Source organism: Niallia oryzisoli, assembly GCF_036670025.1.
Lineage (GTDB): Bacteria > Bacillota > Bacilli > Bacillales > Cytobacillaceae > Bacillus_BD > Bacillus_BD oryzisoli.
Map to the genome: position 1 here is coordinate 1,799,901 of NZ_CP137640.1, position 115,343 is coordinate 1,915,243.

General features: G+C 38.8%; 117 protein-coding genes (2 of these 117 cut by a window edge). 113 read left to right on the forward strand and 4 right to left on the reverse strand.

Annotated elements, in window-relative coordinates:
- From priA to spoVM, 11 genes are all read left to right on the forward strand, one after another.
- On the forward strand, positions 1-153 hold the final stretch of the coding sequence (gene priA, locus R4Z09_RS09075) for a primosomal protein N' (RefSeq protein WP_338452004.1). The gene continues 2,262 nt to the left of window position 1, outside the view; the window shows 153 of its 2,415 coding nt (coding positions 2,263-2,415); the start codon falls outside the window, past its left edge; it ends in the stop codon at positions 151-153.
- Between the two features lie 83 nt (positions 154-236).
- The gene (gene def, locus R4Z09_RS09080; protein ID WP_338452005.1) at positions 237-722 is read left to right on the forward strand and encodes a peptide deformylase; all 486 of its coding nucleotides are present in this window, start codon (positions 237-239) and stop codon (positions 720-722) included.
- Positions 719-1,675 (forward strand): methionyl-tRNA formyltransferase, encoded by a 957-nt coding sequence (gene fmt, locus R4Z09_RS09085; RefSeq protein WP_338452006.1) that lies wholly within the window; start codon positions 719-721, stop codon positions 1,673-1,675. The genes def and fmt overlap by 4 nt, the downstream gene beginning before the upstream one ends.
- Positions 1,665-3,014, forward strand: coding sequence for a 16S rRNA (cytosine(967)-C(5))-methyltransferase RsmB (gene rsmB, locus R4Z09_RS09090; protein WP_338452007.1), 1,350 nt, complete (start codon positions 1,665-1,667; stop codon positions 3,012-3,014). Before fmt ends, rsmB begins: the two co-directional genes overlap by 11 nt.
- A 3-nt stretch (positions 3,015-3,017) precedes the next feature.
- A complete protein-coding gene (rlmN, locus tag R4Z09_RS09095; RefSeq protein WP_422392293.1) occupies positions 3,018-4,106 on the forward strand; it encodes a 23S rRNA (adenine(2503)-C(2))-methyltransferase RlmN in 1,089 nt (362 codons plus the stop codon).
- A 4-nt stretch (positions 4,107-4,110) separates the two neighbouring features.
- Positions 4,111-4,869, forward strand: coding sequence for a Stp1/IreP family PP2C-type Ser/Thr phosphatase (locus R4Z09_RS09100; protein WP_338452009.1), 759 nt, complete (start codon positions 4,111-4,113; stop codon positions 4,867-4,869).
- Positions 4,866-6,845, forward strand: coding sequence for a Stk1 family PASTA domain-containing Ser/Thr kinase (gene pknB / locus R4Z09_RS09105; RefSeq protein ID WP_338452010.1), 1,980 nt, complete (start codon positions 4,866-4,868; stop codon positions 6,843-6,845). Before R4Z09_RS09100 ends, pknB begins: the two co-directional genes overlap by 4 nt.
- Before the next feature lie 52 nt (positions 6,846-6,897).
- Complete coding sequence (gene rsgA, locus R4Z09_RS09110) at positions 6,898-7,779, forward strand: ribosome small subunit-dependent GTPase A (RefSeq protein WP_338452011.1); 882 nt, start codon at positions 6,898-6,900, stop codon at positions 7,777-7,779.
- Positions 7,780-7,781: 2 nt separating this feature from the next.
- Positions 7,782-8,426: a ribulose-phosphate 3-epimerase gene (gene rpe / locus R4Z09_RS09115; RefSeq protein ID WP_338452012.1), complete on the forward strand. Its 645-nt coding sequence runs from the start codon at positions 7,782-7,784 to the stop codon at positions 8,424-8,426.
- 81 nt (positions 8,427-8,507) lie between these two features.
- Positions 8,508-9,167, forward strand: coding sequence for a thiamine diphosphokinase (locus R4Z09_RS09120; RefSeq protein ID WP_338452013.1), 660 nt, complete (start codon positions 8,508-8,510; stop codon positions 9,165-9,167).
- Between the two features lie 118 nt (positions 9,168-9,285).
- Complete coding sequence (spoVM, locus tag R4Z09_RS09125; RefSeq protein WP_071395378.1) at positions 9,286-9,366, forward strand: stage V sporulation protein SpoVM; 81 nt, start codon at positions 9,286-9,288, stop codon at positions 9,364-9,366.
- A 155-nt stretch (positions 9,367-9,521) separates the two neighbouring features.
- Here the strand turns inward: spoVM and rpmB are convergent, their stop codons facing one another.
- Positions 9,522-9,710 carry a 50S ribosomal protein L28 gene (rpmB, locus tag R4Z09_RS09130; protein WP_071395377.1) on the reverse strand — a complete coding sequence of 63 codons (189 nt, stop codon included), beginning with the start codon at positions 9,708-9,710 and terminating at the stop codon, positions 9,522-9,524.
- A 740-nt stretch (positions 9,711-10,450) separates the two neighbouring features.
- Here rpmB and R4Z09_RS09135 point away from each other — a divergent pair.
- The 100 genes from R4Z09_RS09135 (at position 10,451) to R4Z09_RS09630 (ending at position 111,611) form a co-directional block, all read left to right on the forward strand.
- Complete coding sequence (locus tag R4Z09_RS09135) at positions 10,451-10,813, forward strand: Asp23/Gls24 family envelope stress response protein (protein WP_338452014.1); 363 nt, start codon at positions 10,451-10,453, stop codon at positions 10,811-10,813.
- Between the two features lie 16 nt (positions 10,814-10,829).
- Positions 10,830-12,512, forward strand: coding sequence for a DAK2 domain-containing protein (locus R4Z09_RS09140; protein WP_338452015.1), 1,683 nt, complete (start codon positions 10,830-10,832; stop codon positions 12,510-12,512).
- Positions 12,513-12,856: 344 nt separating this feature from the next.
- Positions 12,857-14,905: an ATP-dependent DNA helicase RecG gene (recG, locus tag R4Z09_RS09145; RefSeq protein ID WP_338452016.1), complete on the forward strand. Its 2,049-nt coding sequence runs from the start codon at positions 12,857-12,859 to the stop codon at positions 14,903-14,905.
- A gap of 116 nt (positions 14,906-15,021) precedes the next feature.
- Complete coding sequence (gene fapR / locus R4Z09_RS09150; protein WP_338452017.1) at positions 15,022-15,588, forward strand: transcription factor FapR; 567 nt, start codon at positions 15,022-15,024, stop codon at positions 15,586-15,588.
- Between the two features lie 32 nt (positions 15,589-15,620).
- A complete protein-coding gene (plsX, locus tag R4Z09_RS09155; protein ID WP_338452018.1) occupies positions 15,621-16,610 on the forward strand; it encodes a phosphate acyltransferase PlsX in 990 nt (329 codons plus the stop codon).
- 23 nt (positions 16,611-16,633) lie between these two features.
- A complete protein-coding gene (fabD, locus tag R4Z09_RS09160; protein ID WP_338452019.1) occupies positions 16,634-17,581 on the forward strand; it encodes an ACP S-malonyltransferase in 948 nt (315 codons plus the stop codon).
- Positions 17,578-18,321 carry a 3-oxoacyl-[acyl-carrier-protein] reductase gene (gene fabG / locus R4Z09_RS09165; protein WP_338452020.1) on the forward strand — a complete coding sequence of 248 codons (744 nt, stop codon included), beginning with the start codon at positions 17,578-17,580 and terminating at the stop codon, positions 18,319-18,321. Before fabD ends, fabG begins: the two co-directional genes overlap by 4 nt.
- Before the next feature lie 96 nt (positions 18,322-18,417).
- Positions 18,418-18,651: an acyl carrier protein gene (locus R4Z09_RS09170; protein WP_071395368.1), complete on the forward strand. Its 234-nt coding sequence runs from the start codon at positions 18,418-18,420 to the stop codon at positions 18,649-18,651.
- A gap of 168 nt (positions 18,652-18,819) precedes the next feature.
- Complete coding sequence (rnc, locus tag R4Z09_RS09175; protein WP_338452021.1) at positions 18,820-19,584, forward strand: ribonuclease III; 765 nt, start codon at positions 18,820-18,822, stop codon at positions 19,582-19,584.
- A 12-nt stretch (positions 19,585-19,596) separates the two neighbouring features.
- Positions 19,597-23,163 carry a chromosome segregation protein SMC gene (gene smc / locus R4Z09_RS09180; RefSeq protein ID WP_338452022.1) on the forward strand — a complete coding sequence of 1,189 codons (3,567 nt, stop codon included), beginning with the start codon at positions 19,597-19,599 and terminating at the stop codon, positions 23,161-23,163.
- Positions 23,164-23,220: 57 nt separating this feature from the next.
- Positions 23,221-24,207: a signal recognition particle-docking protein FtsY gene (gene ftsY, locus R4Z09_RS09185; protein ID WP_338452023.1), complete on the forward strand. Its 987-nt coding sequence runs from the start codon at positions 23,221-23,223 to the stop codon at positions 24,205-24,207.
- Between the two features lie 134 nt (positions 24,208-24,341).
- Positions 24,342-24,674 (forward strand): putative DNA-binding protein, encoded by a 333-nt coding sequence (locus R4Z09_RS09190; RefSeq protein ID WP_338452024.1) that lies wholly within the window; start codon positions 24,342-24,344, stop codon positions 24,672-24,674.
- A 12-nt stretch (positions 24,675-24,686) separates the two neighbouring features.
- A complete protein-coding gene (ffh, locus tag R4Z09_RS09195) occupies positions 24,687-26,039 on the forward strand; it encodes a signal recognition particle protein (RefSeq protein WP_338452025.1) in 1,353 nt (450 codons plus the stop codon).
- A 111-nt stretch (positions 26,040-26,150) separates the two neighbouring features.
- Positions 26,151-26,423: a 30S ribosomal protein S16 gene (gene rpsP / locus R4Z09_RS09200; protein WP_338452026.1), complete on the forward strand. Its 273-nt coding sequence runs from the start codon at positions 26,151-26,153 to the stop codon at positions 26,421-26,423.
- A 12-nt stretch (positions 26,424-26,435) separates the two neighbouring features.
- Positions 26,436-26,669, forward strand: a complete 234-nt coding sequence (locus R4Z09_RS09205) for a KH domain-containing protein (protein WP_338453234.1) — start codon at positions 26,436-26,438, stop codon at positions 26,667-26,669.
- Between the two features lie 196 nt (positions 26,670-26,865).
- Positions 26,866-27,252 carry a YlqD family protein gene (locus R4Z09_RS09210; RefSeq protein ID WP_338452027.1) on the forward strand — a complete coding sequence of 129 codons (387 nt, stop codon included), beginning with the start codon at positions 26,866-26,868 and terminating at the stop codon, positions 27,250-27,252.
- A 14-nt stretch (positions 27,253-27,266) separates the two neighbouring features.
- Positions 27,267-27,782, forward strand: coding sequence for a ribosome maturation factor RimM (gene rimM, locus R4Z09_RS09215; protein WP_338452028.1), 516 nt, complete (start codon positions 27,267-27,269; stop codon positions 27,780-27,782).
- Complete coding sequence (gene trmD / locus R4Z09_RS09220; RefSeq protein WP_338453235.1) at positions 27,782-28,540, forward strand: tRNA (guanosine(37)-N1)-methyltransferase TrmD; 759 nt, start codon at positions 27,782-27,784, stop codon at positions 28,538-28,540. Before rimM ends, trmD begins: the two co-directional genes overlap by 1 nt.
- Positions 28,541-28,724: 184 nt before the next feature.
- Positions 28,725-29,069, forward strand: coding sequence for a 50S ribosomal protein L19 (gene rplS, locus R4Z09_RS09225; protein WP_338452029.1), 345 nt, complete (start codon positions 28,725-28,727; stop codon positions 29,067-29,069).
- Positions 29,070-29,206: 137 nt separating this feature from the next.
- A complete protein-coding gene (gene lepB, locus R4Z09_RS09230) occupies positions 29,207-29,758 on the forward strand; it encodes a signal peptidase I (RefSeq protein ID WP_338452030.1) in 552 nt (183 codons plus the stop codon).
- A gap of 199 nt (positions 29,759-29,957) precedes the next feature.
- The gene (gene ylqF / locus R4Z09_RS09235) at positions 29,958-30,821 is read left to right on the forward strand and encodes a ribosome biogenesis GTPase YlqF (protein WP_338452031.1); all 864 of its coding nucleotides are present in this window, start codon (positions 29,958-29,960) and stop codon (positions 30,819-30,821) included.
- Positions 30,822-30,931: 110 nt separating this feature from the next.
- Entirely contained in the window at positions 30,932-31,699 is a 768-nt protein-coding gene (locus tag R4Z09_RS09240) for a ribonuclease HII (RefSeq protein ID WP_338452032.1), read from the forward strand.
- A gap of 10 nt (positions 31,700-31,709) precedes the next feature.
- The gene (locus R4Z09_RS09245) at positions 31,710-33,068 is read left to right on the forward strand and encodes a hypothetical protein (RefSeq protein ID WP_338452033.1); all 1,359 of its coding nucleotides are present in this window, start codon (positions 31,710-31,712) and stop codon (positions 33,066-33,068) included.
- Complete coding sequence (locus tag R4Z09_RS09250) at positions 33,065-33,346, forward strand: EscU/YscU/HrcU family type III secretion system export apparatus switch protein (protein WP_338452034.1); 282 nt, start codon at positions 33,065-33,067, stop codon at positions 33,344-33,346. Before R4Z09_RS09245 ends, R4Z09_RS09250 begins: the two co-directional genes overlap by 4 nt.
- Before the next feature lie 316 nt (positions 33,347-33,662).
- Entirely contained in the window at positions 33,663-34,823 is a 1,161-nt protein-coding gene (gene sucC, locus R4Z09_RS09255; protein ID WP_338452035.1) for an ADP-forming succinate--CoA ligase subunit beta, read from the forward strand.
- 17 nt (positions 34,824-34,840) lie between these two features.
- Entirely contained in the window at positions 34,841-35,743 is a 903-nt protein-coding gene (gene sucD, locus R4Z09_RS09260) for a succinate--CoA ligase subunit alpha (RefSeq protein WP_338452036.1), read from the forward strand.
- Positions 35,744-35,859: 116 nt separating this feature from the next.
- Positions 35,860-36,720, forward strand: coding sequence for a DNA-processing protein DprA (dprA, locus tag R4Z09_RS09265; protein ID WP_338452037.1), 861 nt, complete (start codon positions 35,860-35,862; stop codon positions 36,718-36,720).
- A gap of 454 nt (positions 36,721-37,174) precedes the next feature.
- Positions 37,175-39,253 (forward strand): type I DNA topoisomerase, encoded by a 2,079-nt coding sequence (gene topA, locus R4Z09_RS09270; RefSeq protein ID WP_338452038.1) that lies wholly within the window; start codon positions 37,175-37,177, stop codon positions 39,251-39,253.
- 304 nt (positions 39,254-39,557) lie between these two features.
- Positions 39,558-40,865 carry an FADH(2)-oxidizing methylenetetrahydrofolate--tRNA-(uracil(54)-C(5))-methyltransferase TrmFO gene (gene trmFO / locus R4Z09_RS09275; RefSeq protein WP_338452039.1) on the forward strand — a complete coding sequence of 436 codons (1,308 nt, stop codon included), beginning with the start codon at positions 39,558-39,560 and terminating at the stop codon, positions 40,863-40,865.
- Between the two features lie 62 nt (positions 40,866-40,927).
- Positions 40,928-41,830, forward strand: coding sequence for a tyrosine recombinase XerC (xerC, locus tag R4Z09_RS09280; RefSeq protein WP_338452040.1), 903 nt, complete (start codon positions 40,928-40,930; stop codon positions 41,828-41,830).
- 111 nt (positions 41,831-41,941) lie between these two features.
- Entirely contained in the window at positions 41,942-42,484 is a 543-nt protein-coding gene (gene hslV / locus R4Z09_RS09285) for an ATP-dependent protease subunit HslV (protein WP_338452041.1), read from the forward strand.
- A 20-nt stretch (positions 42,485-42,504) separates the two neighbouring features.
- Positions 42,505-43,911, forward strand: coding sequence for an HslU--HslV peptidase ATPase subunit (gene hslU, locus R4Z09_RS09290; protein WP_422392255.1), 1,407 nt, complete (start codon positions 42,505-42,507; stop codon positions 43,909-43,911).
- Between the two features lie 102 nt (positions 43,912-44,013).
- Complete coding sequence (gene codY / locus R4Z09_RS09295; RefSeq protein WP_338452042.1) at positions 44,014-44,793, forward strand: GTP-sensing pleiotropic transcriptional regulator CodY; 780 nt, start codon at positions 44,014-44,016, stop codon at positions 44,791-44,793.
- Between the two features lie 452 nt (positions 44,794-45,245).
- On the forward strand, positions 45,246-45,638 hold the full coding sequence (flgB, locus tag R4Z09_RS09300; protein WP_338452043.1) for a flagellar basal body rod protein FlgB: 393 nt from the start codon (positions 45,246-45,248) through the stop codon (positions 45,636-45,638).
- A complete protein-coding gene (gene flgC, locus R4Z09_RS09305) occupies positions 45,638-46,096 on the forward strand; it encodes a flagellar basal body rod protein FlgC (protein WP_338452044.1) in 459 nt (152 codons plus the stop codon). Before flgB ends, flgC begins: the two co-directional genes overlap by 1 nt.
- A 15-nt stretch (positions 46,097-46,111) precedes the next feature.
- Positions 46,112-46,414, forward strand: a complete 303-nt coding sequence (fliE, locus tag R4Z09_RS09310; RefSeq protein WP_338452045.1) for a flagellar hook-basal body complex protein FliE — start codon at positions 46,112-46,114, stop codon at positions 46,412-46,414.
- Between the two features lie 69 nt (positions 46,415-46,483).
- Complete coding sequence (gene fliF / locus R4Z09_RS09315; RefSeq protein ID WP_338452046.1) at positions 46,484-48,076, forward strand: flagellar basal-body MS-ring/collar protein FliF; 1,593 nt, start codon at positions 46,484-46,486, stop codon at positions 48,074-48,076.
- Between the two features lie 15 nt (positions 48,077-48,091).
- The gene (fliG, locus tag R4Z09_RS09320; protein WP_338452047.1) at positions 48,092-49,108 is read left to right on the forward strand and encodes a flagellar motor switch protein FliG; all 1,017 of its coding nucleotides are present in this window, start codon (positions 48,092-48,094) and stop codon (positions 49,106-49,108) included.
- On the forward strand, positions 49,101-49,877 hold the full coding sequence (gene fliH, locus R4Z09_RS09325; RefSeq protein ID WP_338452048.1) for a flagellar assembly protein FliH: 777 nt from the start codon (positions 49,101-49,103) through the stop codon (positions 49,875-49,877). Before fliG ends, fliH begins: the two co-directional genes overlap by 8 nt.
- Entirely contained in the window at positions 49,864-51,180 is a 1,317-nt protein-coding gene (fliI, locus tag R4Z09_RS09330) for a flagellar protein export ATPase FliI (protein WP_338452049.1), read from the forward strand. Before fliH ends, fliI begins: the two co-directional genes overlap by 14 nt.
- Before the next feature lie 4 nt (positions 51,181-51,184).
- Positions 51,185-51,628 (forward strand): flagellar export protein FliJ, encoded by a 444-nt coding sequence (gene fliJ / locus R4Z09_RS09335; RefSeq protein WP_338452050.1) that lies wholly within the window; start codon positions 51,185-51,187, stop codon positions 51,626-51,628.
- An 8-nt stretch (positions 51,629-51,636) separates the two neighbouring features.
- A complete protein-coding gene (locus R4Z09_RS09340; RefSeq protein WP_338452051.1) occupies positions 51,637-52,236 on the forward strand; it encodes a MotE family protein in 600 nt (199 codons plus the stop codon).
- A gap of 38 nt (positions 52,237-52,274) precedes the next feature.
- Positions 52,275-53,600, forward strand: a complete 1,326-nt coding sequence (locus tag R4Z09_RS09345) for a flagellar hook-length control protein FliK (RefSeq protein ID WP_338452052.1) — start codon at positions 52,275-52,277, stop codon at positions 53,598-53,600.
- A 12-nt stretch (positions 53,601-53,612) separates the two neighbouring features.
- Positions 53,613-54,248, forward strand: coding sequence for a flagellar hook assembly protein FlgD (gene flgD / locus R4Z09_RS09350; protein ID WP_338452053.1), 636 nt, complete (start codon positions 53,613-53,615; stop codon positions 54,246-54,248).
- A gap of 14 nt (positions 54,249-54,262) precedes the next feature.
- Positions 54,263-54,646, forward strand: a complete 384-nt coding sequence (locus R4Z09_RS09355) for a TIGR02530 family flagellar biosynthesis protein (RefSeq protein WP_422392256.1) — start codon at positions 54,263-54,265, stop codon at positions 54,644-54,646.
- A gap of 77 nt (positions 54,647-54,723) precedes the next feature.
- Positions 54,724-55,515, forward strand: a complete 792-nt coding sequence (flgG, locus tag R4Z09_RS09360) for a flagellar basal body rod protein FlgG (RefSeq protein WP_338452054.1) — start codon at positions 54,724-54,726, stop codon at positions 55,513-55,515.
- Between the two features lie 50 nt (positions 55,516-55,565).
- On the forward strand, positions 55,566-55,787 hold the full coding sequence (locus R4Z09_RS09365) for a flagellar FlbD family protein (RefSeq protein WP_338452055.1): 222 nt from the start codon (positions 55,566-55,568) through the stop codon (positions 55,785-55,787).
- Complete coding sequence (fliL, locus tag R4Z09_RS09370; protein ID WP_338452056.1) at positions 55,774-56,202, forward strand: flagellar basal body-associated protein FliL; 429 nt, start codon at positions 55,774-55,776, stop codon at positions 56,200-56,202. Before R4Z09_RS09365 ends, fliL begins: the two co-directional genes overlap by 14 nt.
- A 40-nt stretch (positions 56,203-56,242) precedes the next feature.
- Positions 56,243-57,241, forward strand: a complete 999-nt coding sequence (fliM, locus tag R4Z09_RS09375; RefSeq protein WP_338452057.1) for a flagellar motor switch protein FliM — start codon at positions 56,243-56,245, stop codon at positions 57,239-57,241.
- Positions 57,231-58,478 carry a flagellar motor switch phosphatase FliY gene (fliY, locus tag R4Z09_RS09380; RefSeq protein WP_338453238.1) on the forward strand — a complete coding sequence of 416 codons (1,248 nt, stop codon included), beginning with the start codon at positions 57,231-57,233 and terminating at the stop codon, positions 58,476-58,478. Before fliM ends, fliY begins: the two co-directional genes overlap by 11 nt.
- 64 nt (positions 58,479-58,542) lie before the next feature.
- The gene (locus R4Z09_RS09385; RefSeq protein ID WP_338452058.1) at positions 58,543-58,905 is read left to right on the forward strand and encodes a response regulator; all 363 of its coding nucleotides are present in this window, start codon (positions 58,543-58,545) and stop codon (positions 58,903-58,905) included.
- 21 nt (positions 58,906-58,926) lie between these two features.
- A complete protein-coding gene (locus tag R4Z09_RS09390; RefSeq protein WP_338452059.1) occupies positions 58,927-59,607 on the forward strand; it encodes a flagellar biosynthetic protein FliO in 681 nt (226 codons plus the stop codon).
- On the forward strand, positions 59,604-60,269 hold the full coding sequence (gene fliP / locus R4Z09_RS09395; RefSeq protein ID WP_338452060.1) for a flagellar type III secretion system pore protein FliP: 666 nt from the start codon (positions 59,604-59,606) through the stop codon (positions 60,267-60,269). The genes R4Z09_RS09390 and fliP overlap by 4 nt, the downstream gene beginning before the upstream one ends.
- A 13-nt stretch (positions 60,270-60,282) precedes the next feature.
- A complete protein-coding gene (fliQ, locus tag R4Z09_RS09400) occupies positions 60,283-60,552 on the forward strand; it encodes a flagellar biosynthesis protein FliQ (protein WP_338452061.1) in 270 nt (89 codons plus the stop codon).
- Positions 60,553-60,557: 5 nt separating this feature from the next.
- Positions 60,558-61,334: a flagellar biosynthetic protein FliR gene (gene fliR, locus R4Z09_RS09405; protein ID WP_338452062.1), complete on the forward strand. Its 777-nt coding sequence runs from the start codon at positions 60,558-60,560 to the stop codon at positions 61,332-61,334.
- 3 nt (positions 61,335-61,337) lie between these two features.
- Positions 61,338-62,423, forward strand: coding sequence for a flagellar biosynthesis protein FlhB (flhB, locus tag R4Z09_RS09410; protein ID WP_338452063.1), 1,086 nt, complete (start codon positions 61,338-61,340; stop codon positions 62,421-62,423).
- Between the two features lie 20 nt (positions 62,424-62,443).
- Positions 62,444-64,480, forward strand: coding sequence for a flagellar biosynthesis protein FlhA (gene flhA, locus R4Z09_RS09415; protein WP_338452064.1), 2,037 nt, complete (start codon positions 62,444-62,446; stop codon positions 64,478-64,480).
- Entirely contained in the window at positions 64,477-65,631 is a 1,155-nt protein-coding gene (gene flhF, locus R4Z09_RS09420; RefSeq protein ID WP_338452065.1) for a flagellar biosynthesis protein FlhF, read from the forward strand. The genes flhA and flhF overlap by 4 nt, the downstream gene beginning before the upstream one ends.
- A 1-nt stretch (position 65,632) precedes the next feature.
- Complete coding sequence (locus R4Z09_RS09425) at positions 65,633-66,499, forward strand: MinD/ParA family protein (protein ID WP_338452066.1); 867 nt, start codon at positions 65,633-65,635, stop codon at positions 66,497-66,499.
- A gap of 9 nt (positions 66,500-66,508) precedes the next feature.
- Positions 66,509-67,192, forward strand: coding sequence for a CheB methylesterase domain-containing protein (locus R4Z09_RS09430; RefSeq protein WP_338452067.1), 684 nt, complete (start codon positions 66,509-66,511; stop codon positions 67,190-67,192).
- A 19-nt stretch (positions 67,193-67,211) separates the two neighbouring features.
- Positions 67,212-69,278 carry a chemotaxis protein CheA gene (locus R4Z09_RS09435; RefSeq protein ID WP_338452068.1) on the forward strand — a complete coding sequence of 689 codons (2,067 nt, stop codon included), beginning with the start codon at positions 67,212-67,214 and terminating at the stop codon, positions 69,276-69,278.
- Between the two features lie 49 nt (positions 69,279-69,327).
- A complete protein-coding gene (locus R4Z09_RS09440) occupies positions 69,328-69,786 on the forward strand; it encodes a chemotaxis protein CheW (RefSeq protein ID WP_338452069.1) in 459 nt (152 codons plus the stop codon).
- A gap of 4 nt (positions 69,787-69,790) precedes the next feature.
- Positions 69,791-70,429, forward strand: coding sequence for a chemotaxis protein CheC (locus R4Z09_RS09445; protein ID WP_338452070.1), 639 nt, complete (start codon positions 69,791-69,793; stop codon positions 70,427-70,429).
- Positions 70,422-70,919, forward strand: a complete 498-nt coding sequence (locus tag R4Z09_RS09450; protein WP_338452071.1) for a chemotaxis protein CheD — start codon at positions 70,422-70,424, stop codon at positions 70,917-70,919. The genes R4Z09_RS09445 and R4Z09_RS09450 overlap by 8 nt, the downstream gene beginning before the upstream one ends.
- Positions 70,920-71,036: 117 nt before the next feature.
- On the forward strand, positions 71,037-71,801 hold the full coding sequence (locus R4Z09_RS09455) for a FliA/WhiG family RNA polymerase sigma factor (protein ID WP_338452072.1): 765 nt from the start codon (positions 71,037-71,039) through the stop codon (positions 71,799-71,801).
- A 16-nt stretch (positions 71,802-71,817) separates the two neighbouring features.
- Complete coding sequence (locus R4Z09_RS09460; RefSeq protein WP_338452073.1) at positions 71,818-72,450, forward strand: hypothetical protein; 633 nt, start codon at positions 71,818-71,820, stop codon at positions 72,448-72,450.
- A gap of 144 nt (positions 72,451-72,594) precedes the next feature.
- On the forward strand, positions 72,595-73,308 hold the full coding sequence (gene rpsB, locus R4Z09_RS09465; RefSeq protein ID WP_338452074.1) for a 30S ribosomal protein S2: 714 nt from the start codon (positions 72,595-72,597) through the stop codon (positions 73,306-73,308).
- Between the two features lie 160 nt (positions 73,309-73,468).
- On the forward strand, positions 73,469-74,350 hold the full coding sequence (tsf, locus tag R4Z09_RS09470; protein ID WP_338452075.1) for a translation elongation factor Ts: 882 nt from the start codon (positions 73,469-73,471) through the stop codon (positions 74,348-74,350).
- Between the two features lie 100 nt (positions 74,351-74,450).
- Positions 74,451-75,173 carry a UMP kinase gene (pyrH, locus tag R4Z09_RS09475; protein WP_338452076.1) on the forward strand — a complete coding sequence of 241 codons (723 nt, stop codon included), beginning with the start codon at positions 74,451-74,453 and terminating at the stop codon, positions 75,171-75,173.
- Between the two features lie 2 nt (positions 75,174-75,175).
- Positions 75,176-75,733 (forward strand): ribosome recycling factor, encoded by a 558-nt coding sequence (gene frr / locus R4Z09_RS09480; RefSeq protein WP_338452077.1) that lies wholly within the window; start codon positions 75,176-75,178, stop codon positions 75,731-75,733.
- A 247-nt stretch (positions 75,734-75,980) separates the two neighbouring features.
- The gene (locus R4Z09_RS09485; protein ID WP_338452078.1) at positions 75,981-76,757 is read left to right on the forward strand and encodes an isoprenyl transferase; all 777 of its coding nucleotides are present in this window, start codon (positions 75,981-75,983) and stop codon (positions 76,755-76,757) included.
- Positions 76,758-76,776: 19 nt separating this feature from the next.
- The gene (locus tag R4Z09_RS09490; RefSeq protein WP_338452079.1) at positions 76,777-77,565 is read left to right on the forward strand and encodes a phosphatidate cytidylyltransferase; all 789 of its coding nucleotides are present in this window, start codon (positions 76,777-76,779) and stop codon (positions 77,563-77,565) included.
- Between the two features lie 93 nt (positions 77,566-77,658).
- On the forward strand, positions 77,659-78,801 hold the full coding sequence (gene dxr / locus R4Z09_RS09495) for a 1-deoxy-D-xylulose-5-phosphate reductoisomerase (protein ID WP_338452080.1): 1,143 nt from the start codon (positions 77,659-77,661) through the stop codon (positions 78,799-78,801).
- 75 nt (positions 78,802-78,876) lie between these two features.
- Positions 78,877-80,142 (forward strand): RIP metalloprotease RseP, encoded by a 1,266-nt coding sequence (gene rseP, locus R4Z09_RS09500; protein ID WP_338452081.1) that lies wholly within the window; start codon positions 78,877-78,879, stop codon positions 80,140-80,142.
- 125 nt (positions 80,143-80,267) lie between these two features.
- Positions 80,268-81,968: a proline--tRNA ligase gene (locus R4Z09_RS09505; protein ID WP_338452082.1), complete on the forward strand. Its 1,701-nt coding sequence runs from the start codon at positions 80,268-80,270 to the stop codon at positions 81,966-81,968.
- Between the two features lie 192 nt (positions 81,969-82,160).
- Positions 82,161-86,477 carry a PolC-type DNA polymerase III gene (locus R4Z09_RS09510; RefSeq protein ID WP_338452083.1) on the forward strand — a complete coding sequence of 1,439 codons (4,317 nt, stop codon included), beginning with the start codon at positions 82,161-82,163 and terminating at the stop codon, positions 86,475-86,477.
- A 572-nt stretch (positions 86,478-87,049) separates the two neighbouring features.
- A complete protein-coding gene (gene rimP / locus R4Z09_RS09515) occupies positions 87,050-87,520 on the forward strand; it encodes a ribosome maturation factor RimP (RefSeq protein ID WP_338452084.1) in 471 nt (156 codons plus the stop codon).
- 39 nt (positions 87,521-87,559) lie between these two features.
- Complete coding sequence (gene nusA / locus R4Z09_RS09520) at positions 87,560-88,741, forward strand: transcription termination factor NusA (protein ID WP_338452085.1); 1,182 nt, start codon at positions 87,560-87,562, stop codon at positions 88,739-88,741.
- A 15-nt stretch (positions 88,742-88,756) separates the two neighbouring features.
- Positions 88,757-89,044 carry an RNase P modulator RnpM gene (gene rnpM / locus R4Z09_RS09525; RefSeq protein WP_422392257.1) on the forward strand — a complete coding sequence of 96 codons (288 nt, stop codon included), beginning with the start codon at positions 88,757-88,759 and terminating at the stop codon, positions 89,042-89,044.
- Entirely contained in the window at positions 89,044-89,346 is a 303-nt protein-coding gene (locus tag R4Z09_RS09530) for a YlxQ family RNA-binding protein (RefSeq protein ID WP_338452087.1), read from the forward strand. Before rnpM ends, R4Z09_RS09530 begins: the two co-directional genes overlap by 1 nt.
- A gap of 20 nt (positions 89,347-89,366) precedes the next feature.
- A complete protein-coding gene (gene infB, locus R4Z09_RS09535; protein ID WP_338452088.1) occupies positions 89,367-91,553 on the forward strand; it encodes a translation initiation factor IF-2 in 2,187 nt (728 codons plus the stop codon).
- Complete coding sequence (locus R4Z09_RS09540; protein ID WP_338452089.1) at positions 91,553-91,834, forward strand: DUF503 domain-containing protein; 282 nt, start codon at positions 91,553-91,555, stop codon at positions 91,832-91,834. Before infB ends, R4Z09_RS09540 begins: the two co-directional genes overlap by 1 nt.
- 16 nt (positions 91,835-91,850) lie before the next feature.
- Positions 91,851-92,231, forward strand: coding sequence for a 30S ribosome-binding factor RbfA (gene rbfA / locus R4Z09_RS09545; RefSeq protein ID WP_338452090.1), 381 nt, complete (start codon positions 91,851-91,853; stop codon positions 92,229-92,231).
- A gap of 64 nt (positions 92,232-92,295) precedes the next feature.
- Complete coding sequence (truB, locus tag R4Z09_RS09550) at positions 92,296-93,213, forward strand: tRNA pseudouridine(55) synthase TruB (RefSeq protein WP_338452091.1); 918 nt, start codon at positions 92,296-92,298, stop codon at positions 93,211-93,213.
- Positions 93,214-93,244: 31 nt separating this feature from the next.
- On the forward strand, positions 93,245-94,219 hold the full coding sequence (gene ribF / locus R4Z09_RS09555) for a bifunctional riboflavin kinase/FAD synthetase (protein WP_338452092.1): 975 nt from the start codon (positions 93,245-93,247) through the stop codon (positions 94,217-94,219).
- Between the two features lie 107 nt (positions 94,220-94,326).
- Positions 94,327-94,596, forward strand: coding sequence for a 30S ribosomal protein S15 (gene rpsO / locus R4Z09_RS09560; protein WP_150439486.1), 270 nt, complete (start codon positions 94,327-94,329; stop codon positions 94,594-94,596).
- A gap of 251 nt (positions 94,597-94,847) precedes the next feature.
- On the forward strand, positions 94,848-96,968 hold the full coding sequence (gene pnp, locus R4Z09_RS09565; protein ID WP_338452093.1) for a polyribonucleotide nucleotidyltransferase: 2,121 nt from the start codon (positions 94,848-94,850) through the stop codon (positions 96,966-96,968).
- A 163-nt stretch (positions 96,969-97,131) separates the two neighbouring features.
- A complete protein-coding gene (locus tag R4Z09_RS09570; protein ID WP_338452094.1) occupies positions 97,132-98,118 on the forward strand; it encodes a polysaccharide deacetylase family protein in 987 nt (328 codons plus the stop codon).
- A 122-nt stretch (positions 98,119-98,240) separates the two neighbouring features.
- Complete coding sequence (locus R4Z09_RS09575; RefSeq protein WP_338452095.1) at positions 98,241-99,476, forward strand: pitrilysin family protein; 1,236 nt, start codon at positions 98,241-98,243, stop codon at positions 99,474-99,476.
- A 128-nt stretch (positions 99,477-99,604) separates the two neighbouring features.
- Positions 99,605-99,841 carry a YlmC/YmxH family sporulation protein gene (locus R4Z09_RS09580; protein WP_338452096.1) on the forward strand — a complete coding sequence of 79 codons (237 nt, stop codon included), beginning with the start codon at positions 99,605-99,607 and terminating at the stop codon, positions 99,839-99,841.
- 321 nt (positions 99,842-100,162) lie between these two features.
- Complete coding sequence (gene dpaA / locus R4Z09_RS09585; RefSeq protein ID WP_338452097.1) at positions 100,163-101,065, forward strand: dipicolinic acid synthetase subunit A; 903 nt, start codon at positions 100,163-100,165, stop codon at positions 101,063-101,065.
- Complete coding sequence (gene dpaB / locus R4Z09_RS09590; RefSeq protein WP_338452098.1) at positions 101,062-101,661, forward strand: dipicolinate synthase subunit B; 600 nt, start codon at positions 101,062-101,064, stop codon at positions 101,659-101,661. The genes dpaA and dpaB overlap by 4 nt, the downstream gene beginning before the upstream one ends.
- 335 nt (positions 101,662-101,996) lie before the next feature.
- A complete protein-coding gene (asd, locus tag R4Z09_RS09595) occupies positions 101,997-103,046 on the forward strand; it encodes an aspartate-semialdehyde dehydrogenase (RefSeq protein ID WP_338452099.1) in 1,050 nt (349 codons plus the stop codon).
- A 157-nt stretch (positions 103,047-103,203) separates the two neighbouring features.
- A complete protein-coding gene (dapG, locus tag R4Z09_RS09600; protein ID WP_338452100.1) occupies positions 103,204-104,415 on the forward strand; it encodes an aspartate kinase in 1,212 nt (403 codons plus the stop codon).
- A 45-nt stretch (positions 104,416-104,460) separates the two neighbouring features.
- Entirely contained in the window at positions 104,461-105,339 is an 879-nt protein-coding gene (dapA, locus tag R4Z09_RS09605) for a 4-hydroxy-tetrahydrodipicolinate synthase (RefSeq protein ID WP_338452101.1), read from the forward strand.
- A gap of 213 nt (positions 105,340-105,552) precedes the next feature.
- Complete coding sequence (locus tag R4Z09_RS09610) at positions 105,553-107,223, forward strand: ribonuclease J (protein ID WP_338452102.1); 1,671 nt, start codon at positions 105,553-105,555, stop codon at positions 107,221-107,223.
- Positions 107,224-107,424: 201 nt separating this feature from the next.
- The gene (locus R4Z09_RS09615; protein ID WP_338452103.1) at positions 107,425-108,060 is read left to right on the forward strand and encodes a CoA pyrophosphatase; all 636 of its coding nucleotides are present in this window, start codon (positions 107,425-107,427) and stop codon (positions 108,058-108,060) included.
- A gap of 81 nt (positions 108,061-108,141) precedes the next feature.
- Positions 108,142-108,891, forward strand: a complete 750-nt coding sequence (locus R4Z09_RS09620; protein WP_338452104.1) for a ClpP family protease — start codon at positions 108,142-108,144, stop codon at positions 108,889-108,891.
- A complete protein-coding gene (locus tag R4Z09_RS09625) occupies positions 108,888-109,109 on the forward strand; it encodes a YlzJ-like family protein (protein WP_338452105.1) in 222 nt (73 codons plus the stop codon). The genes R4Z09_RS09620 and R4Z09_RS09625 overlap by 4 nt, the downstream gene beginning before the upstream one ends.
- Positions 109,110-109,271: 162 nt before the next feature.
- A complete protein-coding gene (locus R4Z09_RS09630; RefSeq protein WP_338452106.1) occupies positions 109,272-111,611 on the forward strand; it encodes a DNA translocase FtsK in 2,340 nt (779 codons plus the stop codon).
- Positions 111,612-111,661: 50 nt separating this feature from the next.
- Here R4Z09_RS09630 and queE read toward each other — a convergent pair whose 3' ends face one another.
- The 3 genes from queE to queC are packed head-to-tail and all read right to left on the reverse strand — an operon-like array spanning position 111,662 to position 113,527.
- Positions 111,662-112,390: a 7-carboxy-7-deazaguanine synthase QueE gene (gene queE, locus R4Z09_RS09635; RefSeq protein ID WP_338452107.1), complete on the reverse strand. Its 729-nt coding sequence runs from the start codon at positions 112,388-112,390 to the stop codon at positions 111,662-111,664.
- On the reverse strand, positions 112,383-112,865 hold the full coding sequence (queD, locus tag R4Z09_RS09640; protein ID WP_338452108.1) for a 6-carboxytetrahydropterin synthase QueD: 483 nt from the start codon (positions 112,863-112,865) through the stop codon (positions 112,383-112,385). The genes queE and queD overlap by 8 nt, the downstream gene beginning before the upstream one ends.
- Positions 112,866-112,867: 2 nt before the next feature.
- Positions 112,868-113,527, reverse strand: coding sequence for a 7-cyano-7-deazaguanine synthase QueC (queC, locus tag R4Z09_RS09645; RefSeq protein WP_338452109.1), 660 nt, complete (start codon positions 113,525-113,527; stop codon positions 112,868-112,870).
- 468 nt (positions 113,528-113,995) lie between these two features.
- Here queC and yfmF point away from each other — a divergent pair, with 468 nt between their 5' ends.
- Together yfmF and yfmH are read left to right on the forward strand one after the other, a co-directional pair.
- A complete protein-coding gene (gene yfmF, locus R4Z09_RS09650; RefSeq protein WP_338452110.1) occupies positions 113,996-115,273 on the forward strand; it encodes an EF-P 5-aminopentanol modification-associated protein YfmF in 1,278 nt (425 codons plus the stop codon).
- On the forward strand, positions 115,274-115,343 hold the start of the coding sequence (gene yfmH, locus R4Z09_RS09655; RefSeq protein ID WP_338452111.1) for an EF-P 5-aminopentanol modification-associated protein YfmH. Its footprint extends 1,220 nt past the window's final position; only the first 70 of its 1,290 coding nucleotides appear in the window; it begins with the start codon at positions 115,274-115,276; its stop codon lies beyond the right edge, outside the window.

Sequence of the window (115,343 nt, forward strand, 5' to 3'; positions counted from 1 at the left end):
AATAATCGTTACCGTTATCAATGCTTAATTAAATATAAACGTGAACCGAAATTAACTGAGACCTTAAAAGCTATCCTGGACCACCATCAACAGGATATGCACAATTCAGGTCTGCAAATAGCCATTGACAAGAACCCATATATTCTTATGTAAATAGGAAAATGTATATTAAATGTTATGATTCAAGAAAATTGGAAAAACTATTAAGAAAAGAGAAATAAGGGGAGGAACCACATTTGGCAGTTAAAAAGATTGTAATGCATCCGGCAGAGATTTTAGAACAGCCTTGCAAACCAGTAACAGCCTTTAATAATAAATTAAAAAAGCTGTTGAATGATATGTATGATACAATGATTGAATTTGATGGAGTCGGTTTGGCCGCGCCGCAAATCGGTGTGGATGAACAAATTGCCATCGTTGATATTGATGATGGCTCCGGAACAATTGAAATGATCAATCCGGAAATCCTTGAAACAAAAGGTGAACAAACAGGTGTTGAAGGTTGTTTAAGCTTTCCAGGTTTGTATGGAGAAGTAAGCCGACCTTACTATGTAAAAGTTAAAGCACAGGACAGGAAAGGAAGACCCTTTACAATTGAAGCTGAAGACTTTCTCGCCCGTGCCATTCAGCATGAAATAGACCATCTGCACGGTATCTTGTTTACATCAAAGGTATCAAGATATATAGATGAAAAAGAACTTCAGGAGGTGGAAGGAGAATGACCAAAATTGTTTTTATGGGGACACCGGATTTTTCTGTTCCGGTTTTAAGACAAATCATTTCGGATGGCTATCATGTGATTGGCGTTGTCACACAGCCGGATAGACCAGTAGGCAGAAAAAAAGTTCTTACACCGCCTCCGGTTAAAGTTGAAGCGACCAATCAAGGCATCCCGGTTTTTCAGCCAGAAAAAATCAGCCGTCCGGAAGAACTGCAGCCCATTTTGGACTTACAGCCGGATTTAGTTGTAACAGCTGCTTTCGGACAAATTTTGCCAAAGGAGCTGCTTGAAGCGCCGCGCTACGGCTGCATCAATGTGCATGCCTCGCTTTTACCGGAGCTTCGCGGGGGAGCACCCATTCACTATGCCATATTACAAGGGAAAGAAAAAACCGGTATCACCATTATGTATATGGCTGAAAAATTGGATGCAGGCGATATTTTAACACAAGTAGAGGTTCCGATTTTGGAACATGATAATGTAGGAACCATGCATGACAAGTTAAGTGAAGCAGGGGCAAAGCTGCTATCAGAAACATTACCAAAGCTTCTAAACGGTGAGCTTACATCGATTCCACAAAATGAAGCGGAAGCTACCTTTGCTTCCAATATCAAAAGAGAGCAGGAGAAAATCGATTGGACAAAGCCCGGTGAAACGATCTACAACCATATCCGCGGTCTAAATCCATGGCCTGGAGCTTATACAACTATAAAGGGGAATGTTTTGAAAATTTGGCAGTCCGAGAAAGTTTCCACACATGGGCATGAATCACCTGGAACGATTGTTAGAATTGAAGAAGATGGTTTTATTGTCGCAACAGGTAATCAGACGGCGATAAAAGTAACGGAACTGCAGCCATCAGGCAAGAAAAAAATGTCTGCCAGTCAATTTTTAAGAGGTGCCGGAAGCGATTTGACGATAGGTAATCAATTAGGGGATCTTTATGAAAAATAAACAAAAAAATGTTCGTGAAGCAGTGCTTGAGATTTTGGAGCTGATTGAGAAAAATCAATCTTATAGTAATTTGCTATTAAATCATGCAATCAAAAAAAATGAACTCGATCCGAAAGACATTGGGCTATTAACAGAGTTAACATACGGTACCCTGCAAAGAAAAATGACACTTGATTTTTTTCTCTCACCCTTTTTAATGAAAAATAAAAAGCTGGAAAATTGGGTTAGACAATTGTTAAGGATGACTGTCTATCAAATGGTTTATTTAGACAAAATTCCTGACAGGGCAGCCATCTTTGAGGCAGTCGAGATTGCCAAAAAGCGTGGACATAAAGGAATTTCAAGTCTTGTTAATGGGGTTCTTCGCAGCATTCAAAGAGAAGGACTTCCATCCTTCGAGGCAATCGATGATCCCATTGAAAGGCTGGCTGTTTCTACGAGTCATCCGCTCTGGCTTGTTAAACGGTGGGTCAGACAGTTTGGTTACGAAGAAACGAAAGAGATGTGTGAGCTCAATTTAACAGCCCCGGTTATGACCGGACGTGTGAATACAACCAAAATAAGCCGGGAAAAATGTTTAGCACTTTTGGAGGAAGAAGGGTTTTCTGTTGAAGCAAGCACTGTAGTACCTGAAGCGATACTATGCTACAAAGGAAATCTTGCTAACTCCAATGTTTTTAAACAGGGATTCATAACGATTCAGGATGAAAGCTCAATGCTTGTTGCTCTTTCTCTCGGAGTCAATGAGAATCAGCATGTGCTTGATGCCTGTGCGGCACCTGGCGGTAAAACAACACATATTGCAGAAAAATTAAATAGAACCGGTGAAGTTATTTCTCTTGATTTACATGAACATAAGGTAAAGCTGATACGTGAGAATGCTGCACGATTGGGTTTATCTAACATTAAGGCGGAAACACTTGACAGCCGGCATGTACAGGATCATTTTGAAAAAGAGTCTTTTGATCGGATTCTTTTGGATGCCCCCTGTTCGGGTCTTGGCGTCCTAAGGCGAAAACCGGATATTAAATATACTAAAAAAGAAGAAGATGTATTTCAACTGCAAAAAATTCAAAAAACATTACTAGATTCTGTTTCCCCTTTATTAAAAAAAGGTGGTATTCTAGTTTACAGTACGTGTACAATTGACCAGGAAGAAAATCATCAGGTCGTTGAAGCATTTTTAAAACAGCATCCTGAATTTGAGAGAGACGATTCAGTAAGAGACAGAATGCCTGATCCTATTAGACCAATAGTAAAAAATGGTGAAATGCAAATTTTGCCTCAGCATATGAATTCAGACGGCTTTTATATAGCTTGTTTAAGGAAGAAGGTGTAAATGATGGAGAAGACAACTAAAACTGAGAGTAAAACAGAATTAATTCAAAAACCCTCCATCTATTCTTTGCAGCTTTCAGAGTTAAAGGAATGGTTGAAAGAATATAATGAGAAAGCATTTAGAGCAGAGCAGATTTTTGATTGGTTATATAAAAAAAGAGTAAGTGATTTTGCTCAAATGAGTAATTTATCGAAGAATTTACGGGATATCCTTTCGGAGCATTTTACGTTGACAACGTTAAAGACAATCATTCAGCAGGAGTCGGCAGACGGTACGATTAAATTTTTATTTGAACTTCATGACGGCTATTCGATTGAGACGGTTTTAATGCGTCATGACTATGGAAATTCGGTTTGCGTAACGACCCAGGTTGGCTGCCGGATCGGCTGTACATTCTGTGCATCAACACTTGGCGGCTTGAAAAGACACCTAGAAGCAGGCGAAATTGTTGCTCAAGTCGTAAAAGTTCAACAGGCACTTGATGAAACAGATGAACGAGTCAGTTCGATCGTGATTATGGGAATCGGTGAGCCGTTTGATAACTTCGACAACATGCTCTCCTTTTTGAAGATTATTAACCATGATCAAGGGTTAAATATTGGAGCAAGGCATATAACGGTTTCCACGAGCGGGATTATTCCGAAAATCTATCAATTTGCTGATGAGAATCTGCAAATAAATTTTGCTATTTCTTTGCATGCTCCAAATACCGAATTACGCAGCCGTTTAATGCCGATTAATAAAGCATATAAACTGCCTGATTTAATGAAGGCTGTTCGTTACTATATTAATAAAACAGGGCGCCGGGTCAGCTTTGAATATGGGTTATTCGGGGGGGTCAACGATCAGGTTGAACATGCGAAAGAATTAGCTCAATTAATAAAAGGGTTAAAATGTCATGTGAACTTAATACCGGTTAATTATGTTCCTGAACGAGATTATGTCCGTACACCACGTGATCAGATTTTCCTTTTTGAAAAAACATTGAAGGATGCCGGTGTGAATGTAACGATTCGCCGGGAACAAGGCTCAGATATTGATGCAGCATGCGGACAGCTTCGGGCAAAGGAAAGGAAAGAAGAGACGAGGTGAATGTATGAAGGCTATTTTCGTAACAGATAAAGGAAAAATACGGCAGCATAATGAAGATAGCGGCGGTGTATTTCTAAGTCCGTCTGGGCAGCGTCTTGCTATTGTTGCAGACGGGATGGGAGGACACCGTGCAGGTGATGTAGCGAGTAAAATGGCACTAGATAAGCTGCAAGATGATTGGAGAAAATCAGAACAGATTGAGACAGCAGACCAAGCCGAGAAGTGGCTGAAGGACCATATTAATCAAGTCAATATGGTCCTTTATGAACATTCGAAAATACATCCCGAATGCGAAGGAATGGGGACAACAATTGTGGCGGCAATCATTACTGAATTATTTTCTACCATCGCCCATATTGGAGACAGCCGCTGCTATATTTTAAATGAGTCTGGATTTTCACAAGTTACGGAAGATCATTCGCTTGTTAATGAGCTTGTCCGATCCGGAGAAATTTCGAAAGCAGATGCAGAAAACCATCCGCGTAAGAATGTCCTTTTAAGAGCGTTAGGTACAGAGACATCAGTTGAAATGGACATAAAAACGATTCTTTTTGAAGAGGGTGATCGACTCTTACTATGTTCTGATGGATTATCCAATAAGGTGACGGAAACAGAATTAGTTCAGATACTGCAAAAGGATCAAACAATAGAGGAAAAGGCAAATTCACTTGTAAGGCTTGCTAATGATCATGGCGGTGAGGATAATATTTCTTTGATTATTGTTGAATATGATCCGAGTGGTCCTAAGGGTGATGACCAATGATGATTGGAAAACGAATAAGCGGTCGTTATAAAATATTAGAGATGGTTGGCGGAGGAGGCATGGCTAATGTCTATTTAGCACATGATATGATCCTTGACAGAGATGTGGCAGTTAAGGTTCTTCGGCTTGACTTTGCCAATAATGAGGAATTTATTCGCCGGTTTCACAGGGAAGCTCAATCGGCGACAAGCCTTGCCCATCCAAATATTGTGAATATCTTCGATGTCGGAGAAGAGGATGATTCCATTTATTATATTGTCATGGAATATGTGAAAGGACAAACCCTCAAAGAATACATACAAAAACATTCACCCATTCCTGTTGAACATGCTCTTGATATTATGCTGCAGCTGACATCAGCCATTTCCCATGCACATCAAAACCATATTATTCATCGGGATATTAAACCACAGAATATTCTTGTGGATGAGAAAGGCAATGTCAAAATTACCGATTTCGGCATCGCCATGGCATTAAGTGCAACAAGCATCACGCAAACAAATTCAGTACTCGGCTCTGTTCACTATTTATCACCAGAGCAGGCTAGGGGCGGAGTTGCCACCAATAAATCGGATATTTATTCACTCGGTATCGTAATGTTTGAATTATTAACAGGAAGGCTGCCTTTTTCCGGAGAATCAGCTGTTTCTATTGCACTAAAGCATTTGCAGTCTGAGACGCCTTCATTAAGAAGATGGAATCCCTCTATTCCACAAAGTGTTGAAAATATTGTGTTAAAAGCGACAGCTAAGGATCCTTTCCATCGTTATGCAACAGTCGAAGAGATGGAAGATGATATAAGAACAGCTTTAGAACCAGAACGTTTGGATGAGCCTAAATTTTCTGTACCGCTTGATGAGGATGCAACGAAAGCCATACCTATTATTACGGATGATCGGCCTTATTCTAATTTTGATGAAACTATTATTCATGGAAAAGAGCCCAAGCTGCATTCTGAAACGATACCAATAACAGAAACTGAGAATGGGAAGACTAAAAAGAAGAAACGAAAGAAATTACCGATTATATTATTTTCTATTTTAAGCATTTTAATTATTCTTGCTGTATTAACAATAACAGTTTTACCAGCTCTTTTTTCGCCAAAGGAAATTGAGATTCCGGATGTATCAGGCATGGAACTGGACCAAGCTGTTTCAGAGCTAGTTACCGCTGGATTTGTGATTGGTGAAACTAAAGAGATAAGCGATGAGGAATTGGAAGAAGGGTATGTAGTTAAAACGGATCCGAAAGCAGGGAAAAAGGTTAAGGAAGGGACAAAAGTTACGATTTTTGAAAGCTCTGGAAAAGAAACATTTGAATTATTGGATTATACCGACAGACTGTATGATGATGTCGTAACCGTTTTGAAAGAAAAAGGCTTTAAAGATATTAAGAAAAAAGAAATTTTTGATGATGAGGCTCCAGCTGGAACGATCATCGAGCAAAATTATCCTGCCGGCGAAGATGTCATACCTGATGAAACCATTCTTGAATTCACCATTTCTAAAGGACCTTCGTTGATTGAAGTAAAGGACTTAACCGGGAATAATGCTTCTGCTGTTCAAACTTACGCTGCATCTGAGGGGTTAGAGGTTGATGTTTCGCAGGAGGAATTCAGTGATACTGTCGCTAAAGGTCTTGTGATATCACAAACACCGGCACCTGGCACAGCTGTGAAAAAAGGCTCAAAAATAACCGTTATCATTTCAAAGGGTCCTGAGGAAATACCGCCAAAGACAGTCACAAAGGAAATTGATATTCCTTATGAGCCTGAAGTGGAGGGCTTGCCCCAGGAGGTTCAAATCTATATTGAAGATATGAACAACAGTATGACTGTACCGTTTGATACATTCTATATTCAAGAAAATACAAGAAAAGAAATTGAATTAACGATTGTAAAAGGTGAAGATGCAGGTTATAAAGTGATGCGTGATAAAAATGTCATCCTTGAAGAAGCTGTAACATATCCGGAATAAGGAAGGCAGATCCGCCTTGCTTATTCGAAAAATGAATTAAGGGAGCGTTGCTATGCCTGAAGGCAAGATTGTTAAAGCGTTGAGTGGTTTTTATTATGTTTTAAGTAATGATAAATTAGTTCAATGCCGCGGTCGAGGAGTTTTTCGTAAAAATAAAATTACTCCGTTAGTCGGTGATGAAGTTGTCTTTCAAGCTGAAAATGATACGGATGGATACATCCTTGAGATAAAGGAGAGAAAAAATGAGTTAGTTCGTCCTCCGATCGCAAATGTTGACCAGGCTATTCTCGTTTTTTCGGCGGTAGAACCCAATTTTAGTACAGCTTTGTTGGATCGGTTTCTCGTTTTGATTGAATACAATCGAATCCGCCCATTAATTTGTATTACAAAAATGGATTTGGCAAGCGAAACTGAAAAGATCAACATCCGAAATTTTGCAGCTGACTATAAAAAAGCAGGCTATGATGTTCTATTAACCTCTTCAGAAACAGAGGAGGGGATTAACGAACTGTTTCCTTATATAAAAGGAGAAATCTCCGTCTTTGCTGGTCAGTCGGGGGTTGGTAAATCATCTTTATTAAATGTGCTGCGTCCTGACTTAAGCTTAAAAACAAATGATATTTCTAATCATCTTGGAAGGGGAAGACATACAACACGACATGTTGAGCTCATCCATATAGGTGAGGGTCTTGTAGCAGATACGCCGGGATTTAGTTCGTTAGAATTTAGCGAAATTGAGCCCGAAGATTTAAATTTCTGTTTTCCTGAAATTCAACAACTAAGTGAAGAATGCAAGTTCCGCGGCTGTCTGCATATTTCTGAGCCGAAATGTGCAGTTAAATCTGCTTATGATAACGGGGAACTTCCAGGCTACAGGTACGAACATTATTTAGAGTTTCTTGATGAAATAAAAAATAGAAAGCCGAGGTATTAAAGATGATAAAAATTGCACCATCTATACTATCTGCTGATTTTTCTAAATTGGGAGACGAGATTAAGGACGTTGAAAAAGGTGGAGCTGATTATATCCATGTTGATGTAATGGATGGACATTTTGTTCCAAATATCACCATTGGTCCACTAATTGTTGAAAGTATAAGACCGGTCACTAAGTTGCCACTCGATGTACATTTAATGATTGAAAATCCCGATCAATATATTGAAACCTTCGCTAAAGCAGGAGCTGATTACATTACCGTTCATGTTGAAGCATGCCGTCACCTTCACAGAACCATTCAGTTAATTAAATCATTCGGAGTTAAGCCGGGTGTCGTTTTGAATCCAGCAACACCAGTGCAAATGATTGAGCACATTATTGAAGAGCTTGACATGGTATTATTAATGTCTGTGAATCCTGGGTTTGGCGGACAAAAATTTATCCCTTCAGTGCTCACAAAAATTAAACAAGTGAAGGAACTTGTCGATCAAAAAGAATTGACTGTTGAAATAGAAGTAGATGGCGGTATTAATAAAGAAACGGCTCCCCTTTGCATTCAAGCAGGTGCGACTGTTCTTGTTGCGGGTTCAGCCGTTTACGGACAAAATGATCGCCAAAAGGCAATGGCAGAAATAAGAGGATAAATGGTTAAGAAGTCAGCTTGTATGCGGGCTTCTTTTCTTCTTTATGGCTAATGAATATTAAATAATGAAAGGATTGAAGAAGTGATTATTCATTTATTAGGCGGGGGACCCGTTGATCTCCTCCCGAATTTTAACTTATACCGTGATCAGAAGATTGTTTGGGCAGGTGTCGACCGCGGTGTATATACATTAATTGACAACGGGATAATACCCGATATTGCGTTCGGGGACTTCGATTCTGTTTCTGATACGGAGTTCGGGATCATTAAAGAATCGGTTTATGAATTGAAAAAATATAAACCAGAGAAAGATGAAACCGATATGGAGCATGCGCTGAATTGGGCCATTGAGCAAAAGCCGCATTTAATCCGCATGTTTGGTTCAACAGGCGGAAGACTTGATCATATGTTTGGAAATATTCAATTACTGCTAAAAGCCAGTACGGATAATCAGTTTATTGAAATTGAAATGATTGATCGGCAAAATATATTGTTCATTAAGACACCTGGAGAGTATTCGATTCGTAAAATAGCTGAGAAAAGATATATTTCTTTTATTCCCCTCTCAAATGAAGTGAATGGCATTACGCTAAAGGGTTTTAAATATCCTTTGAAAAATCGTCATATTTCGCTTGGCTCGACATTATGTATTAGTAATGAGCTTCTTGGTGATTATGGTACTTTTTCTTTTTCCGAGGGCATATTAATGATTGTAAGAAGTACCGATTTAAAAAATGCATAAAAATAAGCGTACTTATTAGTGATATTTGAATAAGATAATGTGGTTGAAAAATTCAAAGTCGTCTATTAGCTGGTTGGTGCAACCCTAGTTTGTATGATGTTTGAGGAGGGACAAAAAGATGAAATTTTATACAATTAAGTTGCCTAAGTTTTTAGGCGGTCTTGTCCGAGCAATGTTAGGTACTTTTAAAAAGGGATAACAATCGTTTTTTAACTAACCTGTAAAATATAAATATAATCATAACGGGAAGACAACATAAAATTTTATTCTTCATGCACCCATTATTGGGTGTTTTTGTTCGATAAGTAGGCATACACATAAAAAAAGACGTCCTAGAAAGGACGTCATTCTTTATTATACACGTTCAACCTTACCTGATTTTAATGCTCTTGCAGAAACCCAAACACGCTTTGGTTTTCCATTTACAAGAATACGAACTTTTTGAAGGTTAGCACCCCATGTACGTTTGTTAGCGTTCATTGCGTGGGAGCGTGCATTACCTGTAGTTGTTTTTTTACCAGTTACAACACATTTACGTGGCATTTATTTTCCCTCCTTACTAGAAAAACTGAATCGTTTCATACAGTTCAGTTACATTTTATTAATCAGATCTTTTATCCATCCGGAAAAATGAGAAAAACAGGACAAACACCGTTTTTCATCCATTAAAGATACCTTAATAATTTATCATACAACCATTCTGAATGCAATACTTCAAAACCAAACCTTTCAAGAAAAATTACTTGACAATATTAGATGCGGAGGCGGCTCGCCCAGACCCGACAGGCATAAGATGGCTCGGGGAGAAGGTTGTACTTTAACCTTCTCATCGAGACAGCTTATGACCCCGAGGGTCTAGCCGCTGCAGCTCGATAGTTTTGGATGCGGAGGGCGCTCGCCCAGCCGCGACAAGCTTAAGACAGGTCGGGGATGAGGTTTGTCATTTAACCTCATCATCGACATGGCTTAAGACCTCGAGCGGCTAGCGCCCGCAGCTCGACAGTTTTAGATGCGGAGGCGGCTCGCCCAGACCCGACAGGCATAAGATGGCTCGGGGAGAAGGTTGTACTTTAACCTTCTCATCGAGACAGCTTATGACCTTGAGGGTCTAGCGCTGCAGCTCGACAGAATTGGATACGGAGGGCGCTCGCCCAATTATAGACCAACCATAGATTGAGATAATTTCACGAAAATTGACGCATAATAAGTATGCCTTTTAAAATGGGAAAGCTTATAGTAAAATGGCATTAGTCAAGGAGCAATTTCCAAAAGGGGGAAAACTCATGTCCATCGAATTAAAAACCACATACGGACAAATAGATATTTCAAATGACGTAATTGCAACCATCGCAGGCGGTGCTGCAGTAGATTGTTATGGAATTGTCGGGATGGCATCTAAAAATCAAATCAAAGATGGTTTAACAGATATTCTACGAAAAGAAAACTTTACACGCGGTGTCATCGTGCGTCAAGAAGAGGAAAAAGTACATATTGATATGTATATTATTGTTAGCTACGGTACTAAAATTTCAGAGATTGCCCATAATGTACAATCAAAAGTGAAATATACATTAGATCAAACAGTTGGACTTGCCGTTGACACAGTAAATATATACGTTCAAGGTGTTCGTGTAACGAATCCGTAGTGAGGGAGGAAGAATTGTGTCAATTACAGTTTTGGACGGAAAACGTTTTGCAGAAATGGTCATTCAGGGAGCTAATCATTTATCCTCAAATGCCAAATATGTTGATGCACTAAACGTATTCCCTGTTCCAGATGGTGATACTGGAACAAATATGAATTTATCAATGACTTCTGGTGCAAAAGAAGTTAAGCAAAATGCACAAGAACATATAGGAAAAGTGGGAGCAGCACTTTCTAAAGGGCTGCTAATGGGTGCACGCGGAAACTCCGGGGTTATTCTTTCACAATTATTTCGCGGATTTTCAAAAGCCATAGAACAAAAAGATATTATTAATGGAACGGATTTTGCCCGTGCCTTGGAGGCAGGCGTTGAAACGGCTTATAAAGCAGTTATGAAGCCTGTAGAAGGTACCATTCTTACGGTTGCAAAAGATGCCGCAAAAATGGCCGTTCTAGCAGCTAAAAAGAATGATGACCTTATCTACATTATGGAAGAGGTTGTCAAGGAAGCGAAAGCATCACTAAATCGTACACCAGACCTGCTGCCGGTGTTAAAGGAAGTAGGCGTTGTTGACAGCGGTGGACAAGGGTTAGTTTTTGTATATGAAGGCTTTTTGGCAGAATTAAAGGGAGAACAGCTGCCGGATTCACCTACTGTCTTGCCGACCATGGATGAACTTGTCAGCGCTGAGCATCATAGGAGTGTTCAAGGTCATATCAACACAGAAGACATCGTTTTTGGCTATTGTACTGAATTTATGGTAAAACTTGAGGAAAAGAAGCTTGCTAAAAAACCATTTTCTGAAGAAACCTTCCGGCAAGATTTAAGTAAATTCGGTGATTCCTTGCTGGTCATTTCTGATGATGAGGTTGTAAAAGTGCATATCCATTCAGAAGAACCTGGCAATGTATTGAATTACGGTCAAAGCTATGGAAGCTTAATCAATATGAAAATTGAAAATATGCGGCAGCAGCATTCAAATATCGTTGGTGAAACACATAGCGTATTAAAAGAAGCAGCACCAGCGGCCAAAAAAGAAAAGAAAGAATATGGAATTGTTGCGGTCTCAATGGGCAGCGGTGTGGCTGATCTCTTTAAAAGCATTGGGGCCGATGCTGTTATTGAAGGCGGACAAACGATGAATCCAAGTACGGAAGACATCGTAAAAGCGATAAAAGAAGTTCATGCTCATAAAATTATGATCCTGCCCAATAATAAAAACATTATTATGGCAGCCGAGCAGGCAGTCGAACTTTGTGATGAAGATGTAGCAGTCATTCCATCAAAAACAGTACCTCAGGGATTATCTGCCATGCTTGCTTTTAATCCCAATGCTGATTTAGCTGTAAATAAAAAGAATATGTCTGAAGCACTTCAGCACGTCAAGACAGGTCAAATTACATTTGCCGTTAGAGATACAACGATTGATGGACTTGAAATTGAAAAAGATGATTTTATGGGTATCCTCGACGGGAAAATTGTCGTTAAAAATAAAGACAAGAAAGTCACGGCAAATGAACTAGTAGGGCAGATGATTGATGACGATTCGGAAATAGTGACAATCCTAAAAGGATTAGATGCTTCTGAAGAAGATGTGGCAGAACTAGTCTCATTTATAGAGGAACGTTTTTCCAATGTAGAAGTGGAAATTCATAATGGCCAGCAGCCGTTATATCCATTTATCATTGCTGTTGAGTAGTAACGAGTAAAGTAGTATGTATTTATTGGAAATGGGTTATAATCCCCTTGCTTTTTATAGTAAAATGTTTGGTTACTATAAAATCAAAAGGGATTAAACCCTTTTTTATTAGATAAAGGGATCATGCCTTATTTAGAAGTTGCAGAAGCAATGGCGATAACGTTAAAAAATATGATACGATTAGTATGTAAACACTATTGCAGGGTTAGTGGAAATCCCCTTTGAAATAAGATTGGGGAACTGTTAATGCCAATAGTACTTAAGAAACAGGACAGGGAGGGTTGGCGGCTGCACCAATCGGTCGTTGGCTTGATGCAAAGATCTTTGGTAAGCCGATTATATAAGTGACAAATCCATTAAAGCAATCTGTAGCTGCCATCAAGGGCATAGGAGAAGAAACGGCATCAGCATTAGCTGACATGAAATTATATACGATTCAAGATTTATTAGAGCATTTCCCCTATCGTTATGAAGATTATCGATTGCGTGATTTAGCAGAAGTAAAGCAAGATGAAAAAATAACCGTTGAAGGGAAGGTTCACAGTGAGCCTTCTCTTACCTATTATGGTCGAAAACGTTCACGTTTAACCATTCGCTTACTTGTCGATCGATATTTAATTCAAGTCGTATTATTTAATCAACCATATTTAAAGAAAAAAGTCTCTATCAATGAGCAAGTGACTGTTTCAGGAAAATGGGATGGGCATAGACAAATGATTACGGCAAGCGAACTGAAAATCGGATCGTCAGTAAAAACAAAGGATTTTGAACCGGTGTACGCTATAAAGGGGGATATGACCATAAAAGGAATCAGACGTTGTATTCAATTGGCATTTTCCCAATATGGTCATTTAGTCGAGGAAACATTACCGGAACCATTAAGAAAAAAATATAAATTAATCAACAGAAGAGAAGCGTTAAGAGCTCTTCATTATCCGCTGGACCAGCAAGACTTAAAACAAGCACGAAGACGATTTGTTTATGAGGAATTTCTTCTATTTCAATTGAAAATGCAAACCCTTCGTAAAATAGAACGTGAGCAGTCAAAAGGGACCTCACAAGAATATGACGAAGAACAAACAGCTGATTTTATTTCGCAACTCCCGTTTCCACTTACAAATGCTCAAAACCGGGTGGTACAAGAAATTCTTTCAGATATGAAATCTCCTAACCGCATGAACCGGCTGCTTCAGGGTGATGTAGGTTCGGGTAAAACGGTTGTAGCGGCTATTTCTTTATTCGCCAGTGTTTCTGCCGGTTTTCAAGGTGCCTTAATGGTACCGACTGAAATTCTTGCTGAACAGCATGCTGAATCATTGAAAGGACTCTTAGAGCCTTCCGGTATATCCTGTGAACTGTTAACGAGCTCAGTGAAAGGAAAACGCCGTAAAGAAATTCTTGCTGGATTAAAAACAGGTGAAATTAATATTTTAATTGGCACACATGCCTTAATTCAAGAAGAAGTGGAATTTAAACAGCTTGGCCTTGTTATAACAGACGAGCAGCATCGCTTTGGGGTTGACCAGCGCCGGATCCTAAGAGAAAAGGGGGAAAATCCGGATGTCTTATTTATGACGGCCACACCGATTCCCCGTACATTAGCGATTACAGCATTTGGTGAGATGGACGTGTCGATCATCGATGAAATGCCTGCAGGCAGAAAATCTATTGAGACCTATTGGGTTAAGCCTGATATGATGGACAGGATACTCGGTTTTATGAATAAGGAATTACAGAAAGGCCGTCAAGTCTATGTCATATGCCCATTAATAGAAGAATCGGACAAGCTTGACGTTCAAAATGCCATAGATGTACACAGTTCTCTTGTTCATTATTTTCAAAATCGTTACCAAATCGGCCTGATGCATGGACGGCTGCCTGCAGACGAAAAAGACAGTGTCATGAAAGAATTTAGTGAAAATAAACTGCATGTGCTTGTCTCTACGACTGTTGTAGAAGTAGGTGTGAATGTGCCCAATGCCACCTTGATGGTCATATACGATGCTGAGCGTTTTGGTCTGTCACAGCTTCATCAGCTTAGGGGAAGGGTTGGCCGAGGCAGTGAACAATCCTATTGTATTTTATTAGCTGATCCAAAATCTGAGACAGGCAAAGAACGAATGAAGATTATGACTGAAACAAATGATGGTTTTGTTCTTAGTGAAAAAGATCTTGAACTGCGCGGACCCGGCGATTTCTTTGGAAGAAAGCAAAGCGGTGTGCCTGAGTTTAAGGTAGCAGATATGGTGCATGATTACCGTGCACTTGAAACGGCTAGACAGGATGCGAGTGTGCTTGTTGAATCCAGCTATTTTTGGAATGCGGATGCCTACCAGCCGTTACGAAGCTATCTTAAGGAAACAGGTGTGTTCGATGGTGAAAAATTAGATTGATGTTTTTGAAAGGGGCTGCTCCATACAGCCCCTTTCACTTTTATTCTTGCAATCTGTCATTGTAAATTATATACTACTGTTAGTACCTAGTCTTAGTATCGTGGACGGTGTCATAAATGAAAAGAAATAAGCGGGACAGACAAAAAAACTTACAGGTAACGATTAAAGAAAATCCGTTTATTACCGATGAAGAATTGGCGGAAAAATTCTCTGTAAGTGTTCAAACAATTCGTTTGGATCGGCTTGAATTATCCATTCCGGAGTTAAGAGAACGAATTAAACATGTTGCAGCAACAAAATTTGAGGATGAGGTTCGCTCACTGCCTATTGAAGAAGTCATTGGAGAAATTATTGATATCGAATTGGATAAAACAGCCATTTCAATCTTTGATGTAAAGCCTGAGCATGTCTTCAAGCGGAATCATATTGCCCGTGGTCATCATTTATTTGCACAGGCAAATTCACTTGCTGTTGCTGTCATAAATGATGAGCTTGCACTAACGGCAAAAGCAAATATCCATTTCATCCATTCTGTTAAAGAAGGTGAGCGGGTGGTTGCAAAGGCAAAGGTGAGTAAAATTGATAACGAGATGGGCCGAACGATCGTGGAAGTGCAGAGCTTTGTCAATAATCACCTGGTGTGTAAAGGTGAATTTGAGATGTATCGCTCGAAACATGAGTGAATGCGAAGGAGAAGGAGTAGTGGACAGACATCATGAAAATCGCTATTGATGCAATGGGTGGAGATTATGCTCCAAAGGAAATCGTGCTTGGAGCAGTAAAAGCTGTCGAAACCTTTACCGATGTGCAAATCGTCCTTGTCGGAGATGAAAAGAAAATAAAAGAATTTATAAAGGAAAATGATCGAATTTCCATTATTCATACTGAAGAAGTGATTTCAGGAGAGGATGAACCAGTCCGGGCTGTTAGAAGAAAGAAAAATGCCTCAATGGTACTCGCTGCAAGGGAAGTAGCTGAGGGGAGAGCGGATGCTTGTATATCTGCCGGAAATACTGGTGCTTTAATGGCTGCAGGCCTGTTTATTGTAGGAAGAATTGAAGGGATTGAACGTCCGGCGCTTTCGCCAACTCTGCCTACAATTGGCGGTGAGGGTTTTGTTCTTTTAGATGTTGGTGCTAATGCCGATGCGAAACCCGAACATCTTCTTCAATACGCTTTGATGGGTTCTATATACAGTCAAAAGGTAAGAGGAATTCCACATCCACGTGTTGGGTTATTAAATATCGGTACGGAAGCGAAAAAAGGAAATGATTTAACAAAACATACATACGAATTACTGCAAAACTTAGATATTAATTTTATTGGCAATGTAGAGGCCCGTGATTTGATGGAAGGTGTTTGTGATGTTGCTGTCACAGATGGATTTACGGGTAATATGGTATTAAAGACGGTTGAAGGGACAGCAATGTCGATTATGAAGATGTTAAAATCTGCCTTAATGTCGAGCTTGAAAAGCAAGCTTGCGGCTGCAGTCTTAAAGCCTGACCTATATCAATTAAAGACTAAAATGGACTATTCAGAGTATGGCGGTGCAGGACTGTTTGGCTTGAAGGCGCCTGTTATTAAAGCACATGGATCGTCTGATGCAACCGCCATCTTCAATGCGGTTAGACAAACACGCGAGATGGTGGAAGAACAAGTAGCTGAAACCATAAGGGCTGCAGTTGAAAAAACAAGTCATTAATCGTAAATCATAGGAGGAAGAGAATGAGTAAAATAGCATTTATATTTCCTGGTCAAGGCTCACAAACAGTCGGCATGGGACAGTCTTTAGCAGAGGCATATCAGCCGTCAAATGATTTTTTTCTTAATGCAGATAAAAAACTGGAATATCTTCTTTCTAAGCTCATATTTGAAGGCCCTCAGTCGGAGCTGACATTGACCTCGAATGCGCAGCCTGCTCTATTAACAACGAGCATTGCGATTATGGAGTATTTTAAACAATCAGGCATTACACCTGATTATGTTGCCGGTCATAGTCTCGGTGAATATACTGCCCTTGTTGCAGCCGGAGCCTTCACCTTTGAAGAAGGTGTATATGCCGTTCATAAAAGAGGCGAATTTATGGAGATCGCTGTCCCAAATGGGGAAGGTACAATGGCAGCTGTACTTGGACTTGACAGCGACAAACTAGAAACAGTCACAAATGAAATCACTGAAAGCGGACATCTTGTTCAATTGGCCAATATTAACTGTCCGGGACAAATTGTTATTTCCGGCACAAGAAAAGGCGTTGAACTAGCCGGGATTAAAGCAAAAGAGGCAGGAGCGAAACGCGTGCTTCCGCTTGAAGTAAGCGGACCTTTTCACTCTGAATTAATGAAGCCTGCTGCCCAAAAGCTTAGAGCGGTACTTGATGATATGAACATAACCGATGCAAAAGTGCCTGTGATCGCCAATGTATCTGCTTCTGAGATGTCCAATGCTTTAGAAATCAAAGAAAAACTAATCGAACAACTCTACTCTCCTGTTCAATGGGAACAAAGTGTACAGAAAATGATTGATTTAGATGTGACTACTTTTATTGAAATTGGACCAGGAAAAGTATTATCCGGTCTAGTAAAGAAAGTTAGCCGCGCGGTAAACACGTATGCTGTTTCAGATGAAAAAACATGCCAAGAGGTAATGGAAGCATTGAAGGAGGGGACAAGATGAGGCTAGCTGGTAAAAAGGCAATTGTAACAGGGGCTTCAAGAGGAATCGGCCGGGAAATCGCTTTAGAACTTGCGAGACAGGGTGCTGATGTAGCGGTTAACTTTGCCGGAAGTGAAGCAAAGGCCTTAGAAGTTGTGGATGAAATAAAAGGCATGGGAAGGGACTCCTTTGCCATTCAATGTGATGTTTCAAACAGTGACTCTGTGGCTAATATGGTAAAAGAAACAATTGAAAGATTCGAAAGAGTTGATATTCTTGTTAATAATGCAGGGATAACAAAAGACAATCTCTTAATGCGTATGAAGGAAAACGAATGGGATGATGTCTTGAATATCAACCTTAAAGGTGTGTTCCTTTGTACAAAAGCGGTAACCAGACAAATGATGAAACAAAGGTGCGGGCGAATTATTAACATTTCTTCCATTGTCGGCGCCATGGGAAACGCTGGACAAGCTAACTATGTGGCAGCTAAAGCAGGTGTGATTGGTTTAACGAAAACAACAGCTAAGGAGCTTGCTTCAAGAGGAATTACGGTAAACGCAGTTGCCCCTGGTTTTATTACAACCGAAATGACTGAAAAACTTTCTGAAGAAATTCAGGCAGAAATGTTAAAAGCCATTCCATTAGCTCAGTTTGGTGAACCAAAGGATATAGCTAATGCCGTTATTTTTCTGGCATCTGATGAGAGCCGCTATATAACAGGGCAAACCATTCATGTTAATGGCGGTATGGTCATGTAACAAAGCTGTTTTGGTGCTTTATACAAACAGGCTAAATTTTATCTAGATAATCTATATGAAATACTCTATAATGACCTGAGGGGAGGTGAATGACCAATGGCAGAGGTTTTAGAACGTGTAACAAAAATCATTGTAGACCGTTTAGGTGTAGAAGAATCTCAAGTAACTTTAGAGGCTTCTTTCAAAGATGATCTTGGTGCAGATTCCCTTGATGTAGTCGAACTTGTTATGGAACTTGAAGATGAGTTTGACATGGAAATTTCTGACGATGATGCTGAAAAAATCGCAACAGTCGGTGATGCTGTGAATTACATACAAGCAAAACAATAATCGTTGGATTCACACAAAGCTCCGTATTCTTACGGGGCTTTCTTTTATGAGAAAATCCATTTTACGAAGAAGTGGTTGATGATTTTTTTAAAAGTTTCTTTGCCTTTTTTATCGTTATTCATTAAACTTTTATAGGTAGTTAAGTTTCTAGTTAAGGTGGAATTTTACATGCGTAAAAATGGAAAAGAGAAAAAAAGTATACGCACAAATGATAAACAATTTAAAGAATTACAAGAGACCATTGAAATTCAATTTTCAAACGTCAAATTATTAAAGCAGGCCTTTACCCATTCATCCTATGTAAATGAACATAGAAGAAAGCCATATGAGGATAATGAAAGACTGGAATTTTTAGGTGATGCTGTGCTGGAATTAACGGTATCGAAATTCTTATTTTTAAAATATCCAATGATGAGTGAAGGAGAGTTGACCAAGTTAAGAGCAGCTATTGTCTGCGAACCGTCTCTTGTCGCATTTGCGAATGAGCTTCATTTTGGAAAATTCATTTTACTTGGTAAAGGGGAGGAATTAACCGGCGGCCGGGAAAGACCAGCATTATTAGCGGATGTATTTGAGGCGTTTATTGGTGCTCTCTTTTTAGACAAGGGCATTGACACGGTTGTTGCCTTCTTGGAGAGATATGTTTATCCGAAGGTCAATGCCGGAGCTTTTTCACATGTAATGGATTTTAAAAGTCAGCTTCAGGAATTAGTGCAGCGGGACAGTACTGGTTTGATTGAATACAAAATTCTCGTTGAAAAAGGACCAGCACATAATCGTGAATTTGTCTCTGTTGTCCTGTTAAATGGAGTAGAAATCGGTACGGGTGCCGGCCGTTCGAAAAAAGCTGCCGAGCAGCATGCAGCCCAAATGGCTCTGGAAAAACTAAAAGCACACCTACATGAAAATTTAACAGAAACGCATCCAGAGTAAGGAGGAAAGACAGTGTTTCTAAAACGATTGGATATTGTGGGCTTTAAATCGTTTGCTGAGCGAATAGCAGTGGATTTTGTTCAAGGCGTCACTGCTGTTGTCGGTCCTAATGGAAGTGGAAAGAGCAATATTACCGATGCTATTCGCTGGGTTTTAGGGGAACAATCCGCTAAATCACTTCGAGGGGCAAAAATGGAAGATATTATTTTTGCCGGAAGCGATTCGCGAAAACCTCTTAACTTTGCAGAAGTCACATTAACATTAGACAACGAAGATCAGTTTCTGCCTGTCGATTATAACGAAGTTAGCGTCACAAGGCGCGTATTTCGTTCTGGTGATAGCGAATTCTTCATTAATAAACATGCATGCCGCTTAAAGGATATTATTGATCTTTTTATGGACTCCGGGCTGGGCAGGGAAGCATTTTCGATTATCAGCCAAGGGAAAGTAGAGGAGATTCTCAACAGTAAAGCAGAGGAGCGGCGGACCATTTTTGAAGAAGCAGCCGGTGTATTGAAATATAAGACACGAAAAAAGAAGGCTGAAGGAAAACTAAATGAAACCGAAGAAAATTTACATCGGGTGAATGATATTCTTTTCGAGTTAGAAAGCCAGATCGAACCACTTAAGATCCAAAGCTCAATGGCAAAGGATTATTTAGAGCAAAAAGAAGCGCTGGAAAAAGTTGAAGTTGCCGTAACGGTGTTTGAAATTGAAGAGCTGCATACGAAATGGACAACGATGTCTGAGAAGGTAGAAAAGCATAAGCAAAACGAAATAAAGCTGTCCACACATTTGCAGAGCAAAGAAGCAAAGCTTGAAGAAGTAAGAGATCATATGACCGCATTAGATGAGTCGATACTCGACCTGCAAAACGTCCTTTTGCATGCAAGTGAAGAACTGGAAAAGCTGGAAGGCCGTAAAGAAGTATTAAAAGAAAGAAAGAAAAATGCTGCTCAAAACAAGGTGCAGCTAGAAAATAATGTTAAAGAATTGACGGAAAAAGTGGCAGGATTAATCGCGCAAAAAGAAAAGCTTGTGGAGCAGTCCCTTCGCCTGGAAAAAGAAGCAGCTGCCATAAAGAGTCAGTTAAAAGAAAAGCAAGGGCAGATGAACCTGCTTAATGAAAATATTGAGCAAACGATAGATGATCGAAAAAGTGAATACATTGAGGTTTTAAATGAACAGGCTGCGGCGAAAAATGAAATCCATTTTATTGAACAGCAATTACAGCAGTTAAGCGAACGAAATAACAGACAGGAAGGCAATAATGCGAAATATATTGCCGAACGATCAGAACTGCAGCAGAAGATCGTTGAAATCAAAACTTTACTCAGCACTGTTCAACAAGAATTAGAAGCTCAAGTCCATCATTATCGTGATGAACAGAAAAAGTATGAATCGATAAAAAACACCTATGAAAAAAACGAAAAAACCCTTTATCAAGCTTATCAGTATTTGCAGCAAACAAAATCACGAAAAGAGATGCTTGAAGAAATGGAAGAAGGCTTTGCCGGTTTTTTTCAAGGGGTTAAAGAGGTCTTAAAAGCAAGGGAAAGTAAATTACAAGGAATCGAAGGTGCCATTGCTGAATTAATCTCAGTGCCTAAAGAGTATGAAGTCGCCATTGAAACAGCTTTAGGTGCCAGCATGCAGCATATTGTTGTCCGAAATGAGCAGGATGGACGACAAGCGATTCAATATTTAAAGAACAATCGTTTTGGACGGGCAACTTTCCTGCCTCTCAGTGTTATAAAAGGAAAATCGTTAGCCAGTAATCAATTGCAATTAATTGCTAACCATCCAGATTTTGTTGGGGTTGCATCTAATGTCATAAGCTATGATTCAGTGTATGATGAGGTAATGAAAAATCTTTTAGGAATGGTTGTCATTACGAAGGATTTAAAAGGTGCCAATGAGATGGCAAGGCTCTTAGGCTTCCGCTGTCGATTTGTCACACTCGATGGTGATCTTGTTAATGCTGGCGGCTCCATGACAGGTGGAGCTGTTAAGCAAAATTCATCTTCTTTATTGTCGCGGAAAAGCGAGCTTGATGAGTTAAAGGATAAATTAGCTGATATGGAGAGCAAAACGACTAATTTGGAAGCGAAAATAAAAGCGTTAAAGAATGAAGTAGCCACCAAGGAGCAAGAGCTTGACTTCATGCGAAAAAATGGTGAAGCGTTAAGGCTGAAAGAGCAAGCCATTAAAGGTGAATTAAGGGAAGCTGAGCTGCAGGAAAAGAACATGAATGAACGTCTTTCAATCTACGACCTCAATAAAAAAGAGTTTATAACCGAAAAAGAAAGAATCACGGAACGAAAGACAAGTCTTAAGGCGTTACTAGAAAAACTGCAGTCAGACATACAAAAGCTTGAAAAAGAGATTCAACAATTAAGCGAGCAGAAAAATTCACAAAACTTATCTAAAGATACATTGCTTTCAGACATCAGTGAATTAAAAGCTGCTTTTGCGGCAAAAAATGAACAAGTTAACCATACAAAGGAAAAGCTCTCTTCTGTAACATTTGAACTTGACGACAGTGAAAAAAAGCTTCAATTTTATCAGGAGGATCTTGTGCTATTGGATTCGGAAATGTCTGAGAGCTCTTCGGGTGAAAATAAATTGGAGATGGCAGCAGTTGAAAAACTCCGTGATAAAAATGAAACGGTTAAGCTGATTGCCGAAAGACGGGAAGAACGTTTAACAATGCAAAGTACACTTGAAGATCTTGATCTCGAAATAAAAGAGTTAAAGCGGCAGCATAGAGGCTTGACTGTGTCAATGAAAGATGAAGAGGTACAACTGAATCGGCTTGATGTGGAACTAGAAAACAAACTGGCGCATCTTAGAGAAGAATACTTATTATCTTATGAAGGGGCAAAGGAAGCCTATCCGCTGACACTTTCAATTGATGAGGCTCGTACGAAAGTAAAGTTAATCAAACTGGCACTAGAGGAGCTGGGAACAGTGAATCTTGGTGCAATCGAGGAATATGAACGAGTGTCAGAACGCTATGAGTTTCTGTTGGAGCAAAGAAACGATCTCGAAGAGGCAAAGAATACGTTATTCCAAGTCATCGATGAGATGGATGTTGAAATGAAAAGACGATTTCAACAGACCTTTGAAGGGATTCGTTTTCATTTTGAATCAGTCTTTAAGGAATTATTTGGCGGCGGCAGAGCGGATTTGCGGTTAACGGATCCTCAGGATTTATTAAACACAGGGGTAGAAATTGTGGCGCAGCCTCCCGGTAAAAAGCTGCAAAACTTAGGTCTGCTTTCAGGAGGAGAACGGGCATTAACGGCAATTGCTCTGTTATTCTCAATATTGAAAATCAGGCCGGTGCCATTCTGTATTTTAGATGAAGTAGAAGCGGCACTTGATGAAGCAAACGTCTATCGTTTTAGTCAATATTTAAAGCGATACAGCAGAGAATCCCAATTTATCGTCATTACCCATCGCAAAGGAACAATGGAAGAAGCGGATGTTTTGTATGGGGTAACGATGCAGGAATCAGGTGTTTCCAAGCTGGTGTCTGTCCGACTTGAAGAGACCAATGAATATGCAGCCCACTAAGGAAAAGATGCATTGGATTTGGAACGGCTGTAAAATAATCTCAAAGGAAGTGATTCTATGAGTTTTTTCAAAAAATTAAAAGAAAAAATTACAAAACAAACGGACAGTGTGACGGAAAAATTTAAAGATGGTTTATCAAAAACAAGGAATAGTTTTTCAGATCGCGTAAATGAACTCGTTTCCCGCTATCGAAAGGTGGATGAGGATTTCTTCGAAGAGCTGGAAGAAATTCTTATTCAAGCGGATGTTGGCTTCGATACTGTGATGACACTTATTGAAGAGTTAAAACGGGAGGTGCAAAGAAAAAATATTCAAGATCCAACTGAAGTACAAAGTGTCATCTCCGAAAAGCTTGTTGCCATTTATGACAGAGGCGATAACACATCATCTTCATTAAATATTCAGGAGAGCGGTTTAACGGTTATCTTGTTTGTTGGTGTAAATGGTGTCGGTAAAACAACAACAATTGGGAAGTTAGGCCATCAATTTAAATCAGAAGGCAAGAAGGTTTTAATGGCAGCCGGAGATACCTTCAGAGCTGGTGCCATTGAACAATTAGAGGTCTGGGGGGAACGGGTAGGCGTCGAGGTCATTAAGCAGGCTGCCGGTTCAGATCCTGCTGCTGTTATGTATGATGCGATCCAGGCAGCAAAATCACGAAATGCTGATATTCTGCTATGTGATACAGCAGGCCGTCTGCAAAATAAAGTCAATTTGATGAAGGAATTAGAAAAGGTGAAGCGGGTCATTGAACGGGAAATTCCCGGTGCTCCTCATGAAGTATTACTTGTGTTAGATGCTACAACAGGTCAAAATGCGATGATCCAGGCAAAAACGTTTAAGGATGCAACAGATGTAACAGGAATCGTTTTAACTAAACTTGACGGCACTGCAAAAGGCGGAATTGTCCTTGCGATACGTAATGAATTAGATATCCCTGTAAAATTTGTTGGACTCGGTGAAAAGATGGATGACCTGCAAACCTTTAATGCCGAACAATATGTTTATGGTCTATTTGCTGACTTAGTTGAAAAAGCAGAATAAATGATAGATTTATATGGAACGGAGCAAGGCACTTGCGCTTTTCGTGTATGTAAAGATATTTTCTTGACATCTTGGTCATAAGTGTGTAGACTTACTTTTGTAAAGGCTTTTCACTTAACATAGGGGGAATAGCGATGCTTGAGAAAACAACGAGAATGAATTACTTATATGACTTTTATCAATCGTTGTTAACGCCGAAGCAGCGCAGTTATATGGCTCTCTACTATTTAGATGATTTTTCCTTGGGTGAGATTGCGGAAGAATATAATGTTAGCCGTCAAGCTGTTTATGATAATATCAAACGGACAGAAACAATGCTTGAAGAATATGAGGAAAAACTGTTGTTATTCAACAAATTTCAAGAACGTACAAAGTTAATTGAGGAAATGAGAAATACTCTGAAAGAAGAAACATTGTCTCGAGATAGATTGTCTGAAATGGTTGAGAGAATGGCGAAATTAGATTAGGAGGCGGCATACATGGCATTTGAAGGTCTAGCCGACCGACTGCAAAGTACGATTCAAAAAATACGTGGTAAAGGCAAGGTCACGGAATCAGACGTTAAAGAAATGATGCGTGAGGTTCGCCTAGCTCTTTTAGAAGCCGATGTTAACTTCAAAGTTGTAAAGGATTTTGTTAAAAAGGTTAGCGAACGTTCTGTCGGTCAAGAAGTAATGAAAAGCTTAACACCGGGACAGCAAGTCATTAAGGTGGTTAAGGAAGAACTAACAGAACTAATGGGTGGAGAACAGAGTAAAATTGCTGTTGCAAATCGGCCGCCAACTGTCATTATGATGGTCGGACTGCAGGGTGCCGGTAAAACAACAACAACGGGGAAGCTTGCAAACTTGCTTCGTAAGAAATATAACCGCAATCCAATGCTTGTTGCCGCTGATATTTACCGTCCTGCCGCAATTAAGCAGCTTGAAACGCTTGGAAAACAATTAAGTATGCCGGTTTTCTCGCTGGGAGACCAAGTGAGTCCTGTCGAAATTGCCAAACAGGCTATCCAAAAGGCAAAAGAGGATCATCATGATTATGTTTTGATAGATACTGCCGGCCGTTTGCACGTTGATGAGGCATTAATGGATGAGCTCAAGCAAATAAAAGAGCTAACGAAACCGGATGAAATTTTTCTAGTTGTCGATGCTATGACCGGTCAGGATGCTGTAAATGTTGCTTCTAGTTTTAATGAGCAGCTTGGCTTAACAGGTGTAGTCTTAACAAAGCTTGATGGTGATACTCGCGGCGGTGCAGCGCTCTCTATTCGTTCTGTTACCAACACACCGATCAAATTCGTTGGTCTTGGGGAAAAAATGGATGCAATTGAACCGTTCCATCCTGAAAGAATGGCCTCACGAATTCTTGGCATGGGTGATGTACTGACGCTGATAGAAAAAGCGCAGGCAAACGTTGATGAGGAAAAAGCGAGGGAATTGGAACAAAAGATGCGCACAGCCTCTTTTACGTTTGATGATTTTCTCGAACAGCTTGGCCAGGTCCGCAACATGGGGCCTCTTGACGAGCTGTTAAAGATGATGCCCGGAGCGAACAAAATAAAAGGCTTAAATAATCTGCAAATTGACGATAAACAGATTGCCCATGTGGAGGCAATTATTAAGTCGATGACAAAGCAGGAAAAAATTCAGCCTGAAATGATTAATGCTAGCCGGCGGAAACGAATTGCAAAAGGAAGCGGTACTTCTGTTCCAGAGGTCAATCGATTGCTTAAGCAATTTGAGGATATGAAAAAAATGATGAAGCAAATGGCGGGTATGCAGCAAAAAGGCAAGAAAAAAGGCGGTTTCAAATTCCCGTTTAAACCGTTTTAATTTCTTGTGAAAACAGTTTTTACTAACTGACAAGAAAAAAGACTTTACAAAGCTTTTAACAATTGATAATATATTATCTTGTGTGAAACTATTCGGAGGTGCTAAATTATTATGGCAGTAAAAATTCGTTTAAAGCGTATGGGAGCAAAAAAATCTCCTTTTTATCGTATCGTTGTAGCAGATTCTCGTTCTCCTCGTGATGGACGTTCTATTGAAACAGTAGGAACTTATAATCCGGTAACACAACCAGCGCAGGTTAACATTGACGAAGAACTTGCATTAAAATGGTTACAAAACGGTGCAAAACCATCTGATACAGTTCGTAACCTATTCTCACAACAAGGTATTATGGAGAAATTCCATAATATCAAAAACGCTAAGTAATTCTTCTGAATGATGAAGGATCTTATCGAAACGATTGTAAAACCCCTTGTTGACTATCCGGATGATGTTCAAGTGAATGTCCTTGAAGAGGATAATCGAATCACCTATCAGCTTTCCGTCAACAAACAAGATATGGGGAAAGTGATCGGCAAGCAGGGCCGGGTTGCCAAAGCGATACGAACAGTAGTATATGCGGCAGCAACAACGAACCTGCAAAAAAAAGCTTTTTTAGAAATCAAAGAGTAATTTCAATGACGGTTTTCGCTTTTATACTGCTAAGACCGTCGGTAAGCAAAATTAGCGCAAGTGCCATTTTAGGCTCCTGCGCTTTTTTAACATAGTTTAACATTCACCTTGTACATATCATGAATAGACTAAGAACAGCTTAGCTTCGCTTTTCTTTTCTTGTACCATAACTTATAGTATGATAGGGGGCGCTTAAATGAAGCTTGTACAATCAGTTGTTGTCAAGCAGGTATTAACAGAAAAAAGTAAAGGCGAACTGCAAAAGAAATATCATACGAGTCTTGAACAGCTGCAAAAAGAATGTGATCAACTGCGTTTTGAACTAAAAAAACTAGAAAAGTCGAAAAAGTTCCAGCAGCACAGTTTGAAAGTTCAATTTGATAAAGAAATTCAAAGCAGGCTGGAAAAGGCTAAACTTATTGAGTTTCAATTAGAACAATTACATATGCTACCTATTGGGAGTGAAATAAAAGAATCGGAAGTACAGGCATTGGTTGAGGTCAACGAGGGCGACCGGTGGAGCGAGCTGGTACAAAGAAGAACAATCGTTGTTAAGGATGATATCGTGATTGAAATACGTTAGAGGTGAGGATTCAAATGGAGAAATGGTTTAATGTTGGAAAAATTGTTAATACGCACGGAATCAAAGGTGAAGTACGTGTGATTTCTAAAACGGATTTTGCTGATGAGCGATATAAAAAAGGGAATTCTTTATTTTTATTTATACAAGGTGAGGCTGAACCGGTTGAACTAATTGTGAAAACCCACCGTAACCATAAAAACTTTGATTTACTTTCTTTTGAAGGTTATGACGATATTAATCAAATTGAAAAATTTAAAGATGGTCTTCTAAAAGTTCCAGAAAGTCAGCTTAGAAAGCTTGATGAGGATGAATATTATTTCCATGAAATCATTGATTGCACGGTCATAACGGATGAAGGCGAAGAAATTGGTAAAGTAAAGGAAATCCTCACCCCTGGAGCAAATGACGTTTGGGTAGTGAAGGGCAAAGGAAAAGAACAGTTGATCCCATATATTGAGGATGTTGTGAAAGAAATTGATGTGAATGCAAAAAGAATAATTATTTCCCCGCTAGAGGGGCTGTTATCATGATGAAAATAGATGTTCTAACCCTTTTTCCTGAAATGTTCCCAGGAGTACTTAATAATTCCATTTTAAAACGGGCAGAGGATATTAAAGCTGTTTCCTATCGGGTTGTCAATTTTCGTGATTATGCTGATAACAAGCATCATACAGTGGATGATTATCCATATGGCGGGGGAGCCGGAATGGTGTTAAAACCGCAGCCGATTTTTGATGCAGTAGAGGATTTAACAGCTCGTTCTGAAACTGAGAATCCGCGTGTGATATTGCTGTGTCCACAAGGGGCCCGCTATAATCAAAAGAAAGCGGAGGAATTAGCGCAGTCTGAGCATTTAATTTTTATCTGCGGGCATTATGAAGGCTATGATGAAAGAATCCGCGAACATGTTGTGACAGATGAAATTTCCATTGGGGATTTTGTGTTAACGGGCGGCGAGCTGGGGGCGATGGTCATCATCGACAGTGTTGTACGGCTTCTTCCTGATGTACTTGGAAATGAACAGTCACATATGAAGGATTCCTTTAGTACGGGTCTTTTGGAGCATCCACACTACACTCGTCCTGCTGATTTCCGGGATATGAAAGTCCCTGATGTTCTTCTCTCTGGAAATCACCGCTTAATTGACGAATGGCGTGCAAAGGAATCATTAAGGCGAACATTTATACGACGTCCTGATTTGCTGGAGGACTATTTATTAGATGATCAGCAAAAAAAGTGGCTGCAGGAATTCGTGAAGGAACAGGAAACAAATCAAAAAGATAAGTAATTCTCTGCAAGCAGGATAATTTTATTATCTGAAAATATAATAGCTATTGAACTCATGTCTATTATATGCTATTATAACTTTTGTGACTTAGACCAATGGGTTGAAGTCTTATAACGATGTTCCGCTGCAGTTAAGTAAATGATATTTTTTGTGCAAGAGCATCTGTTGGAAGGAGTTGAAAACGATGCATAAATTAATCGAAGAAATCACAAAAGAACAACTTCGTACTGATCTTCCTACATTCCGTCCTGGTGACACTGTGCGTGTACACGTAAAAGTTGTTGAAGGAACTCGTGAGCGTATTCAGGTATATGAAGGTGTTGTGATTAAGCGTCGTGGTGGTGGAATCAGCGAAACTTTCACAGTTCGTAAAGTTTCCTACGGAGTAGGCGTTGAGCGTACATTCCCTGTTCACACACCAAAAATTGCGAAGCTTGAAGTTATTCGTCGCGGTAAAGTCCGTCGTGCGAAACTTTACTATCTACGTAATCTACGTGGTAAAAAAGCTCGTATTAAAGAAATTCGATAATAGAATCGACATCAAAAAGGAGCTTGGTAACAGGCTCCTTTTTATTGATTCTGACTCATTATTTTTATTTTTACATAAAAGTATTGTAAAATATAACAGAAGATATGAAAATATACCCGAGAATGGTGGGGATTTCGTTGGCAAAGAAAAAAAATGAACTTTGGGAATGGATTAAGGCACTGGTTATCGCCGTATTATTAGCAGCAGTTATCCGTTATTTTTTATTTGCTCCAATCGTCGTAGATGGCCTTTCTATGATGCCGACGTTACATGATCAGGACAGAATGATTGTCAGCAAATTTAGTTATAAAATAGGTGAGCCTAAGCGTTTTGATATCATTGTGTTTCATGCACCTGAACAAAAAGATTACATAAAACGAGTAATCGGTCTTCCTGGTGATACCATTGAGTATAAGGATGACACTCTTTACGTGAATGGAAAAGCCTATGAAGAACCGTATTTGGATGAATATAAAAAACAAGTGATTGATGGACCATTAACAGAGCCATTTACATTAGAAGAAAAAATTGGCCAGGCAACAGTTCCAGAAGGAGAATTATTTGTGATGGGTGATAATCGTCGTTTCAGCAAGGACAGCCGTCACATCGGTACCGTTCCAATGGAAAAAGTATTAGGAAAAACAAGTGTCATTTATTGGCCTATAGAAGACGTACGGTTTATTAAGTAAGCTGTGTTAAAGCGCAATATTGACTTTGGCCAGCTGGTTGATTGTAGTGGAAGGCACGAAGACCCCTGCGGGAGAAGCGAGAAAGAAGAGACCCCGCAGACACAGAGTGTCGTGCACTCGGCGGTCGCGCGAAGTGCCTGGAACGGAAATCAACAACCATGTTTCAATGAGTCATTAAGTAAACAGGAGGTTTTGTAATTTGACAATTCAATGGTTTCCCGGGCATATGGCCAAAGCCAGAAGACAAGTAACAGAAAAGTTAAAGCTCATAGATATCATTTTTGAATTGGTAGATGCCCGGATTCCTCTTTCATCCCGCAATCCGATGATTGATGAAATTATTCAGCATAAGCCAAGGCTGGTGCTATTGAATAAAGCTGATATGGCAGATAAAGCCATTACAAAGGAATGGGTGGAATACTTTCAAAAGCAGGGGATAAAAGCGTTAGCCATAAACTCCCAGGCTGGATCAGGGATGAAGGAAATCGTCTCTGCAGCACAGGAAATTTTAAAGGAAAAGTTTGACAGAATGAAAGCTAAAGGTGTAAAGCCTCGGGCAATCAGAGCTATGATCGTAGGGATTCCCAATGTGGGAAAATCAACGTTAATTAACCGCTTAGCAAAGAAAAATATTGCGAAAACAGGAAATACGCCAGGTGTAACGAAAGCCCAGCAATGGATTAAAGTTGGCAAAGAACTTGAACTATTGGACACACCAGGAATCCTGTGGCCAAAATTTGAAGATCAAGAGGTTGGTTTAAAACTGGCATTAACCGGGGCAATCAAAGATGCCATCTTAAACCTCCACGATGTTGCGATCTATGCCATCCGCTTTCTAGAAAAAAATTATCCAAATCGATTTAAAGAACGTTTTCATATTGAAGAATTTCCCGAAGATATCGTTGAATTTTTCGATATTATTGGTAAACAGCGAGGCTGTTTACTTGGAAAAGGTGAGATTGACTACGACAAAGTGACGGAGCTTATTATTCGTGAGATTCGAACGGAAAAATTGGGTGCTCTTTCATTTGAACGCCCTGAAATAACGATCACGGAAGACTAAGGAATACGAATCTAAAAATCAAGACTATTGGGTGGATATGAGTCTTGATTTTTTTGCTTTTTTACCGATATATATTATGAAAAAATAAAAGATTTTAGGGGTAGATTTAGTTGAAGTTGACAATTAAGGAGATCGAACAAAAGCTGGGTACGATAAAGGATGAAAAGGATGATTTCTTTAGACAACTTCAGAAGGATGAGCGAAAAGGTGTTCAAGCGATTGTAAAAAAATGGCAACGTTTGCGTGAGCTGCGTCAATTACAGCATGAGAAGTTTATCAACATGACTGTATATGAACGAAAATATCGGCAGGAAGGCTATCAATTGATCGCCGGAATCGATGAGGTAGGCAGAGGACCGCTTGCTGGGCCAGTCGTTGCATCTGCTGTAATTCTGCCTCATGACTTTTATCTGCCGGGCATTGACGACTCAAAAAAACTAAATGAGCAAAAACGCGAGCAGTTTTACACGCAAATAAAAGAAGCAGCACTAGCAGTTGGACTTGGTATCATTGATAATGATGAAATTGATCGTTTAAATATATTTGCAGCCACCAAAAAGGCGATGTCGCTGGCCATTTCACAGCTTGAGCCAAAACCTGATTTTCTTCTGATTGATGCCGTAAAGCTTGATATACCGTACCAGCAGGAGCCCATTATTAAAGGTGATGGACTAAGTATTTCCATTGCAGCCGCATCTATTGTGGCAAAGGTAACACGTGACCGTATATTAAAGGATTATGACCAAGAATACCCTAATTACGGCTTTGCCAATCACGCAGGCTATGGCACAAAAGAACATTTAGAAGCTATTCGAACCTATGGAATTACACCCATACATCGAAAAAGCTTTTCACCAATAAAGGAATACATATCTTGAGGGTGACAGCATGAATAGGATCAGCAATTTATTAGCGAGACTGAATCATAACAAAACTGTATCAGATATCAAAGCAGCTTCTTTTCAGCCAGGACAGATATTGAACGGGAAAATTATAAAGCTGTTTCCTAATGGCATAGCCTCGCTGCAGGTTGGATCGCAAAAGATTGTCGCTCAATTGGAAGCTTCATTAGAAGCCAATCAGCGATACTGGTTCCAAGTTCAGCCTGGTGTCGGAAAAGTCAAACTAAAGGTACTAGTTTCAGCTTCTGAGCATGAGAAGACTGGAGATGAATCCCTCTCCTCGTTATTAAAGGGTCTGCATATTCCTATTAATGCGGAAAATATGAAAATCACTCGCTACTTACTAAAGGAACAGCTTCCAGTTCATAAAGAAATGATTGAGCAGGCAGCTGCTTGGTTGAAAGTGCCGCCATTTGCAGCGGCTGGTTTAGAGGCAGTCAAACAGATGGTTAAAAGACAGCTGCCTATGACAATGGCAACCTTTCAGGCAGTTGCATCTGCAATGGACTCTCACTCGCTGACAGAAAATCTTGAAACATTAGGCCGGCTATTGCATACTGGGGTATTATCAAACACCGGTCAGCAATTAGCATCTTTCATAAAGGAGTTCATTCCAAATGCAGCTGAGCAAAACACTGTAATGATTCCAAAAGAGGATATGACTGGAAAAAAACAATTAGGAAAAGTGAAGGATGATTTATTGTTTAATCCTGCTTCTTTTGTGAACCATATCAAAGAACTGGTTCAACGAATTGGTTATACGTACGAGCATGATGTAATAGAATTTTTGCAGGTTCTATCAGATGATCGCTTCGATTCGACTACGTTAAAGTCTCTATTGTTGAATTATATTAGAGAAGAACCGGCAGGGCCTGCAAGGGATACAGCGGAAGTGATTCTGCATAAAATCACGGGCCTGCAACTTCTTACGCAGGATTCTGTACCGATTGAACAATTTGCGCTCCAAATTCCGCTCCCACTGCCGCAAAAAACAGTGGACCTAACCATGCAATGGAGTGGAAGAAAACTGGATAATGGCCAAATCGATCCTGCCTATTGCCGGATATTATTTTATTTGGATCTTGAACAATTACAAGAAACGATGGTTGATTTGCAAGTGCAGAATCGAATTATTACGTTGACGATTGTGAATGACCATGACCATTTAAAAAAAATGAGTGCACCTTATATTGATATATTAAAGGAGAATTTACAGGCACTTAATTATACACTGTCATTTGTCCATTTCGTAAAACCGGCCGAGTATAAATTAAAACAGGATAAAACCGCTTTGCCGGTTTATCATTCTAATAGTTATTATTCGGGAGTGGATATTCGTATATGAAGAATAGGATAGAAAAGAGAAAATCAGCTGTTGCCCTTGCTTATGATGAAAAGCAAGCTGACGCTCCAATTATTGTCGCAAAAGGAAAGGGGCTGACGGCTGACGAAATTCTTGTAGAGGCCAAAAAACATCAAATTCCGATCCAAGAGGACCCCTCTCTTGTTGAATTATTAGGGAAGCTGAATATCAATGAGAAGATTCCCGAAGAACTCTATCAGGTGGTTGCGGAGGTATTTGCCTTTATTTATCGGACTGATCGATTGATGAATAAAAAATAGTCATAATGAATAAATAATCATAGAAAAAATTGAAGTTATCGGCAATAACGATAGAAATATCAAAAGATCAAATAACAAATTTTGCTATATAAGTATAATAAATGTAAAATGCAAACGGTTACAAAGTCTCTGTTATTAGAATATTTAAAAAAAAGTAAATTTTTGATTCATTATTGTAGACAAGTTACATTTCCTTAATATAAAATGTATGAAAGCGCAGTATATTTTTACTTTATTCAATAGTGTAAATCTATTGAAAATGAAAGTACTCTGCATAATGCAGATGCTCTCGAATAGTTTAATAGGAGGATGGGAAATGAATATTCATGAGTACCAAGGGAAAGAAATCCTCAGAAAATATGGGGTAGAAGTTCCAAATGGTAAAGTTGCATTTACTGTCGAAGAAGCAGTTGAGGCAGCAAAACAACTTGGAACAGAAGTTTGTGTCGTAAAGGCGCAGATTCACGCAGGTGGAAGAGGAAAAGCTGGCGGTGTAAAAGTCGCAAAAAATTTGGATGAGGTTCGTACATACGCAACTGAAATTCTAGGTAAAACACTTGTAACACACCAAACAGGTCCAGAAGGTAAGGAAGTTAAACGCTTACTTATCGAAGAAGGCTGTGACATTAAGAAGGAATATTATGTTGGTCTTGTTTTAGACCGTGCAACTTCAAGAGTTACCTTAATGGCCTCTGAAGAAGGCGGAACAGAAATTGAAGAAGTTGCAGCAAATACACCGGAGAAGATTTTTAAAGAAGAAATTGATCCGGTACTAGGATTGATGCCATACCAAGCACGCAGAATCGCTTTTAATATCAATATTCCGCATAATCTAATCAATCAAGCAGTGAAGTTTATGATTGGACTTTACAATGCTTATATTGATAAAGACTGCTCAATTGCAGAAATCAACCCGCTTGTTGTAACAGGTGATGGTAAAGTTATGGCGCTTGATGCAAAATTAAATTTTGATTCTAATGCATTATATAGACAAAAAGATGTTCTTGAATATCGTGACCTTGAAGAGGAAGATCCAAAAGAAATCGAAGCATCTAAATATGACTTAAGCTATGTCTCTCTTGATGGAAACATCGGTTGTATGGTTAACGGTGCTGGACTTGCAATGTCAACAATGGATATTATTAAACACTATGGCGGAGAACCGGCAAACTTCCTTGATGTTGGGGGCGGTGCCACAGCTGAAAAGGTCACAGAAGCATTCAAAATTATCCTTTCTGATCCAAATGTTAAAGGTATCTTTGTCAATATCTTTGGCGGAATCATGAAGTGTGATGTTATTGCAACGGGTGTTGTCGAAGCTGCGAAGCAATTAGGCCTTGAAGTTCCACTTGTTGTACGTTTAGAGGGTACTAACGTAGATCTTGGTAAACAAATTTTACGCGAATCAGGTCTAAACATTGTTCCTGCTGAGTCAATGGCTGACGGAGCACAAAAAATCGTTACACTAGTGAAATAATAGAAAGGAGAATAAACGTGAGCGTATTTATTAATAAAGATACAAAAGTAATTGTTCAAGGGATTACAGGTTCAACTGCCCTTTTTCATACGAAACAAATGCTTGAATATGGTACAAAAATTGTTGGAGGTACTTCACCTGGTAAAGGCGGACAAGAAGTTGAAGGAGTACCAGTTTTTAATACAGTTAAAGACGCTGTAGAAACTACAGGCGCTACTGCATCTGTTATTTATGTTCCAGCCCCTTTTGCTGCTGATGCTATTATTGAAGCAGTAGATGCTGAGCTTGATCTAGCTATTTGTATTACTGAACATATTCCAGTATTAGATATGGTAAAAGTTAAGCGTTACATGGAAGGCAAAAAGACACGTTTAGTCGGTCCTAACTGCCCGGGTGTGATTACTGCTGACGAATGTAAAATTGGTATTATGCCAGGATATATTCATAAAAAAGGCCATGTTGGTGTCGTTTCTCGTTCTGGAACATTAACGTATGAAGCAGTTCATCAATTAACACAGGCTGGTATCGGCCAAACAACAGCTGTCGGCATTGGCGGCGATCCTGTAAATGGTACAAACTTCATCGATGTTTTAAAAGCTTTTAATGAGGATCCTGAAACAGAAGCCGTTATCATGATTGGAGAAATCGGCGGAACAGCTGAAGAAGAAGCAGCAGAGTGGGTAAAAGCAAATATGAAAAAACCAGTTGTCGGCTTTATTGGTGGTCGTACAGCACCTCCTGGAAAACGTATGGGACATGCCGGTGCGATTATTTCCGGAGGAAAAGGTACTGCAGACGAGAAAATCCGTGTAATGAATGAATGCGGAATCAAAGTGGCAGATACACCGTCTGTGATGGGTGAAACGTTAATCGAAGTTTTAAAAGAAAAAGGTCTTTATGAAAAATGTAAAACACATTAATAAAATGTGGATAGTGTTAAGTCCCTCGGTTTTGAGGGGCTTTTTCCCGTTCCTTCGATTCTAACCGTTTTACTGCCAATTATCCCAACATAATTTTTTAGATTAGGAGGATTTTTATGAACTTTAAACAAAAATTGGTCCATCTCACACTTTGCAGGGGTGCAAGCTGGGATATCATTTACACGATCCTTAAAAAAGATCCTCAGTTAAGCTCCTTATATGACCTCCATTTCCACAGCTTTCTTTCCCCATTTAAAACAGCAGCTTCCATTCTTGAAGACTTAAATTCCCAGAGAATTAGGGAGAATATTCTCCAATATGAACAAAATCATATTGGCATTGTCACGATATTTGATCATGAATACCCTCTCCTGTTAAAAGAAACCTATAAACCTCCTTGGGTACTTTATGCAAAAGGCGATCTGAGTCTTTTATCAGCTAAAAAGCGGCTTGCAGTTGTTGGTTCACGACAGGCAACGGCCTTTGGTATAAAGTCGATTGAGCTGCTATTTCCAGAGCTGATAAAGCATCAGGCTGTTATTGTAAGCGGACTCGCAGCTGGGATAGATGCAGAAGCCCACAAAACGGCCATTCGCTATGGCGGGAGAACAATTGGTATCATTGCCGGAGGGTTTGGACATATATATCCTGAGCAGAATGAACATCTTGCAAAAGGAATGATGCTGAGACAATTAGTCCTCTCCGAATATCCTCCGCACGCTAGACCGCAAAAATGGCACTTTCCGATGAGAAATCGCATTATTGCCGGTATCAGCCATGGAACGCTTATTATTGAGGCCAAAAAGAGAAGTGGATCACTCATTACAGCAGATTATGCATTGCATGAGGGCAGGGAAGTATTTGCTGTTCCTGGACATATTCTGTCTCCCTATTCGGTCGGTACAAATGAACTGATCCAACAAGGTGCCAAACTCGTCATCACGGCAAAGGACATTTTAGAAGAATTAAAAATTTGAAACGTCATAATATGTTCATGCCTTAATATAATGAAGAAAAAACTCTGTTTTGCTGAGCTTTCCCCAACTTTTTGTGAAATATTCAATAAAAAGGTTGAAATTATTTTAAATCTGTTATACATTTTGCATCATAAGTTATGTCATTACTGAATTTCCGAAAATGTATTATAATGAAGAGAATATATGAATTAGATAATGAAAGCATGTTGGAAAATATCCGTGTTGATGGATGATAAATTGAGTTTAGTGAAATAGACTTTTAATACTTATTTTTAATGATCTGAAACCGTTTTCCATTCGGGATTCGTCATATAAAAGAAGGAAAAGTGCCAATTATAAAATATCTTTTGTTGACAGACGTGATAAATTTGGACAATAATAATGAATATTTTAAGTTTACAGTTATAAAGATAGAAATAGTGCGGATATTATCCCTCTTAAGGAGGATATAGGAATGTCAGAGTTTCTTGTAATCGTTGAATCACCTGCAAAGGCGAAGACGATTGAGAAGTATTTAGGGAAAAAATATAAAGTTAAAGCTTCTATGGGTCATATTAGGGATTTACCTAAAAGTCAAATGGGTATTGATTATGACAAACAGTTTGAGCCGAAATATATTACAATTCGTGGGAAAGGTCCCATTTTAAAAGATTTAAAAACAGCCGCTAAAAAGGCAAAGAAAGTTTATCTCGCAGCTGACCCTGATCGCGAAGGCGAAGCCATTGCTTGGCATTTAGCGAACAGTCTAAATGTGGACGTTAACTCAGATTGTCGAGTTGTTTTTAATGAAATAACGAAGGATGCAATTAAAGAGTCGTTTTTGCATCCGCGTCCGATTAATATGGATTTGGTTGATGCCCAGCAGGCGCGAAGAATTCTTGACCGTCTGGTCGGTTATAATATCAGCCCTTTATTATGGAAAAAGGTCAAAAAGGGTTTAAGTGCAGGCAGGGTTCAATCAGTTGCTGTCCGTTTGATTATTGACAGGGAAAAAGAAATTAAAGCCTTTGTCCCTGAAGAGTATTGGACAATCGATGGAGAGTTTCTAAAGGGTACTGAAAGCTTTGAGGCGTCGTTTTACGGAATTGATCAGAAAAAAGTAGATTTGTCTTCTGAAGCAGACGTTAAAGAAGTACTGAAGCAAATGAATGGCAACCGCTTCACAGTGGAAAATGTTACAAAAAAAGAACGCCGCCGTAATCCGGCAGCTCCATTTACCACTTCATCCTTACAGCAGGAAGCTGCAAGGAAATTAAACTTCCGGGCAAGAAAGACGATGATGCTTGCTCAGCAGCTTTATGAAGGTATTGATATTGGCAGTGAAGGAACTATTGGTCTTATTACATATATGAGAACGGATTCTACTCGTATATCCGATATAGCAAAAGCTGAAGCTGCACAGTATATCGAAAGCACGTATGGCAAGAACTATTTACAAGAAGAACAGCGCAAGGAAAAGAAAAACACAAACGCCCAGGATGCCCACGAAGCAGTCCGGCCGACTAGTACATTACGGGAACCGAGCAGTTTAAAAGAATTCCTTTCCCGTGATCAGCTGAGACTCTATAAATTAATTTGGGAACGTTTTGTAGCAAGTCAAATGTCAGCTGCTGTTATGGATACGATGAGTGTTGATTTAAAAAATGGTCCAGTCATATTTAGAGCGACAGGTTCAAAAATAAAGTTTTCTGGATTTATGAAGGTGTATGTGGAAGGTACAGACGATAATGCGGAAGAGAAAAAAGACCGTTTACTTCCAGATTTACATGAAGGGGACGAGGTTTTAAAGAAGGATATCGATCCAAAACAGCATTTCACACAGCCGCCTCCACGGTATACAGAAGCAAGGCTTGTAAAAACACTTGAAGAACTTGGGATTGGCCGTCCCTCTACCTTTGCACCTACATTGGATACGATCCAAAAAAGGGGTTATGTCGCTCTTGACAACAAGCGCTTTGTCCCAACAGAGCTAGGAGAGATTGTCACGGAGTTGATGTTTGAATTTTTCCCAGAAATTCTTAATGTTGAATTTACGGCAAAAATGGAACAGGATTTGGATAATATTGAAGAAGGTCAAATAAACTGGGTGAAAATCATTGATGAGTTTTATCAAGGGTTTGAGAAAAAACTTAAAATAGCTGAAAAAGAAATGGAGCAGGTAGAAATAAAGGATGAGCCTGCCGGTGAAGATTGCGAGCAATGCGGAAGTCCGATGGTTTTTAAAATGGGGCGTTACGGAAAATTTATGGCATGCAGTAATTTTCCTGATTGCCGTAATACAAAGGCGATTGTGAAAGAAATTGGTGTCAAATGTCCAAAGTGTAATGAAGGAAATATTATTGAAAGAAAAAGTAAAAAGAAACGGATATTCTATGGCTGTGATCGTTTTCCTGAATGTGATTTTCTTTCTTGGGATAAGCCGTTACCGCGAAAATGTCCAAAATGTGAATCGCTCTTAGTAGAAAAGAAACTCAAAAAGGGCGTACAAGTGCAATGTGTGGAATGTGATTATAAAGAGGAACCACAAAGCTAAGAGTGAGTATCATACTCACTCTTTTCCTATGACAATGAACAGGAATACATATATAGTGAGTTTCTGGAAAGTATGTCAAATAAAGTATTGATTTAGACAAAATTATATAAAAATCGACAAAATTAGTAGCTTTAACTTTATTCTATTGAAAATTTTGTGTACAATGACGAGTGGATGGTACAAATAGACGATTAAGGTATAAGAAAGCTTTTTACATTGAAAATTGTTGACTTTATAATATACAACCTAAACGGATGCCGATTTTTATTTATTTGGTTTATGTTTTTAATTTAGGAGGTTAAGTATGACAGATAGATACGTTAATGTTATTGGTGCTGGTCTTGCTGGAAGTGAAGCTGCCTGGCAGTTAGCAAAAAGGGGAATACCAGTCAGGCTGTATGAAATGAGACCTGTAAAACAAACCCCTGCTCATCATACAGATAAATTTGCTGAACTTGTTTGCAGTAATTCATTAAGAGCGAATAATTTAACCAATGCTGTTGGTGTTTTAAAAGAGGAAATGCGTCAGCTTGATTCAGTCATCATCAGTTCTGCTGATGAATGTGCTGTTCCTGCTGGAGGGGCATTAGCCGTTGACCGGCATGAATTTGCCGGGCTTGTTACAGATAAAGTAAAGAATCATCCAAATGTAACAGTGATGAACGAAGAGGTTACTGAAATCCCTGAAGGTGTCACCATTATTGCAACAGGACCTTTAACAAGCGCGGCCTTGGCAGAAAAACTGAAATCTTTGACCGGAGAGGATTATTTATATTTTTATGATGCTGCCGCACCTATCGTAGAAAAAGAAAGTATTGACATGAATAAGGTGTACTTAAAATCACGTTATGATAAAGGAGAAGCGGCGTACTTAAATTGTCCGATGACGGAGGAAGAATTCGATCGTTTCTATCAAGCTTTAATAAATGCTGAAACCGCCCCTGTAAAGGAATTTGAAAAAGAAATATTTTTTGAGGGCTGTATGCCAATTGAAGTAATGGCCAATAGAGGGAAGAAAACGATGTTGTTCGGTCCCATGAAACCTGTTGGTCTAGAAGATCCAAAAACAGGGAAAAGGCCATATGCTGTTGTCCAGCTGCGCCAGGATGATGCTGCTGGAACATTATATAATATTGTTGGGTTCCAGACTCATTTGAAGTGGGGAGCACAAAAGGAAGTATTGCAATTAATTCCCGGCCTCGAACAGGCTGAAATTGTTCGCTATGGAGTTATGCATCGAAATACATTTATTAATTCGCCAAAGGTATTAAAACCGACCTATCAGTTTACTCTTCGCGAAGATTTGTTTTTTGCAGGACAAATGACGGGTGTGGAAGGATATGTTGAGTCAGCAGCGAGTGGCTTGGTCGCTGGTATTAATGCTGCAAGACTGATAAATGATCAAGAGGCTGTACAATTTCCTGTAGAAACAGCTATTGGAAGCATGGCCCATTATATAACAACTACAAATGCAAAGAACTTCCAGCCAATGAATGCCAATTTTGGTCTGTTTCCTGAACTGCCAGTGAAAATAAGAGGGAAGCAGGAAAGAAATGAACAACATGCAAAGCGGGCATTGGATACAATTCAGAACTTTAAGAAGAGTTTGTGAATTATTTGCTGAAGGCTACTATAATATGATATGCTATAGTAGCCTATAAGAGGTGAGTAGGAATGGTTGAAAATGTGAACGTTATGTTAAAGTTGTTTATTGAATATTTACAAATTGAACGAAATTATTCACAATATACAATTGGGTCTTATGAACACGATGTAAAAGGTTTTTTTATGTTCATGAGTGAACAAAATATTTCTGGAGTTAAAGATGTAACATATTCAGACATACGAATTTATTTAACGAAGCTCTATGATGAAAAACTAGCGAGAAAATCAGTTGCAAGGAAAATTTCAAGTCTGCGCAGCTTTTATAAATTCCTGCTTAGGGAAAAAATGATTGAAGATAATCCATTTACGCTAGTTTCCATTCCAAAAGCAGAGAAACGGTTACCGAACTTCTTTTATGGAGAAGAGATGGAGCAATTGTTTGATGCGTGTAAATCGGATACCCCGCTTGGATTAAGAAATTTAGCCTTGCTGGAGCTATTTTATGCAACAGGAATTCGTGTCGGTGAATGCAGTCAATTGCTGCTGAAGGATGTTGATTTCTTTTTATCAACGATTCTTGTACATGGGAAAGGACAGAAAGACCGATACATTCCTTTTGGCAGTTTTGCACATGATGCATTAGAACAATACATACAAAATGGCCGTAATCAGCTGGTGAAAAACCACCATATGCATGATTTTCTTTTTGTTAACTTTCGGGGAGGCCCGCTTACGACGAGAGGAATTAGAGTTATTTTAAATAAAATTCTTAAGGATTCAACCTATAACGGGAAAATACATCCCCACATGCTGCGCCATACGTTTGCAACCCATTTGCTGCAAAATGGAGCAGATATGAGAACAGTTCAAGAGCTGTTAGGTCATGCCTTTCTTTCCTCGACGCAAAAATATACACATGTAACAAATGAATATTTAAGAAAATCATATATGTCCCATCATCCTAGAGCATAAACTTAAAAAGTCTAAAAGTTACTGCGCTTGAGACCGAAAAGGGGAATCAGCCTTAAGATGGCAGTAAGTATGATTGATGAATTAAACTTGCAATAAAAAGGAGGGTTTTTGATGACAGAATTTCATGCAACCACAATATTTGCGATCCAGCACAAAGGGAAATGTGCAATGGCTGGTGATGGGCAAGTTACCTTTGGAAATGCAGTTGTCATGAAGCATACTGCTCGAAAGGTTAGAAAACTTTTTAATGGTAAAGTCTTGGCTGGGTTTGCCGGCTCTGTAGCGGATGCATTTACATTATTTGAATTATTTGAAGGCAAACTAGAAGAGTATAATGGCAATCTGCAGCGTGCTGCCGTTGAACTGGCAAAATTATGGAGAAGCGATAAGGTTTTAAGAAGATTGGAAGCTATGTTAATCATCATGGATGAGACTGATTTGCTTCTCGTATCAGGAACAGGGGAAGTCATTGAACCGGATGATGGTATTTTAGCCATTGGTTCTGGCGGGAACTACGCATTATCAGCTGGACGTTCATTAAAAAAATATGCCGGAGATCATTTAACAGCGAAAGAAATAGCAAAAGCATCCCTAGAGATTGCTTCTGAAATCTGTGTATATACAAACGATAATATTATCGTCGAAGAGTTATAGTGGGAAGGGAGTCCGAGTACATGGGAAATGGTATGAATTTAACACCCCGTCAAATAGTTGAACGATTAAACCAATATATCATCGGGCAGAACGAAGCTAAAAAGGCGGTTGCCGTAGCGCTTCGTAATCGATACCGCCGCAGTCTCTTGGATGAAAAAATCCGTGATGAAATCAGCCCGAAAAATATTTTAATGATTGGACCGACAGGTGTAGGTAAAACCGAGATCGCCAGAAGGATAGCAAAACTTGTACAGGCGCCATTTGTGAAGGTAGAAGCAACTAAATTTACAGAAGTCGGTTATGTTGGCCGTGATGTTGAATCAATGGTACGTGATCTCGTGGAAACATCTATAAGGCTCGTAAAAGAAGAAAAAATGCAAAGCGTAAAGGAAAGAGCGGAGAAAAATGCCAACCAGCGTTTAATCGGACTGCTCGTACCTTCAAGCAAAAAAAACACTGCGATCAAAAATCCACTTGAGATGTTGTTTGGCGGCAGCAGTAACCAGGACCAGCAAGATACAAATGGGACTGATGAAGCTAATTTGCAGGAAAAACGGAAGAGTGTACAGGTAAAGCTGGCAGCAGGAGAATTAGAAAATGAAGTGGTTACGGTTGAGGTGGAAGAAAATCAACCATCTATGTTTGATATGCTGCAAGGATCAGGCATGGAGCAGATGGGTTTGAATATGCAGGATGCTTTGGGGAATTTAATGCCAAAGCGACGCAAAAAAAGAAAACTAGCTGTCCGTGAAGCACGGAAAGTATTAACACAAGAAGAAGCCCAAAAGTTAATTGATATGGATGAGGTAACACAGGAAGCCGTTTATCGTGCAGAGCAGTCGGGGATTATTTTTATTGATGAAATTGATAAAATTGCAAGTAAAAACAGCGGCGGAGCTTCTGCAGATGTTTCACGAGAGGGTGTACAACGCGATATTCTTCCGATTGTAGAAGGTTCAACGGTAGTAACAAAGTACGGATCTGTTAAAACAGATCATATTCTCTTTATCGCAGCCGGAGCTTTTCACATTGCAAAGCCGTCCGATTTAATTCCAGAGCTTCAGGGAAGATTTCCAATCCGGGTTGAATTAACGAAGCTAACGACAAAAGATTTCGTAAAAATTCTCATTGAACCAGATAATGCTTTAATTAAACAATATGAAGCATTATTGGCAACTGAAGGTATACAAATTGAATTTTCTGACGATGCTATTACTAAGATAGCTGAAGTTGCTTATGAGGTGAATCAAAATACAGATAATATTGGAGCAAGGCGTCTGCACACGATATTAGAAAAACTGCTTGAGGATTTATCCTTTGAGGCACCAGAAATTACGATGGAGAAGATTACGATCACGCCGCAATACGTAGAAGAGAAACTCGGTGCTATCTCCCGGAATAAAGATTTAAGCCGATTTATTCTCTAAGTTCTATAGAGCAAGATGTCTATGATTTTAATAAAAACAAAAAATGCAACTAAACAATAGATAAAGTAACATTGGGTGTTAGTTAATAGGAGGAAGAATGTAATGGATTTATTATCAAAAACAAGAAAAATTAATGCAATGCTGCAAAAGGCTACTGGTAAGTCAGTAAACTTCAAAGAGATGGCTGAAACGTTGAGTGATGTCATTAATTCAAATATCTTTGTTGTAAGCCGTCGTGGTAAATTACTTGGTTTCTCTGTTAATCAACAGATTGAAAATGACCGGATGAAAAAAATGCTCGAGGATCGTCAATTCCCAGAAGACTATACAAAGAATTTGTTCAGCATCAATGAAACGACACCGAACCTTTCGATTGAAAGTGACTATTCGGCTTTTCCATCGGAAAACAAGGATCTTTTCGCGAACGGATTAACGACAGTTGTACCGATTATTGGCGGTGGAGATCGTCTTGGAACATTGATTCTCTCAAGATTAGAGGAGCAGTTTAATGATGATGATTTAATTCTTGCGGAATACGGCGCAACAGTTGTTGGCATGGAAATTCTTCACGAAAAGGCAGAAGAAATTGAAGAGGAAGCCCGCAGTAAAGCCGTCGTACAGATGGCAATCAGCTCATTATCATATAGTGAACTAGAGGCAATTGAACATATCTTTGAAGAATTAAATGGAACGGAAGGTCTCTTGGTTGCATCAAAAATTGCTGACCGTGTTGGCATTACCCGTTCAGTGATTGTGAACGCATTGCGGAAACTTGAAAGTGCCGGTGTAATTGAGTCCCGTTCACTTGGCATGAAAGGAACCTATATTAAAGTTCTGAATGATAAGTTTTTACTTGAATTAGAAAAGTTAAAAACAAACTAACGATCAAATAAAAAATCATCTGTTATGAAACAGGTGATTTTTTTATTTTGTTATAGGCGAAAAATATTTGTAACAAAATATGAATAAAAATCGACAAAATGTAATACAAGAAATAATTATAGATTTTTAGGGTTGAAATAGCTAAAATTAATAGGTGCTATCTCTTGATAGGTACTCTCTTAAAACAAGAATTATAGGTATATTGGAGTGTTTATTCTAATTTATTTTTGTCAGTATTGTTCGCAATGTTTGAATGAATTACAATGAAATAAGGAGATTGTGCGTGTCGTTAGAAAATAGGACTATTTGCTTAATAAAATTAACACTACAGTCATAGACATATTATTACGTTTTAATTACAATTAGATTTGTAACTATAGATTCGTCTATTTTCCTCAAAATTCTACATATTTCATCAATTCTGATTATTATAGGAATATAGGAGTGTTACTATGAGTTTATTTTCAGGCACGATATCCACATTGGAGAATGCCCTCAATTATTCAGCAACAAAGCAAAAGGTCATCTCACAAAATATTGCCAATGTCGATACTCCAAATTATAAAGCCAAGGATGTCAGTTTCAAAGCTGCTCTCGATCAAGCCGTTGGTCAATCCATCTCAACAAATCGTACCGACAATCGGCATTTTGTCTTTACCAAGCCATCATATTCATTATCTATTATGAACAAGAATCTTGTTTCCTATAACGAAAATGGAAATAGTGTTGATATTGATCAGGAAATGGCTGATCTGGCAAAAAATCAAATCTATTTCAATGCCTTGACTGAAAGAATAAATGGGAAATTTTCAACCCTACAGAATGTGATAAGAGGTGGGAAGTAATGTCAATCTTCCATAGTATGAATACAACCGCTTCAGCTTTAACAGCGCAGCGTCTTCGGATGGACGTCGTTTCATCCAATATGGCAAATGCCGATACAACCCGTGCAAAACAAGTGAATGGACAATGGGAGCCGTATAAGCGGAAATCAGTTGTCCTGCAGGCGAAGGAAGGACAATTTTCTTCTTATTTGCAAACGGCCATGAATGCAAATAGCCGCGATGGAGCCGGAAATGGTGTTAAGGTCAGTAAGATCGTTGAAGATGAAACACCATTTCAACTCGTTTATGATCCGACGCATCCAGATACGAATGGAGATGGTTATGTCCAGATGCCGAATGTTGATCCGCTAAAGGAAATGGTTGATTTAATGAGTGCCACTCGTTCATATGAAGCAAATGTTACGGTTTTGAATGCATCTAAAAATATGCTGATGAAAGCATTAGAGATTGGGAAATAAAGGAGAGAAATATATATGAAATCCGTTACGTTTTCACCAGTAACATCAGCTAATTTACAAAAAACATCACAAAAAACTGTGTCGGCATCTGAAACACAGAAGAGCTTTTCTTCATTTCTAAAGGATTCAATCGAGAAAGTGAATCAAGCACAAATTGAATCAGATAAATTGACAGAAAAATTAGCGAAAGGTCAGGATGTGGATCTGCATCAAGTGATGATTGCATCACAAAAAGCCAGTATCTCCTTACAATTGACACTAGAAATAAGGAATAAAGCGGTTGAAGCTTATCAAGAAATGATGAGAATGCAAGTTTAATAGAAAGATGCTGCTCTAGTTAGGCGGTTATTTACTACTGACCAATCGATTAATAACCGGGGGATAATCATGAAGGAATCGTTACAAAAATTTATCAATCCAATAAAAGAGTACTGGTCAAGCCGTTCAAAAAAGCAACGGATCATAATGATCAGTGCAGCTGTATGTATTTTATTGGCTGCCGGGGTTATATCCTTTTTTACAACTAGGACAAACCTAGTGCCTCTATATAGCAATCTCACTCCTTCTGAGACCGGTTCGATTAAAGAAAGCCTTGATGGAAGAGGGATTGAATCTGAAATAATCGATGGCGGCCAAACGATTAAAGTTCCGGAAGATATAGTTGATACATTGAAGGTTGAACTGGCTGCAGAGGGCCTTCCAAAGTCCGGTAGTATCGATTATTCCTTTTTTAGTCAAAATGCCGGGATGGGAACAACGGAAAATGAATTTAATGTGCTGAAACTGGATGCAATGCAGACGGAGCTTGCTAATTTAATAAAAGGGATTGAAGGAATTAATGATGCTAAAGTGATGATCAATCTTCCTGAAACCAGTTTATTTGTCAGCGATGATGTCGGAAAGGCTTCTGCTTCAATTGTATTAAATACAAAACCAGGTTATCAATTTGAACAAAATCAAATTAAAGCTTTATATCAACTGGTTTCTAAAAGTGTTCCAAACCTTCCTACAGATAATATCGTCATTATGAACCAAAACTTTGAGTATTTTGATTTAAAAAATGAAAATAATTTATCTGGTTCTATTTTTGCAAATCAGCAAGAAGTAAAAAAGGAAGTTGAACGGGATGTACAGCGACAAGTGCAAAGCATGTTAGGTACATTAATGGGTCAGGATAGAGTTGTTGTTTCAGTTACAGCAGATATCGATTTTACACAAGAAAATCGTGAAGAGAACTTGGTAACGCCTGTCGACGAAGAAAATATGGAAGGGATCGCGATCAGCGCCCAAAAAATTACCGAAGCGTATACTGGATCAGGCAATGTACCCGAAGGCGTGCCTCAATCCGAGACAACAGGGGATACCGGCTATAAAGAACCGGAAACTAGTACAAGTAACGGTGATTACGAAAAGGTAGACGATACGATCAATTACGAGATTAATCGTATTCGAAAAGAAATTGTTGAGAGTCCTTTTAAAGTAAGAGATCTTGGCATTCAAGTGATGGTAGAGCCTCCTAAAGCGGATAATCCTGATTCATTATCACAGGAACGGGTTGATGATATTAAAAATATGCTGGCAACGATTGTCAGAACGTCCATTGATAAAAATGCTAATCCTGAACTGACTGATGAAGCCATTGATCAAAAGATATCCGTATCTGTGCAGCCGTTTGAAGGAAAGGTTTCTTTTGATGAGGAAGAGAAATTTTCCATTCCATGGTGGGTTTATGTAATCGGAGGAGTTCTTGTAGCGGTTATTGGATTACTTGTATTTCTGTTTATTAGAGCTAAGAGGAACAAATGGGATGATGAAGAAGAGGATCGTATAGAAGATTTTATCCAGCCGGTAGATATTCCTGATGTGAATGAAAGCCACGAAACAGAAAACAGTCTACGCAGAAAACAACTTGAAAAAATGGCAAAAGAAAAACCAGAAGAATTTGCTAAGCTGCTGCGGTCATGGATAGCTGAGGACTAAAGGAGGGGGATGAAGATGGCCAGAAAAGAACAAAAAGAATTAAGTGGAAAACAAAAGGCAGCCATTCTTTTAATATCTCTTGGTCCAGATGTTTCTGCTTCGGTCTATAAGCATTTAAGTGAAGAAGAAATTGAAAAATTAACATTAGAAATTTCTGGGGTAAAAAAAGTGGATAGTCAGGCGAAAGAAGAGGTTGTCGAGGAATTTCATCAAATTGCACTCGCGCAGGATTATATTGCACAGGGCGGTATTGGTTATGCAAAAACAGTTCTTGAAAAGGCATTAGGTGAGGAACAAGCAACGGTTATTTTAAACCGCCTTACATCTTCTTTGCAGGTTCGTCCTTTTGATTTTGCCAGAAAAGCAGACCCTGCGCAGATCTTAAATTTCATTCAAAATGAACATCCTCAGACCATTGCCTTGATTCTATCGTATTTAGATGCACAGCAGGCTGGTCAAATCCTATCAGAGCTTCCGCAGGAGATGCAGGCAGATATTGCGAAAAGAATTGCAGTCATGGACAGCACCCCTCCTGAAATAATAAACGAAATTGAACAAATATTAGAGCGGAAGCTTTCAACAACTGTAACACAGGACTATACGCAAACAGGTGGTATTGAAGCAGTAGTAGAGGTATTAAACGGAGTTGATAGAACAACTGAGAGAACGATCCTGGATGCTCTTGAAATACAAGATCCGGAGCTTGCAGAAGAAATTAAAAAGAGAATGTTTATCTTTGAAGATATTGTTACATTGGATAATCGTTCCATTCAGCGGATTATTCGTGAATGTGAAAATGAGGATCTTTTACTTTCACTAAAAGTATCGAGTGATGAAGTGAAGCAAACAGTTTATAAAAATATGTCGTCGAGAATGGTCGAAACATTTAAGGAAGAAATGGAATATTTGGGACCTGTTCGCCTGCGGGATGTTGAAGAAGCCCAATCACGGATTGTTGCGATTATCCGCCGTTTAGAGGATGCAGGAGAAATTGTCATAGCCCGTGGTGGAGGAGATGATATCATTGTCTAGGCTCATTAAGTCACAGTGGCCGGATGTCCCATCCGATAAAAAAGTCATATCGATTAAATTGTTTAATATGCCTGAGGTAAATGAGGATTTCTCTGTAAAAGCAGAAACAAAGACAGAAACCTCTAACCAAATCATAGAAGCGGCTTTGCTGGAAGCCGAAAGAATTAAACAGCAAGCAAAAATGGAATCAGATGAACTGTTGGCACAAATTCAACAAGACAGGGATGCGTGGGAACATGAAAGAGCCTTGTTGGTCAGTCAAGCCCAGGAAGAAGGCTACAGCACTGGATGGGAGCAAGGCGAGTCAAAGGGGTACTCGGAGTATAAAGAAAGACTGATGCACGCTGAACAATTGATTCGATCGGCAAAACAGGATTATCTTGCTTACTTAGAGTCATCGGAAAATACCATTTTAGATTTGGCAGTTCGTATGGCTGAAAAAATCGTAAATAAAAAAATTGAAGATGATGAGGCTTATTTTATTTCGCTTGTGAAAAAAGCATTGCGGGAGGTAAAGGAGTTTCAGAATGTAGAGATACATGTTCACCCTGAAAACTATCAGTATTTGCTTTCGAAAAAGGATGAATTATTGGCCATTTTCCCGCATGAAACAAATTTGTTTATTTATCCAGATAGTGTTTTAGCTGCGGGAAGCTGCCGATTGGAATCTCCCTTTGGCCGTATTGATGCAAGTATTGATACACAACTTTCGGAGATAAAACGGAAGCTGACAGAATGGCTGGAGGGTGATGACAATGAAAGCCGCTGAGTTGATAAACAGACTGGATGAACTTGACTCCTATAAACGTTATGGCCGGGTTAAACAAGTTGTCGGTCTTATGATTGAATCACAAGGACCGGAAAGCTCGATCGGCGACCTTTGTCTTATTCACGTTCGTCATCGAAAAAATAGAGTCATTCAAGCAGAGGTAGTTGGCTTTAAAGGGGAAAATGTGATTCTGATGCCTTATACATCTGTAAATGATATTGCTCCCGGCAGCCTAGTGGAAGCGACTATGAAGCCTCTTGAAATAAAGGTAGGACCTGCACTAATCGGAAATATTGTCGATGCTTTGGGGAATACACTCGACGGGAGCGATTTGCCAAAAGGCTTGCAAACTGTGCCAACCGAGCAGTCACCGCCCAATCCGTTAAAAAGACCGCCAATTTCTGAACCAATTGAGGTGGGTGTCAGAATGATTGATAGTTTACTAACGGTTGGAAATGGCCAGCGTGTCGGCATTTTTGCCGGCAGCGGTGTCGGTAAGAGTACATTGCTTGGGATGATTGCCCGCAACACAAAAGCAGATTTAAATGTGATCGCTTTGATTGGTGAACGGGGCAGGGAAGTACGAGAGTTTATCGAAAAAGACCTCGGCGCCGAGGGGTTACAGCGATCCGTTGTTGTAGTAGCCACCTCTGATCAGCCGGCTTTGATGCGTATAAAGGGAGCGCTTACGGCAACAGCGATTGCAGAGTATTTTCGTGATAAAGGTTTGAATGTCATGTTAATGATGGATTCTGTTACCCGGTTTGCCATGGCACAGCGTGAAGTGGGGCTGGCAATTGGTGAACCGCCTACGACTAAAGGGTATACACCGTCTGTATTTGCTTTACTGCCAAAGCTGTTAGAGCGAACAGGAACAAATGAACTGGGTTCGATTACAGCGTTCTATACTGTTCTTGTTGACGGGGATGATATGAATGAGCCGATCGCGGATACCGTGCGCGGAATTCTGGATGGACATTTTGTCTTAGACCGCAGTTTGGCAAACAAAGGTCAGTATCCTGCCGTCAATATTCTAAAAAGTGTCAGCCGTGTCATGAATAATATCGTAGACCGGGAACATGTTTTAGCTTCTGAAAGATTAAGGGAACTCTTAAGTACTTATTATAATGCGGAGGATCTAATAAATATTGGCGCCTATAAAAAAGGGTCCTCAAGGGAAATAGATGCCAGCATCCAATTATATCCGCAGATTATTTCCTTCTTAAAGCAAGCAACCCATGAAAAAATGTCCATGAAAGACAGTGTTAATACTTTATATCAGTTAATTGGAAGAGGAGAGTAGATTCATGGGTTACCAATTTAAGTTTGAGAAAATTATGGCTGTTAAAGAACGAGAGAAAAACGAAGCGCTATCTACTTATAATACTTCTGTTAAGAGATTCGAAGAAGTAGCAGAGAAATTATATGACCTTCTGAAAAAGAAAGAGGATCTAGAAAGCTACCAGTCCATGAAGCTTGTAAGCGGCTTAGCAGTACAGGAAATAAGACATCATCAGCATTTTATCGACAATTTGCAGAAATCAATTGAACAATATCAACAAATGGTGCAGAATGCTCGAAACCATATGCTGTTTCAGCAGGAAAAATTAATGCAAAAAAATATCGAAGTGAAAAAATATGAAAAAATGAAAGAAAAAGGCTTGCATGAGTTCCTTGAGGAAATAAAGCATATTGAAGCACGACAAATGGATGATATCTCGATTCAACACTTTGTGCATCGAGGAAGCTAGGTGTAAACATGGAAAAGTTAATGGAAGAAGAGGAAGAAAAGAAATACAGCAAAATACAATGGTTTTTTGTTGTGATTGTGATCCCTACATTATTTGCTTTAACTGTAGCAGTTCTTGTATTAACTGTTGCAGGTATTAATGTATTTGAAAAGGCAAACGAGTTTCGAGACAAAATTCCCTTTGTTCCGACGAGGGAAGAAGTAAATGATAAACAAGCTCTAAAAGAAGCGGAAAGTACCTTAACGAAATTGAAGGCAGAAATAGAAGATCGGGAAGCAGCAATTGCCAAGCTTGAAACCGAAATTGAAGGAAAAGATCAGGAAATTGAGACTCTCACGCTGGAGAGGGAACAGTTACAAGCGCAAGTAGATGATTTGCTTTTGTCTAAGGAGGATGGACAGCAGACATTTAAGGATATTGTGAATACATTTGAAACGATATCAGCGAAAAAGGCTGCGCCAATCATTGCTGAAATGAGTGATGATGAAGCATTAAAAATCTTATCCAGCTTGAAGCCTGATGTATTGGCGGCGATTCTTGAAAAAATGAGTGCACAAGATGCAGCCAAGTATACTGCTTTATTAACAAATAACAGCAGTAATAATTAACACGGACGTTGTTTCTTTTAATTGAAAGGAGGTGAAACATGATGGAGATACAGTTTGGGCCGGCTCTTATTTCAGGCACAGATATTTCGCAGAATGAAAGTGTGAAAGTCGGGCAGACTCTAGGATTTGCTAAATTATTATCAGGGCTCTTGCAGCCTATCTCCGGTAATGAAGTAGAAGTAACAGTTAATCAGGATCTTTCTGCACTATCTAGTGAAGAGCTTCTAAAGGTTATTGAGTTATTACAGGCTGCTGATGTAACGGAAATTGAATCGGGGAGTGCCTTATTGGAGCAATTACTGTCAGGTGACAGCGCTGATTTGTCAAAACTGATTTTAGAGCAGTTACAACTAAATGAAGAGGATATACGATCAGCCATCACAACATTTCTGCAAGGAATAAGGGCATCAAACCATGACGTACCAGAAGAATTATCTGAGAAAGAGCTTTCGAAACTGCTGAAAGAGCTTCCGGACATGGATGTAAATGAAGCATTAATGTCATTACTTCAAATCCTGCCATCCGTTCCGAGTAATCAGCTTTCGATTTCGGCAGAGCAAAACGGTGTTCAATTAGCCAAGACACTCAAACTACTTGAATTATTTTTATACTATGAACAGCCTAACGTGGACAATACCCAGTTGAACAAGCTGTTACAAAACACTGCTGAAAAGCTTAAAACATTTTTAAACGGGAATGACGCAACTGGCAAAAACGAAATCTTAAATAAAGTGTTTAACCCGTTCGTAAAGGAAGTAAATCAATCCATTTTAGCAAAAGGACAAATGATAAATGAATTTACAGGATTAGAACAAGCTGATTCTCAGAGTATGAAAGACATCAATCAAAATCATAGCTTCACGCCGAATGGTTCGATTCATTCCTTTTCGTTCCTTACAAAACAGGAGCAGTTGGTATTGCTGCAAGAACAATCAGGTCAATTTGTTTCGAAGGACGAGCTTATTAAACAATTTGAAACGATATTGGCAAAAAGTCAATTTGTCACGTCAGGAGGCAGTCAAAAACTTTTTATTAAGCTTTACCCTGAACATTTAGGGGCGCTGCGGATTGAATTAACACAGCAGGATTCATTGCTGACTGCAAAGATATTAACAACAACAGCAACTGCTAAAGATGTTTTAGAGTCGCAAATCCAAGGACTCAGGCAGGCGTTCTTGGCGCAAAATCTACAAGTAGATAGAATCGAAATAGCACAACAGTTTCAACAGGAGCAATTTATGAGTAGAGATCCGCAAAAGGATCAAAAGCAACAGCAGCCAAGAGAGCAAAATGAACAAGAAGACGGTGGAAATCAGACAAATACCGTTTCTTTTGAAGAATTTCTTTTAAATGTAGAAGCATAGGAGGGCAAGTTAGTGGCCAATACGATTGATTCCAATTTATACCTCTCCAATTATCAGAAAGCTGAGCGGAAGACCGGATCATCAGAGCTTGGTAAGGATGATTTTTTAAAGCTGTTAATGACGCAGCTGCAAAATCAGGATCCTTCCAATCCAATGCAGGATACAGAGTTTATTGCCCAAATGGCCCAATTTTCATCATTAGAGCAAATGACAAACCTGAACAGTTCATTTGAAAAATTTATTTCACAGCAACAGCAGAGTCTGCTTATTTCTTACAATCAGTTTGTCGGAAAAGAGATTACTTGGCATAAACTCAGTGAATTAGAGGATGGTACGACAGAAGTGCAGGATGGCACAGGAAAAGTTTCCGGTATTCAATATAAGAATGATCAGGTTGTATTTATTCTTGAAGACGGTACTGAGCTTGAGCCAGCTAATATTTCACAGGTAAATGAAACAATAAATGAGTCAAATATGATTCAAGCCAGCATGATGATCGGCAAAAAAGTAACGTTTGTTAATGAATCGAATGAGGAAGAAACGGCTGTCATCCATTCGGTTTCATTTAAAAATGGAAAAGCAGCCTTCCAATTAGAAAATGAAGGAAATACGGCTATCACGGCTGCACAAATGATCAAAATCGAATAAAGGGGAGGTTATTCATGCGCGTATATAGACCGCTGACACAACCATTTATTCAAGGAAATATGAAAAAAACGCAAAATACCGGTCAAAAGCAAGGAACATCCTTTTCAGCTGAATTCCAATCTGCTTTAAAGAATGATAAGGACACATTAACGATTTCAAAACATGCTCAAGAAAGGCTGGAGCAAAGAGGCATCACTATCAATGCCGAACGTTGGGAGCAGATTGATGAAAAAGTGAAACAAGCGAAAACCATGGGCGTAAAAGAGTTGCTTGTACTTTTGGAAGACGCTGCTTTAATTGTTAGTGCAAAAAACAATACAGTGATAACGGCGATGAACCGTGAAGAAGCATCAACACAAATTTTTACAAACATTAATGGAACCATTTTAATGGATTAATACGAGGCTGGACCTCTATGGAAGCCTAACAGCTGCCGACCGACTGACGCAGCTTATATCTGAAGGGAGTAATCAACATGCTAAGATCCATGTATTCCGGAATCAGCGGAATGAAAAACTTTCAAACTAAATTAGATGTAATTGGGAATAATATTGCAAATGTGAACACATATGGATTTAAAAAAGGCCGCGTAACCTTTCAGGACTTAGTAAGTCAAAGCATCTCTGGAGCAAGTGCGCCAACTGGAACTATAGGTGGTGTAAATCCAAAGCAAGTCGGCCTAGGTTCACAGTTATCAACTATCGATACTGTAGATACTCAAGGAAGTTTGCAAACGACTGGAAGAACATTGGATTTAGCTATTTCAGGAGATGGTTATTTCGTACTTTCTGACGGAGCAATTACAACGTATACACGGGCCGGTAACTTCTATTTAGATACTGAGGGGAATCTTGTTGATGCAAATGGAAAGTATGTACAAGGCCAGGGCGGGATTATAAATATTCCTCTAGATGCAAAAAGTTTTAGTATTGGTAGTGACGGTACTGTTTCTTATATCGACAGTAATGGTTCTTTAACAACTGCTGATCAAATATCAATTGCAAAGTTCTCTAATAACGGCGGATTAGATAAAGTCGGTTCGAATAATTACCAAGAAACAACAAACTCAGGCACACCATCAGTAGATGTTCCTGGCGGTGCAAACGGAGCAGGAACTCTCGTTTCAGGTGCCCTTGAAATGTCCAACGTTGACCTTTCAGAAGAATTTACTGACATGATCGTCGCACAGCGCGGCTTCCAGGCTAATACAAGAATTATCACGACTTCTGATGAAATACTGCAGGAATTAGTAAATTTAAAACGCTAATTTAAGGGAGGGATAGGGTTAAAGGGTCCCCTTTAACCCTTAATTTAACAGTGATTAAGTTATCGCGATTAAACGGGAAACCATTTATTATTAATGCGTTATACATAGAAACAATTGAGTCATTTCCAGACACAACAATAACGCTGACAAATGGCAGTAAATACATTGTCAAAGAGAAGGAAGAAAAAGTGCTGGAATTGGTGCTTGAATTCTATCAATCTTTAAACCTTCTTGGACAACAGATAGGGGGAAATGATAGTGAAGAACAATAAGCTTGTCATGATCATGTTAATCCTTCTTGTTGCGATTGCTTTAGTTGGAGCAGTTGCCATTGTCATGGTGCTGAATCACAATGGCCAAGATCAAACCGCGGAACCGACGATTGATGAGGTTCTTGAAGCTTCTGTAGATATTCCGGAAATCACAACGAACCTGGCTGAAAATGCTTTTGTTCGAATTTCGTTTAAAATTCAGACAGACAGTAAAGAGGCTAAGGAAGAATTAGAAAAGCGAAATTTTCAAGTAAACAATATTATTATCTTGGAATTATCTGAACAAACAGCTGAAACCCTAAAGGGAAAAGAAGGTCAAATGCAGCTGGAAGAGACGTTAAAGACCAGAATCAATGAGGTTATGCAGGATGGTGAGGTTGAAAAGGTTTATATCACTCAATTCCTCCTCCAATAGAAGACATCTTGAGAAAAGTTAAGCCATGGAGGTGAGTTGGATGTCAGGAGATGTGCTTTCTCAACATGAAATAGATGCATTATTGTCAGCACTATCAACCGGGGAAATGAATGCAGAAGAATTAAAAAAAGAGGAAGATGAGAAGCGGGTAAAAGTTTATGATTTTAAAAGGGCGCTGCGCTTTTCAAAGGATCAAATCCGCAGCTTAACACGGATACATGAAAACTTCGCGAGGCTGTTAACGACCTTTTTTTCTGCACAATTAAGAACATATGTCCAAATCAGTGTCGCATCTGCTGATCAAATACCATACGATGAATTTATTCGCTCCATCCCAAAGATGACCATTTTAAATGTCTTTGATGTCCCTCCATTGGAAGGAAGAATCCTCATGGAAGTTAATCCGAATATTGCCTATGCCATGATGGACCGATTGCTTGGCGGAAAGGGGACAAGTATCAACAAGGTAGATAATCTAACTGAAATCGAAACAAAAATTATGACAGCTATTTTTGAAAAAGCGTGTGATTATTTACGAGAGGCATGGGAAACGATTATTGAGATAGATCCAATTTTGTCAGAATTTGAAGTGAACCCGCAGTTCTTGCGCATGGTTTCCCCAAATGAGACAGTTGTAGTCATTTCCCTTAATACTGCTATCGCTGATACGAGCGGAATGATAAATATCTGTATTCCGCATGTTGTGCTTGAGCCAATTATTCCTAAGTTATCAATGCAGTATTGGATGCAGACAGATAAAAAAGTTAGGGAACCAGATGAGATAAAACGGATTGAAAAGAAAATTCAGCAAGCGGAAATCCCCATTTCAGTCGAGCTAGGGACAGCTAATATATCGATCCAAGATTTCTTAATGCTTGATATTGGAGATGTCATCGAATTAAATCAATCGATTGATGAACCGCTTTTGTTAAAAGTAGGAGAAGTACCTAAATTTGTCGGACAGCCGGGGAAAATGAATAAAAAATTAGCGGTACAAGTTTTAGATACATGGAAGAGGGGAGATGACGATCATGAGTAATGAAATGCTCTCACAAGATGAAATTGATGCATTATTAAGAGGGAGTGACGATGTATCTGATGTCTCTTCTGATCTCAATATGGATGACTATCTATCTGAGATGGAAAAAGATGCGCTCGGGGAAATTGGCAATATATCATTTGGCAGTTCCGCTACCGCATTGTCTACTTTATTAAATCAAAAGGTCGATATAACAACTCCGGAAGTTTCAGTTGTTTTAAAAAATAAATTATCCGGGGAGTTTCCTCATCCATATGTTGCGATTCAAGTGAGTTATACAAAAGGTTTTTCCGGTACGAACCTATTAGTCATTAAACAGATGGATGCCGCGATCATTGCTGACTTGATGCTTGGCGGGGATGGGAGAAATCCATCGGAATTGATGGGCGAAATCCAAATGAGTGCAGTTCAAGAAGCAATGAATCAAATGATGGGGTCTGCAGCAACATCAATGTCAACCATTTTTAGTAAACGAGTGGATATTTCACCACCCTCCATTGATATATTAGATATTCTTCAAGGTACAGGGACAGATAAAATACCAAATGAGGATAAGCTGGTGAAGGTATCATTTCGTTTGAAAATAGGCGATTTAATTGATTCCAATATTATGCAGCTGCTGCCATTGGAATTTGCCAAGGGACTGGTTGATGAATTGTTAAACCCTATCTCAGATATAAGCGAAGCTATAAATGAACCATTACAAAACCCGCAATATCATCAAATGTCTCAAAATCAAATGGAACAAGTTGGACAACAAAGCAGCCCAATACCTTTTGATTCAGGCAGCCAAAAGCAGCAGGAACAGCTAGGTTATCAACAGCGCGATTCAGGACATAATCAAATTGGTGTGAATCAGGCAAGTTATTATACAGGTCCACAACACTTTGGTGCAGCAAATCCTCTGGGATTTCAACCAAATGTACAGCCTGCTATGTTTTCCAATTTTGAACCGTACCATAGTCAAGAAACTGAGCCAAAAAACCTAGACATGCTGCTTGATATTCCGTTACAAGTAACGGTGGAACTAGGCAGAACTAAACGATCTGTGAAAGAAATCCTTGAACTGTCTCCTGGTTCAATCATTGAACTTGATAAATTGGCGGGTGAACCTGTCGATATCTTGATCAACAGCCGATTAATCGCAAAAGGAGAAGTCGTTGTTATTGATGAAAATTTCGGGGTTCGAGTTACCGATATTATTAGTCAGACGGATCGGTTAAATAAATTAAAATAAAATAAAAAAAGTCATAACCATGAAACAAGCTCAATACAAAAATGTTTATGGGGGTAGAAGATTAATGGCACATAGAATTTTAGTGGTAGATGATGCTGCATTTATGAGAATGATGATAAAGGATATTTTAACGAAAAATGGCTATGAAGTCGTTGGGGAGGCGGCTGATGGTCAACAGGCTGTTGAAAAATATCGTGAGCTCCATCCCGATCTTGTGACGATGGATATTACTATGCCTGAAATGGATGGTATCACAGCCTTAAAAGAAATTAGAAAAATAAATCCAAATTCAAAAGTGATTATGTGTTCTGCTATGGGACAGCAGGCAATGGTGATTGATGCCATCCAAGCAGGTGCAAAGGATTTTGTCGTAAAACCATTTCAAGCTGATCGCGTATTGGAAGCTATCTCTAAGACGCTTAGCTAAGACTTTGTTAGAGGGTGCAGGATGTTGCGGAAAAAACAATTCTGTTTCATGATCTTTTTTCTTGTACTTGCTCTAATTGGGTTTCAGGTGCAAGCCTCAGCAGAGCAAGTAAATAAAAGTGTAAAAGATTGCTTGGAACAACCGGATGCATGTGGAGAACAACAAGAAACAAAACAGGATATGTCGGCTGATGGTTCAGAAACGAATCAAACAAAAACTGTCAGTACGGTTGGGTTAACGCTCTGGGAATTTATCAAGATGATATTTGCTACGGTTTTTGTCGTCGCTCTGCTGTATTTTGTTTTGAAGTTTGTAAATAAAAAAGGGCAACTCTATAAAAGCTCGCAGCTCATCGAAAATCTAGGCGGTACACCACTTGGCACAAATCGTTCTGTTCAACTGATTAAAGTAGGAAAGCGAATTCTTATCGTCGGCGTTGGGGAAAATGTTCAATTGATAAAAGAAATTAGTGATTCGGGGGAATATGATGCGCTGCTTTCGGCTTATAACGATAAGCTGGATCAGCTGGCACAGCCTGGCGGTATCATGGCAAAAGTATTCAAGAAGGCTGGCGGAAGATCAGAGAGAATAGAAGGAAGCAGTTTTCAATCACTTCTAAAAAAGCAATTAGTTGATCTTTCAGATGGAAGGCAGAAACTATACGATGAAATAGAGAAAGTGAAGGGTTCGGACAAGCAATGAATGAGTTCATGGAATTTTTTAATAACAGCTCACCAGAAAATGTTTCTATGTCAGTAAAACTAGTCTTACTATTAACCGTACTTTCTCTAGCACCAAGTATTCTTATCTTAATGACTTGTTTTACAAGAATTGTCATTGTATTGTCCTTTGTCAGAACAGCTCTTGCGACACAACAAATGCCGCCAAACCAAGTCATTATTGGGTTATCGTTATTTTTAAGTTTTTTTATCATGGCGCCGACATTTCAAGAGGTGAATACGGAGGCACTGACACCATTATTTAATAATGAAATTAATTTAGAACAGGCTTATGAGAAGGCCGTAGTTCCATTTAAGGAATTCATGAGTGCCAATACGAGACAAAAGGACCTGGCATTATTTCTTAACTATACAAAAGCTGAACAGCCTGAGACGATTCAGGATATTCCGATTACTGCCCTTGTTCCGGCCTTTGCCATTAGTGAACTTAAAACAGCCTTTCAAATAGGATTTATGATATTTATCCCGTTTTTAGTGATTGATATGGTAGTTGCCAGTGTCCTAATGTCAATGGGAATGATGATGCTTCCTCCTGTTATGATTTCATTACCATTTAAGATTTTGTTATTTGTACTTGTAGACGGTTGGAATTTAGTCGTTAAATCTTTGTTACAAAGTTTTTAAGTAGGTGAAAAGGATGACTCCCGAAACGGTCATTGCGATAGCGGAAGAAGGAATATGGGCCGTTCTGTTAATTAGCGGCCCGCTCTTGGCTTTGGCTCTTGTTGTTGGTTTAGTCGTAAGTATTTTTCAGGCAACAACGCAAATTCAAGAACAAACATTAGCTTTTATACCGAAAATTGTTGCAGTCTTACTTGGCATTGTATTCTTTGGTCCCTGGATGCTCAGTCATTTAATTTCGTATTCAACCAATATATTTTCTAATTTAGTTAGGTTCATAGGCTGAAAAGTATGATGGATTTAGTAGAAATATTTCCTGCTTTTTTACTCGTATTTGTCAGGGTAACATCTTTCTTCTTAATGATGCCTCTTTTTTCTTATCGGACAGTTCCGACGACTTTTAAAGTTGGTTTTGGCTTTTTTTTAGCCGTGATTATGTTTATTGAAATGGACGCTCCCGCATTGGAGATTGATGGGGTCTATTATTTATTAATCATAAAGGAAGCCTTGATTGGTATTCTCCTTGGTTTCATCGCTTATTTAATCATGTCGGCTATTCAGACAGCAGGTGGTTTTATTGACTTTCAAATGGGGTTTGGCATGGTAAATGTGATGGATCCACAAACAGGTGCCCAAAGTCCCTTGATGGGACAATATTTAAATATCATTAGTCTATTTTTTCTTTTAATGGTTAACGGACACCATTTAATTATCGATGGTATCTATTACAGCTATCAATTTATTCCGCTTGACCAGGCGTGGCTGCCACTTGGATCTGAGCATTTACTGCAATATGTGTTGAAGTCCTTTAGTACGATGTTTTTGATTGCATTACAAATGTCCCTGCCGGTTGTCGGGTGTTTGTTTCTTGTTGATGTTGCACTGGGAATTACGGCTAGAACCTTTCCACAGTTAAATATATTTGTGGTTGGAATTCCACTTAAAATCGGTGTGAGCCTTGTCATATTAATGGTGGTAATGAGTACGATGATGGCGGTTGTCTCACAAATTTTCGAAACGATGCTGACAACGATGAGAGGACTGTTACATCTCTTTGGGGGTCTATAAACATTGAAACTAGTCACATTAGATTTGCAATTTTTTGCCGGTGAAAAAACGGAAAAAGCAACTCCCAAAAAGAGAAGTGATGCACGAAAAAAGGGTCAGGTTGCTAAAAGCCAGGATGTAAATACGGCGATTGGATTACTTGCTGTATTTATGTTCTTGTTCATTGCCGGCTCCTATTTATTTAACAAAATCGTCTCTATTCTTCGGCATTCATTCCAAGATTATATGCTGATGGACTTAACAGAAGAAAGTATTTACTTGATCTTTATGGAGCTGTTAAAAGAGCTGGCTCTCTTAGTCGGCCCTCTCATGCTGGTAGCCTTGGTGGCAGGAGTGGCGGCAAATTATTTACAGGTCGGGTTCATTTTTTCAACTGAAGCAATCCAGATGAAACTAGAAAAAATAGATCCGATTAAAGGTTTTAAGCGGATTTTTTCCCTTCGCTCGGTCGTTGAATTTTTAAAATCAATTTTGAAGATTTGTATTGTCGGTTTGATTACGTTTCTAGTAATTTGGAACAGCATGAATAAAATATTGACATTATCGCAACTACCATTAGGGTCTGCATTTCAATTTTTAGCTGATTTAACCGTGAAAATGGGCTTGTATGCTGGTGGTGCTTTATTATTTTTAGCTTTACTGGATTATCTTTATCAAAAATATGATTTTGAAAAAAATATCAGAATGTCAAAACAGGATATTAAAGATGAATATAAAAATTCAGAAGGGGACCCGCTGATTAAATCAAAAATTAAGCAAAAGCAACGGGAAATGGCGATGAGCCGGATGATGCAGGAAGTGCCGAATGCCGATGTAATTATCACCAATCCAACACATTTTGCCATTGCCTTAAGATACGATGAAACAAAGTTTGATGCTCCGTATGTGGTGGCAAAGGGAGTTGACTTCATGGCTCAGAAAATCAAATTAATCGCTAAAGAAAATGAGGTCATCATGATTGAAAATCGACCGTTGGCAAGGGCTCTATATAGTCAAACCGAGATTGGGGATGTCATTCCCGAAGAATTCTTTAAAGCGGTTGCTGAGATATTAGCTTATGTTTACCGAACAAAAAATATGGTCAAGTAGCTTAAAAGGGAGGGAATAACATGAAAGCAAGAGATTTAATTGTCATCATAAGTGTTATCATGATTGTTGCGATGCTTATTATTCCTCTTCCGACATGGTTATTAAGTATTTTACTAATATTAAATATCTCGTTAGCGTTATTAGTTTTGTTAACATCTATGAATATGACAGAACCGCTCCAGTTTTCCGTTTTCCCCTCTCTACTGCTACTCTTAACATTGTTTCGCTTAGGGCTGAATATCTCGACAACACGGGCGATTCTTACCCACGGTGATGCAGGTGGAGTAGTTGAAACATTTGGATCCTTTGTTGTCGGTGGGAATTTAATCGTTGGTATGGTTGTGTTCCTTATATTGGTCATCATTAATTTCATTGTCATTACAAAAGGTTCTGAACGGGTGTCAGAAGTAGCAGCAAGGTTTACACTTGATGCGATGCCAGGAAAGCAAATGAGTATTGATGCTGATTTAAATGCAGGAATGATATCTGAGACTCAGGCAAGGGAAAGACGTGAAAAAGTCAGCCGGGAAGCTGACTTTTACGGTTCGATGGATGGTGCGAGTAAATTTGTCAAAGGGGATGCCGTTGCTGGAATTATTATCGTTTTAATTAACTTGATTTTTGGCATTGTTATTGGTGTTTTGCAGCAGGGGATGAACATTCAGGATGCAGCGAGTCATTTTTCATTATTAACGGTAGGCGATGGAATTGTTAGTCAAGTACCTGCATTATTAATCTCTACAGCCACTGGTATCGTTGTAACAAGAGCAACATCTGATGGTAATTTAGGAGCGGATATTGCTTCTCAATTGCTTCATTTTCCTAAGATGCTGTATGTGACAGGCGGGACCATCCTTTGTTTAGGATTATTTACGCCTATTAATGATGTTTTGACCATTCCCATTGCCGGGCTCCTGATTTTTGCCGGCTACAGGTTTACCAATAGTCCTGATCTAGAGAAGGATGGTGTTCCTGAAGTAGAGGAAGACATGGAGACTGATGAAATAAAAAGCCCTGAAAGTGTCGTGAGTCTGTTAAATATGGATCCGATTGAATTTGAATTTGGCTATGGTTTAATTCCGCTTGTTGATACAAATCAGGGAGGAGATCTGCTTGATCGGATTGTCATGATTCGAAGACAGCTTGCGATTGAACTTGGTTTAGTCATTCCTGTCGTACGAATTAGAGATAACATTCAACTGCAGCCAAATGAATATCGCTTAAAAATAAAAGGTATTGAGATGGCGCATGGTGAGCTTTTACTCGATCATTATTTAGCGATGAGTCCTGGAACGGACGATGATGCAATTATCGGAATCGATACGATTGAGCCTTCTTTTGGACTTCCTGCAAAGTGGATAACAGAAGATATGAAAGAAGAAGCGGAAATCTTGGGTTATACGGTAGTCGATCCACCGTCAGTTGTATCGACACATATCACAGAGGTTATAAAGACAAATGGTTATGATTTATTAGGAAGACAGGAAACAAAACAATTGATCGATCATCTAAAAGAGAATTATCCAATACTTGTAGAAGAAGTGACTCCAAATCCACTTTCGATTGGAGAAGTTCAAAAGGTTTTGGCTAAACTACTTAAAGAAAATATATCCATTCGCAATTTACCGATTATCTTTGAGACGCTGGCTGATTTTGGGAAGGTGACTTCCGATACGGATTTATTAACAGAGTATGTCAGACAATCGCTTGCACGGCAAATCACCAATCAGTTTTTACAAGGGAATGATTCATTGAAGGTTGTAACATTATCAGGTAGAGTTGAAAAAGTTATTGCCGATGGAATTCAGCAAACAGAACATGGAAATTATTTAGCAATCGATCCGTCTTTGTCACAACTTATTTTAGAGTCGATTGCAGCACAGGTTGAACATCTTTCGTTAATGGAACAAACACCAATTGTTCTCTGTTCTCCTGCTGTCCGTATGTATGTACGTCAATTAACGGAGCGTTATTTTCCACAAATTCCAATCCTGTCCTACAATGAGTTAGAAGCAAATGTTGAAGTTCAAAGTGTTGGGGTGGTGAGTATAGATTGAAGGTAAAAAAATATCGGGCTGCTTCAATGCCGGAAGCCATGAAGCTTATACGCAACGAACTTGGTAATGACGCCATTATTCTTAATTCAAGAGTGATCCAAACAGGTGGCTTTCTTGGTCTTTTTAAAAAAAAGAGTATCGAGGTTATTGCTGCTCTTGATGCCAAACCTACGGAGGGGCTTAAGCCTGTTTTGAAAGAAAAACAAAAGCCTGTTGAAACAAAACTCCCGCAAAAGGATTCACAAATTAGTAACGGTGCCCGGCATCATCATGTCATGATCTCAGATGACTTGGAAAAAGAACTGATAGAATTAAAGTCGCTTCTTAAAAATGTAAAGGTTGAAAGCAGCGGAAGCATTCCTTTACCAGTACCTATTCAAGATTTAAAACAGTGCTTAACAAATCAGGAAATCGATCACGAGCTGACCGATACCCTGATTAAAGCAGCCATCGAAGAGTGGTATGGGAATGGGGGAAAAATGTCTTTTACTGACGTACGGAAATGGGCAAAATATTATTTAATCAAACAAATCAATCATTTGCCTTTTGGCGGCATTTCATTTGCAAAAAAATATATTCTTTTTGTCGGACCAACAGGGGTTGGAAAAACAACAACACTAGCGAAAATTGCTGCATCCTGTATCTTAAATGATAATAAAAAGGTTGCCTTTATTACCACTGACACGTATCGAATTGCGGCTATTGACCAGTTAAAAACGTATGCAAATATTTTAAATGTGCCGATTGAAATTTGTTATAATTTGGAGGATTTTCAACAGGCAGCTCAAAGCTTTTCCGACTTTGATTTAGTATTTATTGATACAGCGGGACGAAACTTTCGAAATCCTAAGTATGTGGAAGACTTGAAAAATATCATCGATTTTCAAAAAGATATTGAAGCGTACCTTGTTCTTTCATTAACTTCAAAGCAAATCGATATGGAGGAAATTTATCAGCAATTTTCACTTATTACGATTAATAAAATGATTTTTTCAAAAGCAGATGAGACTGCAACATTCGGTTCACTTTATAATATGATCTATAAAAAACAAAAGGCGGCAGCATACATAACAAATGGCCAAGATGTACCCGATGATTTTATTACAGCTACTCCTGACAATGTAGTAAATCGCATAATGGGAGTCGATTAATATGGAAGATCAAGCAGAAAAATTACGAGAAAAATTACTACAACATCATTCCAATATCCAGACTAAAACCATTGCTGTCATTAGTGGTAAAGGCGGGGTCGGGAAATCAAATGTTTCTTTGAATTTTGCGATCACATTACATAAAAAAGGGCATAAAGTCCTCTTGTTTGATATGGACATCGGTATGGGGAATATTGACATTTTAATGGGGGCTTCCTCTATCTATTCCATTGCAGATTTTTTTATAAATGATGTTCCTTTGAAAAATATGATTACTGAGATACCTGGTGGTATTCACTATATTTCAGGAGGAACTGGATTATCCCGGCTGACAAAAATAACAGAAGAATCCATTCAAGCCTTTTTTGCACAATTTTTTAATTTATTGGGTGATTATGAATATGTTATTTTTGATATGGATGCCGGTATGAATGAAAGCTCTTTACGCTTTATTTTAGCGGTTGATGAGGTGATTGTTATAACAACGTGTGAGCCGACGTCGATAACAGATGCCTATGCAGCGATGAAATATATCACGCTTGCAAATAAGATGATTCCATTTTTCATCATTGTGAATCGGGTCCAGACAGAAAAAGAAGGAATGGATACATATACCCGGATTTCAAAGGTACTGAATCACTTTTTGGAAAAAAACGCTGTTCTTTTGGGCATACTGCCCGAGGACCCGATTATTCCCCAGGCAGTAAATAGACAAATACCTTTTATAAAGCTAAATGAAAACGCACCCGCATCAAAGGCTTTATTTAGTATGGTAGAAAAGTATTGTCTGCAGAATTTTGAGCTTCCAACAAATTTCAAAAAGCCGCATTTTATTACTAGGTTAAAGCGATTCCTTTTTGAAAGGTAGTGGATGGATGTGAAACAAAAGATAATCAAGCCTTTAGAAGGAAAAAAGACTACTAACAAGGATAAAAGATATAGTAAAATAGAACTAAAAGGTTCGAATATCGATAGTAATTGGAATCTTAGTAAAAATAAAATAGTGTTAATTGGAACTTCAACTGGTGGTCCGAGCGCGCTTCAAACTGTGCTCTCAGGGCTTCCTGAAAAAATTGCTGCGTCAATTGTCATTGTTCAGCACATGCCATCAGGGTTTACAAAGTCTTTAGCAAACCGCCTAAATTCGCTAACGAATATTACGGTGAAGGAAGCAGAGAATGGGGAGGTTTTACAAAATGGTACTGCTTATATTACTCCAGGCGGCTGCCATCTCCGAATAAAACAATCTGGTAGAAAAATTCTCGTGGAGCTTGACCATATAACGAAAAGCTTTACACACTGTCCTTCCGTTGATTTAATGTTTGCATCTGCTTCAAATCTTTTGGAATACGGGAAGATTGCTGTCGTGATGACAGGCATGGGTTCGGATGGTTCGAAAGGTCTTATTACATTAAAGAAAACAGGTCATGTGAAAGCGATAGCTGAGTCAAAAGAATCGTGCATCGTTTATGGAATGCCAAAGGCTGCGATTGCAACAGAACTCATCGATGACATAGTGAATGTCGAACATATAGCGAAGACAATTTTGAAATATCTTTGATTCGAGGGGTGTGAGCCAATTGGAAATGAATCAATACTTGGAGGTTTTTATTGAAGAAAGTAAAGAACATTTACAAGCCTGTAATGATCATTTACTTGCATTAGAGAAAAACCCAAATGATATGAACATTATAAATGAAATATTCCGTTCTGCACATACCTTAAAAGGGATGTCGGCAACAATGGGGTATGCTGATTTAGCCAAACTAACCCATCAAATGGAGAATGTTTTGGACGCGATTAGACATCAAACGCTTCCGGTTACTCCGGAACTTTTAGATGTTGTGTTTTCAGCCGTTGACGATTTAGAGGCAATGGTGAATTCAATTTCTGAAGGCGGAGATGGAAAAAGAGATGTTTCAAATGTCGTTGGCAAACTCAAAATGATTGAAACTGGTAATACGAACTTTTTAGATGCACAAAAAGAGGTTGCTGCTGCAGCTGCTGTTGAACCGGTTGCAACAGTTCCGATCATTTATGATGATTTTGAACGGACGCTCATTGAAGAATCCCATGAGCAGGGATTTACAACCTTTGAAATAGTTGTTATTCTCCGGGCTGATTGTTTATTGAAAGCAGCAAGAGTATATATGATTTTTGGCGTTTTGGAGAAGCTGGGGGAAATGATTAAATCAACACCTCCTGTTGAGCAGCTTGAAGAAGAACAATTTGATCATGCATTTACCGTTACATTGGTTTCGAAAGAAAATCCTCTTGAGATTGAACAGAAAGTGATGAATGTATCTGAAGTGGAATCTGTTAAAGTGACAGTTGTTTCCCCTTCAAAAATTGCTGCAAAACCGCATGTCCAAGAGCATGAGCCAAGCAAACAAGAAGTAAAAGAAAATACAGTTGCGCAGGAAGATACCGTCATCATTGAAGGGAAGCTAAAACAAAACGGTTCTGAACAAAATAAAACCGGGTCGGTAGGAAAATCTGCGAGTAAAACGATCAGAGTCAATATTGAACGGCTTGATATTCTATTAAATTTATTTGAAGAGTTAGTGATTGATAGAGGAAGACTTGAACAAATTTCATCCGAGCTAAGGAATCAAGCATTGCAGGAAACGGTTGACCGAATCTCCAGAAATACAGCTGATTTACAAAATATTATTTTAAATATGCGTATGGTTCCGATAGAAACAGTATTTAATCGTTTTCCCCGAATGGTTCGTCAGCTTGCCCGGGATTTGGAAAAGAAGGTAAAGCTTGAAATAATTGGTGCTGAAACAGAGCTTGACCGAACGGTTATCGATGAAATAGGCGATCCGCTTGTCCATTTAATCCGCAATTCATTAGATCATGGGATTGAAACACCTTCCATAAGGAAGGCAAACAGGAAAAGTGAAGAAGGTACGGTTATTTTAAAGGCATATCACAGTGGTAATCATGTGTTTATTGAAATAGAAGATGATGGTGCGGGGATTAATCGTGATAAAGTTTTACAGATTGCCTTGAAAAACGGCATTGTGACAGAACAAGCAGCCGCTACGTTAACGGACAAGCAGGTCTACGAACTAATCTTTGCTTCAGGGTTTTCAACGGCGGATACAATTTCTGATATATCTGGACGCGGTGTCGGATTAGATGTGGTGAAAAATACGATTGAAAATCTCGGCGGGAACGTTTCAGTAGATTCAACTGCAGGAAAAGGCTCTATTTTTTTGATTCAATTACCGCTGACCTTATCCATTATTTCTGTCATGCTGGTTGAAATCCAAATGGAAAAGTACGCCATCCCACTTTCATCAATCATTGAAACAGCCATTATTAAAAAGGATGAAATCCTGCACGCGCATAATCAAAAGGTAATCGATTTCCGCGGGAAAATTGTGCCTTTATTATATTTAAAGGACTTATTTGAAGTACCTGTTGTGAAAGAAGAAAGTGATTTTGTCTCCATTGTCATCATTCGTAAAGGGGATAAAATGGCCGGCCTTGTTGTTGATTCATTTATTGGTCAACAGGAAGTGGTGTTAAAGTCGTTTGGTAATTACTTAACAAATGTGTTTGCGATTCCAGGTGCAACGATTTTAGGCGACGGTCAGGTTGCGTTAATTGTTGATTGCAATGCCTTGCTTAAATAAACAGCTGTCAAAAAGAGAAACGAAGGCGGCAAAAAAAGAGGTGTGTCGAATGTCCGAAACAGTCCCTAAAGATATAAAGTTAATTGTTTTTCAATTAAATGGAAAAGAGTATGGAATCTCTGTCCATTATGTACATGGGATTGAAAAAGTTCACCATATTACGAGAATTCCAGGGACAGCACCATTTGTTAAAGGTGTTATTAATTTGCGCGGTGTTGTCACTCCAATTATTGACTTAAGAAGAAGATTTGGTATTGAGGAATGCAAATATTCTGATTTGACACGTATTATCATTGTAGCACTTGATGATATTGAAGTAGGTCTGGTTGTGGATGCTGCAAATGACGTCATTGATATAAAGGAAGATTCAATTGAGCCATCACCAGATTTAGTTGGGGTTGAGGAGGATGAGTATGTAACGGGTGTTGTCAAAGTGGCCAATCGTCTATTGATTATTATCGATTTGTATAAAATTCTTGATCGTGAAAAATTAAAAATAGAAGGTTAATCATATGAATTTTATTGATAGAATTTCATTAACCCATCTTGATATTTTAAAAGAGATTGGAAATATTGGTGCAGGTAATGCGGCAACTGCACTTTCTATGATTTTAAATAAAAAGATTGAAATGCGGGTTCCAAATGTTAGAATTGTCACTTTTGATGAAATGATTGAAATGGCCGGCGGAGCGGAAAATGTAGTAGCAAGTGTTTATTTACGTATTGAAGGGGACGCTCCTTGTCATATGTTTTTTGTCCTTCCTTTAGAACAAACGAATATGTATATTCAACAAATGATAGGAGGCAGTGTTTCTTTTGAAACACTGCCATATGATGAAATGGCTTTATCAGCACTGCAGGAATTAGGGAATATCCTGGCAGGTTCTTATTTAACTTCATTATCTGATTTTACTGGATTACATTTATTTCCGTCCGTTCCAGAGACAAGTATCGATATGCTTGGTGCGATTATTAGCTGCGGCTTTATCGAACTGTCCCAGTCTTGTGATTATGTCATTATGATTGATACTGCATTAATTGAAACAAATGTTGAAAATGTAGCTCTTGTTGATGGTCACTTTTTTCTTTTACCGGACCCAAATTCATTTGAGATTATTTTTCAATCACTTGGGGTAGCCTTAGATGAATGAAGATCAACAAATTGTAAGAGTGGGTATCGCAGATATGAAGATTGTGAAATCTCCAAATTTGATTCGAACATCAGGACTTGGTTCTTGTGTAGGTATAGTGGTGTACGATCCTTTACAACAAATTGCCGGGTTAGCTCATATCATGCTGCCTGATTCGGCACTGGCCAAGAATGGGTCCTTGACTTCAGCTAAATATGCAGATACAGCTGTACATGACCTTGTCACATGTCTTGTTAAACACGGTGCGAGGAAAAACGCCTTAAAATCTAAGTTTGCTGGAGGGGCACAAATGTTTCAGTTTACCTCTGGGAACGAATTGATGAGAATTGGGCCAAGAAATGTCGAAGCAGTAAAAAAACAATTAGATTCTTTTCAGATAGAAATCGTCGGAGCAGATGTTGGCGGAAATAACGGGCGTACTATTGCGTTTGACCCCAAAACTTGTATCTTACAGATTAAAACGGTTAATAAAGGCATTACATATTTATAATTTTTGAAGCATTTTGCTATTTTGGATCAGATTCTTTTCAACCTTCCTCTCTCAACGAATGAGAGAGGTTTTTTTAGAAAATATAAGACGGAAGCCGCGTATTTAAGGAGGAATTAGATGGTACATGTAACTTCACCGGATGAACAGCGATACTGGGATAAATGGGTAACCTCACGTGATAAAGATGCTGGAAATGTTTTAATCAAGAAGTATTTGTCACTCGTTAGTTATCATGTACAGCGAATTTCTGTTTCTCTCCCAAAAACCGTTTCAAGAGATGATCTTACTAGTTTAGGAATGATAGGCTTATATGATGCGCTGGAGAAATTCGATCCAAATAGGGATTTAAAGTTCGATACCTATGCTTCCTTTCGTGTTCGCGGTGCCATCTTGGACGGATTAAGAAAGGAAGATTGGTTATCGAGAACCTCAAGGGAAAAAGCAAAGAAAATGGATGCTGCGATCGAAAGACTGGAGCAAAAGTATTTACGTCATGTAACAGAAGAAGAAATAGCCAGGGAATTAAATATTTCTGTTGAAGAAGTTTATACGATCACAAATGAACAGTTTTTAGCCAATGTGTTATCAATTGATGAACAACTAGATGAGAATGAAGATAAAAGCAACGGATCGTTTATAATTAAAGATGAAAGTGGAGAGGATCCGGAGGAATCGTTGTTAAAAAATGAAGCAATTGAGGAAATGGCAGCGATTATTTCTACATTTAATGAAAAAGAACAGCTTGTCATCAGCTTATTTTACCAAGAAGAATTATCTTTAACTGAAATTGGAGAAATCATGGGTTTATCAACATCAAGAATCTCGCAAATTCATTCTAAATGTATTTATAAACTAAGGCAATCATTAGGAAAGTTAATATGATGGATAGAGGGATCATATGACCGTTTTTTTTATCATTATTAGTATTGTATTAAATATTATTGCGCTCATGGGGATTGTTATCTTATTTTTAAGACAAAATAAATTGGTAAAGATTGAAGAAAATCAAAAAAAAACAACAAAAGAAATGGAAGAATTAATGTCCTCTTACCTATTTGAAATGAAAGATGAAAATGAGCGCTTTATCAAACGAGTAAAAGAAATGAATGAAGAACAGCTTGCAACTTTTAAGCAAAAAGAAAAGGAATCCTTACCACAAAAAAAGCCCGCACATCTCGTGCCGAAGAATGATGATCAACCTGATCTTTCATCAAGATTAGAAAATACCGTCAGCCTTCAGGCTGCCAGAGCGTATCAAAAACAAAAGCTAAATCTATCTGAAAAGGAGGTTGTACTGGAAACAGACCGTCATCAAGGCGAGGCAGTTGAGCTTGATGATCGGAAGGTCCTGCAAACGAAAGAAAACACACCGGAAAGCACTCATAACGAACTCTTGAAAGAATCATTACTGTTTCAAATCTTAATCATGAAGCAACAAGGATTTACGGTTGAAGAAATGGCCAAGCGCCTAAATAAAGGAAAAACAGAAATTGCTTTACTACTTAAATTTCATGAAAAACATCAAGAATAACTTGAATCTCTTTTATACATATGTTATATTATAAAACGGTGTTAATACACACGCTCACGGATCTGCATGAATGGTGCTGTTTCGACAGTTTTCATATAGAGATGAAATGGGCGGAGGAAATCAAAACCATTAGGAGGAATTATCATGTCAGTTATTTCAATGAAGCAATTACTTGAAGCTGGTGTACATTTCGGACACCAAACACGCCGTTGGAACCCTAAAATGAAAAAATATATTTTCACAGAGCGTAACGGCATTTATATCATCGACCTTCAAAAAACAGTTAAAAAGGTTGAAGAAGCTTACAAATGGGTAAAAGAATTAGCTGCTAACGGAGGAACTGTTCTATTCGTTGGTACAAAAAAACAAGCTCAAGATTCTGTTAAAGAAGAAGCTATTCGTTCTGGTATGTACTATGTAAATCAACGTTGGTTAGGTGGAACATTAACTAACTTTGAAACCATTCAAAAGCGTATTGCTCGTTTAAAAGAAATCGAGAGAATGGCTGAAGATGGAACATTTGATGTACTTCCTAAAAAAGAAGTCGTTCAATTGAAAAAACAACAAGAGCGTCTAGAGAAATTCTTAGGCGGAATTAAAGATATGAAACAACTTCCTGATGCTCTATTTATTATCGATCCTCGTAAAGAGCGTATCGCTGTTGCAGAAGCACATAAATTAAATATTCCTATCGTTGGAATGGTTGATACAAACTGTGATCCTGATGAAATCGATGTTGTAATCCCAGCTAACGACGATGCAATTCGTGCAGTTAAATTATTAACAGCTAAAATGGCTGACGCTATTTTAGAAGCGAAGCAAGGGGAAGAAACAGAAGTCGTTGAACAAAACGCTTAATTGTAATTTGCTTTAAGTGCGTTTAAGTTATTCTCTAAATGTAAAGAATAGGCTAGACCGTACAGGGAAAGGTGATAAGAGGGAATCTCCCTTTATCACCTTTTTTTCAAAAAAGTGATAAATTGAACACAATACATAAAATTTAAGGAGGAAATACTTAATGGCTATTACAGCACAAATGGTTAAAGAACTACGTGAAAAAACTGGTGCAGGAATGATGGATTGTAAAAAAGCACTGCAACAGACAGATGGAGATATGGAAAAAGCAATTGATTTCCTACGTGAAAAAGGCATTGCATCTGCTGCGAAAAAAGCGGACCGTGTTGCTGCTGAAGGTATCACTTCTGTTGTAGTTGAAGGAAATGATGCAGTCATTTTAGAAGTAAATGCAGAAACAGATTTCGTTGCTAAAAACGAAGCATTCCAAACTCTTGTTAAGGAATTAGGGGAGCAATTACTTAAAACAAAGCCTGCTACTTTAGAAGAAGCTCTTGCTTCAACAATGGCTAACGGTGCAACTGTAGAAGCTCACATCAATGCTGCAATTTCTAAAATTGGTGAAAACATGAACCTTCGTCGTTTTGCAGTAAAAACTAAAACAGATACTGATGCATTTGGTGCTTACCTGCATATGGGTGGACGCATTGGCGTTTTAACTGTATTAGAAGGAACAACTGATGCAGAGGCTGCTAAAGACGTATCTATGCACATTGCTGCACTAAATCCTAAATTTGTATCACGTGACGAAGTATCTCCAGAAGAAGTTGAACATGAGCGTCAAGTATTAACTCAACAAGCATTGAACGAAGGAAAACCTGAAAATATTGTTGTTAAAATGGTTGAAGGCCGTTTAGGTAAATACTTTGAAGATGTTTGCTTGCTTGATCAAGCATTTGTAAAAAATCCAGACCAAAAAGTACGTCAATTTGTTGAATCAAAAGGTGGAAAGGTTCGCGAATTTGTTCGTTACGAAGTAGGAGAAGGTCTTGAAAAACGTGCAGAAAACTTCGCAGAAGAAGTAATGAACCAAATGAAAAAATAATTTCGGTGCATAATAATATACGAACTTTTTTCAGGGAACACAGTGTGTTCCCTGTTTTTAAAGCAGGTAAATTAATAGTATAATACATATGGAGGTTTTTATGACCAAACCAAAGTATAAACGCGTTGTCTTAAAATTAAGTGGAGAAGCCTTGGCTGGAGAAAAAGGATTTGGGATTTATCCAGCTGTAATCAAATCGGTTGCTGCGCAAGTGAAAGAACTTGCTGATCTTGGTGTTGAAGTTGCCGTGGTGGTTGGCGGTGGAAATATTTGGCGTGGAAAAATTGGTGAAGAGATGGGAATGGACAGAGCAACTGCTGACTATATGGGAATGTTAGCTACTGTCATGAACTCTTTAGCGCTTCAAGACAGTCTAGAACAGGCTGGCTGTGAAACTCGTGTTCAAACATCCATTGAGATGCGTCAGGTTGCTGAACCGTATATCCGCAGAAGAGCCATACGTCATTTAGAGAAAAAACGGGTGGTTATCTTTGCTGCAGGAACAGGAAATCCATATTTCTCAACGGATACAACTGCTGCATTAAGAGCTGCAGAGATTGAAGCAGAAGTGATTCTAATGGCTAAAAATAACGTAGATGGTGTTTATTCAGCTGATCCGCGCGTAGATAAAAATGCCAAAAAGTATGATGAATTATCCTATTTAGATGTTATTAAAGAAGGATTGGCGGTTATGGATTCTACAGCTTCTTCCTTATGTATGGACAATGACATTCCGTTAATTGTTTTCTCAATTATGGAAAATGGAAACATTAAGCGTGCTGTAATGGGTGAAAAAATTGGAACAATTGTTAGGGGGAAATAATTATGCCAAAACAGATTATTGTTAATGCGAAAGAAAAAATGACAAAAGCGATTCAGGCATATTCTCGTGAGCTAGCCAGTATTCGTGCAGGCAGGGCAAATGCATCGCTATTAGACCGTATTATGGTTGATTACTATGGTGCTCCGACACCTGTTAATCAATTAGCTGGTATATCTGTTCCTGAAGCACGTCTGTTGGTTATTCAGCCATACGATAAAACGATTCTAGGTGAAATTGAAAGAGCGATTTTAAAGTCTGATTTAGGTTTGAACCCTACTAGTGATGGGAATATTATTCGGATTGCCATCCCGGCTTTAACAGAAGAACGCCGTAAAGAGCTTGTAAAAGTAGTGAAAAAAGAAGCGGAAGAAGCAAAAGTTGCGATTCGTAATATTCGCCGTGATGCGAATGATGATTTGAAAAAACGTGAAAAGGCTGGGGAGATTACTGAGGATGATCTTCGAGGCTATTCAGATGATATTCAAAAGGTAACAGATGAGAATATTAGTAAAATCGATTCAATGACAAAAGAAAAAGAAAAAGAAATTTTAGAAGTATAAACGTCTTATTAGGATAAATTAAATTGAAAATGAAAGGACCCTCTATCGTTTAGGGGGTTTTTTTACTCATGAAAAGGTTACAGTAAGAATACAAAATATAAATTTTTTGTTCGTACGTTTTCCCGATTTTAGAGATATCAGAGAATTTTTTTGGTATGATATAACAAGGTATATTCGTATGCCGATGAACTAATTGGGGATTCATCTTTTGTCGGAGGGTGAGATTAACCTTTTGGAGGAGCTACATATGTTTAGTAAATTTAAAATATGGAAGAAGACAAAAAACTCTTCCGATCTCCGAGAACGAATACAAAAAGTGCAATTACAGCCTATTCCTGGGCATATTGCAATCATTATGGACGGGAACGGCCGCTGGGCGAAAAAACGGGCCTTACCAAGAATGGCCGGCCATCATGAAGGTATGAAAGTAGTGCGAAAAGTAACGAAAATGGCTAATCAATTAGGGGTAAAAACACTTACATTGTATGCTTTTTCAACGGAGAATTGGAAACGGCCAAAAACAGAGGTTGAGTACTTAATGAAGCTTCCTGAGGAATTTCTCGGTACATTTCTCCCTGAACTGATTGAAGAAAACGTAAAGGTGAAAGTGATCGGATATAAAGAAGAGCTTCCATCCCATACGTTTAATGCTGTAGAAAAGGCAATTGAGAAAACAAAGAATAATACAGGTTTAATTTTGAATTTTGCTTTAAACTATGGAAGCAGATCAGAAATTATCGCAGGAGTTAAAAGTATTATTAACGATTACAAAAAAGGTGAACTGAGTGAGCATGACATCAATGAGGAAGTTTTTTCGAAGTATTTGATGACGAGCGGTTTACCTGATCCGGATTTATTGATTCGCACAAGCGGCGAAATTAGGCTTAGCAACTTTATGTTATGGCAGCTCGCCTATACAGAGTTCTGGTTTACAGATGTATTATGGCCCGATTTTGCAGAAGTTCACTTGATCGAAGCAATTGAAACATTTCAGAGGCGCCAACGTCGTTTTGGTGGAGTATAATAAAGGTGTTGACATTTAGATGAAGCAAAGAATAATCACAGCCGTCATTTTCGGGGCAATACTCATTTCCCTGACGTTAGTAGGGGGGATCCCTTTTATCATCCTTGCGTATTTGTTCGCATCGATTGCTCTCTTTGAATTATTAAAGATGAGAAAACTGAAATTATTATCTTTTTCAGGTATCTTAACATTATTTGCTTTGTGGTTCTTTATGCTTCCAGCAAAATATCAACATTTGTTGGAGCGTATCCAGGTAACGAAAATGGAAGTAATATTGATCGCTGTCTTACTCTTATTTGCCTATACGGTTGTAACAAAAAATCGTTTTACTTATGATGATGCGGCGTTCTCCATTATGTCTTTATTATATATCGGCATGGGATTTTATTATTTCATTGAAACTCGTGAAGCAGGTCTTGTTTTTATCTTTTATTCGTTATTTATTATTTGGGCTACTGATTCTGGTGCCTATTTTACTGGACGTTCAATGGGTAAAAGGAAATTATGGCCTGAGATTAGTCCAAATAAAACAGTTGAAGGTTCGATCGGGGGAATCGTTAGTGCGGTGATCGTCAGTATTCCCTTTGGTCTGTTTGCAGATATGGACACTTCCATTGTGATGCTTGCCATCATTACTATTTTTCTTTCTGTATTTGGACAAATTGGTGATTTAGTTGAATCAGCATTAAAGCGCCATTACCATGTAAAAGATTCAGGATCAATCCTGCCAGGACATGGCGGAATTTTAGATAGATTTGACAGTCTTCTGTTTGTTTGGCCTTTGATTCACTTTTTGCAGTTATTATAAAGATTAATTATCGATACTTTGGAATGTATATTCAATTACGGTAATATCTTAAAAAATAGTAGGGTTTTGCCTAAGGAGTAGGAGTGTACTAGCATGAAAAAGATCAGTTTATTAGGGGCAACTGGTTCAATTGGTACACAAACAGTAGATATTCTTTTGAACCATAGGGAACAATTTTCATTAGCAGCTATGTCGGTAGGGAAAAATATCCCGTTAGCGCGAAAGATTATCGCTGATTTGTCACCTGAGCTTGTTTCAACGATGAAAAAGGAGGACGCAGAACTACTTCAATCGGAGTTCCCTCATACATCCTTTACATATGGTGATAATGGGATAACAGAAGTGGCTGTTTATGAGAAATCTGATATTTTGGTTAATGGGGTAATGGGCAGTGTTGGTCTGCAGCCAACCTTACATGCAATTGAAGCCAAAAAATCAATTGCTCTTGCAAATAAAGAAACGCTTGTAACTGCCGGACATCTTGTTATGAGCGCAGCAAAAAAACATGGTGTGGATATCCTGCCAGTAGATAGTGAACATTCAGCTATTTTTCAAGCGTTGCAGGGAGAAAATCGAAAGAATATTGAAAGAATCATTCTAACAGCCTCTGGCGGCAGCTTCAGAGACCGAACGAGAGAAGAACTCCAACATGTAACAGTTGAAGAAGCACTTAATCACCCCAATTGGTCAATGGGCGCGAAAATAACGATTGACTCTGCCTCGATGATGAATAAAGGGTTAGAAGTGATTGAGGCTCACTGGCTTTTCGATCTTCCTTATGAAAAAATAGATGTACTCTTGCATAAGGAAAGTGTCATTCATTCCATGGTCGAGTTTCATGACAGCAGTATCATTGCCCAGTTGGGCAGTCCGGATATGAGAGTACCTATTCAATACGCACTGACATATCCTGATCGCATTCCTCTTTCTGCTCGCCAAAGGTTGAACCTGGCTGAAATCGGAAAGCTGCATTTTCAAGAAATGGACATGGATCGTTTCCGCTGCCTGAAATATGCTTTTGAGGCAGGAAAGGCTGGGGGTTCATTTCCGACAGTCCTAAATGCTGCCAATGAGGCGGCTGTTGCTGCATTTTTAAAGGGAAGGATCACTTTTTTACAAATCGAGGATTTTGTTGAGCAAGCCCTGGATCGCCACAGCATGATTATGAATCCAAGTTTGTCAGAAATAGAGGAAATTGATCGTGAAACAAGGAATTTTGTTCTTTCACTCATTTAAAATAAATAGGAAAGAAACATAATATTTTGACCGTTCATTTCTTACACTCTATCTTTAAATAAAGGTGGTTATAAATTGACTACAGTAATAGCCTTCATCGTTATTTTTGGGGCACTAGTATTTTTCCATGAATTAGGACATTTAGTTTTTGCCAAAAGAGCAGGTATCCTATGTCGTGAATTTGCGATTGGTTTTGGACCAAAGGTTTTTTCTTTTAAGAAGAATGAAACAATCTATACCATTCGATTGCTGCCAATTGGCGGCTTTGTCAGAATGGCTGGTGAAGATCCGGAAGTAATTGAAATAAAGCCAGGTTATCGAGTAGGATTAGTCTTAAATGATGAAGAAAAAGTACAAAAAATTGTCTTAAATAATAAGGATAAATTTCCAAATGCAATCATTATGGAAGTAGAATATGCAGATATTGAACATGAGCTTTTTGTGAAGGGCTTTCTTGAAGGCGATGATGATGAAGTGATGAAACAGTACAGCATCCTTGCTAATGCGGTTATCGTCGAAGATGGTGTCGAGTCACAAATTGCTCCTTACAATCGTCAGTTTGCATCTAAAACACTAGGACAAAGAACAATGGCTATCTTTGCCGGTCCGATGATGAATTTTGTTTTAGCCTTTTTTATCTTCGTACTGATTGCCTTATTACAAGGAATTCCTTCAAACGAACCAATGCTTGGAAAGTTGACAGAGGATGGTGCTGCCCTTTCTGCAGGGATGAAAGAAGGAGATGTCGTCCAATCAATTGATGATGTTGAAATCTCGAACTGGTCGGATGTCGTAGAGGTTATTCGAAAAAGTCCTGAAAAAGAATTAACTTTTTTAATCGAACGGAAAGGTAATGAGATAGAAATTCCGGTAACACCTAATACGCAAAAATTAGAAGATGGTACAACCATAGGTATCATAGGGGTATATAGCCCGGTTGAAAAATCACCGCTTAAAGCCATTACGTATGGGGCCACCGAAACCTATTTCTGGACGACAGAAATATTCTCAGCACTAGGCAAATTGATAACAGGTCAATTTTCAATCGACGCTTTATCAGGTCCAGTTGGGATATATCAATCAACAGATATGGTGGCCCAATCAGGAATCTATTATTTAATGAGATGGGCTGGAATGTTAAGTATTAACCTTGGAATCATGAATCTTCTTCCAATCCCTGCGTTGGATGGAGGCAGACTGCTGTTCTTTGCTGTTGAGGCTGTTCGAGGCAAGCCAATCGACCGCCAGAAAGAGGGAATGATTCATTTTCTAGGTTTTGCCTTGCTGATGCTTCTAATGCTCGTTGTCACATGGAACGATATCCAACGGTTCTTTTTGTAATAGAAAATTCTTAGTGGTGGAGGGCGAAATCTTCAGCCCTCCACTTATATTTACACTATAAAAAAGGATAAAGTAATTGTAGAGAAACTTATTCCTTTTCATTAATAATACCCGAGGTGCACATTATGAAACAAAGTATGATGTTAATTCCAACACTAAGAGAAGTTCCATCAGATGCAGAAATTAAAAGTCATCAGTTATTATTACGTGCTGGCTTTATCCGTCAAAATGCAAGTGGAGTCTACATTTATCTACCATTAGCAAAACGCGTTTTGCAAAAAGTAGAACAAATTGTCCGGGAAGAAATGGATGCAACCGGTGCAGTTGAATTATTGATGCCGACACTGCAGCAGGCAGAGCTTTGGCAGGAGTCAGGAAGATGGTATACATATGGTCCTGAATTAATGAGATTGCATGACCGGAATAACCGTGAATTTGCCTTAGGACCCACACATGAAGAAGTGATTACAAATCTTGTAAAAGATGAGGTTAAATCCTATAAGCGTCTTCCGCTTTCTTTATATCAAATTCAAACAAAATTCCGTGATGAAAAAAGACCGCGGTTTGGTTTATTAAGAGGAAGAGAGTTTATTATGAAGGATGCATACTCTTTCCATTCCTCCAAGGAAAGCTTAGATGAAGTGTACAATCAGATTTTTCAAGCCTATTCCAATATTTTTGCACGCTGCGGCTTAAATTTCCGTGCGGTCATTGCGGATGCAGGTTCAATTGGAGGCAAAGGTACACATGAGTTTATGGTTTTATCAGACATCGGTGAAGATACAATTGCCTATTCTGATACATCCTCATATGCAGCAAATATTGAAATGGCACCTGTCATTACCAAATATGAAAAAAGTAATGAGCCGGTAAAAGAACTAGAAAAGGTGTTAACGGAAAATCAAAAAACGATTGCTGATGTTTCTGCCTTTTTAAATGTATCTCCAGAGCATTGCATAAAAACATTATTATTTAAAGTAGATGAGAAATTTGTTCTTGTTTTAGTACGCGGTGACCATGAAGTCAACGATATTAAGCTGAAAAACATTTTTGATGCTGACATGGTTGAACTTGCAGACCCGGAGGAAACAGTTAAAATCCTTGGATGCACGATCGGTTCCCTTGGTCCTGTTAATGTTACGGGTGTAGAGGTGATTGCTGATCATGCGATTGGTGCAATAGTAAATGGTGTATGTGGTGCCAACGAAGAAGACTATCACTATATAAATGTTAATCCAGGCCGTGACTTTACTGTTACACGTTACGAAGATTTACGTTTTATTCAGGAAGGCGATTCATCTCCAGATGGTGAAGGAACGATTTTATTTGCAAAAGGTATTGAAGTGGGGCATGTGTTTAAATTAGGGACAAAATATAGTGAAGCGATGAATGCAGTTTATTTAGATGAGAATGGAAAAACTCAGCCATTTATCATGGGCTGTTATGGCATTGGTATTTCCAGAACAATGGCTTCGATTGTGGAGCAATTTAATGATGAAAAAGGAATCATTTGGCCTGTTGCTGTTGCTCCATTTGAAATTCATCTTGTAACAGTTAATGTGAAGGATGAGGTACAATCATCATTAACTGAAAATCTATATAATGAATTGAATCAAATCTATGATGTATTATGGGATGATCGTCAGGAACGTCCAGGCGTTAAGTTTGCTGATAGTGATTTAATTGGTTTACCGGTCCGTATTACGGTAGGCAAGAAGGCAAGCGAAGGAATAGTAGAAGTAAAAGTCCGTCAAACCGGTGAAATGTTCGAAATTCATACTAGTGAATTAATTAGCAAGGTTACTGAAATTCTATCTTCTCTATAAGAATGTAAAAGAGTTAGCGTATATAAAAGGATCCTATTCTTTATAGGGACCTTTTACAACGTTAACTCTTTTTTCTAAAGAATGTTATACGCATTCCTTTGATTGAATTTCGCCCTAAATAAGAGTGTAGTGTGCTATAATACTTTTTGTGTTTAAGATAGAAAAAATTTAATCGGGAGGAGAGAGATCTAAATGAGTGTTGACTCAGGAAAAAATGAGCGTTTTCAGCTCTTATTACAGCAATTAAATCTTACTGAAGATGCCATTGTTCCATATTTCTCGAAAGCCCAGATAGAAAAATTGGTAGTTGAAAAGAAGGCAAGAAAATGGCATTTTCATTTTTTATTCGAGAGAATTTTACCATACAATGTATTAAGTACATTCTTAAATAAGCTTGAAACAACTTTTGCTTATATCGCTCAGATTTCCTACTCTATTAAAGTAATAGACCCAGAGTTTTCAGAACAATTGGTAATAGATTATTGGAGAAAATGTATTCAGGAAATAGAAGGAATATCACCGCCGCTTTCTAAGCTGTTAAACGAACAAGTTCCCAAATTGCAAGGAAATAAAGTGATGATTAAAGTTCGAAATGAATTGGAAGGTTTATCGATTAAACGCAAGTATGCCAGTTTGATTTCGCAAATATATGAGGATTACGGTTTTCCATTATTTGCTGTTGATACTGAAATTTCTACCGAACAGGCGAACGAAGAATACCAGCAATTTTTATTGGCAAAGCAAAAAGAAGATGAAGAGCGAGGTATGCAGGCTCTTATTGAATTACAGAAGCGTGACGAAAATACTGATGATGCTATCGAGGATAGCGGTCCTTTAACAATTGGATTAACGATTCGTGATGATGCAGAATTTAGAAAACTGGAAGAAATAACAGATGAAGAACGCAGAATTGCAATTGAAGGATATGTCTTTAGTGCTGAAACAAAAGAGCTTCGCAGTGGCCGGACGTTACTAACCTTTAAAATTACAGATTACACGAGCTCTATTCTTGTTAAGATGTTTTCGCGCGATAAAGAAGATGCAGCGCAGTTTAATCGTGTTCAAAAGGGAATGTGGTTAAAAGTTCGAGGCAGCGTTCAAAACGATACGTTTGTACGCGACCTTGTCATGATTGGGAATGATGTTAATGAAATTAAGCCGCCGAGCAGAAAAGATACAGCCCCTGAAGGTGAAAAACGTGTTGAACTGCATTTGCACTCGCCGATGAGCCAAATGGACGCTGTTTCTTCTGTCAGCACTCTCGTCAGTCAAGCCAAAAAATGGGGACATAAGGCTATAGCGATTACAGACCATGCTGTTGCCCAATCATTTCCGGAAGCTTTTAGTGCAGGCCAAAAAAATGGCATAAAAATTCTCTACGGCGTTGAAGCAAATCTAGTCGATGATGGTGTGCCTATCGCCTACAACTCGGCCCATCGAAATTTAGCAGATGATACGTACGTTGTATTTGACGTTGAAACAACAGGGCTGTCTGCTGTATACGATACGATTATTGAACTGGCAGCTGTTAAGATTCGCGGAGGAGAAATTATTGACCGCTTTGAATCTTTCGCCAACCCGCATCGCCCGCTTTCAGCAACGATTATCAATTTGACACATATTACAGATGATATGCTGCAAGATGCTCCTGAAGTGGAGGCTGTATTAAAAAGATTTCATACATGGGTAGAGGATGCTGTCCTGGTTGCCCATAATGCTTCCTTTGATATGGGCTTTTTAAATATGGGTTATACAACCATTGGTTTGGAGAAGGCATCAAACCCTGTTATTGATACATTAGAGTTGGGGCGATTTTTATATCCTGAGATGAAGAACCATCGTTTAAATACACTGGCCAAAAAGCTGGATGTTGAATTAACACAGCATCACCGTGCTATCTATGATGCTGAAGCAACCGGATATATTTTAATGAAAATGTTAAAGGATACGGCTGAAAAGGGAATTGAATATCATGACCAGTTAAATGATAATATGGGACAAGGAAATGCATATCAAAGATCTAGACCATACCACTGTACATTGCTGGCACAAAATGATGCCGGCTTAAAAAATCTATTTAAATTGATATCTATTTCTCATATTCATTATTTTTACCGGGTGCCGAGAATTCCCCGCTCGCAGTTAGAAAAATATCGCGAAGGAATCATTATTGGCTCTGCCTGTGATAAAGGAGAAGTATTTGAAGGGATGATGCAAAAGGGCCCTGAGGAAGTGGAAAAGATTGCCAGGTTCTATGATTATCTTGAAGTACACCCGAAGGAAGTATATCAGCATTTAATTGAACTTGAGCTTATTCGTGACAATAAAGCATTGGAAGAAATCATCAGTAATATTGTCATGCTAGGTGAAAAGCTAAATATTCCGGTTGTCGCTACAGGGAATGTTCATTATTTAAATCCAAATGATAAAATTTACCGAAAGATTCTTATTAACTCTCAAGGCGGGGCAAACCCGTTAAACCGTCACAAGCTTCCGGATGTTCATTTTAGAACAACAAACGAGATGATTGATGCTTTTTCCTTTCTTGGATTAGAGAAAGCAAAGGAAATTGTTGTTGAAAATACGAATAAAATTGCTGATATGATAGATCATATTAAACCGATTAAAGATGACTTATATACACCGAAAATTGAAGGGGCCGAAGATGAAATTCGCAACATGAGCTACAATATGGCCAAACAAATTTATGGTGATCCGCTTCCGGAAATTGTAGAAGCAAGGCTTGAAAAGGAATTGAAAAGTATTATCGGTCATGGGTTTGCTGTTATTTACTTGATTTCGCATAAACTGGTAAAAAAATCGCTTGATGACGGCTATTTAGTTGGATCCCGTGGTTCGGTAGGATCATCCTTGGTTGCAACTATGACTGAAATTACCGAGGTCAATCCATTGCCTCCGCATTATATATGTCCGGAATGTAAGCATTCCGAATTCTTTAATGATGGTTCTGTCGGCTCTGGCTTTGACCTTCCTGATAAAGAATGCCCAATCTGCGGTGCCATCTATAAAAAAGAAGGTCAGGATATTCCGTTTGAAACCTTCTTAGGCTTTAAAGGGGACAAGGTACCCGATATTGATCTTAACTTCTCCGGCGAATATCAGCCGCGGGCCCATAACTATACAAAGGTATTATTCGGAGAAGATTATGTATACCGTGCCGGGACAATCGGTACAGTCGCGGACAAAACAGCATTTGGTTATGTAAAAGCATACCAGCAGGACAATAACCTGCAAATCCGTGGAGCTGAAGTTGAAAGACTTGCTTCAGGCTGTACAGGGGTTAAGCGGACAACCGGACAGCATCCAGGGGGGATCATTGTTATTCCGGACTATATGGATGTATACGATTTTACACCAATCCAGTTTCCAGCCGATGACAGAAATTCAGAATGGCGGACAACTCATTTTGATTTCCATTCTATTCATGATAATGTATTGAAGCTTGACATATTAGGACACGACGATCCAACCGTAATCAGAATGCTGCAGGATTTAAGCGGGATTGATCCTAAAACGATTCCAACGGATGACCCGGAAGTAATGAAAATATACAGCAGTACCGAATCATTAGGTGTAACGGAAGAACAGATTATGTGTAAAACTGGTACACTGGGAATCCCGGAATTTGGAACTCGATTTGTCCGGCAAATGCTTGAAGATACGAAGCCGACAACCTTTTCTGAGCTGGTACAAATATCTGGTCTATCACATGGTACTGATGTGTGGCTTGGAAATGCACAGGAATTGATCCAAAATAATATTTGTACACTGCCAGAGGTAATTGGCTGTCGTGACGATATCATGGTTTATTTAATCTATCAAGGTCTTGAACCATCACTTGCTTTTAAAATCATGGAATCAGTCCGGAAAGGGAAAGGCCTGACAGATGATATGGAAGCAGAAATGCGTAAGAATGAAGTGCCTGAATGGTATATTGATTCCTGTAAAAAGATTAAGTACATGTTCCCTAAGGCCCACGCTGCAGCCTATGTATTAATGGGTGTTCGTGTTGCTTATTTTAAGGTGCATCACCCGATTCTGTATTATGCAGCCTATTTTACCGTTCGTGCAGAGGATTTTGATCTTGAGGCTATGGCACAAGGTTCTGCTTCAATCAAGGCGAAAATTGATGAAATAAATGGAAAAGGTCTGGATGCTTCTACGAAAGAGAAAAACCTGCTTACAGTGTTAGAGCTGGCGCTTGAAATGTGTGAACGGGGTTATTCTTTTAAGAATGTTGATCTCTATCGTTCAAGTGCTGCGGAATTTATTATTGATGGCAATTCATTAATTCCTCCATTCAATGCGATTCCGGGTTTAGGGACGAATGCGGCATATAATATTGTAAAAGCACGTGAAGAAGGCGAATTCCTTTCAAAAGAAGACCTTCAGCAAAGAGGAAAAGTTTCAAAAACGATTATGGAATTCTTGGATAATCAAGGCTGTCTTGAATCACTGCCAGACCAAAATCAGTTATCATTATTTTAATCGTATATACTGGTCGGGTCTGACCAAGCCGCTTCCGCATTTCGGTGTTGTCCAGTTCCGGCGCCTAGCTGCTCGAGGTCATAAGCCAAACCGATGATGAGACGAAAGGGCGCGTCTCATCCCCGGTATGCTTGTCGCTGCTGGGCAAGGCGCCTTCACTTTTATGTGGTGTCTAGCTGCAGCGGCTAGACCCTCGGGACATAAGATGGGCTGGCGAGAAGGTTAAAGAACAACCTTCCCTCCAGCCCATCTTATGCCTGCCGGGTCTGACCAAGCCGCTTCTGCATTTCAGTGTTTGCATTAAATTTTTGGATATGGTATAGTTTTATTGGAAATACTAAGGATAACTCTGGTAATAAAGAGTGGGGAAACCCACTCTTTCGTATTGTCTATACATATCCTGGTGAGTTATTGCTTTTTGGAAACGGCCCTGTTTAAACAATACGGTTGATTTTTGTAACTCCTGTGCTCCTAAGCTTTCTTCATGCAGTAGGAAGAAAGCATAAGCAATAGACAGGAGTTTTCTACATTCATCGCAGACTTATGGTGCTTAAGTGTAAAGGAGGGATACCGTGAGTAAAGTGACAGAAACGGTTAGTCAATTAGTCACTCCGATATTGGATGATATGGGACTTGAACTTGTTGACATTGAATATGTTAAAGAAGGAAAAGACTGGTTTCTTAGAGTGTTTATTGATAAGGAAGCCGGCATTGATATTGAGGAATGTGGTTTAGTAAGTGAGAGGCTAAGTGAAAAGCTGGACGAGGTTGATCCGATCGTGCACAATTACTTCCTTGAAGTTTCTTCACCTGGAGCAGAGCGCCCTCTAAAAAAGGATAAAGATTTTGAAAAGGCGATTGGGAAAAATGTATTTATTAAGACGTACGAACCAATCGACGGCGAAAAGCAGTTTGAAGGAATTTTAACTCACTTTGATGGAATAACTGTTACAGTAGAAATCAAAATAAAAACAAGAAAGAAAAGTGTGAACATTCCTTTTGAAAAGATTGCGCAAGCAAGACTTGCTGTTAGCTTTTCTTAATTCAAAGGAAGAACTGTAAATTAAGGGGGAACCATTCTCATGAGCAGTGAATTATTAGATGCTCTGTTATTGCTTGAAAAAGAAAAAGGAATTTCTCGTAATGTTATAATGGAAGCGATAGAAGCAGCGCTTATTTCTGCCTATCGCCGAAATTTTAATCAAGCACAAAATGTAAGAATTGATATTAATTTAGGCGCTGGGACGATGCGTGTGTTTGCACGTAAAGAAGTGGTCGATCAAGTATTTGATCCTCGACTGGAGATTTCTCTTGAAGATGCACACCGCATTAATCCTAATTACCAAATTGAAGATGTGGTTGAACTCGAAGTGACACCAAAGGATTTCGGGCGAATTGCGGCCCAAACAGCTAAACAGGTCGTAACACAACGTGTACGTGAAGCAGAACGTGGTATTATTTATTCGGAATTTATTGATCGTGAAGAAGATATTATGACTGGGATTGTTCAGCGCCAAGATCCGAAATTTATCTATGTCAGCCTCGGGAAAATTGAAGCGATTCTTCCAAGCAATGAACAGATGCCGAATGAAAGATATAAGCCGCACGATCGCATCAAAGTATTTTTAACGAAGGTTGAAAAAACCACGAAAGGACCGCAAATCTTTGTATCTCGTACACATCCGGGATTATTAAAACGATTATTTGAAATAGAAGTACCTGAAATTTATGATGGTACGGTAGAAATTAAATCAGTTGCCCGTGAAGCAGGCGACCGTTCAAAAATTTCTGTTCACTCTGATAATCCTGAAGTAGATGCAGTAGGATCTTGTGTGGGACCGAAAGGATCTCGTGTTCAGGCAATTGTCAATGAATTGAAAGGTGAAAAAATTGATATCGTAAAGTGGTCTGCTGATCCTGTTGTATTTGTCGCAAATGCGTTAAGTCCTTCAAAAGTACTTGATGTGATCGTTAATGAGGCAGATAAAGCAACAACGGTCATTGTGCCTGATTATCAGCTTTCCCTTGCAATCGGAAAACGCGGTCAAAATGCACGATTAGCTGCAAAGCTGACTGGATGGAAAATTGACATCAAATCGGAAAGTGATGCACGTGAGGCAGGTATTTATCCACGTGAGGAGTCATTATTAACGTTTGATGAAGAAGATGTTGAAGAAGATGTGGATTTTAAGCTTAATAATGAAGATCTCGATGTAAATGATGAGATCAGCATTGATTCTAACGAATTTGATGAAGAACGATAAGAATTCCAAGGAGGGATGAGGGTGAGCACTCGAAGAAAAATACCTTTACGTAAATGTGTCATGACTGGTGAAATGAAACCCAAAAAAGAATTAGTTCGAATCGTCCGTTCTAAAGAAGGAGAAGTGTCTGTCGATTTAACGGGTAAAAAATCTGGTCGAGGCGCATACCTTTCCTTGGATAAAGAAACCGTTCTAGCTGCAAAGAAGAAAAATGTGTTAGCTAATCATTTACAAGTATCAATTGATGATTCAATATATGATGAGTTATTACAGCTAATCGAAAAGGAGAATCGATTATCCTAATGAATGAACATCAATGGATATCATTGCTTGGATTAGCCAATCGAGCGCGGAAAATTATTTCGGGAGAAGAGTTATCGGTGAAAGAAATTAGAAGCGGTAAAGCAAAGCTAATTCTATTATCGGCCGATGCTTCTGCAAATACAGCTAAAAAAATTACGGATAAATGCAGATCCTACGGAGTTCCTTTAAAAACCATTGAAAATCGAGAAATACTGGGACGGGCAATTGGGAAAGAAGCACGTGTTGTGGTGGCATTATTAGATGAGGGATTTGCAAAAAAATTGATGACGCTGCTCGATTAAATATCAGCGGGGGTGAAAGTATGAGTAAAATGCGCGTGTACGAATACGCAAAAAAATTAAATATTTCAAGTAAAGAAGTTATTACGAAATTAAAAGATATGAATATAGAGGTTTCAAATCATATGACAACAATTGAGGATGATGCTGTGAAAAAGCTAGACGGTTACTTTCAAAAAAAAGATGACAAAAAGCCTGAAACAACAGGGCAGCAAGGAAATGCAAAGCCGCAGAATCAATCAAAGACCGATAACGGTCAACATGTGGTAAAAAACAAAGATGTTATTAAATCGACACCAAAAAAACCAAGTCAAGGTCAAAATACACAAGGGAACCAAAAAGGCGGCTTTAATAAAAATAAAGGCAAAAATAATCATAATCAGAATAAAAATAAAAATAACCAACATAAAGGTAAGCAACAGTTTCATGCACAGCCTGAAAAAAAGAAAGAAAAAGAACTGCCTGCTAAAATTACGTTCACTGATTCTTTAACTGTTGCTGAGCTGGCAAAAAAGTTGCACAGGGAACCATCTGAAATCATAAAAAAATTATTTTTACTTGGTGTTATGGCAACGATTAATCAGGATCTTGATAAGGATGCCATTGAATTAATTGCCGGTGAATACGGAGTCGAAGTAGAAGAAGAGATTAAAATTGATGCAACGGATCTTGAAGTTTACTTCACAGATGACGAAGAAGTTGAATTAGTTGAAAGACCTTCTGTTGTGACGATTATGGGCCACGTTGACCATGGTAAAACAACACTGCTTGATTCTATACGACATACAAAAGTAACAGCAGGCGAAGCGGGGGGAATCACGCAGCATATCGGTGCCTATCAAGTGGTTGAGAATGGGAAAAAGATTACGTTCTTAGATACACCTGGACACGCTGCTTTTACAACGATGCGTGCTAGAGGAGCAAAAATTACCGACATCACCATTCTTGTTGTAGCTGCAGATGATGGGGTTATGCCACAAACCGTTGAAGCGATCAACCATGCGAAGGCTGCTGAAGTTCCAATCATTGTAGCAGTCAATAAAATCGACAAACCAACAGCAAATCCTGACAGGGTTATGCAGGAATTAACAGAACATGGTCTCGTTCCAGAAGCATGGGGTGGAGATGCCATTTTTGTACCAATATCTGCAAAAACTGGAGAAGGAATTGATTCCTTGCTGGAAATGATTCTGCTCGTAAGTGAAGTGGAGGAATATAAAGCTAACCCAAATCGTAAAGCGGTTGGAACGGTTATCGAAGCGCAATTGGATAAGGGTCGCGGATCTGTTGCAACTTTACTTGTCCAAAACGGTACATTAAAAGTTGGAGATCCAATTGTCGTTGGTCATACATTTGGACGTGTCCGTGCTATGGTAAATGATTTAGGACGACGAGTGAAAGAAGCCGGTCCATCAACACCGGTTGAAATTACTGGATTAAATGAAGTGCCGCAAGCAGGAGATCGTTTCGTTGTTTTTGATGATGAAAAAACAGCACGTCATGTGGGAGAAGTGAGAGCATCATCTGCTCTACAAGCGCAGCGCAGTGAAAAAACAAGAATAAGCCTTGATAATTTATTTGAGCATATGAAGCAAGGCGAAATGAAGGAATTAAACATTATTATTAAAGCCGATGTTCAAGGCTCTGCAGAAGCACTTGCAGCATCATTACAAAAAATTGATGTTGAAGGTGTAAATATCAAGATTATTCATACTGCTGTAGGGGCAATTAATGAATCGGATATTTCACTTGCTGCTGCCTCAAATGCAATTGTGATTGGATTTAACGTTCGTCCGGATAATAATGCAAAACGTGCCGCTGACCAAGAGGAAGTAGATATTCGTTTACACCGCATCATCTACAAAGTAATCGAAGAAATTGAAGCTGCCATGAAAGGAATGCTTGATCCAGAATTTGAAGAAAAAATTATTGGTCAAGCAGAAGTTCGTCAAACCTTTAAGGTATCCAAAGTGGGAACGATTGCCGGAAGCTATGTAACGGACGGAAAAATTACCCGCGACAGTGGCGTTCGTTTAATCCGTGATGGAGTCGTTATTTTTGAGGGCGAAATTGATGATCTAAAACGTTTTAAAGATGATGTCAAAGAAGTTAGTCAAGGCTATGAATGTGGCATTACAATTAAGAACTTCAATGACGTTAAAGAAAATGATGTCATTGAGGCATACATTATGGAAGAAGTGGAACGTTAATGATAGTTGGCTTAGCAGCCTTCGAATGTATTATTTACGATTCTCATTCCTTAAAAGAAAAGCGGGCAGTCTTACAGCGGGTGATGACACGATTAAAGCAAAAGTATAATGTGTCAATTGCTGAAGTAGATTTTCAAGATACATGGCAAAGAAGTAAAATCGCCATTACTGCAGTTGCATCTGCTCATGTTGCAGTAGAAATGGAATTGCAGAATGCCCTTAAGTTTATTGATTCGTTTCCAGAATTGGAACGGACCATCACCGATATAGAATGGCTTTGATAAACGAGGTGAGATTATGAGCGTGAGAGCAAATCGTGTTGGGGAACAAATGAAAAAAGAGCTCGGTGAAATCATTGGGCGTAAAATTAAAGATCCGCGCATTGGCTTTGTGACTGTAACGGATGTACATGTAACTGGAGACCTGCAGCAGGCAACCGTCTATATTTCCGTTTTGGGTGATGAAAAGCAGCGTGAAAATACTTTAATCGGACTAGCAAAAGCAAAAGGTTTTATTCGTTCAGAAATTGGACAACGGATTCGTTTGCGTAAAACACCTGAAATATTGTTTGAATTTGATGAATCAATCGATTATGGACATCGAATTGATACTTTACTGCATCAAATTCACAATGAGGAAAAAGTGAACGAAAAAAATGAAACAGACAATAACGTTTAATATGAAAAATGGATAGACATCGGTCTATCCATTTTTTTCAGATGATAGAAAGGATCATAACATAATGGAAGGTATAATTCCTCTTTATAAGCCGAAGGGTATGACATCACATGATTGTGTATTTAAACTAAGAAAGATATTACATATGAAAAAAGTGGGTCATACTGGAACTCTTGACCCGGACGTAACAGGCGTACTGCCGATTTGTATCGGAAGAGCTACAAAGGTAGCCGAATACATTACTGATGCTGGTAAGGCATATGAAGGAGAAGTAACCATTGGGTTCTCGACCACGACCGAAGATGCAGGTGGGGAAGTAATCGAGAGAAAAGCAATTGATCGTGTCATTGATAGAAAGGAAATCCTTAAAGTACTTGAAGACCATACAGGGACGATAGAACAAACCCCGCCAATGTACTCAGCTGTTAAAGTAAATGGCAAAAAATTATATGAATATGCCCGGCAAGGAATTGAGGTAGAGCGTCCAACAAGAACGGTCACGATTTATTCCATAGATCTTTTGGATGACCGTCAATCCTTTAGCGGAGAGCAAATTTCATTTCGATTTCGTGTTTCCTGTAGCAAAGGAACATATATACGAACGCTTGCTGTTATGATTGGCGAGTCGTTAGGCTATCCTGCACATATGTCTGATTTAAGCAGAATTCAATCAGCTGCATTTTCACTATCTGACTGTTACACGTTTGAAGAGATTGAAGCAAAAATGGCAGATGGGACTCTTAAAGACATTCTACATCCAATCGAAGCGGCATTAAGCTATTTGCCCAAATATATGATTAGTGATAAAATAGCGGAGAAAGTCAAAAATGGAGCTATTTTACCTATTCCTGAGTCATTCAAGCAGGAAAGGAATCCGATTGTGGTTGAAACAGAAGCGGGTAAAGCATTAGCGATTTATATTCATCATCCAGCGAAAACGGGCATGATGAAACCGGCAAAAGTGCTAAGTTCCCTAGAGTAAGCATGCTTTAAAGAAAAGGTGATACTTAAACGTGGAAATATATTATCTAGACCATCCGCATCATTTGAAACAAGAAGATATTCCGCCATTGGTTATGGCTTTAGGTTTTTTTGATGGTGTCCACCTTGGACATCAAAAAGTAATCTCAGCTGGCAAAAATGAAGCTGACAAAAGGCAATTCAAAAGTGCCGTTATGTCTTTTAATCCGCATCCTTCTGTTGTTCTTGGAAGGAGTGTACAGCATGTTAAATATATTACCCCGCTTGAAGAAAAAATTGGGTTAATTGAAAAACTTGGCATTGATTATTTTTTTGTTGTCCGTTTTACCGAAGACTTTGCCAATTTATTGCCTCAGGAATATGTTGATCGTTATTTAATTGATTTGAACGTTAGACATGTTGTTGCAGGTTTTGACTATACATATGGACGAATGGGGAAAGGGACGATGGAAACATTAACCTTTCATTCAAGAGAGAAATTTACTTTTTCAGTTATCGACAAACTGCAGTATGGTCAGGAGAAAATTAGTTCAACTGCTGTTAGAGACTGTATTCAAGATGGCGAAATGGAACAGCTCCCCCATTTTCTTGGCCGTTTTTATACGACAAACGGCCATGTTATTCACGGGGAAAAACGGGGAAGAACAATTGGATTTCCAACGGCAAATGTTGATATTCATGATGATTATCTTTTACCGCCGACTGGTGTTTATGCTGTAAGGTTTAAGATTGCAAAAAGCAGCGAGACATTTCAAGGTGTATGCAATGTTGGTTATAAACCAACTTTTCACAAGGAAATAGCAGATAAACCCTCTATTGAAGTGTATATTTTTGATTTTGACCGTAATATTTACGATGAAAAAGTAACAATTGAATGGCATCGCAGGCTGAGAAGTGAACAAAAATTCTCGGGAATAGAGGAACTGGTTGCGCAAATTGAGAAAGATAAAGAGAATGCCCGAGATTACTTTGAAAAATGCAGGACAGGCACTTGCATTTTATCGTAAAAAGATGTATTCTTATTAACGTATCAAATTGAACCATTGCTTGGCAAAACGACTCACCAACGTTTGCTCAGTGATTGGGGATTTGAAAAATTAGGAGGTGAAGCAGGATGGCAATCACTCAAGAGCGCAAAAATGAACTTATCAACGAGTACAAAGTACACGAAACTGATACTGGATCTCCAGAAGTTCAAATCGCTGTCCTTACAGAATCAATTAATAACTTGAATGAGCATTTACGTACACATAAGAAAGATCATCACTCACGTCGTGGTCTTTTGAAAATGGTTGGTAAGCGTCGTAATTTATTAACTTACCTACGTAATAAAGACGTTCAACGTTACCGTGAACTGATTAATAAGCTTGGTTTACGTAGATAGTCAATGAAAAGCGGGAATTTTCCCGCTTTTTTATTAGCTTAAAAATGTCTACCATATTTTAGGGAAAAGGTACATTCGTTTTTTGAATTGTATCTCTATCATGGCTTAATATTTAAAAAAATTGTACATAATAGTAATAGCTATGTTTTATCATAAGAAAACTGCTTTATATATATAGAATCAGTATGTGCGGATCGTATAGGTTTCGCTGTACCTCTAATGTATTACAGGTAGAGAGGAGTAATAATTAAATGGGACAAGAGAAGCATATTTATTCAATAGATTGGGCTGGCCGAAAATTGACTGTAGAAATCGGACAGTTAGCAAAACAGGCTAATGGTGCTGTATTAGTTCGTTATGGAGATTCAGCCGTGTTAAGCACTGCAACCGCTTCAAAAGAGGCAAAAAATGTTGATTTCTTCCCGCTGACTGTGAATTATGAGGAACGTTTGTATGCAGTTGGTAAAATACCAGGAGGCTTCATCAAAAGGGAGGGACGTCCAAGTGAACGGGCTATTCTGGCCAGCCGGTTAATCGATCGACCAATTCGACCTTTATTTGCTGATGGCTTTAGAAATGAAGTTCAGGTCGTCAGCATGGTTATGAGTGTGGACCAGGATTGTTCAACTGAAATGGCTGCCATGTTTGGATCTTCACTTGCACTTAGCGTTTCTGATATTCCATTTGAAGGCCCGATTGCAGGTGTAACAGTTGGAAGAATTGATAATCACTTTATCATCAATCCAACTGTGGAGCAAGCAGAAAAAAGTGATATTCATTTAGTGGTCGCAGGAACAAAGGATGCCATTAATATGGTTGAGGCAGGAGCAGATGAAGTACCGGAAGAAATCATGCTCGAAGCCATTATGTTCGGTCATGAAGAAATCAAGCGGTTAATTGCCTTCCAAGAAAGTATTGTCGCTGAAATTGGGAAGGAAAAACTGGAAGTTGTTCTGTTTGAACTTGATTCTGTGTTGGAAGCGGAAGTGCGTGTGATTTGTGAAGCAGACATGATTCAAGCGATTCAAGTTCAAGAGAAACATGCCCGTGAAGAAGCGATTAAAGATGTAAAAGATCAAGTATTAGCTCAATATGAAGCAAAAGAAGCAGATGAAGATACTTTAAAACAAGTTAAACAAATATTAGATAAATTGGTTAAAGGTGAAGTTCGCCGCCTTATTACAGAAGAAAAAGTACGACCTGATGGCCGCGGTATTGATGAAATTCGTCCGTTATCTTCTGAAGTAAACATTTTACCTCGCACACATGGATCCGGCTTGTTTACACGCGGACAAACGCAGGCGTTAAGCATTTGTACACTAGGTGCTTTAGGCGATGTGCAAATTTTAGATGGTTTAGGACTTGAAGAAGAAAAAAGATTTATGCACCATTATAACTTCCCTAATTTCAGTGTTGGTGAAACAGGACCAATGCGTGGTCCAGGACGCCGTGAAATTGGACATGGTGCATTAGGGGAAAGAGCGTTAGTAGCTGTAGTCCCAGATGAAAAGGAATTTCCATATACAATACGTCTGGTTTCTGAAGTATTGGAATCTAACGGTTCCACTTCGCAGGCAAGTATTTGCGCCAGCACACTTGCAATGATGGATGCAGGGGTGCCAATTAAAGCTCCGGTAGCAGGAATTGCCATGGGGCTCGTAAAATCAGGTGAATATTATACGATTCTGACTGATATTCAAGGGATGGAAGACCACCTTGGAGACATGGACTTCAAAGTTGCAGGAACTGCTAAAGGTGTAACGGCATTACAAATGGATATAAAAATTGAAGGATTGTCTCGAGAAATTTTAGAAGAGGCATTGCAGCAGGCGAAAAAAGGCCGGATGCAAATTTTAGAATCCATGCTTGCAACGATTGATAAACCAAGAGGCCAATTGTCAAAGTTTGCTCCGAAAATCTTAACGATGACGATCAACCCTGATAAAATTCGTGATGTTATTGGACCAAGCGGCAAACAAATTAACAAGATTATCGAAGAAACGGGCGTTAAAATTGATATTGAGCAGGATGGAACGGTCTTCATCTCTTCAGTGGATGAGGAAATGAACCAAAAAGCTAAACATATTATCGAGGATATTGTTCGTGAAGTTGTACCTGGGCAGTTGTATCTTGGTAAAGTAAAGAGAATTGAAAAATTCGGTGCGTTTGTTGAAATATTCCACGGTAAGGATGGTCTCGTTCACATTTCTGAATTAGCAGAAGAACGCGTTGGAAAAGTCGAAGACGTCGTCAAAATTGGGGATGAGATGCTTGTCAAAGTCCTTGAAATTGACAAACAGGGCCGGGTAAATTTATCTCGTAAGGCTGTCTTAAAGGAACAAAGAGAACATGAGGAAAGTGCTCAAAAATAAAAAAAGATAGAAAGATACTTACAAAAACAGTCAGGCCCACCCTGACTGTTTCTTTTTGTCTAGCGGAAGCAGCCAGCCCCTCGAGTCATAAGACGCTTCCGCTTTTCTTTTTCGTTCTACCTTGTCCCGCTTTTTCATATTTTATATGGAGGAGGCAGGATGAATGAAAAAAATGTTTGTTTTTGGATTTATTTTTGTGATGGCATTTATGTTGGTGAGTAATCCTTATACAAGTCAATTTATAAGTAATCAAAAAGGCGATCTCCTTGCTGTCAGTAAACCAAAGGATGCTCTTTATCAAGAAATTGTCTCAGAAAGTGAGAAATACAGGGTACCCGCTCAAGATGCAAAAATCGATCCCATTTGGAAAGCGATACCTGGATATAATGGCTTGGAAGTCGATACTGAAGCTTCTTACAAAAGAATGAGGGAAAACGGAGAATTCGATGAAGATAAACTCATATTGAAACAAATAAAGCCCAATGTTCATCTAAAAGAGCTTCCACCTGCTCCGATTTATAAGGGGCATCCGGATAAACCAATGGTCAGCTTTATCATAAATGTTGCCTGGGGAAATGAATATTTATCGGACATGTTAGCCACATTGAAGAAACACCATGTAACCGCTACATTTTTTCTTGAAGGCAGATGGGTTCAAAAAAACCCCGAATTGGCTAAAATGATTACTGATGCAGGGCATGAGGTAGGGAATCACTCGTTTACCCATCCAGATCTGAAAATGAGTTCTGCAGCGAAAATTCGTCAAGAAATAACGAAAACGAACGAAGTGATCAAAGCAACAACAGGCATAAGCCCCGTTTGGTTCGCACCTCCAAGTGGCAGCTATCGTGATGAAGTCGTTACGATTGCTGCTGAAGAGAAGATGGGAACAATTATGTGGAGCGTCGATACAATTGATTGGCAAAAACCCTCTCCCGATGTATTAGTTAATCGCGTGATGAGCAAGGTACATAATGGAGCCATCATTCTCATGCATCCTACTTCGTCAACAGCCCAATCGTTAGACCGATTAATTACATCCATAAAAGAAAAGAATTTGCAAATAAATACAATTTCCGAATTATTTCAAGAAGAAAGGCTGCCGAAAACCCTTCCAAGAGAAAAAATAAAAGACAATGATAAGAATTGAGTTATTTTGCCTAAAAGTCAAGATTTTGGAAAAAATAAAGTTATTAGTATATACTTACTTGGCATAGAAAAATTAAATTTGATTGAATCAAGCAACTGAGGTTTAGAACAGGAGGAATTTATTTGATAAAGAAATATACATGTCAAAATGGTGTTAGAGTGGTTTTAGAAAATATTCCAACAGTTCGTTCTGTAGCAATCGGAGTTTGGATTGGTACAGGCTCACGAAATGAGACTCCTGATAATAATGGGATTTCACACTTTCTGGAGCATATGTTCTTTAAAGGGACAAAAACAAGAACATCACGGGAGATTGCCGAGTCCTTTGATAGTATCGGCGGGCAAGTAAACGCTTTTACATCGAAGGAATATACTTGCTATTATGCAAAAGTGCTTGATAACCACGCCCAATTTGCCTTAGAAGTATTAGCAGATATGTTTTTTAATTCGACTTTTGTGGAAGAGGAATTAGTTAAAGAGAAAAATGTGGTTTATGAGGAAATAAAAATGTATGAAGACACACCTGATGACATTGTTCATGACCTGTTAAGTAAGGCCATCTACGAGGATCATTCATTAGGCTATCCAATATTAGGGACAGAAGAAACTTTATCCACTTTTACCAGTGAAACGTTAAAGGAATATGTACATAACATGTATACACCTGAACATGTTGTGATAAGTGTTGCAGGAAATATTTCTGAATCATTCATTAAGGAAGTGGAGGCATTATTTGGATCCTATAAAGGCGGGAAACGCGAGCAGGAGTCTGCTGTACCTGTTTTTCATACAAACCGTGTTGCTCGAAAAAAGGAAACAGAGCAGGCCCATCTTTGTCTTGGGTTTGAAGGCCTACAAGTTGGACATGACGACATCTATAGTCTCATATCGCTCAATAATATTTTAGGCGGCAGCATGAGCAGCCGTTTATTCCAAGATGTGAGGGAGCAAAGAGGGCTTGCCTATTCTGTTTTCTCTTATCATTCTGCATTTGAAGATACAGGGATTGTAACTATTTACGGAGGTACCGGCGCCAAGCAGCTTGACCTCTTATTTGAAACGATTCAAGAAACTCTTGCAGTTTTAAAAAGAGACGGCATTACGGAAAAGGAATTAACAAATAGTAAAGAGCAGTTAAAAGGGAGTTTGATGCTGAGTCTAGAAAGTACAAACAGCCGCATGAGCCGCAACGGTAAAAATGAACTGCTGCTTGGACTGCACCGTTCACTAGATGAGATTGTAGAACAAATTGATTCGGTTACAAAGGAAGATGTTGATAAAATGGCTAATAAAGTGTTTACCGATCAATTTTCCGTTTCATTAATAAGTCCTAATGGTGAGCTGCCAAAAGGGATATAATAGGATGAATTTAATAAATATGACAACTCTCCTTGAGTTTCCTCTTATCTGAATAACGAAGTCTAAACGGACCTAACTGCTAGTATGAATATAGGGAGGTCAACTGTTAAAGATGGGGGGAGAGAAGTTTGAGATTAAGTGAATTAAGTGGGAAAGAAATTGTTGATGTCAATCGTGCTGAACGTTTAGGTGTCCTTGGACAGACAGATTTAGAAATTAATGAGAAAAGCGGACAAATCGAAGCATTGCTCATTCCTACTTTAAAATGGTTTGGCATGAAAAAACACGGTGGAGAGATTCGTGTTGAATGGGAGCAAATAAAGAAAATTGGTAATGACATGCTGATTATTGATATGGAAAAATAAAAAAGGAAAAAAAGGTGGCTCTAATGAGTCACCTTTTTTTCCTTTTTTTAATTAAATAGATTAATGCCTAGTGCAAAAAAAGATCCAGGTTTAATTGACTTAGACAAAACGCCACTAGCGTCACCGATTAGGTAAATGTAACATATGATGTTGAAGTAGTTCTTCATCAGGCATCTTGTTGAATGGCAAGTGGCTATGTGAAGGGATTAGGTGGATGAATCCAAAAAATGGGCTTCATGAAAAGAATCAAGCTCTTTTATACATGAGAATAGTTAAATGGACTTGTGTAACTAAAGCCCTAAAAAAGAAGGTGAATCTTTCATGCTGACAGATATGAAAATTGCTATTATTGGCGGTGATGCGAGACAGCTCGAAATCATCCGAAAATTAACAGAACTGGATGCAAAGCTTTCTTTAATAGGCTTTGAACAGCTGGATCATGCTTTTTCAGGAGCAACAAAGGAAAAGATAGCGGACCTTGATTTCTCACAATTAGATAGCATTATCCTGCCGGTAGCTGGCACGAGCCTTGAGGGTAACGTTGATACAATATTTTCAAATGAAAAAGTCATTCTCCAGGAGGAGATGTTAAAGAAAACACCGCCGCATTGCGTTGTTTTTTCCGGAATTACAAATTCCTATTTAACGGGTATTACTGATAGTGCTGACAGGACACTCGTACAATTGTTTCAAAGAGATGATGTTGCCATCTATAATTCCATCCCGACAGTGGAAGGAACGATTATGATGGCTATTCAGCACACCGATTTTACCATCCATGGATCATATGTCACTGTCCTCGGGTTAGGCAGAGTCGGGATGAGCGTTGCCAGAACGTTTCATTTACTCGGAGCAAAGGTAAAAGTTGGAGCGCGTAAATCAGAGCATATTGCCAGAATTACTGAAATGGGATTAACTCCGTTCCATTTAGATGAAATTACCCAATGGGTTAAAGATACAGATATTTTAATTAATACCATTCCGCATCAGATCGTAAGTGCTAATGTTATTTCGAAAATGCCGGTGCATACACTCATCATCGATCTTGCTTCTAAACCTGGCGGAACAGATTTTCGATATGCCGAAAAAAGAGGGATAAAAGCTCTATTAGCACCTAGTCTTCCGGGGATTGTTGCCCCAAGAACTGCGGGCAATATTTTAGCAGGCGTCCTTTCTAATTTACTTCAGGATCTTAATGATAAGCGAAAGGAGACAAAATCATGAGTTTAAATGGAAAACGAATTGGCTTTGGATTAACAGGATCTCATTGCACATATGATGCTGTATTCCCAGAAATTGAGAAGTTAGTCAACGCAGGTGCTGAAGTACTGCCTGTCGTGACATTTACAGTTAAGACTACAGAGACTCGGTTTGGTAAGGGAGAAGACTGGGTTACTAGAATAGAGGAATTAACAGGGAATAAGGTTATCGATTCTATTGTAAAGGCAGAACCGTTAGGTCCGAAAATTCCCCTCGATTGTATGGTTATTGCCCCATTGACTGGTAACTCAATGAGTAAATTTGCAAACGCATTGACAGATTCTCCTGTTTTAATGGCTGCAAAAGCAACACTAAGGAATCAAAAACCTGTTGTGTTAGGAATTTCAACAAATGATGCATTGGGGTTAAATGGTGTAAATTTAATGAGACTTATGGCTACTAAAAATATCTATTTTATTCCTTATGGCCAAGATGATCCAGTCAAAAAACCGAATTCAATGGTTGCACGAATGACGATGTTAAGTGATACAGTTGAAGCAGCGTTGAGTGGAAAACAAATTCAACCCGTCATTGTAGAAAAATATAAAGACGTAAATTAGTTTTTCATATAAAAGAATACTTGTTTTCTGATTGATTATGTTAAAATAAGTGTTATTATAGTAGAAAGATGGCGACAGGTCAATGTTACCTCGCCTTCTTTGTATGAGGCTGTAACGCCATTCGGTCATAGTGACTATCAGGCATTTACGTTCTTTTTTGAGAAATTGAGTAGAGTGTAGCTTCAATTCGCTATATAATTAAGTATAGCTGTACTCTAAGCGTCGTCTTTTTATGTTTGGCTTTATCCTATTGAAATATTCCTCATATAATAAAGTGACGTTCTAGTACTAATAAAATAGTCGTAATTTTTACAGAATTGGAAGGGGAGCAAAAAATGGAACAGAAAAAAGGATTCCACGTAGCAGTTGTTGGAGCAACAGGAGCAGTAGGTCAGCAAATGATTAAAACACTGGAAGATAGACAGTTTCCAATTTCACAGTTAACTTTGTTATCATCCGCTCGTTCTGCTGGTACAAAAGTACAAGTGAATGGAGCTGAATATACGGTTCAAGAAGCGAAACCTGAAAGTTTTGAAGGTGTGGATATTGCTTTATTCAGTGCTGGGGGAAGCGTGTCAAAGGAATTAGCACCAGAAGCCGTAAAACGCGGAGCAATCGTTGTTGATAACACAAGTGCGTACCGTATGGATGAAAACGTACCGCTTGTTGTACCTGAAGTGAATGAAAATGACTTATTAAACCATAATGGAATTATTGCCAATCCAAACTGTTCAACCATTCAAATGGTTGTAGCACTTGAACCAATCAGACAAAGGTACGGTCTTAATAAAGTGATCGTTTCTACTTACCAGGCTGTTTCAGGCTCTGGTACGGTTGCAGTCCAGGAACTAAATGAGCAAACAAAAGCAATTGTTAACAATGAAGAATTTGAACCGAAAATTCTTCCGGTTAAAGGTGACAAAAAGCACTATCAAATTGCTTTTAATGCGATTCCCCAAATTGATTTATTCCAAGAAAATGGTTTTACTTATGAAGAAATGAAAATGATAAATGAAACGAAAAAGATCATGCACAAACCTGAATTAAGTGTCGCGGCAACATGCGTGCGTCTTCCAGTGGCAGTCGGTCACTCAGAATCCGTATTTATTGAAGTGGATACTGAAGGGATAACAGCTGCTGATTTGAAGGAGCTGTTGAAAGATGCTCCAGGAGTAGTGCTGCAAGACGATCCAGAAAACCAAATCTATCCAATGCCGGCTGATTGTGTTGGAAAAAATGATGTTTTTGTTGGTCGTATCCGTAAAGATTTACATGATGAAAAAGGCTTCCACCTTTGGGTAGTATCTGACAATTTATTAAAAGGTGCTGCTTGGAATTCAGTTCAAATTGCAGAAAGCCTAATTAGACTTGGTTTAGTTAAATAATAAGAGTTTTATCAATCTATTTTTCTAATATATGTATGTCTCGGTCGAACTGGTTATAATCGTAGCAATAGCTATCACAAATGAATGGAGACAGCATCTAGAGGAACAAAAAATCATGAAAAGTCCATGTCATTAAATGAATTTTAGAGGTGTTACGATGAAAATAATCGTCCAAAAATTTGGCGGAACCTCCGTCCGTGACGATAAAGGTCGCCAGCATGCAAAAAAACATATTCAATCTGCACTAAAAGAGGGCTATAAAGTAGCAGTTGTCGTATCGGCTATGGGGCGAAAAGGTGACCCGTATGCAACAGATACACTGCTGTCACTCGTAAATGGTTCAAAAAGTCTTATTAGTAATCGTGAAACAGATCTATTACTGTCATGCGGTGAAATTATTTCGAGTGTTGTTTTTACCAATATGTTATTGCAAGAAGGCATTAAGGCAACAGCTTTAACTGGTGCTCAGGCAGGATTTCGGACAAATGATGACCATATGAATGCCAAGATCACTGACATGAGATGTGAAAGAGTCATGTGGGCTTTTAAAACACATGATGTGGTGGTAGTCGCTGGTTTTCAGGGGCAGGCAAAAAATGGTGATGTCACAACGATTGGAAGAGGCGGAAGTGACACATCTGCAGCAGCACTTGGTGTGGCTCTAGATGCAGAGTTTATCGATATATTTACTGATGTAGAAGGAATCATGACTGCTGATCCGCGTATTGCTGAAAATGCGCGGCCACTCCAAGTTATCACATACACAGAAGTGTGTAATATGGCTTATCAAGGTGCGAAAGTCATTCACCCGCGGGCGGTTGAGATTGCGATGCAAACGAAAGTACCGATTCGGATTCGCTCCACTTATTCAGATAATCCAGGTACATTGGTCACATCAATGTCTCGTGAGAATATGATAAAAGACCGCATGGTGACGGGGATCGCACATGTATCTGGTGTTACGCAACTGAAAGTATTTGCTAAAAAGGATCAATATGATCTTCAGGCAGAAGTGTTTAAAGCGATGGCCAATGAAAAGATCAGTGTTGATTTCATCAATATCTCTCCAAATCAAGTGGTCTATACGGTAACAGAGGAAATGACAGACAAGGCAATCTCTGTTCTCCATTCGCTTGGTCATGAGCCGGCTGTTGAACGGGATTGTGCAAAAGTGTCTGTTGTCGGGGCAGGTATGGCAGGAGTCCCTGGTGTTACCTCGAAAATTGTTGGTGCTTTGTCTGAGAACGGTATTCGTATTCTGCAGTCAGCAGATAGTCATACGACTATCTGGGTGCTTATTAAAGAGGCTGATTTAACTACAGCTGTCAATGCCCTGCATAATACGTTTGAGTTGGATAAAGAAAATTAGCCGGTAAGGTCTGCTCCTTATGGCTAATTTGGAAGGAGTGGTTGTATGGTACGCTTTGGTCGAGTAGCTACGGCAATGGTAACACCGTTTGATAGTAAAGGACATATTGATTTTCCGAAAACAACTCAACTAATTAATTATTTAATTTCCAATGGTACTGAATCACTTGTTGTATCTGGAACAACTGGAGAATCACCCACATTATCTAAAGAAGAAAAATTAGCTTTGTTTGAACATGTTGTCAAAGTAGTTGATAAAAGGGTATCTGTTATTGCCGGCACAGGCAATTACAACACCTACGAGTCAATCGAGATGACGAAGAAGGCAGAAAAAATTGGTGTTGACGGGATCATGCTTGTTGCACCTTATTATAATAAACCAAATCAAGAGGGCTTGTACCAACACTTTAAGTCTGTTGCAGAATGTACTTCATTGCCTATCTTGTTATATAATATTCCAGGCAGGTCAGCGGTTAATATTGAACCGGAAACGATCATCCGACTCTCCAAGATTAGTAATATTGTTGCTGTCAAAGAAGCAAGCGGCAATTTAAATAATATGACTACCATTATTGCAAATACAAGTGATGACTTTCAGCTTTTTACTGGAGATGATGGTGTGACACTACCGGTGTTAGCAATTGGGGGAGATGGGGTGATTTCTGTTGCATCACATGTAATCGGAAATGAGATGCAGGAAATGATCTCTAAGTTTCTCCAAGGTGATATTAAAGGGGCAGCAAAGCTTCATCAAAAGCTGCTTCCAATTATGGTAGGGTTATTTAAAGCGCCAAATCCTGTACCTGTGAAAACAGCTTTACAATTAAAAGGACTGGATGTCGGCACTGTCCGTCTTCCTCTCGTCCCGTTAACGGAAAAAGAACGGGACGAATTATCTCAGCTGCTGTTTGAAAAACAAATATAATAAATAAAAAAACCAGTCAATATAAAAATTGGCTGGTTTTTTTATTTATCTATGTCTGTGACTTTAGGTGCATGTATGAATGTTGTTTATTAGATGCTGACCATGATACACGGAGTTAATGCTTATTTCTTAGTTGTAAAGGATTTCCGATTTCAAGTATAATGAGGGTATCTGATTTCGGTCGGCGTAATACAACATAGGAGGAAGCTTGTTTTGAAGAGAAAAGAAAATGAGAGTATTAAACTTATTGCAATTGGGGGAGTTGGAGAAATCGGCAAAAATATGTATATAGTGGAAGTCGATGAAGATATTTTTGTGATTGATGCAGGATTAATGTTTCCTGAAAATGAAATGCTCGGAATTGATATTGTCATCCCTGATTATAGTTATTTAGTGCAGAATGAAAGCAGAGTAAAAGGAATCTTTTTAACTCATGGCCATGAAGATCATATCGGAGCGTTATCCTATCTTTTACCTGAAATTAATGTTCCTGTATATGGGACGAAGTTAACGCTTGCTTTTGCTGAAACGAAAATGAAAGAGCAGGATTTTCAGCATAAAGCTCAGTTTATCGAAATAACTTCAGATTCAATTATTGAATTTGACTCGGCAGTGATCACATTCTTTAAAACAAATCATAGTATCCCTGATTCGGTTGCTATTTGTATCCATACCTCTGATGGAGTCATCGTACATACAGGCGATTTCAAATTTGACCAATCTGCCAGCGATTTATACAAGCCTGAAATCGGCAAGATGGTTCAGATTGGCGAGAAAGGTGTACTATGTTTATTGTCTGATAGTACAGATGCTGAAAAGCCTGGTTATACCCCTTCTGAAGCGGTAGTGGCACGGGAAATGAATGATGCTTTTTATAATGCTAAAGGTCGGATTATTGCCGCTTGCTTTGCTTCTGATTTAAACCGCATTCAGCATATTTTTGATGCTGCATATGAAAGCAGACGAAAAGTAGCTATCGTCGGCAAAAGCTTACAGCGAATTTTTGATATCGTCATTAAACTTGAGTATTTACAGATACATGATGAAATAATTATTCCTGTTTCAGAGATTACCAATTATCCTGATGATGAGATCGTCATTTTAACAACGGGCCGCCAAGGAGAACCGATAGAAGCATTGCAAAAAATGGCTAAGCAAACCCATAAAAACGTGAATATTCAAAAAGGGGATACCGTTGTATTTGCCGTATCTGCTCTTCGCGGAAATGAACTGTTCATTTCGAAAACCGTTGATATGTTATTCCGTGCCGGTGCGATTGTATTAGCCGGTAAAAACTCCTATCATACATCTAGTCATGCGAGTCAAGAAGAACTGAAGTTTATGATTAATATCATGAATCCGAAATTTTTCATTCCCGTTCATGGAGAGTATAAGATGTTAAAGGCTCATGCAAAAGTGGCGAAAGACTGCGGCTTAACCGATGATCGTATTTACCTTCCTGAAAAGGGCGAAGTAATAGAATTAAAAAATGATCGAATCCGTCCTGCTGGCCGTGTTTCTGCAGGTAATGTTCTGATTGATGGCAGCGGTGTTGGTGATGTTGGCAATATCGTGTTAAGAGATCGCAAACTATTGTCACAGGATGGGATTCTCATTGTTGTGGTTACGTTAAACAAAAAAGAAAAGAAAATTTCTTCGGGTCCTGAAATCATTTCAAGAGGCTTTGTTTATGTCAGGGAATCGGAAAAACTTTTAGATGAGGCGTCAAAGCGGGTACGTGAGATTGTCGATCAAAGTATTTTGCGGGATTCATTTGATTGGGCCGTGATTAAACAGGATATGCGTGATTGTTTAAACCAATTTTTATATGAAAAAACAAAACGAAGACCAATGATTCTGCCGATTATCATGGAAGTAAAATAGCATCCATGAATCAGCAATGAATAAAATTAATTAATCATTGAATCTATTGTGAGGCTGATTGCTGTTGGGGTCAGCCTCATTTTTATTTTTGTAAAGTAAAAATGATGACATCCAATCTTTGCTTTGACAAATTTCTTGAAAAATTAATGTTATACTAGATATCATAACTTATTACTAAATTAAGTCTTGGGGTGGTAGTAATTGAATATAGCGAAAGTGATTGAAAAGTTAAGAGACAGAAAACCATCTATACTTGGAAAAGCCGAATTATTGAAATATTCCGTGCTTCTTCCTCTTGTCGAAATTGAGAATGAAACGCATATATTATTTGAAGTCAGGTCAATGAATTTACGAAGACAGCCAGGAGAAATTTGCTTCCCAGGGGGAAGAATTGATGAAACAGATGCTGATCAATTGCAGTGTGCGATTAGGGAGACATCAGAAGAGTTAGGGATTGAAGAATCCGCTATCGAAGATATTATCCCATTAGATTTTACATTAAATGCTTCAAGTAATATTATCTATCCATTTGTTGGCCGAATCACAAAACCGGAACAGATAAAACCGAATGAGTCGGAAGTAGGGGAAGTTTTTACCGTTCCGCTATCGTTTTTTCGGACAACAAAACCGGATGTATACAAAATTTATTATCAGGTCATTCCTGAAGAAGATTTTCCACTTCACTTAATTCCGGGCGGGGAGAATTATAAATGGTCACTAAGACATTTGGATGAATATTTTTATCAGTATAACGGTAAGGTGATTTGGGGATTAACGGCTCGAGTATTATATCATTTCTTAAAATTATTAGAAGGTGAAGAAAACGAAATTAGCTGATAAATAACAATAATGCTTGCATGAAAAATCCTACCTATTCTCATACTATCTTTATCATGTCTTTCGAAGGGAGAATAGAAGATGGATAAGGAGTTAATCCGAAATGATATCGGAAATGAGGAACAGGAACAGCCGAAGGAAGATAAACCGTCCGCATTAATGGAAAAAATTCAACAGCTTGGACAAACCAATGTCCCGCAGCTTTCACAGGATTCAAAAATACATTGTCTTACGATAATCGGTCAAATTGAAGGTCATCTTCAGCTGCCGCCGCAAAATAAAACAACGAAATATGAGCATATCATTCCGCAGCTTGTTGCGATTGAACAAAATCCTAAAATTGAAGGTCTTTTAGTTATTTTAAATACGGTAGGTGGAGATGTCGAAGCGGGACTGGCTATTTCGGAAATGCTTTCATCGTTATCGAAACCGACGGTATCGATTGTGCTTGGCGGCGGTCATTCGATTGGTGTTCCAATAGCTGTTTCATGTGATTATAGTTTTATAGCCGAAACCGCGACTATGACCATTCACCCAATCCGATTAACGGGACTTGTGATAGGGGTTCCGCAAACCTTTGAGTATATGGATAAAATGCAGGATCGTGTCATCCGGTTTGTGACAAAGCATTCTAATATTAGTGAAGAACATTTTAAAAACCTCATGTTTGCTACAGGTAACTTAACGCGGGACATAGGAACAAATGTCATTGGGATAGATGCGGTCAGCTCTGGGTTAATTGATGAGGTTGGTGGAATTGGCCAAGCGTTAAAGAAGTTAAATGAATTAATTGATCAAAGAAGTGATGAGAATGAGAGGCTTGTACAATGATCCTATACACAACAATGCCGCAGGAACTCATCTATCAAACAAAAGAAACAGAGTTTGAACAACAAAAAGTCATTAATTACGAAGGGATTCCATTACTGGTAGAAATGAATGAAAATCATGATTATCGTGTCTTACGGGTCATGAGCAGTGACCCAAGTCATTATATGGATGATCGATTTTGTCCGGGGATGATTCTCTCAAATAAGAAGTACTCATGACTTAACTGACAAATTGATCATGATAGGCTTCCAATAGAGGATATTTTTGTATTTGAGCATATGTGTTCGGTAAGTTGATATGATATAATAAAACTACTAAATTGAAGAGCAGCCAATGGGCTGCTCTCTTCATTAATAAATCAATATCAGTAAGGTGATAAGATGGCCAAAAGAAAAAGGCGACAATCAAGAAATAAAACCCATATCAAACAAACCATCCAATTTGAATTAGTTGCCCTTTTATTAATTGCCCTATCCATTATTTCAATCGCAAATTTAGGGGCTGTCGGACATACGGTTGTACTATTTTATCGTTTTTTCATCGGTGAATGGTATATGATCGGACTGGTTGGCATGATTATCTATGGCGGCTACTTAATGTGGAAACGAGAGCGCCCCTTCCTTTTTTCAATAAAATTAATTGGTATTTATATTATCATCTCTGCGCTTTTACTATTAAGTCATATTACGCTGTTTCAGCTCCTCTCAAATGGGGCTAAGATTGTAAACCCGAGTGTAATTGCTAATACATGGGAATTATATTGGCTGGAAGTACGAGGAGAAGCAACCACTGCCGATCTTGGAGGCGGTATGGCAGGGGCCGTATTATTTGCGCTATTTCATTATTTATTTGATGAAGCTGGAACAAAGCTTATTTCCTTTGTCCTTATTTTAATTGGTTTTATCCTTTTAACTGGAAAAACCTTCGGTGAAGCAGTTGGAAAAGTGTTTACTTCATTAGGGCGCTTCATGGGTAACCAATGGCTGTCTTTCAAAGATGATATGTATAATTGGAAAGAAGAACAGCAAAAAAAGCGGGAAGAAAAACGTGCTGTAAAACAAGAGGACAAACGAAAGCAGACAGAAGACAAAAAGGCGGCAAATCCAATTATTCATACTCCTCTCGAGGAGCAGGAGGAAAATGTCAGAACGGAACCGATTATTTCAAGTTTTGCTGAACGGGCATACCAGCCAAATGATAAAGCTGAATCAGAAAAAGCTGAAGGGACCGAATCCGAAATAGAGGAGGACACTCCACCAATTACATTTAACGAAGTGACAGAAGTCGAAAATGAGGACTATGAACTGCCTTCAATCGATTTATTAAAACGTCCTAAACATACCGATCAAAGTGGAGAGTATGCTTTAATTCAAGAAAATGCGGCTAAGCTTGAGCGCACTTTCCAAAGCTTTGGTGTAAAAGCGAATGTTACACAGGTTCATCTTGGACCGGCGGTTACAAAATATGAAGTGCACCCGGACGTCGGGGTGAAGGTTAGTAAAATCGTCAGTTTAACAGATGACCTTGCCTTAGCGTTAGCTGCAAAGGATATTCGTATGGAAGCACCGATTCCTGGAAAGTCAGCAATTGGTATCGAAGTGCCCAATACCGAGGTGGCAATGGTTTCATTGCGTGAAGTTCTGGAGTCCAAGGAAAATAATAAACCGGAAGCGAAGTTGATGATTGGATTGGGCCGCGATATTACAGGTGAGGCGGTTTTAGCCGAACTGAATAAAATGCCACATTTGCTTGTTGCTGGTGCAACAGGAAGCGGGAAAAGTGTTTGTATCAATGGGATTATAACAAGTATTCTCATGAGAGCAAAGCCGCATGAAGTCAAGCTAATGATGGTTGATCCGAAAATGGTTGAATTAAATGTCTATAACGGAATCCCTCATTTGCTGGCACCTGTTGTGACAAACCCAAAAAAGGCTTCACAGGCGCTGCAAAAGGTTGTAAACGAAATGGAACGAAGATACGATCTTTTCTCCCATACAGGTACGAGAAATATTGAAGGATATAATGAGCATATCAGACGTCATAATGCTGAAGAAGAGGCACAGCAGCCGCTCTTGCCGTATATTGTCGTTATTGTCGATGAGCTTGCTGATTTAATGATGGTTGCTTCCTCGGACGTAGAGGATTCTATTACAAGACTTGCTCAAATGGCGCGTGCGGCTGGGATTCACCTTATAATTGCCACGCAGCGGCCATCCGTTGACGTTATAACAGGAGTTATTAAAGCCAATATCCCTTCAAGAATTGCGTTTGCTGTTTCATCTGCAACAGATTCAAGGACGATTCTCGATATGGGAGGTGCGGAGAAGCTGTTGGGCCGCGGGGATATGTTATTTTTCCCTGTCGGTGCTTCAAAGCCCGTTCGCGTTCAAGGTGCCTTTCTTTCTGATGAAGAAGTTGAAGAGGTTGTTGAGTTTGTTATTGATCAGCAAAAGGCTCAGTATCAGGAAGATATGATACCTGACGATATTCCAACAAATCGCTCAGAAGTGGAAGATGAGTTATATGGAGAAGCAGTTGATTTAGTACTTGATATGCAGACTGCCTCAGTTTCTATGCTGCAGCGCAGATTTCGCATTGGGTATACGAGAGCAGCAAGATTGATCGATGAGATGGAAGCACGTGGAATCGTTGGTCCATATGAAGGCAGCAAACCTCGCGCTGTACTAATGGCCAAGCCTTCATCAGAAGATATCGTTTAAAAAAGGTGCAGACTAAAAATGTCTGCACCTTTTTAATAATGATTAAAAAATTATACTGCCCGTTTGTTTCCCCAAATGAACGTATGCAATTGTGGCAGTACTTTTACATCATTTAAGCTGTCATCAAGCATAACTTTATTAATCAGCTGTTCGTATCTATGAAGCAGTCTGTTTAGAAGCTGTCCATCATCTGATGTCTTGGAATCATCATTGCCAACCTGTAAAAAGAATGGAACGGCAGGATAGCGAGCGTGAACAGTTTTGGCATATTCATAATCTTCATCATCAAAAACAACGATCTTTAATGAATTATTTTGCTTCCTTTCGTTAAGTTCGAGCTTGCTAAGAATGGTATCCAAAACATTAAAGTCAGTAGTCATACCGGAGCTTGGCGGCTTTGGTGAGATCGTTAATTCGTCAATCTTATTAAACCAATCCTGCCAAAGGCTGCCCTGTGTTTCTAAACCAATCTTGATATGGTTTTGCTGCAATATATCAACTAAAGAATCTATATTTTTTAATAAGGCAGGATTTCCGCCTGAAATGGTCACAAAAGAAAAGCCTTCCCCGCCTATTGCCTTTAATTCTTCCCAAATCTCATTTGCACTCATTTGCCGAATATCAGCTTTAGCCGTTCCATCCCAAGTAAAGGATGAATCACACCAAGAACAGGAATAATCACAGCCTGCGGTTCTGACAAACATTGTTTTTTGACCTATGACCATTCCTTCTCCTTGAATTGTAGGTCCGAAAATTTCCAGTACAGGGATTTTATTCATGCTCCATCCACTCCCGTCTAGCCTCTGCATAGGAGGTGGGTGTTTCATAAAGGCGGACAAATTCGACTCTTGCACCAGAATAGATTTGTTGTCTTTTTTCTTCTTGAAGTGCTGCAGCCATTTTTTCATAAATCCAAACGACCATATTTTCAGCTGTCGTGTTCATTGGTGGAAGTGTTTCATTTAAATAGCGGTGGTCTAAATGAATTTCGATTTCCGATTTCCATATTTCTTTTATATCCCCGAAATCAATCATGATGCCTCTATCGTCAACGAACCCACTTATACCGAAAATGACTTTATACGTATGACCGTGCAGGTTTTTGCATTTTCCTTCATAATGATGGAGATGATGGGCAGCATCAAAGGTAAATTCCTTGCTGACAAGGACTCGCTTACTATGATATCTTAGCTGTTCAACCTTAATGTCAACACCGATTTTCTGCAGTTTATCAACAATCCGAAAACCATACATGACTACAAATCCTTTCTATTGTTTAAATATTCTTCAAGACCTTTTCTTCTCAGTCTGCAAGCAGGGCATTCCCCACAGCCATCTGCGATCATTCCGTTATAGCATGTTAATGTTTTTTCGCGAATAAAATTGAAGGCGCCTAACTCATCAGCCAGCTCCCATGTTTCTGCTTTATTCAGCCACATCAGCGGCGTGTGGATAACGAAAGATGCATCCATTGAAAGGTTTAAGCTGACATTTAATGATTTGACGAATGAATCCCTGCAGTCTGGATAACCGCTAAAATCTGTTTCACACACACCTGTAATAATATGCTTTGCTCCGATTTGATAAGCAAGGACACCTGCAAATGATAGAAATAATAAATTTCTTCCCGGTACAAATGTGGTAGGTAAGCCGCCACTCTCATCCTCTTCTATTTTTATATCATTCCTTGTTAAAGCATTCGGAGCTAATTGATTTAGAAGACTCATATCTAAAATATGATGTTTAATACCAAGAGTAGAAGCAATATTTTTAGCACAGTCGATTTCAGACGAATGTCTTTGGTTGTAATTGAACGTGACTGCTTCCACTTCGGCAAAATGCTTTATCGCCCAAAATAAACATGTTGTACTATCTTGGCCGCCGCTAAATACGACAACAGCTTTTTCGTTTTTCATTCCTCTTCTCCTCTCGTAACACTTTTTTAATCGGGTATGTAAACACCATCTAACTCACTTTCTTTTCTAGCAGATATAATAAGAAGCCTCCCTATATGTAATCCCATGTAGAAAGGCTCATAGCATCCATATAACTTTGAAAAAAAATAAAACCATATCCGCAGCTGGATATGGTTGATTTTCTAATCATCAAAGCCATAGTTTTTTATAGAGGGTATCTGCTATGAACCTCTCCGATGACCATTCATCGAATCATACATAATAAAAATCATAATAACTATAAATTATTATATATTAAGTTGTCAATCCCAATCCTGTTAGAAGAGCATTTTGTTCTTAAAACTTGATTGTAAGAAATTAACAGTTGTATAGTAAGAATATGTTGGTTTTTCGAGGAGATTATAGAAAATAACCGTCTTAGTGTTTACATATGCTTAATGATAAGCGGAATTAAAAGGAGGAACGTAAATGGGTGTTTTATCGGAAAATATTATAGATGTAACAGGGATGAAGCTTCATATTATCCCTACTGAAAAATATAAAACCAATACGATTGTGTTTAAAATGAAGGCCCCTTTGGATAAGGAAAATGTAACAAAAAGAGCATTACTACCTCATGTTTTACAAAGCAATTCGAAAAAATTTCCAACAACCTCTTTGTTAAGATCCTATTTAGATGAACTGTATGGAGCGACGTTTAATGTGGACTTAGGTAAAAAGGGAGAATATCATATCATTAGTTTTTCGATTGAAGCGGCTAATGAAAAATTTTTATCTGATTCAACACCTCTAATGGAAAAAGCGTTTGAATTTTTGGCAGAAGTGTTAATCAACCCAAATGTCGATGGTCATTCTTTTGATCAGACAACTGTTGGAAATGAAAAGCGTTCCTTAAAACAAAGAATTCAATCAGTTTATGATGATAAAATGAAGTATTCTAACTTCCGGCTCATTCAGGAAATGTGTAAAGAGGAGCCCTATTCACTACATGTGCATGGGCAACTTGAGGATGTAGATTCGATCACGGCTGAAAGTCTGTATGATTATTATCAATCGGCTCTTCGTGAAGATGAACTAGATTTGTATGTCGTCGGCGATGTAACAAGTGAAGAAGTAGTGAAAATAGTTAATAATCTGTTTCATTTCAGTGACCGAACACCGAAAAACCTAGATGAAAAAGGTCCTCAAACGAAAAAAGAAGCGAAGGAAATCAAAGAGGCACAGGATGTAAAACAAGGAAAATTGAATATCGGTTATCGTACGAATGTTCTATATGGTGATGAGGATTATTATGCACTGCAAGTTTTTAACGGGATTTTTGGCGGTTTTTCCCATTCGAAATTATTCATTAATGTCAGGGAAAAGGCTAGCCTTGCCTATTATGTAGCAAGCCGGTTAGAGAGTCATAAAGGATTAATGCTGGTGATGTCAGGCATTGATAATAAAAATTACGAACAAGCGGTTTCTATTATCAAAGAACAAATGACAGCTATGACAGCTGGAGAGTTTTCTGATGAAGAGATCGACCAAACAAAAGCAGTGATTAAAAATCAGCTATTAGAAACGATTGATAATGCAAGAGGGATGGTAGAAATTTTATATCATAACGTTGTCTCCAAAGAGAATATTTCGCTTGATCACTGGATTAGTGCGATGGATCAAGTAACGAAAGACGAGATTATCAAAATAGCAGGAAAGATTGAATTGGATACCATCTACTTTTTAACAGAGGGGGCTCAACAATAGATGGAAAAAATAGAATTTAAGCAACTCCAAGAGGAGCTTTTCCATGAAAAGCTTGATAATGGTTTAGAAG

What these genes read in the sequence shown, in the direction of transcription:
- fmt (WP_338452006.1), top strand. Translation starts at nt 719, where the DNA reads ATGACCAAAATTGTTTTTATGGGGACACCGGATTTTTCTGTTCCGGTT.
- rsmB (WP_338452007.1), top strand. Translation starts at nt 1,665, where the DNA reads ATGAAAAATAAACAAAAAAATGTTCGTGAAGCAGTGCTTGAGATTTTG.
- rlmN (WP_422392293.1), top strand. Translation starts at nt 3,018, where the DNA reads ATGGAGAAGACAACTAAAACTGAGAGTAAAACAGAATTAATTCAAAAA.
- R4Z09_RS09100 (WP_338452009.1), top strand. Translation starts at nt 4,111, where the DNA reads ATGAAGGCTATTTTCGTAACAGATAAAGGAAAAATACGGCAGCATAAT.
- pknB (WP_338452010.1), top strand. Translation starts at nt 4,866, where the DNA reads ATGATGATTGGAAAACGAATAAGCGGTCGTTATAAAATATTAGAGATG.
- rsgA (WP_338452011.1), top strand. Translation starts at nt 6,898, where the DNA reads ATGCCTGAAGGCAAGATTGTTAAAGCGTTGAGTGGTTTTTATTATGTT.
- rpe (WP_338452012.1), top strand. Translation starts at nt 7,782, where the DNA reads ATGATAAAAATTGCACCATCTATACTATCTGCTGATTTTTCTAAATTG.
- spoVM (WP_071395378.1), top strand. Translation starts at nt 9,286, where the DNA reads ATGAAATTTTATACAATTAAGTTGCCTAAGTTTTTAGGCGGTCTTGTC.
- rpmB (WP_071395377.1), bottom strand. Translation starts at nt 9,710, where the DNA reads ATGCCACGTAAATGTGTTGTAACTGGTAAAAAAACAACTACAGGTAAT.
- R4Z09_RS09135 (WP_338452014.1), top strand. Translation starts at nt 10,451, where the DNA reads ATGTCCATCGAATTAAAAACCACATACGGACAAATAGATATTTCAAAT.
- fapR (WP_338452017.1), top strand. Translation starts at nt 15,022, where the DNA reads ATGAAAAGAAATAAGCGGGACAGACAAAAAAACTTACAGGTAACGATT.
- plsX (WP_338452018.1), top strand. Translation starts at nt 15,621, where the DNA reads ATGAAAATCGCTATTGATGCAATGGGTGGAGATTATGCTCCAAAGGAA.
- fabD (WP_338452019.1), top strand. Translation starts at nt 16,634, where the DNA reads ATGAGTAAAATAGCATTTATATTTCCTGGTCAAGGCTCACAAACAGTC.
- fabG (WP_338452020.1), top strand. Translation starts at nt 17,578, where the DNA reads ATGAGGCTAGCTGGTAAAAAGGCAATTGTAACAGGGGCTTCAAGAGGA.
- R4Z09_RS09170 (WP_071395368.1), top strand. Translation starts at nt 18,418, where the DNA reads ATGGCAGAGGTTTTAGAACGTGTAACAAAAATCATTGTAGACCGTTTA.
- rnc (WP_338452021.1), top strand. Translation starts at nt 18,820, where the DNA reads ATGCGTAAAAATGGAAAAGAGAAAAAAAGTATACGCACAAATGATAAA.
- ftsY (WP_338452023.1), top strand. Translation starts at nt 23,221, where the DNA reads ATGAGTTTTTTCAAAAAATTAAAAGAAAAAATTACAAAACAAACGGAC.
- R4Z09_RS09190 (WP_338452024.1), top strand. Translation starts at nt 24,342, where the DNA reads ATGCTTGAGAAAACAACGAGAATGAATTACTTATATGACTTTTATCAA.
- ffh (WP_338452025.1), top strand. Translation starts at nt 24,687, where the DNA reads ATGGCATTTGAAGGTCTAGCCGACCGACTGCAAAGTACGATTCAAAAA.
- rpsP (WP_338452026.1), top strand. Translation starts at nt 26,151, where the DNA reads ATGGCAGTAAAAATTCGTTTAAAGCGTATGGGAGCAAAAAAATCTCCT.
- R4Z09_RS09205 (WP_338453234.1), top strand. Translation starts at nt 26,436, where the DNA reads ATGAAGGATCTTATCGAAACGATTGTAAAACCCCTTGTTGACTATCCG.
- R4Z09_RS09210 (WP_338452027.1), top strand. Translation starts at nt 26,866, where the DNA reads ATGAAGCTTGTACAATCAGTTGTTGTCAAGCAGGTATTAACAGAAAAA.
- rimM (WP_338452028.1), top strand. Translation starts at nt 27,267, where the DNA reads ATGGAGAAATGGTTTAATGTTGGAAAAATTGTTAATACGCACGGAATC.
- trmD (WP_338453235.1), top strand. Translation starts at nt 27,782, where the DNA reads ATGAAAATAGATGTTCTAACCCTTTTTCCTGAAATGTTCCCAGGAGTA.
- rplS (WP_338452029.1), top strand. Translation starts at nt 28,725, where the DNA reads ATGCATAAATTAATCGAAGAAATCACAAAAGAACAACTTCGTACTGAT.
- R4Z09_RS09245 (WP_338452033.1), top strand. Translation starts at nt 31,710, where the DNA reads ATGAATAGGATCAGCAATTTATTAGCGAGACTGAATCATAACAAAACT.
- R4Z09_RS09250 (WP_338452034.1), top strand. Translation starts at nt 33,065, where the DNA reads ATGAAGAATAGGATAGAAAAGAGAAAATCAGCTGTTGCCCTTGCTTAT.
- sucC (WP_338452035.1), top strand. Translation starts at nt 33,663, where the DNA reads ATGAATATTCATGAGTACCAAGGGAAAGAAATCCTCAGAAAATATGGG.
- dprA (WP_338452037.1), top strand. Translation starts at nt 35,860, where the DNA reads ATGAACTTTAAACAAAAATTGGTCCATCTCACACTTTGCAGGGGTGCA.
- topA (WP_338452038.1), top strand. Translation starts at nt 37,175, where the DNA reads ATGTCAGAGTTTCTTGTAATCGTTGAATCACCTGCAAAGGCGAAGACG.
- trmFO (WP_338452039.1), top strand. Translation starts at nt 39,558, where the DNA reads ATGACAGATAGATACGTTAATGTTATTGGTGCTGGTCTTGCTGGAAGT.
- xerC (WP_338452040.1), top strand. Translation starts at nt 40,928, where the DNA reads ATGGTTGAAAATGTGAACGTTATGTTAAAGTTGTTTATTGAATATTTA.
- hslV (WP_338452041.1), top strand. Translation starts at nt 41,942, where the DNA reads ATGACAGAATTTCATGCAACCACAATATTTGCGATCCAGCACAAAGGG.
- hslU (WP_422392255.1), top strand. Translation starts at nt 42,505, where the DNA reads ATGGGAAATGGTATGAATTTAACACCCCGTCAAATAGTTGAACGATTA.
- codY (WP_338452042.1), top strand. Translation starts at nt 44,014, where the DNA reads ATGGATTTATTATCAAAAACAAGAAAAATTAATGCAATGCTGCAAAAG.
- flgB (WP_338452043.1), top strand. Translation starts at nt 45,246, where the DNA reads ATGAGTTTATTTTCAGGCACGATATCCACATTGGAGAATGCCCTCAAT.
- flgC (WP_338452044.1), top strand. Translation starts at nt 45,638, where the DNA reads ATGTCAATCTTCCATAGTATGAATACAACCGCTTCAGCTTTAACAGCG.
- fliE (WP_338452045.1), top strand. Translation starts at nt 46,112, where the DNA reads ATGAAATCCGTTACGTTTTCACCAGTAACATCAGCTAATTTACAAAAA.
- fliF (WP_338452046.1), top strand. Translation starts at nt 46,484, where the DNA reads ATGAAGGAATCGTTACAAAAATTTATCAATCCAATAAAAGAGTACTGG.
- fliG (WP_338452047.1), top strand. Translation starts at nt 48,092, where the DNA reads ATGGCCAGAAAAGAACAAAAAGAATTAAGTGGAAAACAAAAGGCAGCC.
- fliI (WP_338452049.1), top strand. Translation starts at nt 49,864, where the DNA reads ATGAAAGCCGCTGAGTTGATAAACAGACTGGATGAACTTGACTCCTAT.
- fliJ (WP_338452050.1), top strand. Translation starts at nt 51,185, where the DNA reads ATGGGTTACCAATTTAAGTTTGAGAAAATTATGGCTGTTAAAGAACGA.
- R4Z09_RS09340 (WP_338452051.1), top strand. Translation starts at nt 51,637, where the DNA reads ATGGAAAAGTTAATGGAAGAAGAGGAAGAAAAGAAATACAGCAAAATA.
- R4Z09_RS09345 (WP_338452052.1), top strand. Translation starts at nt 52,275, where the DNA reads ATGATGGAGATACAGTTTGGGCCGGCTCTTATTTCAGGCACAGATATT.
- R4Z09_RS09355 (WP_422392256.1), top strand. Translation starts at nt 54,263, where the DNA reads ATGCGCGTATATAGACCGCTGACACAACCATTTATTCAAGGAAATATG.
- flgG (WP_338452054.1), top strand. Translation starts at nt 54,724, where the DNA reads ATGCTAAGATCCATGTATTCCGGAATCAGCGGAATGAAAAACTTTCAA.
- fliM (WP_338452057.1), top strand. Translation starts at nt 56,243, where the DNA reads ATGTCAGGAGATGTGCTTTCTCAACATGAAATAGATGCATTATTGTCA.
- R4Z09_RS09385 (WP_338452058.1), top strand. Translation starts at nt 58,543, where the DNA reads ATGGCACATAGAATTTTAGTGGTAGATGATGCTGCATTTATGAGAATG.
- R4Z09_RS09390 (WP_338452059.1), top strand. Translation starts at nt 58,927, where the DNA reads ATGTTGCGGAAAAAACAATTCTGTTTCATGATCTTTTTTCTTGTACTT.
- fliP (WP_338452060.1), top strand. Translation starts at nt 59,604, where the DNA reads ATGAATGAGTTCATGGAATTTTTTAATAACAGCTCACCAGAAAATGTT.
- fliQ (WP_338452061.1), top strand. Translation starts at nt 60,283, where the DNA reads ATGACTCCCGAAACGGTCATTGCGATAGCGGAAGAAGGAATATGGGCC.
- fliR (WP_338452062.1), top strand. Translation starts at nt 60,558, where the DNA reads ATGATGGATTTAGTAGAAATATTTCCTGCTTTTTTACTCGTATTTGTC.
- flhA (WP_338452064.1), top strand. Translation starts at nt 62,444, where the DNA reads ATGAAAGCAAGAGATTTAATTGTCATCATAAGTGTTATCATGATTGTT.
- R4Z09_RS09425 (WP_338452066.1), top strand. Translation starts at nt 65,633, where the DNA reads ATGGAAGATCAAGCAGAAAAATTACGAGAAAAATTACTACAACATCAT.
- R4Z09_RS09440 (WP_338452069.1), top strand. Translation starts at nt 69,328, where the DNA reads ATGTCCGAAACAGTCCCTAAAGATATAAAGTTAATTGTTTTTCAATTA.
- R4Z09_RS09445 (WP_338452070.1), top strand. Translation starts at nt 69,791, where the DNA reads ATGAATTTTATTGATAGAATTTCATTAACCCATCTTGATATTTTAAAA.
- R4Z09_RS09450 (WP_338452071.1), top strand. Translation starts at nt 70,422, where the DNA reads ATGAATGAAGATCAACAAATTGTAAGAGTGGGTATCGCAGATATGAAG.
- R4Z09_RS09455 (WP_338452072.1), top strand. Translation starts at nt 71,037, where the DNA reads ATGGTACATGTAACTTCACCGGATGAACAGCGATACTGGGATAAATGG.
- R4Z09_RS09460 (WP_338452073.1), top strand. Translation starts at nt 71,818, where the DNA reads ATGACCGTTTTTTTTATCATTATTAGTATTGTATTAAATATTATTGCG.
- rpsB (WP_338452074.1), top strand. Translation starts at nt 72,595, where the DNA reads ATGTCAGTTATTTCAATGAAGCAATTACTTGAAGCTGGTGTACATTTC.
- tsf (WP_338452075.1), top strand. Translation starts at nt 73,469, where the DNA reads ATGGCTATTACAGCACAAATGGTTAAAGAACTACGTGAAAAAACTGGT.
- pyrH (WP_338452076.1), top strand. Translation starts at nt 74,451, where the DNA reads ATGACCAAACCAAAGTATAAACGCGTTGTCTTAAAATTAAGTGGAGAA.
- frr (WP_338452077.1), top strand. Translation starts at nt 75,176, where the DNA reads ATGCCAAAACAGATTATTGTTAATGCGAAAGAAAAAATGACAAAAGCG.
- R4Z09_RS09485 (WP_338452078.1), top strand. Translation starts at nt 75,981, where the DNA reads ATGTTTAGTAAATTTAAAATATGGAAGAAGACAAAAAACTCTTCCGAT.
- R4Z09_RS09490 (WP_338452079.1), top strand. Translation starts at nt 76,777, where the DNA reads ATGAAGCAAAGAATAATCACAGCCGTCATTTTCGGGGCAATACTCATT.
- dxr (WP_338452080.1), top strand. Translation starts at nt 77,659, where the DNA reads ATGAAAAAGATCAGTTTATTAGGGGCAACTGGTTCAATTGGTACACAA.
- R4Z09_RS09505 (WP_338452082.1), top strand. Translation starts at nt 80,268, where the DNA reads ATGAAACAAAGTATGATGTTAATTCCAACACTAAGAGAAGTTCCATCA.
- R4Z09_RS09510 (WP_338452083.1), top strand. Translation starts at nt 82,161, where the DNA reads ATGAGTGTTGACTCAGGAAAAAATGAGCGTTTTCAGCTCTTATTACAG.
- nusA (WP_338452085.1), top strand. Translation starts at nt 87,560, where the DNA reads ATGAGCAGTGAATTATTAGATGCTCTGTTATTGCTTGAAAAAGAAAAA.
- rnpM (WP_422392257.1), top strand. Translation starts at nt 88,757, where the DNA reads ATGAGGGTGAGCACTCGAAGAAAAATACCTTTACGTAAATGTGTCATG.
- R4Z09_RS09530 (WP_338452087.1), top strand. Translation starts at nt 89,044, where the DNA reads ATGAATGAACATCAATGGATATCATTGCTTGGATTAGCCAATCGAGCG.
- infB (WP_338452088.1), top strand. Translation starts at nt 89,367, where the DNA reads ATGAGTAAAATGCGCGTGTACGAATACGCAAAAAAATTAAATATTTCA.
- R4Z09_RS09540 (WP_338452089.1), top strand. Translation starts at nt 91,553, where the DNA reads ATGATAGTTGGCTTAGCAGCCTTCGAATGTATTATTTACGATTCTCAT.
- rbfA (WP_338452090.1), top strand. Translation starts at nt 91,851, where the DNA reads ATGAGCGTGAGAGCAAATCGTGTTGGGGAACAAATGAAAAAAGAGCTC.
- truB (WP_338452091.1), top strand. Translation starts at nt 92,296, where the DNA reads ATGGAAGGTATAATTCCTCTTTATAAGCCGAAGGGTATGACATCACAT.
- rpsO (WP_150439486.1), top strand. Translation starts at nt 94,327, where the DNA reads ATGGCAATCACTCAAGAGCGCAAAAATGAACTTATCAACGAGTACAAA.
- pnp (WP_338452093.1), top strand. Translation starts at nt 94,848, where the DNA reads ATGGGACAAGAGAAGCATATTTATTCAATAGATTGGGCTGGCCGAAAA.
- R4Z09_RS09570 (WP_338452094.1), top strand. Translation starts at nt 97,132, where the DNA reads ATGAAAAAAATGTTTGTTTTTGGATTTATTTTTGTGATGGCATTTATG.
- dpaA (WP_338452097.1), top strand. Translation starts at nt 100,163, where the DNA reads ATGCTGACAGATATGAAAATTGCTATTATTGGCGGTGATGCGAGACAG.
- dpaB (WP_338452098.1), top strand. Translation starts at nt 101,062, where the DNA reads ATGAGTTTAAATGGAAAACGAATTGGCTTTGGATTAACAGGATCTCAT.
- asd (WP_338452099.1), top strand. Translation starts at nt 101,997, where the DNA reads ATGGAACAGAAAAAAGGATTCCACGTAGCAGTTGTTGGAGCAACAGGA.
- dapG (WP_338452100.1), top strand. Translation starts at nt 103,204, where the DNA reads ATGAAAATAATCGTCCAAAAATTTGGCGGAACCTCCGTCCGTGACGAT.
- dapA (WP_338452101.1), top strand. Translation starts at nt 104,461, where the DNA reads ATGGTACGCTTTGGTCGAGTAGCTACGGCAATGGTAACACCGTTTGAT.
- R4Z09_RS09620 (WP_338452104.1), top strand. Translation starts at nt 108,142, where the DNA reads ATGGATAAGGAGTTAATCCGAAATGATATCGGAAATGAGGAACAGGAA.
- R4Z09_RS09625 (WP_338452105.1), top strand. Translation starts at nt 108,888, where the DNA reads ATGATCCTATACACAACAATGCCGCAGGAACTCATCTATCAAACAAAA.
- R4Z09_RS09630 (WP_338452106.1), top strand. Translation starts at nt 109,272, where the DNA reads ATGGCCAAAAGAAAAAGGCGACAATCAAGAAATAAAACCCATATCAAA.
- queE (WP_338452107.1), bottom strand. Translation starts at nt 112,390, where the DNA reads ATGAATAAAATCCCTGTACTGGAAATTTTCGGACCTACAATTCAAGGA.
- queD (WP_338452108.1), bottom strand. Translation starts at nt 112,865, where the DNA reads ATGTATGGTTTTCGGATTGTTGATAAACTGCAGAAAATCGGTGTTGAC.
- queC (WP_338452109.1), bottom strand. Translation starts at nt 113,527, where the DNA reads ATGAAAAACGAAAAAGCTGTTGTCGTATTTAGCGGCGGCCAAGATAGT.
- yfmF (WP_338452110.1), top strand. Translation starts at nt 113,996, where the DNA reads ATGGGTGTTTTATCGGAAAATATTATAGATGTAACAGGGATGAAGCTT.